The organism is Pseudonocardia humida (genome assembly GCF_023898865.1).
In the GTDB taxonomy this organism is placed as follows: Bacteria; Actinomycetota; Actinomycetes; order Mycobacteriales; family Pseudonocardiaceae; genus Pseudonocardia; species Pseudonocardia humida.
In genome coordinates this window covers 1-112,734 of record NZ_JAGSOV010000053.1, presented here as the reverse complement: position 1 = coordinate 112,734, position 112,734 = coordinate 1, and the positions used below count along the sequence as shown (strand labels likewise).

105 protein-coding genes and 1 pseudogene (1 of these 106 only partly in view) are annotated in these 112,734 nt (G+C 75.4%); 52 read left to right on the top strand and 54 right to left on the bottom strand.

Annotated features, from left to right (window positions below; all coding sequences use genetic code 11):
• On the top strand, positions 1-1,153 hold the 3' end of the coding sequence (locus KDL28_RS25325) for a bifunctional salicylyl-CoA 5-hydroxylase/oxidoreductase (RefSeq protein WP_252442208.1). Its footprint begins 1,229 nt before the window's first position; only the last 1,153 of its 2,382 coding nucleotides appear in the window; its start codon lies beyond the left edge, outside the window; its stop codon occupies positions 1,151-1,153.
• Positions 1,154-1,170: 17 nt separating this feature from the next.
• Here the strand turns inward: KDL28_RS25325 and KDL28_RS25320 are convergent, their stop codons facing one another.
• Positions 1,171-1,368 (bottom strand): helix-turn-helix domain-containing protein, encoded by a 198-nt coding sequence (locus tag KDL28_RS25320; RefSeq protein WP_252442206.1) that lies wholly within the window; start codon positions 1,366-1,368, stop codon positions 1,171-1,173.
• Positions 1,369-1,528: 160 nt separating this feature from the next.
• On the opposite strand from KDL28_RS25320, the gene KDL28_RS25315 reads away from it, so the two are divergent.
• The 6 genes from KDL28_RS25315 to KDL28_RS25290 all read left to right on the top strand — a co-directional run bounded on the left by KDL28_RS25315 (position 1,529) and on the right by KDL28_RS25290 (position 3,817).
• Entirely contained in the window at positions 1,529-1,726 is a 198-nt protein-coding gene (locus KDL28_RS25315) for a hypothetical protein (protein WP_252442204.1), read from the top strand.
• A complete protein-coding gene (locus KDL28_RS25310; RefSeq protein ID WP_252442202.1) occupies positions 1,723-1,860 on the top strand; it encodes a hypothetical protein in 138 nt (45 codons plus the stop codon). The genes KDL28_RS25315 and KDL28_RS25310 overlap by 4 nt, the downstream gene beginning before the upstream one ends.
• Before the next feature lie 24 nt (positions 1,861-1,884).
• A complete protein-coding gene (locus KDL28_RS25305) occupies positions 1,885-2,733 on the top strand; it encodes a DUF72 domain-containing protein (RefSeq protein ID WP_504967685.1) in 849 nt (282 codons plus the stop codon).
• Positions 2,734-2,901: 168 nt separating this feature from the next.
• Positions 2,902-3,231 (top strand): ArsR/SmtB family transcription factor, encoded by a 330-nt coding sequence (locus KDL28_RS25300; protein WP_252442200.1) that lies wholly within the window; start codon positions 2,902-2,904, stop codon positions 3,229-3,231.
• Entirely contained in the window at positions 3,228-3,638 is a 411-nt protein-coding gene (locus tag KDL28_RS25295; RefSeq protein ID WP_252442198.1) for an SRPBCC family protein, read from the top strand. Before KDL28_RS25300 ends, KDL28_RS25295 begins: the two co-directional genes overlap by 4 nt.
• An 11-nt stretch (positions 3,639-3,649) precedes the next feature.
• Positions 3,650-3,817, top strand: a complete 168-nt coding sequence (locus tag KDL28_RS25290) for a hypothetical protein (RefSeq protein WP_252442196.1) — start codon at positions 3,650-3,652, stop codon at positions 3,815-3,817.
• Between the two features lie 557 nt (positions 3,818-4,374).
• Here KDL28_RS25290 and KDL28_RS25285 read toward each other — a convergent pair.
• On the bottom strand, positions 4,375-5,403 hold the full coding sequence (locus KDL28_RS25285) for a Glu/Leu/Phe/Val dehydrogenase dimerization domain-containing protein (RefSeq protein ID WP_252442194.1): 1,029 nt from the start codon (positions 5,401-5,403) through the stop codon (positions 4,375-4,377).
• An 80-nt stretch (positions 5,404-5,483) separates the two neighbouring features.
• On the opposite strand from KDL28_RS25285, the gene KDL28_RS25280 reads away from it, so the two are divergent.
• On the top strand, positions 5,484-5,936 hold the full coding sequence (locus KDL28_RS25280; RefSeq protein ID WP_252442192.1) for an Lrp/AsnC family transcriptional regulator: 453 nt from the start codon (positions 5,484-5,486) through the stop codon (positions 5,934-5,936).
• Here the strand turns inward: KDL28_RS25280 and KDL28_RS25275 are convergent.
• The 3 genes from KDL28_RS25275 to KDL28_RS25265 all read right to left on the bottom strand — a co-directional run bounded on the left by KDL28_RS25275 (position 5,933) and on the right by KDL28_RS25265 (position 10,407).
• On the bottom strand, positions 5,933-8,785 hold the full coding sequence (locus tag KDL28_RS25275; protein ID WP_252442190.1) for a tetratricopeptide repeat protein: 2,853 nt from the start codon (positions 8,783-8,785) through the stop codon (positions 5,933-5,935). The genes KDL28_RS25280 and KDL28_RS25275 overlap by 4 nt on opposite strands.
• 55 nt (positions 8,786-8,840) lie before the next feature.
• A complete protein-coding gene (locus tag KDL28_RS25270) occupies positions 8,841-9,752 on the bottom strand; it encodes a GlxA family transcriptional regulator (RefSeq protein WP_252442188.1) in 912 nt (303 codons plus the stop codon).
• A 70-nt stretch (positions 9,753-9,822) separates the two neighbouring features.
• Entirely contained in the window at positions 9,823-10,407 is a 585-nt protein-coding gene (locus KDL28_RS25265) for a cysteine hydrolase family protein (protein ID WP_252442186.1), read from the bottom strand.
• A 122-nt stretch (positions 10,408-10,529) separates the two neighbouring features.
• Between KDL28_RS25265 and KDL28_RS25260 the strand changes: the two genes are divergently transcribed.
• A complete protein-coding gene (locus tag KDL28_RS25260) occupies positions 10,530-10,895 on the top strand; it encodes a nuclear transport factor 2 family protein (RefSeq protein ID WP_252442184.1) in 366 nt (121 codons plus the stop codon).
• A 5-nt stretch (positions 10,896-10,900) separates the two neighbouring features.
• On the opposite strand, the gene KDL28_RS25255 is transcribed toward KDL28_RS25260, so the two are convergent.
• Positions 10,901-11,482 carry a TetR/AcrR family transcriptional regulator gene (locus KDL28_RS25255; RefSeq protein WP_252442182.1) on the bottom strand — a complete coding sequence of 194 codons (582 nt, stop codon included), beginning with the start codon at positions 11,480-11,482 and terminating at the stop codon, positions 10,901-10,903.
• Positions 11,483-11,541: 59 nt separating this feature from the next.
• Here KDL28_RS25255 and KDL28_RS25250 point away from each other — a divergent pair, with 59 nt between their 5' ends.
• Complete coding sequence (locus tag KDL28_RS25250; protein WP_252442180.1) at positions 11,542-12,381, top strand: SDR family NAD(P)-dependent oxidoreductase; 840 nt, start codon at positions 11,542-11,544, stop codon at positions 12,379-12,381.
• A gap of 93 nt (positions 12,382-12,474) precedes the next feature.
• Here the strand turns inward: KDL28_RS25250 and KDL28_RS25245 are convergent, their stop codons facing one another.
• Positions 12,475-13,116 carry a TetR/AcrR family transcriptional regulator gene (locus tag KDL28_RS25245; protein WP_252442178.1) on the bottom strand — a complete coding sequence of 214 codons (642 nt, stop codon included), beginning with the start codon at positions 13,114-13,116 and terminating at the stop codon, positions 12,475-12,477.
• 73 nt (positions 13,117-13,189) lie between these two features.
• Between KDL28_RS25245 and KDL28_RS25240 the strand changes: the two genes are divergently transcribed.
• Both KDL28_RS25240 and KDL28_RS25235 read left to right on the top strand, forming a co-directional pair.
• Positions 13,190-13,717 carry a PH domain-containing protein gene (locus tag KDL28_RS25240; RefSeq protein WP_252442176.1) on the top strand — a complete coding sequence of 176 codons (528 nt, stop codon included), beginning with the start codon at positions 13,190-13,192 and terminating at the stop codon, positions 13,715-13,717.
• A gap of 86 nt (positions 13,718-13,803) precedes the next feature.
• A complete protein-coding gene (locus tag KDL28_RS25235) occupies positions 13,804-15,264 on the top strand; it encodes a PH domain-containing protein (RefSeq protein ID WP_252442231.1) in 1,461 nt (486 codons plus the stop codon).
• Positions 15,265-15,289: 25 nt separating this feature from the next.
• On the opposite strand, the gene KDL28_RS25230 is transcribed toward KDL28_RS25235, so the two are convergent.
• Entirely contained in the window at positions 15,290-16,198 is a 909-nt protein-coding gene (locus KDL28_RS25230; protein WP_252442174.1) for an aminoglycoside phosphotransferase family protein, read from the bottom strand.
• A 229-nt stretch (positions 16,199-16,427) separates the two neighbouring features.
• On the opposite strand from KDL28_RS25230, the gene KDL28_RS25225 reads away from it, so the two are divergent.
• Positions 16,428-16,640, top strand: coding sequence for a hypothetical protein (locus KDL28_RS25225; protein ID WP_252442172.1), 213 nt, complete (start codon positions 16,428-16,430; stop codon positions 16,638-16,640).
• Between the two features lie 29 nt (positions 16,641-16,669).
• Here the strand turns inward: KDL28_RS25225 and KDL28_RS25220 are convergent, their stop codons facing one another.
• Both KDL28_RS25220 and KDL28_RS25215 read right to left on the bottom strand, forming a co-directional pair.
• Positions 16,670-16,822, bottom strand: a complete 153-nt coding sequence (locus KDL28_RS25220; protein ID WP_252442170.1) for a hypothetical protein — start codon at positions 16,820-16,822, stop codon at positions 16,670-16,672.
• Positions 16,823-17,144: 322 nt separating this feature from the next.
• On the bottom strand, positions 17,145-17,885 hold the full coding sequence (locus KDL28_RS25215; RefSeq protein WP_252442229.1) for an HAD-IIA family hydrolase: 741 nt from the start codon (positions 17,883-17,885) through the stop codon (positions 17,145-17,147).
• Between the two features lie 203 nt (positions 17,886-18,088).
• Here KDL28_RS25215 and KDL28_RS25210 point away from each other — a divergent pair, with 203 nt between their 5' ends.
• Genes KDL28_RS25210 through KDL28_RS25200 form a run of 3 tightly spaced genes read left to right on the top strand, consistent with a single transcriptional unit; the run spans position 18,089 to position 20,444 of the window.
• Positions 18,089-19,288 carry a cytochrome P450 family protein gene (locus KDL28_RS25210; protein WP_252442168.1) on the top strand — a complete coding sequence of 400 codons (1,200 nt, stop codon included), beginning with the start codon at positions 18,089-18,091 and terminating at the stop codon, positions 19,286-19,288.
• A gap of 29 nt (positions 19,289-19,317) precedes the next feature.
• A complete protein-coding gene (locus KDL28_RS25205; RefSeq protein WP_252442166.1) occupies positions 19,318-19,746 on the top strand; it encodes a YybH family protein in 429 nt (142 codons plus the stop codon).
• Positions 19,743-20,444, top strand: coding sequence for an alpha/beta fold hydrolase (locus KDL28_RS25200; protein WP_252442164.1), 702 nt, complete (start codon positions 19,743-19,745; stop codon positions 20,442-20,444). The genes KDL28_RS25205 and KDL28_RS25200 overlap by 4 nt, the downstream gene beginning before the upstream one ends.
• A gap of 2 nt (positions 20,445-20,446) precedes the next feature.
• Here KDL28_RS25200 and KDL28_RS25195 read toward each other — a convergent pair whose 3' ends face one another.
• Both KDL28_RS25195 and KDL28_RS25190 read right to left on the bottom strand, forming a co-directional pair.
• Positions 20,447-21,265 carry an Fpg/Nei family DNA glycosylase gene (locus tag KDL28_RS25195; RefSeq protein ID WP_252442162.1) on the bottom strand — a complete coding sequence of 273 codons (819 nt, stop codon included), beginning with the start codon at positions 21,263-21,265 and terminating at the stop codon, positions 20,447-20,449.
• Positions 21,266-21,382: 117 nt separating this feature from the next.
• Positions 21,383-21,856: a ribose-5-phosphate isomerase gene (locus tag KDL28_RS25190; RefSeq protein ID WP_252442160.1), complete on the bottom strand. Its 474-nt coding sequence runs from the start codon at positions 21,854-21,856 to the stop codon at positions 21,383-21,385.
• A gap of 27 nt (positions 21,857-21,883) precedes the next feature.
• On the opposite strand from KDL28_RS25190, the gene KDL28_RS25185 reads away from it, so the two are divergent.
• Complete coding sequence (locus KDL28_RS25185) at positions 21,884-22,549, top strand: DUF429 domain-containing protein (protein WP_252442158.1); 666 nt, start codon at positions 21,884-21,886, stop codon at positions 22,547-22,549.
• Positions 22,550-22,687: 138 nt separating this feature from the next.
• Here KDL28_RS25185 and KDL28_RS25180 read toward each other — a convergent pair whose 3' ends face one another.
• The 3 genes from KDL28_RS25180 to KDL28_RS25170 all read right to left on the bottom strand — a co-directional run bounded on the left by KDL28_RS25180 (position 22,688) and on the right by KDL28_RS25170 (position 25,123).
• The gene (locus KDL28_RS25180; protein ID WP_252442156.1) at positions 22,688-22,912 is read right to left on the bottom strand and encodes a hypothetical protein; all 225 of its coding nucleotides are present in this window, start codon (positions 22,910-22,912) and stop codon (positions 22,688-22,690) included.
• Positions 22,909-24,297, bottom strand: a complete 1,389-nt coding sequence (locus KDL28_RS25175; protein ID WP_252442154.1) for an AI-2E family transporter — start codon at positions 24,295-24,297, stop codon at positions 22,909-22,911. The genes KDL28_RS25180 and KDL28_RS25175 overlap by 4 nt, the downstream gene beginning before the upstream one ends.
• Before the next feature lie 181 nt (positions 24,298-24,478).
• Positions 24,479-25,123: a M50 family metallopeptidase gene (locus KDL28_RS25170; protein WP_252442152.1), complete on the bottom strand. Its 645-nt coding sequence runs from the start codon at positions 25,121-25,123 to the stop codon at positions 24,479-24,481.
• Between the two features lie 280 nt (positions 25,124-25,403).
• On the opposite strand from KDL28_RS25170, the gene KDL28_RS25165 reads away from it, so the two are divergent.
• Positions 25,404-27,266, top strand: coding sequence for an ABC transporter ATP-binding protein (locus KDL28_RS25165; protein ID WP_252442227.1), 1,863 nt, complete (start codon positions 25,404-25,406; stop codon positions 27,264-27,266).
• Positions 27,267-27,365: 99 nt separating this feature from the next.
• Here KDL28_RS25165 and KDL28_RS25160 read toward each other — a convergent pair whose 3' ends face one another.
• Positions 27,366-27,983: a winged helix-turn-helix domain-containing protein gene (locus KDL28_RS25160; protein ID WP_252442150.1), complete on the bottom strand. Its 618-nt coding sequence runs from the start codon at positions 27,981-27,983 to the stop codon at positions 27,366-27,368.
• 112 nt (positions 27,984-28,095) lie between these two features.
• On the opposite strand from KDL28_RS25160, the gene KDL28_RS25155 reads away from it, so the two are divergent.
• Positions 28,096-29,643, top strand: a complete 1,548-nt coding sequence (locus tag KDL28_RS25155; RefSeq protein ID WP_252442148.1) for an alpha/beta hydrolase — start codon at positions 28,096-28,098, stop codon at positions 29,641-29,643.
• Positions 29,644-29,789: 146 nt separating this feature from the next.
• Here KDL28_RS25155 and KDL28_RS25150 read toward each other — a convergent pair whose 3' ends face one another.
• Positions 29,790-31,397, bottom strand: coding sequence for a phytoene desaturase family protein (locus tag KDL28_RS25150; RefSeq protein WP_252442146.1), 1,608 nt, complete (start codon positions 31,395-31,397; stop codon positions 29,790-29,792).
• A gap of 30 nt (positions 31,398-31,427) precedes the next feature.
• On the opposite strand from KDL28_RS25150, the gene KDL28_RS25145 reads away from it, so the two are divergent.
• From KDL28_RS25145 to KDL28_RS25135, 3 genes are all read left to right on the top strand, one after another.
• Positions 31,428-32,168 carry a 2-phosphosulfolactate phosphatase gene (locus KDL28_RS25145; RefSeq protein WP_252442225.1) on the top strand — a complete coding sequence of 247 codons (741 nt, stop codon included), beginning with the start codon at positions 31,428-31,430 and terminating at the stop codon, positions 32,166-32,168.
• Positions 32,165-32,809, top strand: coding sequence for a TenA family protein (locus KDL28_RS25140; protein WP_252442144.1), 645 nt, complete (start codon positions 32,165-32,167; stop codon positions 32,807-32,809). The genes KDL28_RS25145 and KDL28_RS25140 overlap by 4 nt, the downstream gene beginning before the upstream one ends.
• A gap of 128 nt (positions 32,810-32,937) precedes the next feature.
• Positions 32,938-35,499, top strand: a complete 2,562-nt coding sequence (locus KDL28_RS25135; protein ID WP_252442142.1) for a carboxylate--amine ligase/circularly permuted type 2 ATP-grasp protein — start codon at positions 32,938-32,940, stop codon at positions 35,497-35,499.
• Positions 35,500-35,537: 38 nt separating this feature from the next.
• On the opposite strand, the gene KDL28_RS25130 is transcribed toward KDL28_RS25135, so the two are convergent.
• Positions 35,538-36,332 (bottom strand): LLM class flavin-dependent oxidoreductase, encoded by a 795-nt coding sequence (locus KDL28_RS25130; protein ID WP_252442140.1) that lies wholly within the window; start codon positions 36,330-36,332, stop codon positions 35,538-35,540.
• 120 nt (positions 36,333-36,452) lie between these two features.
• Between KDL28_RS25130 and KDL28_RS25125 the strand changes: the two genes are divergently transcribed.
• Complete coding sequence (locus KDL28_RS25125; RefSeq protein ID WP_252442138.1) at positions 36,453-38,234, top strand: N-acetylglutaminylglutamine amidotransferase; 1,782 nt, start codon at positions 36,453-36,455, stop codon at positions 38,232-38,234.
• Between the two features lie 94 nt (positions 38,235-38,328).
• Positions 38,329-40,092, top strand: coding sequence for a S9 family peptidase (locus KDL28_RS41670; protein WP_252442136.1), 1,764 nt, complete (start codon positions 38,329-38,331; stop codon positions 40,090-40,092).
• Positions 40,093-40,108: 16 nt separating this feature from the next.
• Here KDL28_RS41670 and KDL28_RS25115 read toward each other — a convergent pair whose 3' ends face one another.
• Positions 40,109-41,665 carry a serine/threonine-protein kinase gene (locus tag KDL28_RS25115; RefSeq protein ID WP_252442134.1) on the bottom strand — a complete coding sequence of 519 codons (1,557 nt, stop codon included), beginning with the start codon at positions 41,663-41,665 and terminating at the stop codon, positions 40,109-40,111.
• 157 nt (positions 41,666-41,822) lie between these two features.
• On the bottom strand, positions 41,823-42,449 hold the full coding sequence (locus tag KDL28_RS25110) for a DsbA family protein (protein WP_252442132.1): 627 nt from the start codon (positions 42,447-42,449) through the stop codon (positions 41,823-41,825).
• Positions 42,450-42,613: 164 nt separating this feature from the next.
• Here KDL28_RS25110 and pepN point away from each other — a divergent pair, with 164 nt between their 5' ends.
• Together pepN and KDL28_RS25100 are read left to right on the top strand one after the other, a co-directional pair.
• Positions 42,614-45,181 (top strand): aminopeptidase N, encoded by a 2,568-nt coding sequence (gene pepN, locus KDL28_RS25105; protein WP_252442130.1) that lies wholly within the window; start codon positions 42,614-42,616, stop codon positions 45,179-45,181.
• A gap of 126 nt (positions 45,182-45,307) precedes the next feature.
• Complete coding sequence (locus KDL28_RS25100; RefSeq protein ID WP_252442128.1) at positions 45,308-47,974, top strand: helix-turn-helix transcriptional regulator; 2,667 nt, start codon at positions 45,308-45,310, stop codon at positions 47,972-47,974.
• A gap of 459 nt (positions 47,975-48,433) precedes the next feature.
• On the opposite strand, the gene KDL28_RS25095 is transcribed toward KDL28_RS25100, so the two are convergent.
• From KDL28_RS25095 to KDL28_RS25070, 6 genes are all read right to left on the bottom strand, one after another.
• Positions 48,434-50,329 carry a dynamin family protein gene (locus KDL28_RS25095; RefSeq protein WP_252442126.1) on the bottom strand — a complete coding sequence of 632 codons (1,896 nt, stop codon included), beginning with the start codon at positions 50,327-50,329 and terminating at the stop codon, positions 48,434-48,436.
• A gap of 131 nt (positions 50,330-50,460) precedes the next feature.
• Positions 50,461-51,210 (bottom strand): IniB N-terminal domain-containing protein, encoded by a 750-nt coding sequence (locus KDL28_RS25090; RefSeq protein WP_252442124.1) that lies wholly within the window; start codon positions 51,208-51,210, stop codon positions 50,461-50,463.
• 105 nt (positions 51,211-51,315) lie between these two features.
• Positions 51,316-52,254: a hypothetical protein gene (locus tag KDL28_RS25085; protein ID WP_252442122.1), complete on the bottom strand. Its 939-nt coding sequence runs from the start codon at positions 52,252-52,254 to the stop codon at positions 51,316-51,318.
• Between the two features lie 45 nt (positions 52,255-52,299).
• Positions 52,300-53,232, bottom strand: coding sequence for a hypothetical protein (locus KDL28_RS25080; protein WP_252442235.1), 933 nt, complete (start codon positions 53,230-53,232; stop codon positions 52,300-52,302).
• A 165-nt stretch (positions 53,233-53,397) separates the two neighbouring features.
• Complete coding sequence (locus KDL28_RS25075; RefSeq protein ID WP_252442120.1) at positions 53,398-54,918, bottom strand: dynamin family protein; 1,521 nt, start codon at positions 54,916-54,918, stop codon at positions 53,398-53,400.
• Entirely contained in the window at positions 54,915-55,442 is a 528-nt protein-coding gene (locus tag KDL28_RS25070; protein WP_252442118.1) for a DUF3558 family protein, read from the bottom strand. Before KDL28_RS25070 ends, KDL28_RS25075 begins: the two co-directional genes overlap by 4 nt.
• Before the next feature lie 177 nt (positions 55,443-55,619).
• On the opposite strand from KDL28_RS25070, the gene KDL28_RS25065 reads away from it, so the two are divergent.
• Positions 55,620-57,569 carry an Hsp70 family protein gene (locus tag KDL28_RS25065; protein ID WP_252442116.1) on the top strand — a complete coding sequence of 650 codons (1,950 nt, stop codon included), beginning with the start codon at positions 55,620-55,622 and terminating at the stop codon, positions 57,567-57,569.
• A gap of 18 nt (positions 57,570-57,587) precedes the next feature.
• Complete coding sequence (locus KDL28_RS25060; protein WP_252442114.1) at positions 57,588-58,178, top strand: hypothetical protein; 591 nt, start codon at positions 57,588-57,590, stop codon at positions 58,176-58,178.
• Positions 58,179-58,246: 68 nt separating this feature from the next.
• Here KDL28_RS25060 and KDL28_RS25055 read toward each other — a convergent pair whose 3' ends face one another.
• The 9 genes from KDL28_RS25055 to KDL28_RS25015 form a co-directional block, all read right to left on the bottom strand.
• A complete protein-coding gene (locus KDL28_RS25055) occupies positions 58,247-58,471 on the bottom strand; it encodes a hypothetical protein (protein ID WP_252442112.1) in 225 nt (74 codons plus the stop codon).
• A 246-nt stretch (positions 58,472-58,717) separates the two neighbouring features.
• A complete protein-coding gene (locus tag KDL28_RS25050) occupies positions 58,718-59,011 on the bottom strand; it encodes a hypothetical protein (protein ID WP_252442110.1) in 294 nt (97 codons plus the stop codon).
• Positions 59,005-59,481 (bottom strand): hypothetical protein, encoded by a 477-nt coding sequence (locus KDL28_RS25045; protein ID WP_252442108.1) that lies wholly within the window; start codon positions 59,479-59,481, stop codon positions 59,005-59,007. Before KDL28_RS25045 ends, KDL28_RS25050 begins: the two co-directional genes overlap by 7 nt.
• Entirely contained in the window at positions 59,393-59,722 is a 330-nt protein-coding gene (locus KDL28_RS25040; RefSeq protein ID WP_252442106.1) for a hypothetical protein, read from the bottom strand. Before KDL28_RS25040 ends, KDL28_RS25045 begins: the two co-directional genes overlap by 89 nt.
• A 10-nt stretch (positions 59,723-59,732) precedes the next feature.
• A complete protein-coding gene (locus KDL28_RS25035; protein WP_252442104.1) occupies positions 59,733-60,233 on the bottom strand; it encodes a DUF5130 family protein in 501 nt (166 codons plus the stop codon).
• Positions 60,220-60,453, bottom strand: a complete 234-nt coding sequence (gene ctaJ, locus KDL28_RS25030) for an aa3-type cytochrome oxidase subunit CtaJ (protein WP_252442102.1) — start codon at positions 60,451-60,453, stop codon at positions 60,220-60,222. The genes KDL28_RS25035 and ctaJ overlap by 14 nt, the downstream gene beginning before the upstream one ends.
• A gap of 67 nt (positions 60,454-60,520) precedes the next feature.
• Positions 60,521-61,489 (bottom strand): endonuclease/exonuclease/phosphatase family protein, encoded by a 969-nt coding sequence (locus tag KDL28_RS25025; RefSeq protein WP_252442100.1) that lies wholly within the window; start codon positions 61,487-61,489, stop codon positions 60,521-60,523.
• A 273-nt stretch (positions 61,490-61,762) separates the two neighbouring features.
• Entirely contained in the window at positions 61,763-64,060 is a 2,298-nt protein-coding gene (locus KDL28_RS25020) for a beta-glucosidase family protein (RefSeq protein ID WP_252442098.1), read from the bottom strand.
• Positions 64,057-65,061 carry a LacI family DNA-binding transcriptional regulator gene (locus KDL28_RS25015; protein WP_252442096.1) on the bottom strand — a complete coding sequence of 335 codons (1,005 nt, stop codon included), beginning with the start codon at positions 65,059-65,061 and terminating at the stop codon, positions 64,057-64,059. The genes KDL28_RS25020 and KDL28_RS25015 overlap by 4 nt, the downstream gene beginning before the upstream one ends.
• 131 nt (positions 65,062-65,192) lie before the next feature.
• Between KDL28_RS25015 and KDL28_RS25010 the strand changes: the two genes are divergently transcribed.
• Genes KDL28_RS25010 through KDL28_RS25000 form a run of 3 tightly spaced genes read left to right on the top strand, consistent with a single transcriptional unit; the run spans position 65,193 to position 68,301 of the window.
• Positions 65,193-66,491, top strand: coding sequence for an ABC transporter substrate-binding protein (locus KDL28_RS25010; protein ID WP_252442094.1), 1,299 nt, complete (start codon positions 65,193-65,195; stop codon positions 66,489-66,491).
• Positions 66,492-66,496: 5 nt separating this feature from the next.
• Entirely contained in the window at positions 66,497-67,471 is a 975-nt protein-coding gene (locus KDL28_RS25005; protein WP_252442092.1) for a carbohydrate ABC transporter permease, read from the top strand.
• Positions 67,471-68,301 carry a carbohydrate ABC transporter permease gene (locus tag KDL28_RS25000; RefSeq protein WP_252442090.1) on the top strand — a complete coding sequence of 277 codons (831 nt, stop codon included), beginning with the start codon at positions 67,471-67,473 and terminating at the stop codon, positions 68,299-68,301. The genes KDL28_RS25005 and KDL28_RS25000 overlap by 1 nt, the downstream gene beginning before the upstream one ends.
• A gap of 13 nt (positions 68,302-68,314) precedes the next feature.
• On the opposite strand, the gene KDL28_RS41155 is transcribed toward KDL28_RS25000, so the two are convergent.
• Positions 68,315-69,313 carry a GAF domain-containing protein gene (locus KDL28_RS41155; RefSeq protein ID WP_305882239.1) on the bottom strand — a complete coding sequence of 333 codons (999 nt, stop codon included), beginning with the start codon at positions 69,311-69,313 and terminating at the stop codon, positions 68,315-68,317.
• A 113-nt stretch (positions 69,314-69,426) separates the two neighbouring features.
• Between KDL28_RS41155 and KDL28_RS24990 the strand changes: the two genes are divergently transcribed.
• The gene (locus KDL28_RS24990; RefSeq protein ID WP_252442088.1) at positions 69,427-69,867 is read left to right on the top strand and encodes a RidA family protein; all 441 of its coding nucleotides are present in this window, start codon (positions 69,427-69,429) and stop codon (positions 69,865-69,867) included.
• On the opposite strand, the gene KDL28_RS24985 is transcribed toward KDL28_RS24990, so the two are convergent.
• Positions 69,821-70,063: a hypothetical protein gene (locus tag KDL28_RS24985; RefSeq protein ID WP_252442086.1), complete on the bottom strand. Its 243-nt coding sequence runs from the start codon at positions 70,061-70,063 to the stop codon at positions 69,821-69,823. The two genes, KDL28_RS24990 and KDL28_RS24985, sit on opposite strands and share 47 nt — an antisense overlap.
• 195 nt (positions 70,064-70,258) lie before the next feature.
• Here KDL28_RS24985 and KDL28_RS24980 point away from each other — a divergent pair, with 195 nt between their 5' ends.
• From KDL28_RS24980 to KDL28_RS24965, 4 genes are all read left to right on the top strand, one after another.
• A complete protein-coding gene (locus KDL28_RS24980; RefSeq protein ID WP_252442084.1) occupies positions 70,259-72,421 on the top strand; it encodes a hypothetical protein in 2,163 nt (720 codons plus the stop codon).
• A gap of 117 nt (positions 72,422-72,538) precedes the next feature.
• A complete protein-coding gene (locus KDL28_RS24975; protein ID WP_252442082.1) occupies positions 72,539-73,285 on the top strand; it encodes a DedA family protein in 747 nt (248 codons plus the stop codon).
• On the top strand, positions 73,279-74,478 hold the full coding sequence (locus KDL28_RS24970) for a sensor histidine kinase (protein WP_252442070.1): 1,200 nt from the start codon (positions 73,279-73,281) through the stop codon (positions 74,476-74,478). The genes KDL28_RS24975 and KDL28_RS24970 overlap by 7 nt, the downstream gene beginning before the upstream one ends.
• Complete coding sequence (locus tag KDL28_RS24965; RefSeq protein ID WP_252442059.1) at positions 74,469-75,119, top strand: response regulator; 651 nt, start codon at positions 74,469-74,471, stop codon at positions 75,117-75,119. The genes KDL28_RS24970 and KDL28_RS24965 overlap by 10 nt, the downstream gene beginning before the upstream one ends.
• 4 nt (positions 75,120-75,123) lie before the next feature.
• On the opposite strand, the gene KDL28_RS24960 is transcribed toward KDL28_RS24965, so the two are convergent.
• The 5 genes from KDL28_RS24960 to KDL28_RS24940 form a co-directional block, all read right to left on the bottom strand.
• On the bottom strand, positions 75,124-76,467 hold the full coding sequence (locus KDL28_RS24960) for a UDP-glucose dehydrogenase family protein (RefSeq protein ID WP_252442049.1): 1,344 nt from the start codon (positions 76,465-76,467) through the stop codon (positions 75,124-75,126).
• 304 nt (positions 76,468-76,771) lie between these two features.
• Positions 76,772-77,638 (bottom strand): LLM class F420-dependent oxidoreductase, encoded by an 867-nt coding sequence (locus tag KDL28_RS24955; RefSeq protein WP_252442047.1) that lies wholly within the window; start codon positions 77,636-77,638, stop codon positions 76,772-76,774.
• A complete protein-coding gene (locus tag KDL28_RS24950; protein ID WP_252442045.1) occupies positions 77,635-78,282 on the bottom strand; it encodes a TetR/AcrR family transcriptional regulator in 648 nt (215 codons plus the stop codon). The genes KDL28_RS24955 and KDL28_RS24950 overlap by 4 nt, the downstream gene beginning before the upstream one ends.
• 213 nt (positions 78,283-78,495) lie before the next feature.
• A complete protein-coding gene (locus KDL28_RS24945) occupies positions 78,496-81,633 on the bottom strand; it encodes a hypothetical protein (RefSeq protein ID WP_252442044.1) in 3,138 nt (1,045 codons plus the stop codon).
• A gap of 42 nt (positions 81,634-81,675) precedes the next feature.
• On the bottom strand, positions 81,676-82,641 hold the full coding sequence (locus KDL28_RS24940; RefSeq protein ID WP_252442042.1) for an alpha/beta hydrolase: 966 nt from the start codon (positions 82,639-82,641) through the stop codon (positions 81,676-81,678).
• 90 nt (positions 82,642-82,731) lie between these two features.
• Here KDL28_RS24940 and KDL28_RS24935 point away from each other — a divergent pair, with 90 nt between their 5' ends.
• Positions 82,732-83,640: a helix-turn-helix domain-containing protein gene (locus KDL28_RS24935; protein ID WP_252442040.1), complete on the top strand. Its 909-nt coding sequence runs from the start codon at positions 82,732-82,734 to the stop codon at positions 83,638-83,640.
• 6 nt (positions 83,641-83,646) lie between these two features.
• On the opposite strand, the gene KDL28_RS24930 is transcribed toward KDL28_RS24935, so the two are convergent.
• Positions 83,647-84,048: a hypothetical protein gene (locus KDL28_RS24930; protein WP_252442038.1), complete on the bottom strand. Its 402-nt coding sequence runs from the start codon at positions 84,046-84,048 to the stop codon at positions 83,647-83,649.
• 462 nt (positions 84,049-84,510) lie between these two features.
• Between KDL28_RS24930 and KDL28_RS24925 the strand changes: the two genes are divergently transcribed.
• From KDL28_RS24925 to KDL28_RS24905, 3 genes and pseudogenes are all read left to right on the top strand, one after another.
• Complete coding sequence (locus tag KDL28_RS24925) at positions 84,511-84,669, top strand: hypothetical protein (RefSeq protein WP_252442035.1); 159 nt, start codon at positions 84,511-84,513, stop codon at positions 84,667-84,669.
• Positions 84,670-84,895: 226 nt separating this feature from the next.
• Positions 84,896-87,997, top strand: coding sequence for a tetratricopeptide repeat protein (locus tag KDL28_RS41150; RefSeq protein WP_308216058.1), 3,102 nt, complete (start codon positions 84,896-84,898; stop codon positions 87,995-87,997).
• A gap of 596 nt (positions 87,998-88,593) precedes the next feature.
• A pseudogene (locus KDL28_RS24905) lies at positions 88,594-88,794 on the top strand (DUF559 domain-containing protein); the annotation flags it as partial.
• 34 nt (positions 88,795-88,828) lie between these two features.
• Here KDL28_RS24905 and KDL28_RS24900 read toward each other — a convergent pair.
• Positions 88,829-89,071, bottom strand: a complete 243-nt coding sequence (locus KDL28_RS24900; RefSeq protein WP_252442031.1) for a hypothetical protein — start codon at positions 89,069-89,071, stop codon at positions 88,829-88,831.
• 168 nt (positions 89,072-89,239) lie between these two features.
• On the opposite strand from KDL28_RS24900, the gene KDL28_RS24895 reads away from it, so the two are divergent.
• The 3 genes from KDL28_RS24895 to rox all read left to right on the top strand — a co-directional run bounded on the left by KDL28_RS24895 (position 89,240) and on the right by rox (position 91,883).
• Positions 89,240-90,061, top strand: coding sequence for a helix-turn-helix domain-containing protein (locus KDL28_RS24895; protein WP_252442029.1), 822 nt, complete (start codon positions 89,240-89,242; stop codon positions 90,059-90,061).
• A gap of 14 nt (positions 90,062-90,075) precedes the next feature.
• Positions 90,076-90,279 (top strand): DUF397 domain-containing protein, encoded by a 204-nt coding sequence (locus tag KDL28_RS24890; RefSeq protein ID WP_252442026.1) that lies wholly within the window; start codon positions 90,076-90,078, stop codon positions 90,277-90,279.
• 179 nt (positions 90,280-90,458) lie between these two features.
• Positions 90,459-91,883: a rifampin monooxygenase gene (gene rox / locus KDL28_RS24885; RefSeq protein WP_252442022.1), complete on the top strand. Its 1,425-nt coding sequence runs from the start codon at positions 90,459-90,461 to the stop codon at positions 91,881-91,883.
• A 22-nt stretch (positions 91,884-91,905) separates the two neighbouring features.
• Here the strand turns inward: rox and KDL28_RS24880 are convergent, their stop codons facing one another.
• Complete coding sequence (locus KDL28_RS24880; protein ID WP_252442020.1) at positions 91,906-92,865, bottom strand: helix-turn-helix transcriptional regulator; 960 nt, start codon at positions 92,863-92,865, stop codon at positions 91,906-91,908.
• A gap of 62 nt (positions 92,866-92,927) precedes the next feature.
• Here KDL28_RS24880 and KDL28_RS24875 point away from each other — a divergent pair, with 62 nt between their 5' ends.
• Positions 92,928-93,485, top strand: a complete 558-nt coding sequence (locus tag KDL28_RS24875; RefSeq protein ID WP_252442013.1) for a DinB family protein — start codon at positions 92,928-92,930, stop codon at positions 93,483-93,485.
• Positions 93,486-93,493: 8 nt separating this feature from the next.
• On the opposite strand, the gene KDL28_RS24870 is transcribed toward KDL28_RS24875, so the two are convergent.
• The 3 genes from KDL28_RS24870 to KDL28_RS24860 all read right to left on the bottom strand — a co-directional run bounded on the left by KDL28_RS24870 (position 93,494) and on the right by KDL28_RS24860 (position 95,483).
• Positions 93,494-94,351 (bottom strand): MOSC domain-containing protein, encoded by an 858-nt coding sequence (locus KDL28_RS24870; protein ID WP_252442012.1) that lies wholly within the window; start codon positions 94,349-94,351, stop codon positions 93,494-93,496.
• A 32-nt stretch (positions 94,352-94,383) separates the two neighbouring features.
• Entirely contained in the window at positions 94,384-94,728 is a 345-nt protein-coding gene (locus tag KDL28_RS24865) for a hypothetical protein (protein ID WP_252442011.1), read from the bottom strand.
• Between the two features lie 218 nt (positions 94,729-94,946).
• Positions 94,947-95,483, bottom strand: coding sequence for a hypothetical protein (locus tag KDL28_RS24860; protein ID WP_252442005.1), 537 nt, complete (start codon positions 95,481-95,483; stop codon positions 94,947-94,949).
• Positions 95,484-95,627: 144 nt separating this feature from the next.
• Here KDL28_RS24860 and KDL28_RS24855 point away from each other — a divergent pair, with 144 nt between their 5' ends.
• On the top strand, positions 95,628-95,906 hold the full coding sequence (locus KDL28_RS24855; protein ID WP_252442004.1) for a hypothetical protein: 279 nt from the start codon (positions 95,628-95,630) through the stop codon (positions 95,904-95,906).
• A 97-nt stretch (positions 95,907-96,003) separates the two neighbouring features.
• Positions 96,004-96,504, top strand: a complete 501-nt coding sequence (locus KDL28_RS24850; RefSeq protein ID WP_252442003.1) for a hypothetical protein — start codon at positions 96,004-96,006, stop codon at positions 96,502-96,504.
• Between the two features lie 37 nt (positions 96,505-96,541).
• Here the strand turns inward: KDL28_RS24850 and KDL28_RS24845 are convergent, their stop codons facing one another.
• Entirely contained in the window at positions 96,542-97,225 is a 684-nt protein-coding gene (locus tag KDL28_RS24845; protein ID WP_372497062.1) for an arsenate reductase/protein-tyrosine-phosphatase family protein, read from the bottom strand.
• A 162-nt stretch (positions 97,226-97,387) separates the two neighbouring features.
• Here KDL28_RS24845 and KDL28_RS24840 point away from each other — a divergent pair, with 162 nt between their 5' ends.
• Positions 97,388-98,722, top strand: a complete 1,335-nt coding sequence (locus KDL28_RS24840) for a sugar transferase (RefSeq protein WP_252442002.1) — start codon at positions 97,388-97,390, stop codon at positions 98,720-98,722.
• 111 nt (positions 98,723-98,833) lie between these two features.
• Positions 98,834-99,727: an NADP-dependent oxidoreductase gene (locus tag KDL28_RS24835; RefSeq protein WP_252442001.1), complete on the top strand. Its 894-nt coding sequence runs from the start codon at positions 98,834-98,836 to the stop codon at positions 99,725-99,727.
• A 439-nt stretch (positions 99,728-100,166) separates the two neighbouring features.
• On the opposite strand, the gene KDL28_RS24830 is transcribed toward KDL28_RS24835, so the two are convergent.
• Positions 100,167-100,859, bottom strand: coding sequence for an SAM-dependent methyltransferase (locus KDL28_RS24830; RefSeq protein ID WP_252442000.1), 693 nt, complete (start codon positions 100,857-100,859; stop codon positions 100,167-100,169).
• Between the two features lie 445 nt (positions 100,860-101,304).
• On the opposite strand from KDL28_RS24830, the gene KDL28_RS24825 reads away from it, so the two are divergent.
• On the top strand, positions 101,305-101,796 hold the full coding sequence (locus tag KDL28_RS24825) for a TOP6B-like family protein (RefSeq protein WP_252441999.1): 492 nt from the start codon (positions 101,305-101,307) through the stop codon (positions 101,794-101,796).
• Positions 101,797-101,827: 31 nt separating this feature from the next.
• Here KDL28_RS24825 and KDL28_RS24820 read toward each other — a convergent pair whose 3' ends face one another.
• From KDL28_RS24820 to KDL28_RS24805, 4 genes are all read right to left on the bottom strand, one after another.
• Positions 101,828-102,427, bottom strand: a complete 600-nt coding sequence (locus tag KDL28_RS24820) for an HNH endonuclease (protein ID WP_252441998.1) — start codon at positions 102,425-102,427, stop codon at positions 101,828-101,830.
• A gap of 95 nt (positions 102,428-102,522) precedes the next feature.
• Positions 102,523-105,051: a hypothetical protein gene (locus KDL28_RS24815; RefSeq protein WP_252441997.1), complete on the bottom strand. Its 2,529-nt coding sequence runs from the start codon at positions 105,049-105,051 to the stop codon at positions 102,523-102,525.
• A gap of 95 nt (positions 105,052-105,146) precedes the next feature.
• The gene (locus tag KDL28_RS24810; RefSeq protein WP_252441995.1) at positions 105,147-106,484 is read right to left on the bottom strand and encodes an FAD-dependent oxidoreductase; all 1,338 of its coding nucleotides are present in this window, start codon (positions 106,482-106,484) and stop codon (positions 105,147-105,149) included.
• A 69-nt stretch (positions 106,485-106,553) separates the two neighbouring features.
• Positions 106,554-107,291, bottom strand: a complete 738-nt coding sequence (locus tag KDL28_RS24805; RefSeq protein ID WP_252441993.1) for a glycosyltransferase — start codon at positions 107,289-107,291, stop codon at positions 106,554-106,556.
• 456 nt (positions 107,292-107,747) lie between these two features.
• Here KDL28_RS24805 and KDL28_RS24800 point away from each other — a divergent pair, with 456 nt between their 5' ends.
• The 3 genes from KDL28_RS24800 (at position 107,748) to KDL28_RS24790 (ending at position 112,661) form a co-directional block, all read left to right on the top strand.
• The gene (locus KDL28_RS24800; RefSeq protein WP_252441992.1) at positions 107,748-109,268 is read left to right on the top strand and encodes a sugar transferase; all 1,521 of its coding nucleotides are present in this window, start codon (positions 107,748-107,750) and stop codon (positions 109,266-109,268) included.
• A 645-nt stretch (positions 109,269-109,913) separates the two neighbouring features.
• On the top strand, positions 109,914-111,374 hold the full coding sequence (locus tag KDL28_RS24795; protein WP_252441991.1) for a hypothetical protein: 1,461 nt from the start codon (positions 109,914-109,916) through the stop codon (positions 111,372-111,374).
• A 36-nt stretch (positions 111,375-111,410) separates the two neighbouring features.
• Positions 111,411-112,661, top strand: a complete 1,251-nt coding sequence (locus KDL28_RS24790; RefSeq protein ID WP_252441989.1) for a putative glycoside hydrolase — start codon at positions 111,411-111,413, stop codon at positions 112,659-112,661.
• The last annotated feature ends 73 nt before the right edge of the window (positions 112,662-112,734 follow it).

The following is a 112,734-nucleotide window of genomic DNA, read 5'->3' as shown; positions in this document are numbered from 1 at the left end:
GGTCAACCGGGTCGTCGTCTCGCCGATGGACATGTACGTCGCCACCGACGGGCTGCCCGGCGAGTTCCACCTGGTCCACCTGGGCGGCAAGGCGTTGGGCGGGGCCGGGCTGGTGATGACCGAGATGGTCTGCGTCTCGCCGGAGGGCCGGATCACCCCGGGCTGCACCGGGCTGTGGACCGACGAGCAGGCCGCGAGCTGGGCCCGGGTCTGCGACTTCGTGCACTCCTCGACGTCCGCCCGGATCGGCGCGCAGCTGGGCCACTCCGGCCCGAAGGGCTCGACGCGGCTGATGTGGGAGGGCATGGACCAGCCCCTGCCCGAGGGCAACTGGCCACTGGTGGCCGCGTCCGCCGCGGCCTACCGGGAGGGCGTCAACCAGGTCCCCCGCGAGCTCGACCGCGCCGGGATGGACGGCGTCGTCGCTGACTTCGTCGCCGCCACCGAGCGCGCCGACCGGGCCGGCTTCGACCTCGTCGAGCTGCACTGCGCGCACGGCTACCTGCTGTCGTCGTTCCTGTCGCCGATCACGAACCGGCGCGTCGACGCCTACGGCGGCGACGTCGAGGGCAGGCTGCGGTTCCCGCTGGAGGTCTTCCGGGCGATGCGCGCGGCGCTGGCCCCGCACAAACCGCTGACCGTGCGCATCTCGGCCACCGACTGGGTCGAGGGCGGCACCAGCCCCGAGGACGTCCTCGCCATCGCCCGCGCGTTCGAAGCCGCCGGCGCCGCGGCGATCGACGTCTCCACCGGCCAGGTCACCCCGGACGAGACGCCCGCGTTCGGCCGCTCGTACCAGACCCCGTTCGCCGACGCGATCCGCAACGGCGTCGGCATCCCCACCATCGCTGTCGGCGTGATCTCCTCCGCCGACGACGTCAACACGATCGTGCTCGCCGGGCGCGCCGACCTGTGCGCGCTGGGCCGGGTGCACCTCTACGACCCGAACTGGACCCTGCACGCCGCCGTCGAGCAGGACTACGACGGTCCCGGCGTCGTCTGGCCCGACCCGTGGCGGGCGGGGCGGCGCAAGCCGCAGACCGGGCGCTCCGACGGCCCCGCGCCCCGGTTGGAGCTCATCCGGACCGCCGCGACCAGGTCGGACGGGCACAGCCGCTGGCGTCCCCGACGGCCGGAGCTGAGCCAGAGCTGAGCCGGAGCGCGACGGCGCTACCCGTCGTCGCGCTCCTCGGCTTCCCGCATCTGCTGCTCGACTTCGGACCACCGGAAGCGGTACTGCCCGCCCATCGTCACGATGCTCGGACGAAGCCGGCCATCGCGCACCCAAGCGCTGATGGTCCGCCGGGTCACGCCGAACCGCTCGGCGACCTGCGCGCTCGTCAGCAGCGGCTCGGACTTGTCCTCCACTCGGATGACACTAGGTCTCCCATTACTCCAACAGAGCCCTGATCTCCTTCACTGCCCGTAATGCTCGTTACTCCTTGAACGTACTCAATCTCTCTATACGGACTTATCTCCTCGTTTTCCTGGTTGGGTGAGCGCTCCGCAACCGACGAGGAGCAGCTCCGTGGCCGACGACGACTTACCCCGGCTCCTCCGCGACCTCGGCGCGACGGCCGTCGCCACGCTGCTCGCCCAGCACGTCGACGACGGGCGCGGCTACTGCCGGGCGTGCTCCCTCCCGCAGGCCGGACCGAGCCGCTGGCCCTGCACCTTGCGCGCCGCCGCCCTCGCGGCCCGTGACCTCGCCCGGCGGGCCCGATGAGCACGCTCGACGTGGTCGGACTGGCGCTGATCGGCGTCGGCATCCTCGCGGGTGCCGTCTGCGTCGCCGTGTGGGCAGAGCGGGACGCCCGCCGGTGGGAGCGCGCCCGGCTCGACCGGCACCGCACCCGCTGACCGGGCGGGAAGTAGGTTCCCCGCATGCGGCTGCACGTCGGGTGCGCGATGTGGACCCACAAGGCGTGGCCGGGGCGGTTCCTGCCCCCGGCCCTGCCGCCCGGGGAGCGTCTGCGCGCCTACGCCGCCTGGTGCAACGCGGTCGAGGGCAACACGACCTTCTACGCGACCCCGTCCCCGGACACCGTGGCCGGCTGGGCCGAGCAGACCGAGCCCGACTTCCGGTTCCTGCCCAAGCTGCCCAGGGTCGTCACCCACGATCGCCGGCTGACCGGCGTCGACGCGGAGATGCGCGCCTTCCTGGACGCGATGGAGCCGCTCGGTCCGCGGGCGGCGGCGCTGTGGGTGCAGCTGCCCCCGTCGTTCGGGCCCGCCGACGTCGACGCGCTGGCCCGCTTCCTGCGCAGGCTCCCCGCCCACCGCTGCGCGGTCGAGGTCCGCCATCCCGACTTCTTCCACGACGCCGGTTCGACCGCCCGGCTGGAGCGCGTGCTCGACGACACCGGCGCCGAGTGGGTGCCGTTCGACACCACGGTGTTCTTCGCCGGCCCGCCGACCAGCGCGATGGAGCAGGAGGCCTGGACCAGGAAGCCGCGGCTGCCGCGGCGGACCCGGGCGCTCACCGACCGGCCCGTCGTCCGCTACATCGGCCGCGACTCGGTCGAGGAGACCGTCGGGGGTTGGCGGGAGTGGGCGGAGGTCGCCGCGGGCTGGCTGCGGGAGGGCCGCTCGCCCACGGTGTTCATCCACACCCCGGACAACGCCGACGCGCCCGGGCTCGCCCGCCGCTTCCACGACGACGTCCGCGCGCTGGTCCCCGACCTGACGCCGCTCCCCGAGCCGGCCCCGGTCGAGCCCGCAACCCTGTTCTGACGCCGCCGACCCCGCCCCCCACCCTGTCAGGAAAGCCACCATCAGGACGTCTCGTGTCCTGATGGTGGCTTTCCTGACATGCGGAGAGCGGGCGCGAGCGAGGCGCACCGTCGAGCAATGTGTCGGAAGGAGTTGACATGTCGGAAGTCTCCGACATAAAGTCCTGTGGTGTCCGATGACGCGGTGTTCCTGGCCCTGGCCAACCCGGTCCGCAGGCGACTGCTCGAACTGCTCGCCGACGGCCCCCGCACCGCGGGCGACCTGGCGGCCCAGTTCGAGCTGAGCCGCCCGGCCGTCGCCGAGCACCTGCAGGTGCTGCGGCGCGCCCGGCTCGTGCGCGACGAGCCCGTCGGGCGCCGGCGCAACTACCACCTGGCCACCGAACCGCTCGCCCAGGTCGGCGAGTGGCTGCACCCCTTCGAGCGCTTCTGGCGCGAGCGCCTGCACTCGTTCGCCGACGTCGTCGAAGCCACCCCGGATGAAGAGGACCCGTCATGACCGCCACCCGCACCACGTCCGTCACCGTCGACCAGTTCGTCGCCGCTCCCGCGGAGAAGGTCTGGCGCGTCCTCACCGAGCCCGAACTGCACGCGAGGTGGTGGGCACCCGGGGACATCGCGCCCGTCGTCGGGCACCGGTTCCACCTCGAGATGCCAGGCTTCGGGGCGATCCCGTGCGAGGTCGTGGAGGTCGTGCCGCACGAGAGGTTCGTCTACACCTTCAACGAGAGCTGGACGCTCACCTGGCAGCTGGTCGCCGAGGGCACCGGCACCCGGCTGGTGCTGGAGCACTCCGGCTTCGACCTCGACGACCCCCGCGACCAGCAGGCCTTCGAGCGGATGCCCCGCGGCTGGCGAGAGGTCGTGCTCCCCGCCCTCGCCGACCTCGCCGCCACCCTCGCCTGACCGTTCCGACCGTGATCGTCGTGTGCTCCGCCTCCGCGGGGAGCGGCAGCTCGACGTCCATCGTCGGGGTGACGGGCCGGTGGCCGGTGCTGCTGGTCGAGATGGTGTCGCCCCACGTCGCGGCGCGGCCCGGCGCAGTGGCCGCGATGCCGGGGGCGATCGCCGTGCCGGCGGAGTAGGACCACAGGCCGTTGATCGTCTCGATGTCGGCGAACTCGACGGTCACCGGTGTGGTGCCGTCGGCGTCGCGGTAGACGACCGCCGCCGGGGCGTCCGCCGGCAGCACCGGGCCCGGGGGCAGCTGGGCGAGCTCCGGGGGCGAGCCGGAGGGCGGGGTCGGGGCCGGGAGGAGGGCCGGGACGGCCACCGCGACGACCAGCGCGAGCAGCGGCGCCCCGACGGCCAGCGCCGACGAGCCCTCCGGGAGGTTCCACCGGCGCAGCGGCAGCCACAGCGCGACCGACACGACCGCCGGCAGCAGGACCGCCCACAGCGGCAGCACCAGCGGCTCGGCACCGTCGAAGCCCACGTCGAGGAAGCGCAGCAGGTACGCGACGCCCGCGAGCCCGAACCCGGCACCCGGCAACCGGGTGCCGGGGACGTCCGTCAGCGGTGCTGTCCCGGTGCTCCCGGCCGTCGTGACCTCCCGACCGCCGACGTCCCCCCGTCCCGCGACGGCGCCGGCTGCGCCGCACACACGGCAGCCGCCGCGACCCGGTTCATCCACTCCCGGCAGTTACGCCGTCCGGCGACGGACCAGCTCGGAGACCGCGGCGGACGGAGTGGTGCCGGTGCGGGCGGCGTCGCCGAGGACCTCCCGGACGGTGTCGCCGATCGCCCCGACCCGGGCCATGGCCTCCTCGTGGCCGGCCCCCGCCGTCTCGCGTAGCACGACGTAGATGGCGCCGCCGCCGTTGACCACGACGTCGGGCGCCCAGGTGATCCCGCGCTCGACGAGCAGCTCGCCGACCGAGGGGTCGGCGAGCTGGTTGTTGGCCGGGCCGACGACCGCCCGGCAGCGCAGCCGGGAGACGACGTCGCGGGTGAGCAGATGCCCGAGCGAGGCCGGCACCAGCACGTCGGTGTCGAGGTCGAGCAGCGAGTACGGGTCGGTCGTCGCGACGCCGGGCACGCGTCGGGTCGGGTCGACGTCGGCCCCGGTGACGACCGCCCCGCGCTCCACGAGCCAGCGCGCCACGCGCCCGCCCACCTGGCCGAGCCCGTGCACGGCGAACCGCAGCCCGGCCGGGTCCGCGGTGCCGAACACGACGTCGCAGGTGGCCCCGATCGCCGCGACGACCCCGGCGGCGGTGGGCGCGGCCGGCTCCCCGACGCCGCCGTGCTCCACGGGCAGGCCCATCACCCGCCCGGTCCGCTCGGCCATCGCCAGCAGGTCCGGGCCGGCGGTGCCGACGTCCTCGCCGATGAAGTACCGCCCGTCCAGCTCCTCGACGGCGTCACCGACGTCGAGGAACAGCGCGCGGCGCCGGTCCGGGTCGAGCCGCAGGCCGGGCGGCAGCGGCAGCACCGTCTTGCCGCCCCCGCGCGGCAGGCCCGCGACGGCGCACTTGACGGTCATCGCGGCGGACAGGTCGAGCGCGTCGGCGAGCCCGGCCCGCCAGTCCGGGTAGGTCCACAGCCGGCAGCCGCCGACGGCCGGGCCCGCGGCCGTCGAGTGCACGGCGACGACGATCGGCAGCTCCGACCGCGACCCCCGCCGGATGAGTACCTCATCGTGCTCGAAGCCGTCCGCATGATCGGTCATGCCGGGAAGCCAAGCGCAGATGCTCCGCCGATGGGGCGCGGTCCGAACGCACGCTCGTGATCGGGGCAGGATCGACCACCGTGGACGAACTTGATTCGGCGATCCTGGCCGAACTGCAGTCGGATGCGCGCCAGACCAACCGGGAGCTCGCCCGCCGCCTCGGGGTGGCCGCGTCGACGTGCCTGCAGCGGGTGCGCGCGCTGGTGCACCGCGGGGTGATCCGCGGCTTCCGCGCCGAGGTCGACCTGATCGCGCTCAATCGCGGGGTGCAGGCCCTCGTCACGGTGACCGTGCGCCCGCTGCAGCGGCGGGTCATCGACGATTTCAAGGCGGCCGCGGCGGCGATGCCCGAGGTGCTGTCGGTGTTCGTGCTCGCCGGGAACGACGACTTCCTGGTGCACGTCGCGGTGCCGAGCCTGGACCACCTGCACGGCTTCCTGGTCGATCGGCTCAGCCAGCGCCGGGAGGTGGTCAGCTTCCGGACGTCGGTGGTCTACCAGCAGGTCCACAACCCCGTGCTGGCCCCGCTCTAACGCCGCTCCAGCGCCGCGCCGAGCACCGCGGCGGGACGCCCGACGTCGGCGCCGGTCAGCCGGTGCAGCTCGGTCAGGTTGTCCAACGCGGTGCGCAGGCTCGCCGGTCGAGCCGCGGCGGCGACGGCCGAACGGGCCGCCCGCTCGGCCGCCGCCGCGTCGCCCGCGGCCGCGTGGAACACGCACCGGTTCAGGTCGTGCCAGGCGTCGCGGGGCAGCACGACGGCGTCGGCCTCGGCGTCGAGCGCGCGGCGCAGCCGGTCGTTCACGGCGTCCCGCCCGTGCAGCAGCAGCGCCGCCCGGTAGTGGGCCCAGCCGCTGCCCGCGTCGAGCTCGGCGCAGCGGTCCAGGTCGGTCAGGGCGCCGTCGACGTCGCCGGTGTCGGCCCGGGCGAGCGCGCGTTCCAGCAGCGCGGGGACGTAGTTCGGGGAGAGCCGCAGCGCCCGGTCGGCGTCGACCGCGGCCTCGACTGGCCTGCCCAGGCCGCGGTGCAGCGACGCCCTGATCGCCAGCGCCCACCGGTAGCCGGGGTTGAGCGCGATGGCCCGGTCGAGGTCGGCCAGCGCCGCGTCGCTCGCGCCGAGCCTGCGGTGCACCTCGGCCCGGCCGCCGTGCGCCCAGGCGTAGTCCGGGTTGAGCGCGATGGCGCGGCCGAAGTCGGCGAGGGCCGCGGTGTGCTCCTCCAGGCCGCGGTGGGCCTCGCCGCGGCTGCCGTGGGCCCACCCGTAGTCGGGGTCGAGGGCGATGGCGGCGGTGAGGTCGTCGACGGCGGCCCGCAGCTCGCCGCGCAGCCGCCGGGTCTCGCCCCGCTCCCCGATCACCGGCGCCACCGACGGCGCGACCTCGACGGCCGCGTCGAGGTCGGCGAGCGCGGCGTCGAAGCGGTCGAGCCTGCGCAGCACCAGCGCCCGGCGGACCAGCGCCCAGCTGTAGCCGGCCGAGAGCGCCACCGCGCGGTCGAGGTCGGCGAGCGCGTCGGCGGTGCGGCCCAGCGCCCGGTGCGACTCCCCGCGGCTGGCCAGCACCGACGGGCTGTCCGGGGCCAGCGCCAGCGAGCGGTCGAAGTCGGCGACGGCGGCCTCGTGCCTGCCGCCCTGGCGGTGCAGCTCGCCGCGCCGCCCGAGGACGACGGCGTTGCCCGGGGCGATGGCGACGGCCCGGTCGAGGTCGACGAGCGCCGCTCCGGGCTCCCCGCGCCTGCGCCGGACGTCGCCGCGCTCGGCCAGCGCGAGCGCCCGCGCGTCCGGCCCGAGGGCGGGGCTGTGCGACAGCTCGGTGAGCAGCTCCACGAGGTCGTCCTCGGCGCGGGACGGCGCCAGCGCGACGATCCCGGCGGTCCGCTGGGCCAGTTCGGGGAGGTCGGCGTCGGAGGCCGCGTCGGTGAGCGCCCGCGCCCAGCTGGAGGCCAGCTCGGGACGCGCGGTCACGGCGGCGAGCAGCCCCTCCAGCAGCACCGTCGCCGCCCGTCCCGGTTCGGCGCAGGCCCGGTGGTAGGCCTGCTCGACGGCGGCGAGCTGCCACCGGCGGTCGCGGGGTGCCTCCGCGGCGGGCAGGCCGAGCCCGGCGCAGCGCGCCGCGAAGTGCTCCGCGAGTGCGGCGTGGCGGCGCCGCCACTCGGCGGGCGAGGTCGTGCGGACGTGGCGGAGCATCACCCGTCGGGCCAGCTCGTGGTAGCGCACGCCGTCGCCGCGCGGCTTGACGAACGCCTGCGCCCGCAGCGCGGCGAAGTCCTCGGTGGCGCGCTCGGACTCCCCCGTCGCCACGGCGAACACGTCGGCGTCCAGCGCCCGCGGCAGCGCCGCGTGCAGGGCGGCCGTCCGCCGTCGCGGGTCGGGCTCCCAGCGCAGGAAACGGGCCACCACCTCGTCGGTCGGGTCGCCCAGCTCGTCGACGTCGGTGGGGCCGCCCTGCGCGTACGCGGCCAGCAGCAGCGGCAGCCCCTCCGACCGGTCGACGACGGCCCGCACGACGTCCGCGTCGCGCAGGCCGCGACCGGCCAGCAGCTCGCGGGCCTCGTCCTCGGTGAACCGCGGGACCGCCACCACGGCCCGCCCCGTCAGGTAGTCGCCCCACCGCCCGGCGTCCAGCGGCCGCTGACCGGCGATCACCACGACCGTCGTCGCCGGGACGTCGCCGTAGGCGCCCCCGAGCACGTCGAGCAGCCAGGTCTGCAGGAAGGCGGCGGTGTACTCGAAGGCGTCGAGGAGCACCACGACGGGGGCGCGGTCGGCGGCGTCGCGCAGGTCGGCGAGGAAGGCCCTGGTCAGCGCCCGCTCCGGGGCCCGCATCAGCTCGACCTCGGCCTCGCTGCGCAACTTGCGCCGCAGGTAGGCCTGGAACCGGTCGGCCTCGCGCGCCACGGCGTCGGCGTCCAGGGCGTCGACGGCGACCCCGGCCCCCGGGACCTCCCCGACCAGCTTCAGCCCGATCCCCACGGCCCCGGCCAGCAGGCCCGACGGCCGCGCGGGGGCGTTCGGGTCGGACTCCAGCTCCCGCTGGCGCTGCTGGTAGGACGACAGGGTCCGGCGGAAGGCCCGGCAGCGCACGCCCTGGGAGCGCAGGTCCTCCGCCAGCGCGGTCAGGCAGGAGACGACGTCGGGGGCGGACTCGTCGGCGAGGCAGGTGAGCAGCTCGCGCTCGCGGGCGACGCGGACGAGCTGGGCGAGCAGCGTGGACTTGCCGACGCCCGCGTCGCCGACGACCTCGACGAGGAAGCGGCGGTGGGGGTCGTCGACGCCCAGGTCGAGGTTCTCCCCGAAGGCCGCGAGCAGGTCGCGGCGGCCCACGAAGCCGCCGCGGCTGCGGGCCCGGACCAGGTCCTGCAGGCTGCGCGGCGCGTCGGCGGTCACCCGGGCGAGCGTAGGAGTCGCGGGCGGGCGACCGGACCCTGGCCCCGTCCGCCGTTCACGACCGGTCGGTGCGGGCGCGCAGGCGGCGCAGCATGCGGGCGTCGTCGAAGCCGGCGGCGCGGGCGGCGGCCTCGACCGTGTCGCCGTGCCCGATCAGGTGCTCGGCGCGCTCCAGGCGCAGCAGGTGCTGGTAGCGCAGCGGGGTGAGGCCGATGGCCTCGCCGAACAGCCGGGTGAGCGTGCGGGGGCTCACCCGGCACACCGCGGCCAGCTCGGCGAGCGGCAGCCGGTCGGCGAACCGGGCGTCGATGACGTCCTGGGCCCGGTGCACCACCTCGCTGAGGTGGGCCCGGTGCCGCAGCAGGGCGCTGGCCTGCGGCTCACCGCCGTTGCGCCGGGCGTAGACGACCATCTCCCTGGCCACCCTGGCCGCCGTCGCCGCGCCGTGGCGGGTGGCCACCAGGTGCAGCGCCAGGTCGATGCCGCTGGCGATGCCGGCCGAGGTGACCACCCGCCCGTCGACGACGAACAGCACGTCGTGCTGCACGCGGGCGGCCGGGTAGCGGCGGGCGAGCTCGTCGACCAGGGCGTGGTGGGTGGTGCAGCGGCGACCGGCGAGCAGGCCGGCCTGGCCGAGCGCGTACGCCCCCGCGCACACGCTCGCCACCGTCCCGCCCGCGGCGTGGTGGGCCGCGATCGCCGCCCGCGTCGCCGCGGCGAGGCGGGCGTGCGGGCCGAACCGGCCCCGCCACCCCGGCACCATCAGCAGGTCGTCCGGGTCGAGCGCGGGCCAGTCGGTGCCGGCGCGCAGCGCCACCCCCTGCGCGGTCGGGACGTCCGCCCGCTCGGCCACGTGCACCAGCTCGTAGCCGCAGCCGAAGTCGGCCGCGGTGGAGAACACCTGGGCCGGTCCGGCCAGGTCGAGCAGGTGCAGCTGCGGCACGAGCAGGAAGACGACCCGGCTCATCACACTCCCTCGCTGCGCTCGGTCGGTGCTTCGCACGGGCGCTGTGCTGATGGTTCGCTCGCAAGCTCGCTCACCCCGCGGTCAGCTCCGCGACCGTGCGGATCGTGGCGAACCGGCGGGCGAGCGCGTACTCGGTGCGCGCCAGCACCTCCTCGACGCCCAGCGTGCGCGGGTCGGCGAGCAGGTCGTCGACGCCGCGGTCGGCCGGGGCGTCGCGGTGCGGGATGGGGAACGTGGCCGTGGCGTCGGTGACGAAGTCGACCCGGTAGCCCAGGTCGTTGGCCAGCCGGGCGGTGGTCTCGCAGCACTGCTCGGTCTGGATGCCGGTGACCACCAGGTCGCGCACGCCGCGCTCGGTGAGCAGCTGCTGCAGGTTCGTGGTGGTGAACGCGTTGCGCGAGGTCTTGGTGAGCACCGGCTCCCCCTCCCGCGGCACCAGGCCGTCCATCAACCGGACGTACCCGCGCGCCGGGTCGAACACGGTGCCCGTGCCGGGTTCGGAGTGCAGGATCCAGACGACCAGGTCGCCGCGGCGACGGGCGGCCGCCACGAGCGCGTCGACGTCGTCGACGATATCGGGGTTCGAGACAGCCGCCCAGGTGTCCCGCCTGCGGAACGACTCCTGGACGTCGATGACGAGCAATGCCGTGGTCATGGGACCATCCCAGCCCGTGGCGCCGGCCGCCGACCAGAGCGGATCAGGACGTGCACCGGACCGATCCGGTCAGCCCGGCCGAAGCGGTTGCCACGGCGGCACCGGATTGCCATCGTCGGGACGTGCACACCAGCGGCGCCGACCCGGACCTCGACGACGTCGTCGCGCGCGAACGGCGCCTGCTCGACCCCGTCGTCCGCCGCTGCCGCGACACCGCGGGCCACCTGCTCGACCCCGACTTCCGCGAGTTCGGGGCGTTCGGCCGCGTCTGGGACCGCGACTCCATCCTGGCCGCGATGGCCGCCGAGGACGCCCCACCGCCCGACGTGGACGGCATCGCCGCGACCCGCGTCGGCGCGGACACCGTCCTGGTCACCTACCGCGCCCGCCGCCCGGGCCGCACCACGCTGCGCAGCTCGCTGTGGCGCCGCCGCGACGGCAGCGACTGGCTGCTCTACTTCCACCAGGGCACCGTCCAGCGCTCCTGACGCGCTCAGGCCGGGGGTCCGCCGAGCGCGGCGCGCGCCATCGCCGCGAAGACCTCCTCGACCCGGGCCGGGTCGGCGGCGGCCAGCTCCGGGGTCCGCACCACCGACCGGGTCACCGAGATGCCGAGCAGCAGCGCCCCCAGCATCTCCGCGCGCAGCCGGGCGTCGGGGCCGTCGGCCAGCTCGGCGAAGCCGTCGAGGAAGCCCTCGCACATCTGGCGCTGCAGCTGCAGCCGGGCCTGCTCGTGCCCGGACGAGCGCAGCAGGGCCAGCAGGGGGTGGTCGGCGCCGGAGCGGCCGGCGCCGTCGAGGACGCCGCGCAGCAACTGGAGCGGCAGGTCGGCGGCCGGGACGTCGACCGGGTCGCGCTCGACGGTGGCGGCCTCGGTGAACAGGGCCTGCTTGGAGCCGAAGTAGCGGAAGATCAGCGCGGGGTCGACGCCGGCCTCGGCGGCCACGTCGCGGACGCTGACCCCGTCCATGCCGTGGGCGGCGAACCGGCGCCGGGCCGCGGCCAGCAGGGCGGCGCGGGTGGCCGCGCGGTCGCGCCGGCGCCCCCGGGCAGGCAAGTCACCAGTCGTTGACATCCGGCCGATCCTGACGCTAGCGTGCCAAGTCATCAAATGGTGACTTATCTGGGGGCGGCATGGCGCGCACGATCGTGATCACCGGCGGGACCAGGGGGATCGGCTCGGCACTGGCCCGCGAGCGGCTGCGTCGCGGCGACGCGGTGGTGGCCGTCGCCCGCGACGCCGCGCTCGGCCGCCGGTTCGTCGAGGAGGGCGGCGACCGGGCCGGCTTCATCGCCGCCGACCTCTCCACCGTCGCCGGGACCCGCGAGGTCGCGGCCGAGCTGGCCGACCGCCACCCGGTGATCGACGCGCTGGTCCTGGGCGCGCACAGCATGCGGCCGGGGCGCCACGTCACCGCCGAGGGCCTGGAGGCGACGTTCGCGCTCTACTACCTGAGCCGCCACGTCCTGCTGCACGCCCTGGCCGAGCCGCTCACCAGGGCCGATCGCGCGGTCACGATCAACCTGTCGGGGGCGGGCATGACGGCGGGCCGCATCCACTGGGACGACCTGCAGCTCACCCGCGGCTACTCGGCGACGAAGGCCAACCTGCAGGCCGGCCGGGCCAACGACCTGCTCGGGGTGGCGTTCGCCGAGGAGCACCCCGGGATCAGCACCGTCGCCTACAACCCCGGCTTCGTCGACACCCGCCCCTACACCGGCATGGCCCGGCCCTACCGCGCGCTCGCCGAGCTGGCCGCCGCCGTGGCGGCCGCCGCCCCCGAGCGGGCCGCCACGGCGTTGAGCGCCCTGATCGACGAGCCGCCCCCGGGACCGTTCGCGGCCCGGAAGCGGCGCGGCAGCGGCAACCGCCCGATCGACACCACCGGCCCGACCTACGACCCGGGCACCGCCCGGCGGCTCGACGCCGCCACCCGGGACCTGCTGGCCGGGCTCGACGCCGTCAGCCGGTAGCCCAGGGCGCCGCCCACCCGACGCGGTGGTCGAACACCCCCGAGCGCCCTCGGTGCGCGAGCCCTGGCCACGGTCGGCCTGCCCGACTGATCCTCAGCCCATCGTCACCGGGGCCTCGACAGGCAGGAACAGCCGGTCGAGGTGATACTCGATCGTCGCCACGGCATCCTCCGCCGAGCACTCCCCGAGCAGCAGCGCCGACGACTGGCCGTCCACCATCGACCAGAGCAGCACCACCTCCCGGTAGGGATCGGCACCCTCGGCCAGCTCCCCCGCCGCCTGCGCCCTGAGCAGCTGACCGGCGAAGAAGTCGTAGAGCTTCGGAGCGCCCTCGGTCAGCAGCCCGGCGGTGCGGGGCTCGCGCAGCGCGCGGATGAAGAACGCGATCCCGGCCAGGTAGTCGGCCCGGCTCGGCTCGTCGGTGGGCAGGACCTCCAGCGCGGAGACCCGCACGAGCTCGCGCACGGTCGGGACCGCGCCCCCGGCGGACAGCCGCGCGGTGATCCGGTCCTCGCGGCGGCGGGCCAGGTGCTCGAGGGCGAAGCCGAGCATGTCGTCCTTGGTGCGGAAGTAGTGCTGCACCGCACCCATGGAGATCCCCGCCTCGGCGGCGACCTGGCGCAGGCTCACCGACTCCAGGCCGTCGGCCGCGGCCAGTCGCAGCACCGCCTCGGCGATCTCGCGCCGGCGCGCCTCGTGGTCGACCTTCTTCGGCACCGACTCCCCTTTTGCCATGCGACCGCATTGCAACGATCTCCCACCCCGGGATACGATGCGACCGCATTGTAACCCACGTCGGGGGCGGGACATGACCACGAGCACGACGAACGCGACGGCGCCACCACCGAGCAGCACCCGGCTGCGCCCGCCGCGCAACCCCGTCGACCGCCGCGCCGTCGGCTGGTGGACGACCAACCTCCTGCTGCTCGCCGCGGCGCCGGTCGCGGTGCTGGTCGTGCTCGGCTACCTGATCACGCCGGCCCGGTTCTGGCTGATCGCCCCGGCCGTGCTGATCGCGGCGGTCGGCCTGGTCGCCGCGGCGGCGCTGCCGCGCTGGTGGTTCCGGGTGCACCGGTGGGAGGTCACCGACACCGCCGTCTACACCCGCACGGGCTTCTTCTGGCAGGAGTGGCGGGTGGCGCCGCTGTCGCGGATCCAGACCGTCGACACGCGGCGGGGACCGCTGGAGCAGCGGTTCGGCCTGGCCACGGTGGTCGTGACGACGGCGTCGGCCAAGGGCGCGGTCACGATCCCCGGCCTCGACCACGCCCTGGCCGCGGACATCGCCGAGCAGCTCACCCTGACCACCCAGGCCGTCGAGGGTGATGCCACGTGAGCGAGCAGGCGAACGCCCCGGCCCGGCCCACCGGCGCCGGGTGGAACGAGCTCGACCGGCGGGGCATCCCCGTTGCCGCGATCTTCATGCTCGGGGTCGCGGTGCTGGCCGGCGTCCCGACGGCGATCGGGCTGTCCGCCATCTCCACCACCGTCGCGCTGGCCTGGACACTGCCCGGGGCCGCGTTCGTGGTGATCGCCGGGGTGGTCGCGGAGTGGCTACGGCACCGGACCACCCGCTACCGCGTCGGCCCCGACCGCGTCGAACTGCACAGCGGCGTGCTGATCCGCAGGCGGCGCTCCCTGCAGCGCGACCGCATCCGCACGGTCGACGTCACCGCCGACCCGCTGCTGCGCGTGTTCGGGCTGGTCTCGGTACGGGTCGGCACCGGGGAGCGTGCCGACGACGGCACCGTCCGGCTGAGCCCGGTCACCCGCGACACCGGCGACGAACTGCGCCGCACCCTGCTCGACCGGGTCGGCGACGGGACCGCCGAGGGCACGCTGGCCGTGCTCGACAAGGGCTGGATCCGGTACGCCCCGCTGTCGTTCGTCGCGCCCGCGCTGGGCAGCGCCGCGTTCGGCGGCGTGCTCAACGTGGCCGACTGGTTCGACCTGGCCGGTGGCGTGATCGCGTGGGCGGTCGACCGGCTGGCCGGGTTCGGCCTGCTCGGCGGGATCGCCGTGCTGGTCGCCAGCGGCCTGGCCGTGGGCGTGATCGGCGCGCTGGGGCTGTGGGTCGAGATGTGGTGGAACTACCGGCTCGACCGCGAGCCGGGCGGCACGCTGCGGGTGCGCCGCGGGCTGCTCACCACGCGGTCCATCTCGCTGGAGGAGGAGCGGCTGCGCGGCGTCGACGTCGTCGAGCCGCTGGGGGCGCGGCTGTCCGGGGCGGCCCGGGTGGACGCCGTGGCCACGGGCATGGCCACCGGGACCGAGAACACCAAGACCGACCACAACACCCTGCTGCCGGCCGCGCCCAAGGCCGTGGCCGACCGGGTAGCCGCCGAGGTGCTGCGCGAGCCGGTCTCGCCGACCGAGGCCGTGCGGCTGCGCCCGCACCCGATCGCGGCCCGCGGACGGCGGGTGCGCTGGGCGCTGGCCACCGTCGTGGTGGGCGAGCTGCCCCTGGTCGTGCTGGGCGTGCTGCTGACCGACGTGCTGCTGCACATCGCGTGGATCACCGCGGTGGTCGCCGTGCCGGTGGCCGTCGCGCTCGCCTTCGACGCCTACCGCAGCCTCGGCCACGGCAGCGTCGGCGACTACCTGGTGGCGCGCAGCGGATCCGTCCGCCGCTCGACGGTGGCCCTGCAGTGCCGCGGGATCATCGGCTGGACGGTGCGCCAGTCGGTGTTCCAGCGCCGGGCCGGGCTGTCCACGGTGCTGGCGACGACGGCGGCGGGCGCGGGCGCCTACGCCATCCGCGACGTGGGCACGGGCACCGGCCTGGACGCGGCCGATGCCGCGGTGCCCGGGCTGCTGGCCCCGTTCCTGGAGCGGGCACCGGCCCCTGCCCCGGTCCGCGAACCCGTCCCGGACCTGGCCTGACACCCCCGCACCGCCGACGGACGGCTCAGTCCAGGCGGCGCACGAGCAGCTCGGCCACCCGCAGCGCCCGACCACCGTCGCTCGCACCGCCCTCGGCGTCCCAGACCTCCGACAGCACCGCGGCCACGAAGCCCCAGGCCGAGGCGCGGTCGAGCGCGATCCCGAGTCCGTCGGCGAGCTGCTCGACGCGCGCGGGCACCAGGGCGAGCAGCTCGCCGTCGACGCGGTCGGGATCGGGGTTGTAGAGCGGCGGGCCGACGTCGAAGCCCGGATCGCCCACCGCGCCGTGCGGATCGATGGCCACCCAGCCGTCGCCGTGGCGCAGGACGTTGTCGTGGTGCAGGTCGCCGTGCAGCACGACCCGCCGCTCCGCGCTCGCGCAGAGGTCGCCGAGCAGCTCGGCGGCCCGTTCGACGAGGACCCTCGGGAGCGGGCCACGGCCGTGATCCGCACCGAGGTGGCGGGCGAAGTCCGCGCCCAGCGTGGCCACGTCGGGCAGGCCGTCGACGACGTCCGCGGCGTGCAGGCGGCGCAGGACGTCGACCGTCGCGGCGGTGGCGTCGGCGTCGCGGCGCGGGACGAGCTCGCGGACCATCCGGCCGGGCTCGGCCCGTTCCAGCAGCACGGCGCCCCGACCGGGATCGCGCGCGAGCAGCCGCACGGCGCCGTCGCCGCCGTAGGCACCCAGCGCGAGCGCCTCGCGGCGCAGATCGTCCGATTCGGGCGGGCCCAGCTTGAGCACTGCCGCGGTGCCGTCGTCGCGGCGGACGCGCGCGACCCAGTGGAAGCTCAGCGCGTACGGCTCGCCGAGCTCGAGGCCCCAGCTGCGGCAGACATCGGCCACCGACTCCGGGAGCTCGGCCAGCCAGCGCCGCCCCTGCTCACCCCACGCGGCCACGGCGTTGCGCCGGAGCGCGCCCGGTACCTCGATCACGGCGGAGTCCGGTGCGCGACTGCCGACGGCAGGCCGTGCTCTTGAGCCAGTGGCCGTAGCTCTCCGACCGAACGGCGGAGCATATTCACGGGCCGGTACCCAGCATTCGGCGGACCACCCCTGCTGCTCTCTGCGATCACCCGGTTACACTCGGCGATGCGCAGGAGCGTTGCCGGCCCGCCTCGGGCCGACGTCGGGGGCGACACCGGACCAGGAAGGGAGCGCGATCGTGGCGGAGGACCCGTACACGGCGTGTGCCGAGCAACTCGCCCTCACCCCGGGCCTGGTGCGCCAACTGCTCGTCGACCACGCGCCGACCGAGGACGGGTGGTGCCAGGGCCACCACGGCCACCACGAGCGGCACCCCTGCTCGATCCGGCGGTTGGCCGAGATGGCCAGGGCGCACGCCACCGCGAACGGGCGGCTGCGCACCCCGGCCTGACCGCCGGACGGCCCGGCGGGGGGTGCGGCTCAGGCCGCCGCGTCCCACTGCCACTGCTCGACCATCGCCCCGCCGCAGTCCGGGCAGGGCACCTGGAAGCCGTTCGTCGCACCGACCGAGAGCTCGGCTTCGACCGCGCACTCCGAGCAGCTCCACCAACCTGTCGTCATCGTCGTGTCCATGGGCGCGATGCTAAATCCCACCCCTGTCATTTTCCGGTGGACCGGGACGGCGGGCACCTGCCGTCACCGCGGTGTCACGCTGTGATCAACTGCGCTCCGTGATCGCCGCGCAGCCCGCTGGCCTGCGACGACGGGTTCTGTAACGCCCTCCCAGTTGCCGCCGAGTGGACCTGCGAGGGTAGGCAGAACGGCCGTCGCACCGGTCGGGCGAACCGAGCAGTGTGCGCCACAGCGCCGACCTTCCGACCGGTGGGACGACCCCTCCCCCCACCGGTACCGGGGCCACGCCTGCGTGCCCGCCGGCGTGGCCCCGGCCCGGCGCTCAGACCTCGTCGACGAGATCGGCGATGGAGGTGACCACCCGGCTCGGGCGGTAGGGGAAGCGGTCGATGTCCTCGGCCCGCATGATCCCGGTCAGCACCAGCACCGTGCGCATCCCGGCCTCCAGGCCGGCCACCACATCGGTGTCCATCCGGTCGCCGATCATCACCGTCGACTCCGAGTGGGCCTGCAGCCGGTTGAGCGCGGCCCGCATCATCAGCGGGTTCGGCTTGCCGACGAAGTACGGGTCGACGCCGCTGGCCCGCGTCATCAGGGCCGCGACCGCGCCGGTGGCGGGCAGCACGCCCTCCGCCGACGGCCCGGTGGAGTCGGGGTTGGTGGCCACGAACCGGGCGCCGGCGCGGATCAGCCGGATGGCCGTGGTGACCGCGGTGAAGCTGTAGGTGCGGGTCTCGCCGAGCACCACGTAGTCGGGGGCGTTGTCGGTGAGGACGTAGCCGATGTCGTGCAGCGCGGTGGTCAGCCCGGCCTCGCCGATGACGTAGGCGCTGCCGCCGGGGCGCTGGTCGGCCAGGAAGGCCGCGGTGGCCAGCGCCGAGGTCCAGATCGCCTCCTCCGGCACGTCGATGCCGCTGGAGCGCAGCCGGAACTGCAGGTCGCGCGGGGTGTAGATGGAGTTGTTGGTGAGCACCAGGAACGGCCTGCCCGCCTCGCGGAGGCGGTTCACGAACGCGTCCGCCCCGGGGATCATCCGACCCTCGTGGACCAGCACGCCGTCCATGTCGGTCATCCAGCACTCGACGGGCCGCTGATCGGTCACGGCGCGAGCGTAGGGCGAGCCGGACGCGCCCGCCCGCTCGGCGACCCGATCGATGGACCCGGTATTTCTGCACGTTCCAGCGCGCTCATCCGACACAGGGCCCCCGGCGCGCCGGGACCAGGATGGTGCCGCGCCGTCGGGGCGCGGGAGGAGCGTGAGCCCGCATGACCGCAGTGATCCCGACCGACCCGTTCACCTCGACGGGCGCCACCGACCGCCACGTCATCTACGACGCCCTGGTCGCCGCGGGCCCGGTGCACCGGTTCCCGATGCCCAACGGCGCCGAGGGCTGGCTGGTCACCGGCCACGACGCGGCCCGCGCCGCGCTCGCCGACCCCGCGCTGGTCAAGGGCGGGCCCGGGCACGGCCCGTACGCCGGGCAGCTGCCCGCCGACATCGCCGACGCGATGGACCACCACCTGCTCGTCCTCGACCCGCCCGACCACACCCGCCTGCGCAAGCTGGTCTCGGCGGCGTTCACCCGGCGCCGCTGCGAACTGCTGGCCCCGCGCGTCCAGGAGCTGGCCGACGAGCTGGTCGCCGGGTTCGCCGACCGCGACGAGATCGACCTGGTCAGCGCGTTCGCCCACCCGCTGCCGATCACCGTGATCTGCGAGCTGCTGGGCGTGCCCGATCCCGACCGCGGCGCCTTCCGGGCGTGGACCGGGCCGCTGGTCGCCGGGAGCATGGCGGGGTTCGAGGCCTACTCGACGGCCGCCACCGGCCTGGTCGGCTACCTGCGCGAACTGCTGGCCCGCAAGCGCCGCGAGCCCGCCGACGACCTGCTCTCCGCGCTGGTCGCGGTGCGCGACGGGGGCGACGCGCTCACCGAGGACGAGCTGACCTCGATGGTGTTCCTGCTGCTCGTCGCCGGGCACGAGACCACCGTCAACCTCATCGGCAACGGCGTGCTGGCCCTGCTGACCCACCCCGACCAGCTGGCCGCGCTGCGCACCGCGCCCGACCGGATCGTCGCCGCCGTGGAGGAGCTGCTGCGCTTCGACGGACCGCTGCAGTCGGCCGTCCCGATGGTCAGCGCGGCCGCCACCCGGATCGGCGGCACCGCCGTCCCGGCCGGCGAGCTGGTCGTCGTGTCGCTGCTGGCCGCCAACCGCGACCCGGCCCGGTACCCCGACGCCGCCCGCCTCGACCTCACCCGCGACGCGTCCGGGCACCTGGCCTTCGGCCACGGCGTGCACCACTGCCTGGGTGCCCCGCTCGCCCGGCTGGAGGGCCGCATCGCGCTGGGCGCCCTGCTGGCCCGCTTCCCCGACATGCGGCCGGCCGCGCCGGTCGACGAGCTGTCCCGGGCCCCGGGACTGCTCATGAACGGGCTCAACGAGCTGCCGGTGCGGCTGCGCTGACCGCGCCGGTCCCCGGGGAGGAGGGCGGCATGAACGGATCGACGACGGTGCCGGAGGGCCTGGACACCGCACTGGGGCGCGTGGCGGCCGCGCTGGCCGCGATCGGGTCGGGCGACCCCGCCCCGTACGCCGCGCTCTGGGCCCCCGGCCACGACGTCACGCTCTACGGCGCGTGGGGACCGGTCGAGCGCGGGAACGACGCCGTCACGGGCACGTTCACCTGGGTGGGCAGCCGGTTCTCCGACGGTGCCCTGGTGCCGCGCAACGACCTGGTGCACGCCGACGGCGACCTCGCGGTGACCGTCGGCACCGAGGAGGGCACGGTCCGCGTGGACGGCGGCGAGCCGGCGCTGATGCGGCTGCGCGTCACCCACGTGCTGCGCCGCGTCGAGGGCCGCTGGTACCTCGTGCACCGCCACGCCGACTTCCCGCCCGCCGACCCGCGCCGCCGGTCATGACGACGTTCGTGCTGGTCCACGGCGGGTGGCACGGCGGGTGGTGCTGGCGGCGGGTCGCGCCGCTGCTGCGCGAGCGCGGCCACGAGGTGCACGCGCCCACCCTCACCGGCCTCGGCGACCGCGCGCACCTGGCCCGCCCGCACACCGGGCTGGCCACCCACGTGCGCGACGTGCTGGCCGTGCTCGAGCTCGACGACCTGCGCGACGTCGTGCTCGTCGGGCACAGCTCGTCCGGGGCGGTGATCACCGGGGTGGCGCAGCGGGCCGGCGAGCGCATCCGCGAGCTGGTGCACCTCGACTCGTTCGTACCGGGCCGGGGCGAGTCGGTGTTCGACCTGCTCAGCCCGCAGCGCCGGGAGCACTTCGAGCGGCTGGTCGACGCGGCCGGGCGGATCGTGCTCGACCCGGACGCGGCCATGGACGGCTGGGCGGTGACCGACCCCGACGACCGGGCCTGGCTGGGCCCGCGGCTGCGCCCGCACCCGGTCGGCGGGCTCGCCGACGCGCTGCCCGACATCGCCCCGCCCGACCTGCCCCGCCGCTACGTGCACTGCACCGACAAGCCGGGGCCGGACAGCTTCGCCGGGTTCGCCGACGCCGCGGCCACCGATCCCGCGTGGCGCTTCGACTCGCTGCCCACCGGCCACGACGCCATGGTCACCGCCCCGGCCGAGCTGGCCGACCTGCTCTGCGGCTGAGCTCAGGCCGCGGCCGCCGGCTGGCAGGTGGGGCACCAGAACAGGTTGCGGGCCAGGTGCTCGGAGTGCGCGATCGGCGTGCCGCACACCAGGCAGGGCTGCCCGGTGCGGCGGTAGGCGTAGACCCGCCGCGCGCACACGGCGCCCCGGTCGGGCGGGGCCAGCAGCCGCGGGTCGTGCTCGGGGCGCAACGTCTCGATCTTGCCGCGGCGCACGCCCTCGCGCAGCAGGGCGACCAGGTCGGCCCACAGCGCGTCCCACTGCTCGCGGCGCAGGGCCCGGCCCGGAAGCAGCGGGTCGAGCCCGTGGCGGAACAGCGCCTCCGCCCGGTAGACGTTGCCGACACCGGCGATCACGCTCTGGTCCATCAGCAGCGTGGCCAGCGGCGCCCGCGACCGGGAGATCCGCGCCCACGCCCGCTCCGGGTCGGCGTCGCGGCGCAGCGGGTCGGCGCCCAGGCGGGCGTGGATGGCCGCCGCCTCGACGTCGGAGATCAGCTCGCAGGCCGTCGGGCCGCGCAGGTCGGCGAAGTGGCTGGGACCGACCAGGCGCAGCCGGACCAGCCCGCGCGGCGGCTCGACCGGGCGGGGCACGTCGGAGAAGGTGCCGTACAGCCCGAGGTGCACGTGCAGCACGAGGTCGGGCCCGTAGTGGTGGAACAGGTGCTTGCCGTGCGCCTCGGTGCGCTCCAGCACCCGGCCGTCGAGCACCTCGGCGCTGGTGGCGAAGCGGCCCTGCGGGCTGCTCACGGCGATCGGGTGGCCGCGGTAGCGGCGGCGGTGCAGCCGCGCCAGGCGGTGCAGGGTGTGGCCTTCCGGCATCCTCGACCTCGATCGTGCCGGGACGTGGGGCCGCCGGCGGGGTGGCGGCCCGCGGACGTCGGCGGGTCGGTTCCCCCGGATGCTCGCACAGCCCGCAGGGGGCCGCGCGCGCTCGCGTCAGGCCGGCGGCAGCGCCGGGGGGACCCGGGTGCGCTCGTACTCGTCGAGGAGGGCGATGCGCCGGGCGTGGCGCTCCTCGCCGGAGAAGTCCGTGGCCAGGAAGGCCGCGACGATGTCCTCGGCCTCCTCGGCGGTGTGCATGCGGGCGCCGATCGCCACCACCTGGGCGTCGTTGTGCAGCCGGGCCAGGCGCGCGGTCTCCACGCTCCAGGCCAGCGCCGCGCGGATGCCGACGACCTCGTTGGCGGCGATCTGCTCGCCGTTGCCCGAGCCGCCGATGACGATCCCCCGGCTGCCCGGCTCGGCCAGCACGGCCAGACCGGTGGCGATGCAGAAGGCCGGGTAGTCGTCCTCGGGGTCGTAGGCCGCCGGGCCGACGTCGATCGGCTCGTGGCCCAGACTGGCGACGTGGGTCAGCAGGTGGGACTTGAGCTCGAAACCCGCGTGGTCGGAGCCGAGGTAGACGCGCACGGCGGACGATCCTGCCCTATCGACCCGGTGGCCGGGGTGGACGGGGCCCGCGGCGGCTGGGTGATCGTCGTCGTCCGGCCGGGCGAGGTGCGCTGGCGCACCGCCGACACCGCCGCTGACGTGCTCGCGGCCACCGCGGGGTGTGCCGCCGTCGGCGTCGACATCCCCCTCGGCCTGCCCACCGGCGGCCCCGAGGGCGGGCGCCGCGAGTGCGACGTCCTGGCCGCCCGCGCCCTCGGGCCCGCCCGCTCGTCGGTGTTCCCGGCCCCGCCCCGCCCGGTGCTGGCCGCCCCCACCCACCCCGAGGCCTGCGCCGTCGCCCGCGCCCTCACCGGCCGCGCCGTGAGCCTGCAGACCTTCCACATCGGCCCGAAGATCGCCGAGTGGGACGCCGTCGACCTGCCCGACGGCGTGGTCGAGGCCCACCCCGAGCTGTCGTTCCGGCGGCTGGCCCCCGACGTCGCGTTCACCGGCAAGAGGTCGCCGCGCGGCGCCGGGCAGCGGATCGCCGCGCTGGCCCGCTGGGTCGACCCGGCCCTCGCGCTGGCCGACCTCCCCACCGGCCCCGGGCTCGACGACCTGCTCGACGCGCTCGCGGTGGCGTGGACCGCGCAGCGGTGGGCGACGGGGCGGGCCGAGGTGCTGGGCGGGGAGGTGGACGAGCGGGGCCGGCCGATGCGGGTGGTGGTGTGAGGTCGGGCCCGGTTCACGGCCACCACGCACACCTCGTGGGCACGACGCACATGTCGGGCGGTGTGCGCGGCAACGGCCAGGTGTGCGCGGTTTCGCTGGTCGGCTCACCGCGCCGTTCGCCTCAACCGCTCCGAACGTCTACTTCCGCCCGCTCCCGAGCAGCCCGCCGAGCAGATCCCCGAGCCCACCCGCGCCGGAACCGGATCCGCCCGCCGCTCCACCGGAGAGGACCGAGCCGAGCACCCCGCCCAGCAGGTCGCCGAGGCCGCCGGACGCGCCGCCCGCTTCGGACGCCTTCCCACCGAACTTGCCCGCGAGCCACGACATCACGATCGGGGCCAGGATCTCCTCGACTGCGCTCATCGCTCTCCCTCTCCGCGCGTGGTCTGCTCCCTGCGCCCGTCGTGGTCCGTGCGCACGTGCGGGTCGTCGTCGGGCGAGCGGTGGCCGCCCGCGCCGGGGTCGACCAGGCTCATGTCGGCGTCCGGGTCGCTCGCGTCGGGGGCGTCGGGGTCGGGGTCGTCGGAGGTGGGGTCGCCCGGGCCGGGCCCGGCCGGACCGCGGTCGTTCCCCGGCACGGTGGCCTCGGGCCCCTGCGCGCCCTGCACCGCGGGCATCACTCCCAGGACCTCCAGCGGCGGGCCGACGGCCGGTCCCGGACCGCCGGCCACCCAGGCGTCCGCCCGCTCGCTGAGGTAGCGCAGCACCACCGCGACGGCGGCGGCCACGGGCACCGCCAGGAAGGCACCCGCGATGCCGTAGAGCGTGCTGCCCGCCGTGACCGCGAGCAGCACCACCACGGCGTGCAGCCCGAGGCTGCGCGACTGCAGCATCGGCTGCAGCACGTTGCCCTCCAGCTGCTGCACGGCGATGATGATCGCCAGCACGATCAGCGCGGTGGTGAACCCGTTGCTGACCAGGGCGACCAGCACGCCGAGCACACCGGCGACGATCGCCCCGATGATCGGCACGAAGCCGCCGAGGAACGTGAGCACGGCCAGCGGGATGGCCAGCGGCACCCCGAGGATCAGCAGCCCGGCCCCGATCAGGACCGCGTCGACCAGGCTGACGATGGCCTGGGTGCGGATGAAGTCGCCGAGGGTCTTCCAGACCCGCCTGGTCACCTCGACCAGGTGCCCGCCGGTGCCCTCGCCGACGGTGGCGCGCACCCACGGCAGGAACCGCGGGCCGTCCTTGATCAGGAAGAACGCGATGACCAGCGTGAGCAGGGTGTTGATCACGCCGTTGGCCACCGTGGAGACCCCGGTGAGCACTCCGGAGGAGATCGTCGAGATGCTGGACTGCAGCTGCTGGGTGACCGTGTTCAGCGCGGTGTCGAGCTGGGTCTGCTGGAGGTTGAGCGGCGGTCCGGACAGCCAGTCCTGGATGGCCTGGACGCCGCCGACCGCGCTCTGCGAGATCTGGTCGATGTTGCCGGCCACCGAGACGACGATCAGGGCGACCAGCCCGGCCAGCACGAGCAGCCCGCCCAGCAGCACCGCGGCCGCCGCGGCCGCGGGCGGGAACTTGTGCCGGCGCAGCCACCGCGTCGGCGGCCACAGCACGGTGGCCAGCAGCGTGGCCAGCAGCAGCGGCAGCACGATCGACCACAGGGAGCCGATCACCCAGGTCAGGATCCACAGGCCCAGGCCGACCAGCGCGATCCGCAGGCTCCACCGGGCGAGCCAGGTCACCCCCTCTCCGATGGCGGTGCCGCGCCCGCGCTGGGGGCGTTCGGTGGTCGTCACGGCTGCTCCTCGGCGGTCCGGCGGGTCGGGTGGCGACGGGCGGCGCCCGGGATCACCCGGACGAGCACACCCTGTCAGACCTTCCCGACGGACCACCGTCGGACGCGGCGGTCGGAGCGGAGTTGTCCACAAGCGGACCGCTTGAAACAAGCCGCTCCCCGCACCCGCCCCGGCGCCGCCGTCAGCCGACCAGCAGCCAGCTCGCGCCGAACCAGAGGCAGAGCACACCGATCAGCGCCCAGATGCCGTGCCAGGCGATCCGGGGGACGAGCGTCCAGCGGGACATGTACTCGGCGTCGCTCTTCGCGGCCCGGCTGAGCCGGGTGGTCGAGTCGAGCGCCCCACCGATCAGCATCAGCCAGACCAGGCCGACGGCGATCGCCGCCTTCAGCTCCGGGCTCCCGGTCAGCGCCACCCACCCGACACCGATCGAGGCCAGCAGCGTGACCGCGTTCGCCAGCGCGTTCGCTGCCTGCATGAACGCCCAGACCAGCAGGGCGAGCGCGCTCCACAGCACCGCCCACGCGTTGCCGTCGGCGACCACGGCGGCCCCGCCGAGCCCGAGCAGCGGCGGCAGCGGGTAGCCGGCGAACGCCGCGATCAGCCCGCCGAAGCTCCAGCGCGACCTGGACACGGTCGTGAAGGCGCTGCCGTCGTCGTTGAGCTGGAAGCCCGCGTGGTCGCGCAGGGTCAGCAGTGCGCCGACGATGTGGCCGCTCTCGTGCGCCACGGTCACCAACGAGCCCGCCCACGTACCGGTGAACACCACCAGCAGGAGGACCACGAAGCCGATGCCGAATGCGAGCGGTTGGCCTACTACAGGCACGGCATTCACCACATCGGCGTCACCCATCGGAGTAGTGGAGCAGATCGACTACCGCTGGTCAACGACCATCCACTCGCGGTGATCATCGGGGCCGATGAGTTCCGCCCTCCCCGCCCGTCCTACCCCTCGACACCCGTTCGACGCTGACCTTGACCTCAAGTCAGCTTCACGTCTTAGCGTCGTGGCCGGACGGCACGAACCGGAACTGTCGGTGGTCGGGTCCAGACTCGCCGCACGGAGGGAGCACCCGATGAGCATGGAAATGGTGGCCTGGAGCGAGATGTACCGGGCCTCGCACGACACCGGCGAGAGACGTCCGTTCTCGATGGCCACGATGCGCCGCATCGCGGCGTTCGCCCGCCCGCACCGCACCCAGGTCGTGACGTTCCTCCTGGTCAGTGTGGTCGGCGCGGTGCTGGCAGTGGCCACCCCGGTGCTCGCGGGCCGGGTGGTCGACACGATCGTCGGCGGCGGTCCGGTCTCGGTCGTGGTGGTGCTGGCCGCGCTGATCGCGGGGATCGCGGTAGTCGAGGCCGCGGGCGGCATCCTGCAGCGCTGGCTGTCGGCCTCGCTGGGCGAGGGCCTCATCCTCGACCTGCGCGCCGCGGTGTTCGACCACGTCCAGCGCCAGCCGGTCGCCTTCTTCACCCGCACTCGCACCGGGGCGCTGGTCAGCCGGCTCAACAACGACGTCATCGGGGCCCAGCGGGCGTTCAGCGACACGCTGTCCGGCGTCGTCGGCAACGTCGTCACCCTGGTCCTGACCCTCGCCGTGATGGTCACGCTGTCCTGGCAGGTCACGCTGCTGGCGCTGGTGCTGCTGCCGGTGTTCGTCATCCCGGCCCGGCGGATCGGGCGCACGCTGGCCTCGATCCAGCGCGAGGGCGCCGACCACAACGCCGCCATGGGCGACCAGATGACCGAGCGCTTCTCCGCCCCGGGCGCCACGCTGATCAAGCTGTTCGGCCGGCCCGCGGAGGAGACGCGCGAGTTCGTGGCCCGCGCCGCCCGCGTGCGCGACATCGGCGTGCGCACCGCGATGGTCCAGTGGGTATTCGTCTCCGCGCTGACCCTGGTGTCGGCGCTCGCGCTGGCGCTGGTCTACGGCGTCGGCGGCTACCTGGCGATCACCGGCGGGCTGGCCGCCGGCGACGTCGTGGCGCTGGCCCTGCTGCTGACCCGCCTCTACGCCCCGCTCACCGCGCTGGCCAGCGCCCGCGTCGAGGTGATGAGCGCGCTGGTCAGCTTCGAGCGGGTGTTCGAGGTGCTCGACCTGCAGCCGCTGATCGCCGAGCCGGAGCACCCGGTCGCGCTGCCGGAGGGCCCGCTCGGGCTGGAGTTCGACGGCGTCGACTTCGCCTACCCCTCCGCCGACCGGGTCTCGCTGGCCTCCCTGGAGGACGTCGCCCAGCTCGACACGCGCGGCGGCGAGCAGGTCCTGCACGGGGTGACGTTCCGCGCCGAGCCCGGCCGGATGGTCGCGCTGGTCGGGTCCTCCGGCGCCGGCAAGTCCACGATCGCCCAGCTGCTGCCCCGCCTCTACGACGCCGACGCGGGCACCGTGCGCATCGGCGGGGTCGACGTCCGCGACCTGTCGTTCGACTCGCTGCGCGGCGCGATCGGCATGGTCACCCAGGACGGCCACCTCTTCCACGACACCATCCGGGCCAACCTGCTCCTGGCCCGCCCGGAGGCCACCGAGACCGACCTGTGGGACGCGCTGGAGCGCGCCCGGCTCGCCGAGCTGATCCGCTCCCTGCCCGACGGCCTCGAGACGGTCGTCGGCGAGCGCGGCTACCGGCTCTCCGGCGGCGAGCGCCAGCGGCTGACCATCGCCCGGGTGCTGCTGGCCCGGCCGCGGATCGTCGTGCTCGACGAGGCCACCGCCCACCTCGACTCCACCTCGGAGGCCGCGGTGCAGGAGGCGCTGGCCGAGGCCCTCACCGGGCGCACGGCGGTGGTCATCGCGCACCGGCTGTCCACCATCCGCGCCGCCGACCAGATCCTGGTGCTGGAGCACGGCCGGATCGTCGAGCACGGCACCCACACCCAGCTGGTGCACGGGGCGGGCCGGTACGCGCAGCTGCACGCGGCCCAGTTCGCCCAGCCGTCGACCGACGAGGTCGAGCTGGCGGCCTCCTAGCCGCACCTCGCAGGGCCCGCGTGCCCGGCGCAAGGCCTCCGGGCCCTGCGCCGGGCACCTCGCCTCTGCGACGTGGCCCGGACTCCGGCCCGGTCGGCCTCAGTCGACGTCGGGGAACGCCAGGAAGCGCACCAGGATGCGGCGCGCGTCCTGCGGCGGCGGGTCGACCGCGTGGCCCTCGGCGTCGTCGCCGCGGTAGCGCAGCACCAGGGCCATGTACTCCTCCCAGAACGCGAGCAGCTCGTGCGGCGCCAGCCGCAGCGCGCTGCGGCTGAACAGCAGCGCGTCGCCCCAGGGCCCCATCTCCTCGCGCCGCTGCTGGAACCGGGCCAGCGCCTGGTCGTCCTCGGCCGCGTTGAGCTCGGTGAGCTGGTCGAGGGCCGCCCGGGCGTCCTCGGTCATGGTGCTGCGGGGCAGGAACCGGATGTCCTGCCGGCGCGCCCGCCACCACCGCACCCGGCCGCGGGCCCGCTCCGGGATGTCCTCGACGAACCCGTGCTCGGCGAGCTGGCGCAGGTGGTAGCTGGTGGCGCCGGTGTTCTCGCCGAGCGCCGCGGCCAGCGTCGTCGCCGTGGCCGGGCCGTCGCGGTGCAGGCTCCGCAGGATCTGCTGGCGCAGCGGGTGACCGAGGGCCTTGAGGGCGCCGGGGTCGCTCAGCTCCCGGGCCGGTTCGGGGCCCCCTGACCCGCGATCTCCGGGCTCTCCCTGGGTTGACATCTGCCGGAAGCTAGCACACTCTTCTGTGCAAAGCTTTGTTTGCAGAGCTTCTTCTGTAGAGGGGTGGACCATGGAGACACGACGACGACGGCCCCGCCGGACCGTCGCCCGGATGCTGATCGCGGGCGCGCTCGCCGCCGCGGCGACGGCGTCCCTGACCGGCTCGGCGCTGGGTGGACCGGTACCGGGCGGGGTGGACCCGTCGAGCCGGGCCCCCGCCGAGGCGGGCGACGTCCGCCAGGTCGAGCTGACCGTGCCGACCGCCGACGGCCTCGCGCTCCCGGCCACGCTGCGGATCCCGGCCGATCCCCGGCCGGGCGCCCCGGCCGTGGTCATGGTGCACGGCGCGGGTGCGGGCCCCCGGGACAAGTACCGCGAGGAGGCCGAGGCGTTCGCCGCGGCCGGGGTGGCGACGCTGGCCTACGACAAGCGGTCGGTGGGCTACTCGCTGACCGAGCGCTCCTACTCCCAGCTGGCCGACGACGCCGTCGCGGCCGCCGGGGTGCTGCGCGAGCAGCCCGGCATCGACCCCGGCGCGGTCGGGCTCTGGGGCACGAGCGAGGGCGGGTGGGTGGCTCCGCTGGCCGCCTCCCGCGACGAGCGCACGGCGTTCCTGGTGGTGATCGGCGCGAACGGGCTCGAGCCGCTGCGCCAGCAGACCTGGGCCGAGGCGCTCAAGGTGCACGCCGCCGGGGTGCGGGGCTCGCTGGTCGACGCGGCGTCGTCCGGGGTGTACCGGCTGATCAGCGACATGGGCATGTTCCCCGAGCCCTACTACGACCCCGCTCCCGTGCTGAGCGGGCTGACGCTGCCGGTGCTGGGCGTCTGGGGGGCGCTGGACCGGGCGACACCGCCGGTCGAGAGCGTCGCCGCGTTCCGCACCGCGCTGGAGCGCGCCGGCAACCCGCACTACACGCTGCGGACCATCGACGGTGCCGACCACGGGCTGCACACCACCACCGACGGCTTCTCCGAGGGACCGGTGCTCGCCCCCGGCTACGTCGACCTGGTCGCGTCCTGGACGAGCGCGGCGGCGAGCGGTGCGGCTCCGCGCACCTCGGTCAGCGGGACCGGCGACCAGCCGCTGGCGACCGCGGCCGTGCCGCCGCTGGGGTGGTGGGAGTCCGCTCCCGCGCACGGCGTGGCGCTGGGCTTGATGCTGGGCGGGTTCGGCGGCTTCGCGCTGACCGCGGCCGTGCGCCGGCTGCACCGCGTGCTGCGTCCCGGACCGGCGATGCCGGCCCCGGTGGCGGCCCGGGTGGTCGCCGGTGCGGGGCTGGTCACGGTCGTCGGGACCCTGTACTACCTGGTCGAGCTGACCCTCGTCCGCGGCGGGCGCACGATCGACCCGGGTCCGCTGCTGCTCGAGCGCACGCTCCCGTGGCTGGCGCTGCAGGTGCTGGCGGTCACCACGGTGGTGGCGGCGGTCGTGCTGGTGGTCGGGCTGCTCCGAGGGCGCGGCAGCAGGCCGGCGGCGCTCGACCCGGCCGAGGCACCCGAACCCGTCGGCGCCGGCCGCGGCGGTCGCGGCCCCGGCACCGTCCGCAGGCCGGCGGGGCCCGCCCGGTCCGCCGGCGAGCGCATCCGGATCACCGCACTGCTGGTCGCCGCGGCCGCCTTCGTCCCGTGGGCGCTCTACTGGGGCCTGCTCGTCCCCTGAGCCCGCGCCGCCCCCGCCGCCCCCGCCGGGCGGCGCCGGGCCGGACGTTCAGGAAGGCCACCTTCATGGACCCGGAGGTTCGGGAAGGTGGCCTTCCTGGCCTGTGCGGACCTGAAGGTGGCCTTCCTGAACCCGGGGCCGCCCGATCAGGACAGGGGCGGGGCGGACGGGAGGCGGTCGGGGGTGGTGTCGGCGAGGACGGCCATCGCGGCGTTGCGGCCGTTGACGCCGATCACGCTGCCGCCGGGGTGGGTGGCGGCGCCGGCCAGGTAGAGGCCGGGCACCGCGGTGCGCGGGCCGAACCGGCGGTCCCACATCTGGTCGGGCAGGCAGTCGCCCTGGAAGATGTGGCCGCCGGTCAGGCCGATCCGGGCCTCGACGTCGGGTGGGCCCAGCACCTGCCGGTGCTCGATGCGGTCCACGACGTCGGGGGCGAAGCGGGCGACCTCGGCGAGGGCGGCGTCGGCGATCTCCTCCCGCCGGGTCTCCCAGCTGCCTTCGGCCAGGGCGTAGGGCACGTACTGGGCGAACACGCTCATCACGTGCCTGCCCTCCGGCGCCACGGAGGGGTCGTAGCGCGACGGGAAGTACACCTCCGCCCAGGACGGCGCCGGGTGCCCGGCTACGGCGCGCTCGAAGGCGGCCTGGGTGGCGTCCAGGCCGGAGGTGATCGTGACCATGGCGCGGTGCGGGAGGTCGGGGTCGGGCGCGGCGGGGAACACGGGCAGCCCGCGGAGCGCGCAGTTGATCTTCACGACGGGGCTGGTCGACCTCCAGGCGTCGACCCGGGCGCGCCACGGCCCGGGCGCGGCGTCGCCGCAGAGCGCCGTCGTGCGCTTGGGGTCGGCGCTGGAGACGACGACGTCGGCGGCGATCAGCTCGCCGCCGGCCAGCCGCACCCCCTCCCCCGGTTCGATGGCCGCCACCGGAACCCCAGCGGCCAGCACGGCGCCGTGCGCGACGGCGGCGTCGGCGATCGCGAACGAGACCCGGCCGGTGCCGCCGCGCACGTAGCCCCAGCGGCCGTCGTTCAGCGTGCCCAGCGAGTGCATCGCGTGCACGCCGGCGGTGCCCGGGTCGCGCGGACCGGCCCAGGTGCCGATCACGCCCTGCCCGTGCAGCAGGGCGCGCAGCCGCTCGTCGCGCACGTGCTCGCAGACGACGTCGGCGATCGAGCGGTGCAGCAGCACGTCGAGCGCCTCGGTGTCCGCGCCGAACAGCTCGGCCAGCTCGGCGCGGTCCGGGCTGTCGCCGACCCAGGTGTCGCGCGGGCCGAGCCGCAGGGTGCGCCGGATGCGCTCGAAGAGGGCCTCGTAGGCCAGGTAGCCCTCGACGTCGGACGGGGCCAGCGCGGCGACCTCCTTCGCCGCGGCGTCCGCGTCGGACCAGACCGCCACCGACGTGCCGTCCTCGAAGGGGCACCACAGGCTCGGGTCAACCAGGGTGACCGCGAACCCGCGCTCGGCCAGCCCCAGCTCGGAGACGACCAGCGGGTGCAGCAGCCCCACCACGTACGCGCACGGGCTGATCAGGTAGTCCGGGTCGTCGGCGAAGGGCCGCTCCAGCGTCGCCGCGCCGCCGAGCCGCTCGCGCGCCTCCAGCACCAGCACCGACCTGCCCGCCCTGGCCAGGTAGGCCGCGGCCGTGAGGCCGTTGTGCCCGCCGCCGACGACCACGGCGTCCCACCGGCGCGCGGCGAGCTCGGCGATCGGTGCGGGGAGCCCGACCCTGCCCTCAACCTGCTGAACGGCCACGTCCCCGGACGCTACCGTCGGTCGGTGCCGATGGAGCCCAGGAGCGAGCACCGCCAGCGCGGGTACCGGGTGCGGCTGGAGTGGGGCCCCCACGGCGTCGAGGTGCTCGCCGCCGACTGCGCCGTGCTGGTCGTGGTCGACGTCCTGTCGTTCTGCACGTCGGTCGACATCGCGGTGGGGCGGGGCGCCGCGGTGCTCCCGCAGCGCGACCACGACCCGGCCGCCGCGGAGGCCGAGGCCGAGCGGGCCGGGGCGGTCCCGGCCGGGCGCCGCGACGGCCCGGGACCCTCGCTGCGCCCGTCGTCGCTGCTCGGGCTGGCTGCGGGCACCACGCTGGCGCTGCGCTCACCGAACGGCGCCACCCTGTGCGCCGCCGCCGCGGCCGCGGGCGTCCCGCTACTGGCGGGCTGCCTGCGCAACGCCGGCGCGGTTGCCGCGGCCGCGGATCGGTTCGACGGCCCGGTCGGGCTGGTCGCCGCCGGGGAGCGCTGGCCGGACGGCACGCTGCGGGTGGCCGTCGAGGACGCCGTCGGCGCCGGCGCGATCGCCGCCCGGCTGCGCGACCGCTCCACCGAGGCCGACCTGGCCGCCGCGCAGTTCGCCGCGGCCCGCGCCCGCGGCCTGCTCGACGTGCTCGCCGCCACCTCGTCCGGTCGGGAGCTGCTCGCCGACGGCTACGGCGCCGACGTCGCGCTGGCCGCCGCGCTGGACGCGAGCCGCGCCGTCCCCGCCCTGACGGGCGGCCTGCTCGCCGGTAGCGTTCGCGGGTGACGTTCAGCGACGAGCTGCGGACCGCCGCGGCGAAGGCCTGGGACGCGGCGGCCACCCACCGCTTCGTCGACGAGCTGTGGGCCGGGCGGCTGGAGCCCGGCGTGTTCGGCGCCCACCTCGTGCAGGAGAGCCTCGTCCTGGACCCGTTCGTGGCGCTCATGGGCGCCACCGTCGCCGTCTGCGACCTGCCCGAGTCGCGGTTGGCGCACGCGCGCAGGCTCGGCCTGGTCGCCGGGCCGCCCGCCGCCTACCTGGCCCGCGCCATGGACGTGCTGGACGTGCCGCTCGACGAGCGCACCCACCCCGAGCCGCGCCCGGCCACCGCGCAGCTGCGCGAGCTGCTGGAGACGGTGCGGTCCGCCGTCGACCACCCGTCCTGCCTGACCGTGCTGCTGGTGGGCGAGTGGCTGCGGCTGGACTGCGCCACCCGGTCCGACGCCGACGCCCCGACCGACCCGCTGGCCCGGGAGTGGGTCGAGCTTCGCCGGGGTGCGGCGTTCGAGGGCTGGGTCGCGTTCCTGCGCCTGGAGTTCGACCGGGTCAGCGCGGCGCTGGACGACGACCGCCGCGACGTGCTGCGCGCGCTGTTCGTCCGGACGGCGGAGCTGGAGCTGGCGTTCCTCGACGGTGCGTACGTCTGAGTGGGCCGTCCAGACCCCCGGCGGTGTTCCGAACGGCGGCGGATCGGGAACATCGGTGAAGTGCAGCACTCCTGTCCGTTGCCCGGTGTGACCCGCGCTCGTAACAAACGACACCTAGCGTCGGCGTCATGAGCGACCTCCCCCTGCTCGGCGTGGAGGAGGAGTTCCACGTCGTCGACCTGGAGACCCGCCGCTCCGCGCCCGAGGTGGACGCGCTGCTGTCCCAGCTCGACGGCGACGAGTTCGCCCCCGAGCTGCAGCGCTCCCTCGTCGAGACCAACACGCCGGTCTGCGCCACGCTCGACGAGCTGCGCGAGAACCTGCGCCGCCTGCGCGGCACGCTGGAGGCCACCGCGAGCCCGCTCGGGCTCGGTGTCGTGGCCGCGGGCACGGTCCCGCTGGCCGACATGTCCACCGACGCGATCTCGGCGGGCGCCCGCTACGAGCGGATGCAGCACGAGTACCAGCTGCTGGTCAGCGAGCAGCACATCTGCGGCGCGCAGGTGCACGTCGACGTGCCCGACCGCGACGTCGCCGTGCAGGTCACCCAACGGGTCGCGCCCTACCTGCCGACGCTGCTGGCGATCTCGGCCAGCTCGCCGTACTGGCGCGGGCGCGACTCGGGCTACGCCAGCTTCCGCAGCATGGTCTGGTCGCGCTGGCCGACGGCGGGCCCGCCCGGGCACCTGGAGACCGCGGCCGACTACGACCGCATGGTCGACGAGCTGATCGCGTCCGGCACGATCAGCGACCCCGGGATGGTCTACTTCGACATCCGGCCCAGCGCCCACCTGCCGACCGTCGAGCTGCGGGTGTGCGACGCCTGCCCGCAGGTCGACGACGTGGTGCTGATCGCCGGGCTGTTCCGGGCGCTGGTGGCCAGGGCCCGGGCCGACCTCGACGCCGGGCTCCCGCTGCCCGCGGCCCGCCACGAGCTGCTGCGCGCGGCCAGCTGGCGGGCGGCCCGCTCGGGCCTGGAGGGCGACCTCGTCGACCTGGTCGGCCCCTCGCTGGTCGCCCCCGAGGTGCTGATCGGCGCGCTGGTCGACCACCTGCGCCCGCAGCTGGAGGAGGTCGGCGACTGGGAGCAGGTGCTGGAGCTGTCCCGGGCCGCGCTGGGCCGGGGCAGCGCCGCGGCCGCCCAGCGCCGCGTGTACGGCCGCCGCGGCGAGTACGTCGACGTCGTCGACGCGCTGCTGGCGCACACCCAGGGCAGGCGGCCGAGCCACGAGCCGCCGCAGACGGTGCCCGCCGCCGCCGAGCTGCTCGCCGCCTACCACCCGTCGTCGTTCGACGAGGCGGTCAGCGCGGGCGGCACCGTGCTGCCGCACTACGGCTGGATGTTCCGCTCGCTGGAGCGGATGGGCCCGCGCGGGCTGGCCGCGGCCGAGTCGGCGCTGCGCACCGAGCAGCGCGCCCGCGGGGTCACGTTCCGCGTCGGCGACGGCGAGCCCGACCGGCTGTTCCCGCTCGACCTGGTGCCCCGCATCGTGACCAGCGAGGACTGGAGCGGGCTGACCGCCGGGCTCACCCAGCGGGTGCGCGCGCTGGAGGCGTTCATCCGCGACGTCTACGCCGAGCGGTCGATCGTCGCCGACGGCGTCGTGCCGCCCGCGGTCGTCCAGGACGCGCCCGGGCTGAGCCGGGTGGGCCGGCTGGTCCCGGCGGACGCCGTGCGGATCGCGGTGGCCGGCATCGACCTGGTCCGCGACCGCGCCGACCACTGGCTGGTGCTGGAGGACAACCTGCGGGTGCCGTCGGGGATCGGCTACTCGGTGATGAGCCGGCGGTTGATCCGCAGCGTCATGCCCGACCTGGAGCCGCCGGCCGGGGTGGTCGGCCTGGAGCGGGTGCCGGGGATGCTGCACTCGGCGCTGCTGTCGGCCACCGACGTGGACGACCCCGGCTACGACGAGGTCGCGCTGCTCTCCGCGGGCGAGTCGGACTCGGCGTACTTCGAGCACCGGCTGCTGGCCGCCCGGATGGGCGTGCCGGTGGTGACCCCGCGCCAGCTGCAGGTCAGCGAGGACGGGGTGTACCTGGTCGGCACCGGGGCGCGGCGCAGGCTGTCCGCGCTCTACCGGCGCATCGACGAGAACGTGCTGCTCTCGGCGAAGGGCGCCGACCTGCGCCCCATCGGCCGGGCGCTGGTCAACGCGGTGTCGCGGGGCACGGTGGCGATGCTGAACGCGCTGGGCAACGGGGTCGCCGACGACAAGCTGGTCTACGCCTACGTGCCGCGGATGGTCGAGTACTACCTGGGCGAGAAGGTCCTGCTGGACAACGTCCCCACCTACCCGTGCGTCGACCCCGAGCAGCGCGCCCAGGTGCTCGACCGCCTCGACGAGCTGGTGCTCAAGCCGGTCGACGGCTACGGCGGGCAGGGCATCGTGATCGGCCCGCACGCCGAGCGCGCGGAGCTGGCCGCGGTGGCCGAGCAGATCCGGGCCCACCCGGCCGGCTGGGTGGCCCAGGACCTGGTCGAGCTGTCCACGCACCCGACCTTCGCCGAGGGCAAGCTGGAGCCGCGGGCGGTCGACCTGCGGGCGTTCGTGCTGCAGTCGCGCCTGGGCGGGCAGCCGCACGCCGAGGTGCTGCCGGCCGCGTTGAGCCGGATGGCCCCGGCCGGCAGCATGATCGTCAACTCGTCCCGGGGCGGCGGCGCCAAGGACACCTGGGTCCTGAGATGAGGTCGTGAGTGGAAATCAGGGCCCCAGCCGGTTTCCACTCACGAGCGCATCAGGGCCTCGATGAGGGGGCGGGGGTCGGGGGCGACGCCGGGGGGCTGGAAGACCACCGACGTTGCGCCCACCCCGCCCAGCTCCGCCGCCCGGCGGGCCATCTGGGCGGACAGGTCGGTCGCGGTCGGGTCGGCCTCGACGTAGACGACCGCCCGGAACGGCCCGTCGGCGCGCCCGGCGGCCTCCCGGCCCTGCTGGACCGACGCCAGCTGGCGGCGCACGCCCTCGGGGGTCTGGTCGACGTCGAGGATGACCCCGTCGGCCAGCTCCCCGGCCAGCCGCAGCGTCTTCGGCCCGCGCCCGCCGACCAGCAGCGGCGGGGGCTGGGGCGGCGGCCAGTCCAGCGCGACGGCGTCGAGCTGGACGTGCTTCCCGGACGTCGTGACGGTCTCGCCGCCCAGCAGCGCGCGGATCGCGGTCGTCTGCTCGCGCAGCAGCGTCATCGGCGACGCGGCCCTGGCCCCGACCTGCGCCATCCAGTCCAGCACGCCGTGCCCGAGACCGGGCAGGAACCGGCCGGGGAACATCCTGGCCACAGTGGCGAGCTCCATCGCGGTCAGTGCCGCGTTGCGCAACGGCACCGGGACCAGCCCGATGCCGACGGCCAGCCGATCGCTCCAGGCCAGCGCCGCCGCCGCGGCGCTCATGCTGCCCTCGAAGAAGCAGTCCTCCCACAGCCACAGCTCGGCCACCCCGGCGTCCTCGGCCGCGCGCACCGCATCGCGCAGCTGCTCGGGAGGGCACTGGGGGCGGAACACCACGCCGGTCGTCGGTGAGCTCACCGGTGGAGTCCACCACAGGAGAGGCGCGGGACACGAGGTGGAAACACGGTGCCGCTTGCGCGGACGGGGGTCGGCATCGTCCACTCGTCCGAACCAGACCGCGACGAGAGGACAGAGCGCATGTGCGGCATCGCCGGGGAGATCCGGTTCGACGGCGGCGAGCCCGACGTGGCGGCCGTCGCGCGGATCACCGCCGCGATGCACCGGCGGGGCCCGGACGGCTCCGGGGTGCACGCCGTCGGCCCGGTCGCGCTCGGCCACCGCCGGCTCAAGATCCTCGACCTGTCCGAGCGCGGCGCCCAGCCGATGGTCGACTCCGAGCTGGGGCTGAGCGCGGTCTTCAACGGCCTGGTCTACAACTTCCGCGAGCTGCGCCAGGAGCTGGAGGCCGCGGGCTACCGGTTCTTCTCCCACACCGACACCGAGGTGCTGATCAAGGCGTTCCACCGCTGGGGCCCGGCCTGCGTGGAGCGCTTCCTCGGGATGTTCGCGTTCGCGATCGTCGACCGCGAGTCGGGGGTGCTGACCCTGGGCCGCGACCGGCTGGGCATCAAGCCGCTGTACTACAGCGAGGGGCCGCGGAGCCTGCGGTTCGCCTCGTCGCTGCCGGCGCTGCTGGAGGGCGGTGGGGTGGACACCGGCATCGACCCGGTCGCCCTGCACCACTACATGACGTTCCACTCGGTGGTGCCCGCGCCGCGCACGATCCTGGCCGGCGTCCGCAAGCTGCCCCCGGCCACCGTGCGCACGATCCAGCCCGACGGCGCCAGCAGCGACCACGAGTACTGGCGGCCCGAGCACGTCCGCGACCCGCGGCGGGCCGGCATGAGCGCGGGCGACTGGCGCGACGCGGTGCTGGAGGCGCTGCGGCTGGCGGTGCGCCGCCGGATGGTCGCCGACGTGCCGGTCGGCGTGCTGCTCTCCGGGGGGCTCGACTCGTCGCTGGTGGTGGCGCTGCTGGCGCAGGAGGGCCAGGTCGGGCTGAAGACGTTCAGCGTCGGCTTCCACGCCACCGCGGGCGAGGCCGGCGACGAGTTCGAGTACTCCGACCTGGTCGCGCAGACCTTCGGCACCGACCACCAGCAGATCCTGGTCGACCCGTCGCGGATGCTGCCCGCCGTCGACGGGGCGATCACGGCCATGGCCGAGCCGATGGTCAGCCACGACTGCGTCGCGTTCTACCTGCTGGCCGAGGAGGTCAAGAAGTCGGTCACGGTCGTGCAGTCCGGGCAGGGCGCCGACGAGGTGTTCGCCGGTTACGACTGGTACCCGCCGCTGGCCCGCACGCCGCGCGAGCGTGCGGTCGAGGAGTACGCGAAGGTCTTCACCGACCGCCCGCACGCCGACCTGGCGAACATCCTGGAGCCGGAGTGGCTGCTCGACCACGACCCGAGCCGGGCGTTCATCGCCGAGCGGTTCGGAATGCCCGGCGCGCAGGACACGTTGGACGCGGCGTTGCGCATGGACTCGACGATCATGCTGGTCGACGACCCGGTCAAGCGCGTGGACAACATGACGATGGCGTGGGGCCTGGAGGCGCGGGTCCCGTTCCTGGACCATGAGCTGGTGGAACTCGCCGCCGCCTGCCCGCCCGAGCTGAAGCTCGCGCACGGGGGCAAGGGCGTGCTCAAGGAGGCTGCCCGCGGCGTCGTGCCGGATGCCATCATCGACCGGCCGAAGGGCTACTTCCCGGTGCCGGCGATCCGGCACCTGGAGGGCCCGTTCCTCGACCGGGTGCGCGACGCCGTCACCGACCCGGTGGCCAAGGCGCGGGGGCTGGTCCGCCGCGACTGGCTGGACGCGATGCTGGCCGACCCCAACACCCAGCGCACCAACCTGGGGTCGAACGCGTTGTGGCAGGTGGCTCTGCTGGAGATGTGGTTGCAGGAGAGGGGGCTCTAGCTTGGTGTCCATCCATTCGCAGGCTGAGCTGGCCGAGCGACGTCTCGCCCGCAGCGGGCGATCCGACTCCCCCATCCCCCACTACTGCGAACCGGTGCCGTCCCCGGACGGCACCCGCATCGCCTGGATCTCCGACCGCGACGGGCGCCCGCACGCCTGGGTGGCCGTGCTGCCCGCCGACGGCGGCCCGGTCGTCGAGCCGGACTTCCCGCTGGTGACCGGCGACGACGTGCAGGCGCTGAGCTGGTCGCCCGACGGCGCCTGGATCGCCTGCCAGCTCGCCCACTGCGGTGGCGAGCGCACGCGGGTGCGGCTGCACAGCCCCGACTCCGGGGAGGTCCAGGAGATCGCCCCCGGCGCCGCGGCGGTCACCCTCGGGTCCTGGTCGCCCAGCGGCAACCAGCTCGGCGTCACCGTGTTCCCCGAGGGCGCCGGCGACGGCCAGGCCTGCCTCTACGACCTGCGCGACGGCACGTCGACGGTGGTCGCGGCCGGGCCGGCCGCGCGGGTCTGCGCGGTCAGCGGCGACGGCCGCCGCGCCGTCGTGCGGCTGGGCAGGCGCGGGCAGCGCGGCCTGGAGCTGGTCGACCTGTGGTCGGGGCGGCGCACCGAGCTGATCCCCGGCGGGGAGGCCAACGTGGCCGACGCCCGGTTCGGCATCACCGGGCGCCAGCTCTACGTGCACACCGACGCCGGCCGGGAGCGGCCCGCGCTGCTCGCGGTCACCCTGCGCGGCGACGCGGTGTCCACCGTGTTCGTGGTGGCCGAGCGCGAGGACGCCGACCTCGACATCGTCGCGCTCGACCCGGCGGGCGTGCGCGCCGCGCTGGTCTGGAACGTGGCCGGGGTGAGCGAGAACGAGCTGCTCGACCTGCGCTCCGGCCTCGCCGAGCCGCTCGGCCCCGTCCCCGGCGACGTGGTCACCGGCCTCGCCTTCACCCGCGACGGCGACGCGCTGCTGGTCGCGGCCGAGGGCCCGACGGTCACCCCGCGGGTGAGCCGGGTCGCGCTGGACACCGGCGAGCTGGGCCCGCTGCTGCCCGCCGAGCCCGACGACGGCGGCGCCTTCGTCGCGCCCACGCTGCACGAGTTCCGCGCCGAGGACGGGCTGGTGCTGTCGGGGTGGCTGTTCCGCCCGCGCGGCGCGCTGGGCCCGCTGCCGACGCTGCTGTGGCTGCACGGCGGCCCGGAGGCCCAGGAGCGGCCGGTGCACCAGCCGCTGTTCCAGGCCATGGTGGCGGCCGGGGTGGCGGTGTTCGCGCCGAACGTGCGGGGCTCGATCGGCTACGGGCGCTCCTTCGCCGCGGCCGACGACCTCGACCGCCGCTTCGTGGCGATCACCGACGTGCGCGCGGCCGTCGACTTCCTGGTCTCGGCCGAGCTGGCCGACCCGGCGAGGGTCGGGGTCTCCGGCCGGTCCTACGGCGGCTACCTGACGCTGGTCGCGCTGGCCTGGTTCCCGGAGCTGTTCGCGGTGGGCGTGGACGTGTGCGGGATCTCCGACTTCGCCACGTTCTACGACCAGACCGAGCCGTGGATCGCGGCCGCCGCGGTCACCAAGTACGGCGACCCGCGGGTCGACGCGGAGCTGCTGCGCGAGCTCTCCCCGATCCACCACGTCGACCGGATCGTGGCGCCGCTGCTGGTGGTGCACGGGGCGCACGACACCAACGTGCCGCTCGTGGAGGCCGAGCAGGTGGTGGCGGCGCTGCGCGAGCGGGCGGCCTCGCCGGGGTTCCTGCTGTTCGACGACGAGGGCCACGAGGTGCACGGCACGGCCAACCGGGCGGTGTTCGTCCGCGAGGTGGTGGGGTGGGTCACCGCGCACCTGCTGGAACCGGTGGAGCAGACGGCCTGACCGACCGGCCGGGCGGTCAGCTGGAGAAGCTCTCCATGATCGTCCGGCCGTCGTCGATCGCGATGTCCCAGGAGTACGGTACGTCGGTCTCCGTGGGGCTGCCGTCGTTGTAGGTGAAGGTCACCAGGCCCGTGACGGTGCCGGTCGTCGGGTCCGGGCGCTGCACGTTCCGGACGATCACCCGGTCGACCCGGCTCCAGAAGTTCCGGTACCCGGACTCGCCGCCGGACTGCGCGACCGCGCGCGGGCTCAGCCGCGACAGCGCCGCGTCGATGTTGCCGGGCAGCTGCGAGTAGTAGTCCAGGACGAACTGCACCGCGTCGTTCGGCGCCGTGGCGGGCGTGCTCGTCGGCTCCGCCGTCGTCGTGGGCGCGGGCTCGGTGGTGGGCGCAGGCGTGGGCGAGGGCGGATCCTCGCCGCCCTCGGTGGTCGACGGCGCGCCGGCGGGCGGCGCGGCGACCTCACCGGTGGTCGTCGGCGCGGCCGACGGGTCGGCGCCGCCCCCGCCACCGGCCAGGTTGTTCAGCAGGACCGCGGCGATCGCGCCACCGACGACGAGCGCGGCGACCAGCGCGATCAGCCAGACCGGCGGGCGGCGGCGGTCGCGCGGCTCGGCGGGCGGGCGGGTCGGGCGGGCGGGCGCCGCGGCCGGGACGGGGCGCGGCGAGGGCCGGCGGGGGGCGGCCCGCCCCGCCGGGGGCGGCAGCACGGCGGTGGCCGTGCCCGGCGGCGCGGCCGCACCGGAGGCCACCTTGGCCAGCAGGTCGCGGGCCTGGGCGGCGGTCGGCCGCTCCTCGGGCTCCTTGGCCAGCAGCCGCATCATCACGTCGTGCAGCTCGCCGGCCTGCTTCGGCGGCTCGACCTCACCGGTGGCCACCTTGTGCAGCAGGGCGTAGGCGTTGTCGTCCAGTCCGAAAGGTGGGCCACCCTCGACCGCGGCGTACAGCGTGGCGCCGAGCGCGAAGACGTCCGAGGCCGAGGTGGGGTCCTGGCCGCGGGCCACCTCGGGGGCCAGGAACGCCGGTGTGCCGGCGATCAGGCCGGTGCGGGTGAGCTGGACGTCGTCCACGGCGCGCGAGACGCCGAAGTCGGTGAGCTTGACCCGGCCGTCGTCGCCGAGCAGCACGTTGCCCGGCTTGATGTCGCGGTGCACCACGCCCGCCTTGTGCGCGGCGGCCAGCCCGTCGGCGACCTGGCTGCCGATGTCGGCCGCCTCGCGCGGGGCCATCGGCCCGTCCTGGGCGAGCCGCTGGGCCAGCGACACCGACGGCAGGTACTCCATGACCAGCCAGGGGCTGTCCTCGTGCACGACGACGTCGAACATGCTGATGACGTGCGGGTGCTGCAGCCGGGCCCCGATGCGGCCCTCGCGCAGGATGCGTTGGCGGGACTCCTCCAGCGCGCCGCCCCTGGCCGGGACCGCGGCCGCGAGCAGCTCCTTGACCGCGACGGTGCGGTTCAACAACTCATCGGTAGCCCGCCAGACGGCGCCCATGGCGCCGGCGCCGATCCGCTCTTCCAACCGGTAGCGGTCGCCGATGCGGCTCGGGGTGTCATCGGACGGGGTACTCATCGTGGCCTAGGGTAGCGACCCCTGCTCCGGCCCGGACCAGTGCGGTCGTGCTCGTCACCGCCCGGTCCTCGGCGGCCGCGCGCCCTGACTCGATCTTGGCCGGACGGCCGTCCCGCGGTGCCGCGGGCGGACCCCGGCGGGCCCGCCCGCGCGGGTCTCAGTCGAACGCGGGGTCCTCGCTGCGGGTGCGCTTCAGCTCGAAGAAGTGCGGGTAGGACGCCAGCAGCCGGCTGCCGTCGAACACCCGGCCGGCGTCCTCGCCGCGCGGGATGCGCGAGAGCACCGGGCCGAAGAACGCCACGCCGTCGATGTGGATGGTGGGCGTGCCCACGTCCAGCCCGACCGGCTCCATGCCCCGGGCGTGGCTCTCGCGCAGCTCGGCGTCGTGCTCGGTGCTCGTCGCCGCGGCGGCCAGGGACGCCGGCAGCTCCAGCTCGGCCAGCGCCTCCTTGATCACCACGTCGAAGTCCTTGTTGCCCCGGTCGTGGATGCGCGTGCCCATCGCCGTGTAGAGCGGCTCGAGGATCTCCGGGCCGCGCTCCTTCGCCGCGGCGATCGCCACGCGCACCGGGCCCCAGCCGCGGTCCATCATCGCCCGGTAGTCCTCCGACAGGTCGCGGCCCTCGTTGAGCACAGACAGGCTCATCACGTGCCAGTCGATCCGCACGTCGCGGACCTCGCGCACCTCCAGCATCCACCGCGAGGTGATCCACGCCCACGGGCAGAGCGGGTCGAACCAGAAGTCGACCCTCGCCGTTGCGGTGGTGGCGTCCGTGCTGGTCACAGCTTCTCCGTTCGACGGTGGGCTCACTCGTCAACGCCAACCCGTGACCGCCCGTCGGGATTCCCGCCCGCCCGGTCGCGGCCGGGACCGATCTCACCGGCATCCGCCGCCGGCACGTGGTTGGATCGCGGACACCGACGACCCCGAAGGAGCCCGCAGAGCGCATGGCCCCGCCCAACCTGACCCGCACGGACGCCGAGCGGCGGGCCGCACTCCTGTCGGTCGACGACTACGTGATCGAGCTCGACCTGACCGACGGCGGCGGCAAGCCCGGCGACGCGACGTTCGCCACGACCACCACGGTCCGCTTCACCTGCCGCGAGCCGGGCGCCGACAGCTGGATCGACCTCGTCGCGGCCGACGTCGCCGCCGCCACGCTCAACGGCGAGCCGCTCGACGTCTCGGGCTACCGCGAGGAGGACGGCATCGCGCTGCCCTCGCTGGCCGCCGCGAACGAGCTGCGCGTCGAGGCGACCGGCCGGTACATGAACACCGGCGAGGGCCTGCACCGCTTCGTCGACCCCCTCGACGGCGGCGTCTACCTCTACTCCCAGTTCGAGACGGCCGACGCCAAGCGCATGTTCGCCTGCTTCGACCAGCCCGACCTCAAGGCCCGCTACACGGTCACGGTCGCCGCCCCGGCCGACTGGCAGGTCGTCTCCAACGCCGCCCCCGCCTCGACCGACGACGGCGAGGGCGGCGCGGTCGTGCACCGCTTCGCGACCAGCGAGATCATGTCGACGTACCTGGTGGCGCTCATCGCCGGCCCGTACGCGGCCTGGCACGACGAGTACCGCGACGAGCACGGAACCATCCCGCTGGGCATCTACTGCCGCTCCTCCCTCGGCCAGTTCATGGACGCCGAGCGGCTGTTCACCGAGACCAAGCAGGGCTTCGACTTCTACCACCGCAACTTCGGGGTGCGGTACCCCTTCGGCAAGTACGACCAGCTGTTCGTGCCGGAGTTCAACGCCGGGGCGATGGAGAACGCCGGCGCGGTCACCTTCCTGGAGGACTACGTCTTCCGGTCCCGGGTCACGCGGTCGGTCTACGAGCGCCGCGCCGAGACCGTGCTGCACGAGATGGCCCACATGTGGTTCGGCGACCTCGTGACCATGCGCTGGTGGGACGACCTGTGGCTGAACGAGTCGTTCGCGACCTTCGCCAGCGTGCTCTGCCAGGCCGCCGCCACCGAGTACAAGGAGGCCTGGACGACGTTCGCGAACGTCGAGAAGTCCTGGGCCTACCGCCAGGACCAGCTGCCCTCCACGCACCCCATCGCCGCCGACATCCCCGACCTGCAGGCCGTCGAGGTCAACTTCGACGGCATCACCTACGCCAAGGGCGCCTCGGTGCTCAAGCAGCTGGTGGCCTACGTCGGGCTGGAGCCGTTCCTGGCCGGGCTGCGCGCCTACTTCACCGCGCACGCCTGGGGCAACGCCACCTTCGACGACCTGCTGGGCGCGCTGGAGGACGCCTCAGGGCGCGACCTGTCCGGCTGGGGCGCGCAGTGGCTGCGCACCACCGGGCTCAACCTGCTGCGCCCCTCGTTCGACGTCGACCGCCGCGGCGCGTTCAGCCGCTTCGAGGTCGTGCAGGGCGGGGCCCGGCCGGGCGCGGGCGAGCTGCGCACGCACCGGCTCGCCGTCGGCGTCTACGACGACGACGGCAGCGGCAAGCTGGTGCGCACGCACCGGGTCGAGGTCGACGTCAGCGGCGAGCGCACCGCCGTCCCGGAGCTGCTGGGCGTCCCCCGCGGCCGGCTGGTGCTGGTCAACGACGACGACCTCACCTACTGCGCCCTGCGGCTCGACCCCGACTCGCTGACCACCCTGATCGACCGGATCGGCGACATCGCCGATCCGCTGCCGCGCACGCTGTGCTGGTCGGCGGCCTGGGAGATGACCCGCGAGGCCGAGCTCAAGGCGCGCGACTTCGCCACCCTGGTGGCCGGCGGCTTCGCCGCGGAGACCGAGGTCGGCGTGCTGCAGCGGCTGCTCCTGCAGGCCCAGACGGCGACCGCGTCCTACGCCGACGAGCAGTGGGCCTTCGAGAGCGGCTGGCCGATGATCGTCGACGCGCTGCTGCGCCGGCTGGCCAGCGCGGAGGCCGGCTCGGACACCCAGCTGGCCACGGTCAACGCGCTGGCCTCGTGCGTGCTCTACTCCAGCGTGCTCGACGGGTTCCGGCTCTGGCTGGACGGCCTGGACGTGCCCGACGGGCTCACCATCGACACCGACCTGCGCTGGCGGCTGCTGCACGCGCTGGTCGCGCACGGCCACGCCAGCGAGGCCGACATCGACGCCGAGCAGGAGCGCGACCCCACCTCCACCGGGCAGCGGCAGGCCGAGCGGGCCCGCGCGCTGGTCCCGTCGGCGGCGGCCAAGGAGCGCGCCTGGGAGCGCGCCGTGCACGACGACGACATCCCGAACGCGGTCCAGGAGGCGATCATCTCCGGGTTCGCCCACCCGACCCAGCGGGGGCTGCTGGGCGGCTACGTGGAGCGGTACTTCTCCCAGGTCTCCGAGGTCTGGTCGCGCCGGACCAGCGAGCGGGCGCAGTCGGTGGTCGTGGGGCTGTTCCCGTCGTGGGCCGTGGACAAGTCCACGGTCGAGGCGGCCGACGCCTGGCTGGCCGACGAGTCGCACCCGCCCGCCCTGCGCCGGCTGGTGTCCGAGGGCCGCGCCGGGATCGTCCGGGCCCTGGGCGCCCGCGAGTTCGACCGCAGCTGACCGGTCGGGCTCACGTGCTGTGATCGCGCACCGTCGGGTGTCACTCGATGCGGTTGTCCGGCGACAGCGCGTTAACGACCACCCCCGAGCCGGACGACACTGCCCGGTGACGGCCGAGCGGCCGGGATGGGGGCAACGGACGTGTCGCGGTGGCCGGGTTCGACGGACGGGGCGACCGCGCTCGCGCAGCGGCCCTACGGCGGGCCGCCCGGCGGCGAGGCGCTGACCGCCCGGGTCGTCGAGGACCCGGTGGCCCCGCTGGCCGCCGCGATCGTCGGCCCCGGCGGCACCGGCAAGTCGATGCTGCTCGACGAGCTGGCCGCCGCCTACGCGCGGGCAGGCGTGGAAGTCGTCCGGTACCCGGGGCCGTGGTCGGACCCGCGGGACGCCGCCGTCCTGGTCGACGACGCGCACCGGCTCACCGACGCCGATCTCGACCGGCTCTGCCGCCTCGCCGCCGACCCGGCCGCCCGGCTGGTGCTGGCCCACCGGCCCTGGCCGCGCCCGCGCGCGCTCGCCGCGCTGACCGCCACCCTCGGCCCCCGCCGGATCGTGGCCATGGTCGGCCACCTCGACCGGGCCGCGGTGGCCGACCGGATCGCCGAGCGGCTCGACTGCGCGCCCCCCGAGCCGATGGTCGCGCTGGTCCACGAGCAGTCCGGCGGCCTGCCCGGCCTGGTCGACCTGGTCGCCCACGTGCTGCGCGAGTCGGGCCGCTTCGACCCGCGCGAGCCGGAGCGGTTCGACCGGCCCGACCGGATCACGGTCTCCGCGGCGTTCGCCGAGCGGCTGCGCCACCGGGTGGACGCGCTGGAACCCGACGTGCACGCCGTGCTGGAGGCGATGGCGCTGGGCGCCGCGCTGGACAGCGACGTGCTGGGCACCCTGTTCGACGGCCTGCCCGGCGGCGGCCAGGTGGGGATGGACGCCGGGATCGGGGCGGCCGTCGAGGCCGCCATGGCCACCGGCCTGCTGCGCGACACCGGGGAGCTGATCCCGATCATCCAGGCGCTGTTCCTGCGCCTGACGCCGGTGCTGCGCCGCCGCGAGCTGCAGTGCCGGCTGGCCACCATCGAGCTCGACCGCGGCGGCTCCGTGCTCGTCGCGGGGCGCAGGCTGCTGGGCACCGGCGCGAGCGGGACCCGGGTCGCCGCGGTGCTGGAGGCCGCCGCCGACGAGGCGATCGCCGACTCCCCGGCGCTGGCCGCCGAGCTGCTGGCGGGCGCGGTCGCGGCCGGGCGCCCGGCCCGCGCGCTGGCCGCCCGCCGGGCCCGGGCGACCGCGCTGGCCGGCGACCTGGACGCCGCCCTGCGCCACGCCGACCCGGTGCTCGCCGCCGCGTCGCACACCGACGCGACCCTCACCGACGCGGCGGCCGCCGACCGCGCCCAGGCCGTGCACACGACCGCGGCCGTGCTCGCCCACCGCGGCATGCTGTCGGGCAGCGCCGAGCTCTACCGCAGCCTCTCCCCCGCCGACGCCCTGCTGGGCGTGCCCGCGCTGGTCGCGACGGGCGCGCTGGCCGAGGCCGAGCGGGCGGTCGCCGCCGCGGCCGCGGCCCCCGGCCCGTCGACGCTGCTCGGCGGGGCCGCCGCGCTGATGGCCGATGGCATGATCGCCACGGTCACCGGCTCGGCCCCGGCCGCGGTGTCGCGGCTGTCCCGGGCCGCCGCCCTGCTCGAGCCGATCGCGGCCACCGCGCTGCTGCCCGACACCCCCGCCGCCCTGACCGCCGTCGTCGCGCTGCAGTGCGGCGAGCTGTCGGTCGCCGCCGACGTCCTGCGCCGGGCCGTGCAGGGCCGCCACGGCGGGCGCCCCGCCGCCCTGCGCCACCGGCTGCTGCACGCCCGGCTGCTGCTGGCCGGCGGCCACCCCGGCGCCGTCCGCAGGCTGCTCGACCGCCTCTCCCGCCCCGACGTGCGCCTGGAGCCCCGCGACGAGGTCGTCGCCGCCGCGCTGGACGTCGCCGTCGCCCGCCGCGCGGAGAGCCCCGGCGCGCTGGCCACGGCCTGGGCCCGCGCCCGCGACGCGCTGGTCCGCTACCCGGTCGACCTGTTCACCCTGCGCCAGCTGGGCGAGCTGGCCGTCGCCGCCGCCGCGCTCGACGAGTCCGACCGCCTCGCCGCCCACCTCGACGAGGCCGAGCAGCTGCTCGACCGCCTCGGCCGTCCGGCGCTGTGGACGGCCCCGCTGCACTGGTCGCGGCTGCAGGCCGCGGTCGTCACCGACGCCGCCGAGGAGGTCGACCGCCAGGTCGAGGCCCTGGCCGCGATGGCCGACACCGGCCCGTACCCGGCGGTGCTGCACGCCGCCGGGACCGCCTGGGCGGACGTGCTCACCGGGCGCACCGACCCGGACGCCCTGGTCGCACTGGGCCGCCGCATGCAGGCCGTCGGGCTGGGCTGGGAGGCCGCCCGGCTGCTCGGCCGGGCCGCCCCGCTCGTGCCCGAGCGCCGGGCCGCCGCCGCGCTGCACGCGTTCGCCCGCACCGTGGCCCCGGGGGCGACCCCGGACACCGCCGCACCGGACACCACCGAACCCAGCACCCCCGAGCTCGACACGGCCACCCCGGCGACCCCCGCGGACGACAACCCCTTCACCGAGCGCGAGCTGGAGATCGGGCGGCTGATCCTGGCCGGGTTGACCTACAAGCAGATCGGGTCGCGGCTCTACATCTCGGCGAAGACGGTGGAGCACTACGTGGCGCGGATGCGGCAGCGGCTCGGGGTGGGGTCGCGGGGGGAGCTGTTCGACCGGTTGCGGGCTGCGGTCGCGGCTGTCGGGGACGGTTGAGCGCCTGCCTGGGTGACCCCTGGCTCGCTTCGGGTGGGCTCGTCGGGGGCCTCCGGCGGCGCCTTCGCGACGGGCGACCTCGGATCGAGCAGGGGGCTTGGGGGAGGACCCGTTGGTGTCCGATTCGCCCGATCAGTGGCGCGGATGTCGATCACCGCCGGAGCGCTGCGAGCACCCGATCCAGCCCGCCCCGCGCACCTCACAGCACAGGAAGTGGTCCTCACCGCCCGCCGGCGCGCTGTGAGGACCACCCTGGCGCTGTGAGGACCGGATTCCCTCCACGGCGGTCACCCACGAAGCCCGGCACCGAGACCGATCGGAAGCCCGGCGTCCCCCCAGAAGCCCCTGCCGTCACGTCGGCGCGCGCAGCGCAGGCGCCGCCGGAGGCCCCGAAGCACCCCACCGGACCGAGCCGCCCCCGGACACGGCCCTGCCGAAGGCGCAGTACCCCGAGCCGAGCTACCCCTTGGACGCCACCAGGCGGTGCCTGGCCGACGGCTCGGCCTGCTCCGCCGTCCCGGCCGGCTTGGGCAGCAGCGTCTTCACCCGCTCCTGCAGCTTCTCCAGCTTCGCCAGCTCGGCGGGGATCTCGCTCAGCCTGCGGTCGCGGTCGACGTGCGAGGCCTTGACCGAGCGCTCGGCGGTCGACAGCGACTCCTTCAGCGAGCGGTTCAGCTGCTCGGCCAGCTCGGTGAAGTGGTCGCGCAGGTCCCGCTGGACGCCGCGGAGCATGTCCCGGGAGTCCTTCCCGACCTGGAACGTGACGTCGTCGACGTAGCGGCGCACGCTGACCTTGGCCTCGCCCTGGCGGCGGGTGATGATGCGGCGGCGTTCGTCGCTGATGGTCTTGCCGCCCAGCAGCAGGCCCGCGCCGATCGAGAACGGGTTGACCAGCGACAGCCCGACCATGGTTCCGATGAGGCCGAACATCAGCACGCCCATGTAGCTGCCGCGCAGGCCGGTGAGGGCCTTCTGGGCGAGCTTCCAGGGTTCGGTCTCGCGCATGCGCAGCTCGCGGACGGAGCCGAGGGCGTCGGAGGCCTCGGTGCGCAGGGTCGGCAGGAGGGCTTCGCGCTCCTCGGCGAAGTGGGTGGCGACCTGCTGGGCGAGCCAGCGGGCGCGTTCGGTGGCCCAGACGAAGTTCGTCGACGCCGCGGAGGCGACCTGCTGCTGCACCCAGCTGGACAGCTGCTCCCAGGTCTTGGTGGGGTCGCCGCCCTCGTCGATCTCCTCCTCGGCGAGCCGGGTGATCTCGCGCATGCGGTCGCGCAGGTCGTGGTCGATGTCGGCGTTGAGGTCGGCGACGCCGTCGTTGAGGGTGTGCTGCCAGCGCGCCGAGCGCTCCTTGAGCGCGGCGGCCTGCTGCTGGGCCGTGGTCAGCTCGGCGATCAGCTCCTGGACCTGCTCGGGGTTGCGCTGGGCCGCCTCCTCGGAGCGCAGCCCGTCGATGAGCTGGCCGGTGACGGCGAGGATGTCGTGCACGGTGGAGCGGCGGGCCAGCAGGTCGGCCTGGCCGAGGACGCGGTGGGCGAGGAAGGCCTCCAGCTCGGGGAAGCCGGACTCGGTGTTGAGCGCGTCGTCGCCGGTGAGCACGGCCTGCCAGCGGATCGTGGACGACACCCCGAACAGCTCGGCCTCGATGCCCGCGGAGCGCAGGTGCCCGCGGTCGAGCTCGGCGATGCGCCGCCACTCCGGGTAGAGGTCGGTCTTGGTGAGTACGCAGGCCACGTTCGGGCACAGCCGCACGGCCTGGCGCAGGAACTCCAGCTCCGGGGCGGTGTACTCCTGGGAGGCGTCCGAGACCAGCAGCACGGCGTCGGCGGTGGGCAGCGCGGACATGGTGGCCGCGCCGTGCACGGAGTTCAGGCCGCCGACGCCGGGCGTGTCGACGACCTCCAGCCCGGCCTGCAGGATGTGGCGCGGGATGCCGACCTCGACGTGGCTGATGCCCTGGCGGTTCTCCGGGTTCTGCTGCTCGGTGACGTGGCGGGCCACCGCGTCGGACAGCTCGTGCAGCGGTACCGCGGGCTGCGGGTGGCGCTGCTCGACCGGCGGCCCGTCGCCGCCGCTGTCGGCCAGCCGCACGAGGGTCAGCGACGGCTCCTGCGCGTAGCGCACCACGGTCGACACGGCGGTCGCGACGTCGTCGTACACCGGGCAGACCGGGGCGCTGACCAGCGAGTTCACCAGCAGGCTCTTGCCCTGCTTGAACTCCCCGACGACCAGCACCCGCACCTTGTCGTCGAGCAGCCGGGCCCGGGCCTGGCGCAGCCGGGCCTCCAGGTCGGGGCGCTGGTAGGGGGCGATCGTGGCCAGCGTCAGGTCGATGGCCTTGGCCGAGCGGGGCAGCTCCACGGGCTTCCTCCTGGGTACAGCTCCGCCCTCTCCGACCCGGGGAGGCGGAGAGGGCGGAGCCGAGGCCGGCGCGGGCGGGGGCGGAGCCCGCGTCCGGCGTCCGGGGTGGGTTCAGGTCCGGTGGGACCCGATCAGGCGTTGACCAGGTTCACGTCGGCGCCGTCGTTGTCCACGTCGCCGACGGTCGTCGAGCTGTCGTCGTTGTAGGAACCGTTGACGTCGACCTCCGTGCTGCTGCTGGAGTCGTTGCCCGAGTCGGTGACGGTCGTGGAGTTGTCGCTGGAGTCGTTGCCCGAGTCGATGACGACGTCGGTCTCGCTGTTGTCCTCGTTCAGCGAGTCCGTGACGGTGGTCGTCTCCTCGGAGTTGCCCACGTCGTCCTGGTCACCGTTGGCGACGTTGCTGTCGTTGATCACGCCGCCCTTGTTGTCGACGCCGTCGTTGTCCTCGTTGAACGAGTCCTGGATGACGGTGTCGGCGGTGATGCTGTTGTCGGTGTAGCTGAAGTGGTTGTTGTACTCGTTGTAGGTGTTGTACTCGGGCGCCGCGTGCTTGACGATCACCTGCTTGTCCACCTCGTGGGTCTTGACCACGTGGTGGATCTCGCGGACCGGGTCGTCATCGTCGTCGTGGCGCGGCCGGTGGGGCGCGTCGTGGTGGCGCGACCCGTCGTGGTGGCGCGACCCGTCGTGGTGCTGCTGCGACCGCACGCCGGGGTGGTCGGCGATGATCGGCTGGGCGTCGCAGACGTCCTGCGCGGAGACGCCCTCCAGGCCCGCCCGGGCCAGCATGCCCTGCGGGTCCCGGGCGAACTCGGCCTGGGCCTGTTCGTCGCGCAGCAGGTCCAGCAGGAACTCGATCAGAGCGTTGACGGTGTCCATCGTGGTTCACCTCCAGGGTTCGGGGCCCGTCGGGGCGGGCGAGATCGGGGGTGGAGCGGACCGGGCTCCGGCCCCGCCGGGGAGCGGGGCCGGAGCCCGGGTGGATCAGATGTCGATCTCGAGCAGGTCGGCCTCGACGTCGTTGAGGATGTCGCTGACGTCCACGTCGATGCCGTCGTTGTCGATGTCGCCGACGTCGACCGAGTTGTCGGTGTTGCCGACGTTCTCCAGGTCCAGGTCGAAGTCGGTGGAGAAGTCGTTGCCCGAGTTCGTGACCGTGGTCGAGTTGTCGGAGTAGTCGTTGCCGACGTTGTCCAGCACGGTCAGGCGGCTGGCGTCGGTGTTGAACGAGCCGTCGATCGTGGTGATCTCGACGGAGTTGCCGACGCCGGTCTGGTCGCCGTTGGCCACGTTCGACCCGTTGATCAGGCCGCCGGCGTTGTCGACGCCGTCGTTGTCCTGGTTGAACGAGCCCTCGACGTCGGCGTCCTTGAGGTCGAAGCCGTCGTCGTCGGTGAACGAGTCGGTGAAGTCCAGGTCGGCGGTGGTGTTCACGAACTGGTCGGCGGAGTTGGTGCCACCGTCGCCACCCGCGCCACCCGCGCCGCCCGCGCCCGAGGTCGCGCTGCTGGCCACGCCGGCCGTGGCGCCCGACCCGCCGGAGCCGGCCAGCGCGATGCCGCCGTCGGCACCGGTCGCGTCGCCGCCCACGCCGGAGCCGGCGCCGAAGCCGCCGGTCCCGGTGCCGGCGCCACCGGCGCCGCCGAACAGGTCGAACAGCCCGCCGTCGCCGTCGCCGCCGACCCCGAGGCCGTTGCCGCCGGCGCCCGTCCCGGCGCCGGAGCCGGCGTCGTTGGTGCCGCCGTTGGCCTGGGCCACGCCGCCTGCCCCGCCGCCGCCGCTGGCGATGACCACCGGGTTGCTGACGGCCGCACCGGTGGAGCCGCCGGCGCCGCCCGCACCGCCCGCCGCGTTCTGCTGGTTGTCGCTGATGACGTCCGGGTCCTGGACGAAGGTGAAGCTGGGCCCGTAGTTGTTGGTCATGTCTTCGGTGTCCTGTTCTCGCGAGGAGGAGTGGCGGAGGGCGGGTCAGAGGGGGAGGTTCAGGTCCAGGTCACCGTCGAGGTCGAGGTCGTTGAGCACGTCCTCGACGTCCACGTCGATCAGGTCGTTGTCGATGTCGCCGACGTCGACCGAGTTGTCGGTGTTGCCCACGTCGTCCAGGTCGATGTCGAAGTCCTGGGACAGGTCGTTGAACGAGCCGGAGATCGTCTCGGAGTTGTCCGAGTAGTCGTTGCCGACGTTCTGCAGGACCTGGGTGACGCTCTCGTCGGTGTTGAACGAGTCGGTGATGGTCGTCGTCTCGAACGAGTTGCCGACGTTGGACTGGGCGCCGTCGGCGACGTTGGAGTTGTTGATGATGCCGCCGGCGTTGTCGACGCCGTCGTTGTCCTGGTTGAACGCGTCCTCGACGTCGGCACCCTTGAGGTCGAAGCCGTCGTCGTCGGTGAACGAGTCGGTGAAGTCCAGGTCGGCGGTGGTGTTCACGACCTGGTCGGCCGAGTTGCTGCCGCCGGCCCCGCCCGCGCCACCGGCGCCGCCGGCGCCCGAGGCCGCGCTGCTGGCCACGGTGGCCGACGCGCCGTCGCCGCCGGAGCCGGCGACAGCGGTTCCGGCGTTGGCGCCCTCCGCGTCGCCGCCCACCCCCGAGCCGGCGCCGAAGCCGCCGGTCCCGGTGCCGGCGCCACCGGCGCCGCCGAACAGGTCGAGCAGGCCGCCGTCGCCGTCGCCCCCGATGCCGAACCCGTTGCCCCCGGCGCCCTGGCCCAGGCCGCTGCCGGCGTCGTTGGTGCCGCCGTTGGCCTGCGCCCCGCCGCCGCTGCCGCCGGCGCCGTTGGCCAGCACCTCCGGGTTGCTCATCGCCGCACCGGTGGACCCGCCGGCGCCACCGGCGCCACCGGCCGCGCTCTGCTGGTTGTTGCTGATCACGTCGGGGTTCTGGACGAAGTTGAAGCTGGGCATCGGGTGCTCCTGGTGCTCTGCGTCTCGGGGGACTCGCCGTGCCGGCTGTCGTTCACCGGCCTGACGCAAAGTTAGAAGTCGTGACCCCCCGTGGTCATCGGGGCGCGGGCCGAACGCCGCGGGGGTGGGGATGGGGGTGATCCCGCACCTGGCCGGCGCCCGGCCCTAAATCCGCTGCTCAGCGCCCACCAGCAACCCCTCGCAGGTGCGGATCAGCACCCGGCAGGCGTCGGCGGCGGCGCGGGCGGTCATGGGGTTCTCGGCCAGGTCCTGCCAGCGCGAGAGCGCGTCCAGCGCCGCCGCCCGCACGTGCTCGGGGCCGGCGTCGGCGGGCAGCCCCAGCCGGGTGGTGGCCGCCGCGCCGGACTCGCCGAGCAGCCGCTCGGCCTCCGGGACGACCCCGGCGGGCAGCGCCACGACCCGCGAGCGCAGCGCGGACAGCAGCCGCAGCTCGGTGAACTCGTGGGCGCCCGCGAAGATCCGCTCGACCTCACCGACGAGCCCGGCCGCACCCGGGCGCGGGTCGCCGCGCAGCAGCCGCTCCAGGGCCAGCAGCGCGGAGCGGGCCTTGAGCAGGTCGCGGCGCTCGGCGAACTGGCTGTGCAGCACGTGCTGCAGGTCCTCCAGCCCGGAGCGGCGCACCAGCTCGGTGGCCAGCGCGGCCGGGCTGTCCAGGCCCTGGCGGATCAGCAGCGTCGACAGCCGCAGCCCGAACAGGCCGAACCGGCGCAGCAGCTCCCGGCGCCGGGCGGCCTCCAGGCCCGGGGCCGCTCGGGTGATCGGCCCGGAGTCGGCGGTGAACCGGTCGGCGGTCAGCAGCGCCGCGTCGAGCTCCTCGCGGGGGCCGGCGACCAGCTCGCGCAGCGCGGCGAACTCGGCCTGGTGCAACGTGCGCCCGGTCTGGGCGACCAGCCCGGCCACCGCGACGACGTTCTGGCACAGCCCGCGCAGCGCGGGCTCGGTGCGGTAGCGGCTCGCCACCGCCCGCGCCGAGATCATCGCCTCGGGCCGCCCGCCGCCGATCTCGTCGGCCCGCGAGATCACCGCCACGGTGTTGACCGAGGCCGCCCTGGCCACGCCCTGGTCGCGGAACGCCTCGAGGAACTCCGCGTCCGAGGCGTGCAGCTGGCGCATCAGGTAGATGACGGCGTCGGCCTCGGTGGGGGTGTCGTCGTCGGGGTGCAGGAAGCGCACGGTGCGCCGCGACGTGCCGGTGGACAGCGACGCCGTGCCCGGGGTGTCGATCAATGTGGCGGAGCGCAGGTTCTGCGACGGCCAGTCGACGACCATCCGGTCCAGATCGTCGGCCGAGCGGCCCTGCAGGTCGATGACCAGGGCGCCGTCGCGGCGGTCGACGGGCAGCGCCACCGGCGCCCCCGAGCGGGGGAACGCCACGATCCGCGGCGCGCGCCCGTCGCGGTACCAGGTGACGATCTGCGTGCACTCGCCGGCGTCGGTGGGCGCGACCTGCTCCCCGACGAGCGCGTTGAGCAGCGTCGACTTGCCCGCCTTCACCTTGCCCGCGACGGCGATCCGCAGCGGCTCGTCCAGCCGGGCGAGGTGGGCGCTGAGCCACGCGGACGTGCGCGGGTCGTCCTGGTAGTGGGGCACGGTCTTGTGCAGCACGGCGCGCACGGCCGCGGTCAGCGCGCCGCCGGTCGCCGACGGCCCCACCGGCGCGTTCACCGGTCCGGCCCCGGCTCGCCGGGGGCCGGGAGGTTGTCCAGCACGCCGGGCAGCAGGCGCTGCAGCACCTCGCAGGAGTCGGGGTCCGGCGCCTCCAGGGCCGCCATCACCACCTGGCTCGCCGAGACCCCGACGTCGTACTGGCAGAACTCGCCCCGCCCGGTGAACGTCTCCAGGGCCGGGTAGCCGTCCAGCCGGACGCGGGTGGTCGTCGGCTCGCTGTTCGCCGCGATCGTGGCCAGGCCCTCGCCGTCGGTGTAGAGGGTGAGGTCCAGGCTGCCCGCGCCGCTGCGCCAGCGACAGCGCGGACCCTCGTCGGCGGGTACGGCCGTGCCCGCCCCGCCCAGGCCGGCGCCCGCCAGCTGCTCCGGGGTCACCAGCGCGCAGGGATCGGCCCCGGCCGCGTCCCGCACGTCCGTGATGGTTGGTACGGGTGGCACTACCGGACTTGAGCCACCGCACCCACTGACTACCGCCAATAGCAGCAGTGTCAGGACGGCCGTTCGTCGCGCCTGCTTCGTCATCCCCTTGCTCCCCCTCGCCCGCACACCGGGCACCGTATGCAACCTACCGTTCGCCGTCCGTCACCTCTTCTCTCCGTGCTCGTTCGTTAACACGGCGTTGCCCAGGTCCGAAGAGGATGCGAGGTCACTCACGTCCTCGCCGCCGCGAATTCGCACCTTCAGCGTGGAGTAGCCCTGATGACGCACATGGCCTACCAGGTTGGTATCGACCTGGGCACGACGTACTCGGCCGCCGCGGTCTGCCGCGAGGGCGACCCGCGACCCGAGATCGTGCCGCTCGGCGGGGCGACGCCGTCGGTGGCGTCGATGGTCTTCCTGGCCCCGGACGGGTCGATGGTGTGCGGCGAACCGGCGCAGCGCCGGGCCGTCACCGACCCCCGCCGGGTGGTCCGCGAGTTCAAGCGGCGCATCGGCGACGGCACCCCGCTCGTGGTCGGCGGGCACCCGGTGGCGGCCGAGACCGTGGCCGCCCGGTTCGTGGCCTGGATGCTGGCCACGGTCAGCGACCGGGAGGGCGGACCGCCCGACCGGGTGGCCCTGACCCACCCGGCCGAGTGGGGCACGCACAAGCGCGAGGCCGTGGCCGCCGCGCTCGCCGCGCACGGCGTGAGCGACGTGCTGTTCCTGACCGAGCCGGAGGCCGCCGCCATCGGCTACGCCAGCACCGCGCGCGTCGACGTCGGCGGCACGGTCGCCGTCTACGACCTCGGCGGGGGCACCTTCGACGCCGCGGTCGTGCGCAAGCTGGCCGACGGGCGCTGGGAGGCGGTCGGCAGGCCGATGGGCATCGAGCACCTCGGTGGCGTCGACTTCGACCAGGCGGTGTTCGACCACGTCCGGGAGGCCGTCGGGGAGGCGTGGGACCGGCTCGACCCGGCGGACCCGGCCGTGCAGAGCGCGGTCGCCGGGCTGCGCCGGGAGTGCACGGCGGCCAAGGAGGCGCTCTCCGCGGACACCGAGGTGATGGTCCCGGTGATGCTGCCGGGCACGCACCTGCAGGTGCGGATCGGTCGCACGGAGTTCGAGGAGGCGATCCGTCCCGCCGTCGTGGAGACGGTGGAGGCGCTGCGCCGCGCCCTCGACTCCGCCGGGATCCCCCAGCCCGACGCGGTGCTGCTGGTCGGCGGATCCTCGCGGATCCCGCTGGTCTCCCAGCTGGTCTCGGCCGAGCTCGGGCGGGCGGTCGCGATCGACGCCGACCCCAAGGCCGTGATCGCCACCGGCGCGGCGCTGGCCGCCCGCGGGCCGATCGCGGCCGCCGACCCGGACGCCACCGCGATCACCGCCCTGCCCCACGGGGCGCCGCCGCCCCCGCCACTGGGCGCCGAGCCGCCGCCGAGCGAGCAGACCCCCGAGGACGGGCGGCGGTGGCCGCGCCGGGGCCCGATCCTGGCGGTCGCCGCGGCCGCGGTCGTGGCGGCGGCGTTCGCGGTGGGGGCGGTGACGCTGGCGGCCGGTGAGGAACCGCTGGCCGCGTCGAGCACGCCCGCCCCGGCCGCCGCCGACCCGACCACCGGGCAGGTACTGGCCGAGGGCGGCCAGGTGGACCCGTGGACGGGCGAGGTCGCCACCAAGACCTCCGCGCCCGGTCCGCGGCGACCGCGCGCGGTCGCCGCGGCCGCGAAGCCGGGCAGCCGGATCATCGGGACGGGCGCGGCGGGGGCGTCGGCGGCCGGTGGGGCAAGCCGGACGGTGGACGTGGTGCCGCCGCCCGGCGTCCCGGCTCCGAACCCGCCGGTCGGCCCGCCGTCGCAGCCCGCGGGCCCACTGGCACCGCCGGTCGACCCGCCTTCCCAGCCCGCGGACCCGCCTTCCCGGCCCGCGGATCCGCCGTCGCAGCCCGCAGATCCGCCGTCACAGCCCGCGGACCCGCCGTCACAGCCCGCAGATCCGCCGTCACAGCCCGCGGACCCGCCGTCACAGCCCGCGGACCCGCCGTCACAGCCCGCAGATCCGCCGTCACAGCCCGCGGACCCGCCGTCACAGCCCGCGGACCCGCCCTCACAGCCCGCCGACCCGCCTGCCGATCCGCCTGCCGATCCGCCTGCCAACGACGGCACCACCTCGGCAGCCCCCGAGACCTCCGCGCCCGCACCCGACAGCGGAGCCGCGCCGAGCACCACCTGACGAAGGAGCGATCACCACATGAGCACCGGGCCCGGGGACCCGATGACGGAGGCCCCCACCACCAGCCTCGACGCGATCGGCCGCCCGCCGGAGCGGCCGCCGCAGCCCCCGTCGCGACCGCGGTTCGAGTTCCGGCCGCCGCCGTCGGCGGAGCGCACGCCCCGACCGTCGGTGCTGACCGCGTCCAGCCTGCTGTGGCTGGTCGCGGCCGGTGCGCTGCTGCTGGCCGTCGTGCTGCCGCTGGTCGGCGTGGGCGACCTGTGGGCCGACGTCACGGCGACCGTGGCGCGGGACTTCCCGAACGAGTCGCCGACCACCCGCGATCGCGCGGTCGCCGCGCTCACCGCGGGCCTGGTCGGCAGCGGGGTGCTGCTCGCGCTGCTGGAGGGCGGGGCGGCGGCGGCCCTGCGCTCCGGGCGCTCCGGGGCGCGGATCCTGCTGGCGCTGCTGCTCGCGCTGACCGCGGTGCACGGGCTGGTCATGATCGGCTTCGCCACGCCGCTGAGCTCGGCGATGCTCGGTGCCGGCGTCGCGTTGGGCCTGGTGGCCGCCGTGCTGATGTTCCTGCCCGGGACGACGGCCTGGTTGGCCCAGCCGCGCCGGCACTGACCGGCCCGCTCGACGGAACGGCCCCCGCGGCGCGTGGCGCTGCGGGGGCCGTCCGGCGTGTCAGGGGCTCAGCCGACGAGTCCCCAGCGGCGCAGGCCGCGCCGGACCGGTCCGCCGAGCTTGCGGTACTCGTCGCAGAGCTCGGCTCCGCAGGCTCCGCAGTCCGAGCCGGGGCGGTAGTGCTCGTGGGCGTCCTTGCCGTGGCCGCAGGCGCACGGGGCGACGACGGTCTGCGGGGTGGGCGGTGTCGGCGGTGCCTCCGGGCGCCACTGCGGGACCCGGATCTCGGGCATCGACGGCACCCCGGTCGGTGGAGTGAGAACCGACGAGCCCGGAGAGCGCGGACGCCCGCGGCGACCGGGTCGCTGCTCGGATGTCGAGTCCCCCATCGTGGGTGCCCTGCCCTTCTTCGGTCGGGGTCCCGGTGGGGACCCGCTCGCAGTACCAGTATGCGGTGCCGGGTGCGTGATAGCCGCCCGGATCGGCGGGCAAACATCGTTGGACGCCTTGCTGCCCCTGAGGTTGTCCCGCGCCGCCGATCATACGACAGACGGTCGCTCTTCAGCGACGACCGGTCGGCGATCGGTGGTGGGTGTCGCGGCCGGCAGTCGCAGGGTCGCGACGCAGCCGCTCGGCCCGACCGCGTTCGCGACCGTCAGGCTCCGCCCGGCCTCGCGGGCCAGCCGGGCGCAGTTGGCCAGCAGGTCGGTCAGCACCCGGGCGAGCAGCGCGGGCGAGCCCGCGGCGCGCACCCCGGCCGATACCCGCAGCTCCAGCGGGCCCACCCCGGGCGCTGCCGCCGACTCGCGCAGCGCGGCCCGGTCCATCAGCACCTGGGCACCGTGTAGCCCGACCCGGCGGACGACGCTTCGTCGAGCACGACGCCCGGCACCTCCACCCCGCCCGCGTCAACCAGCGCCGGCAGCCGCTCCAGCTCGGCCAGCACGGCGTGGCGCAGCGACTCGTGCTCCCCGGCAGAGGGGCCGCTGAGCAGGTGGGCGATGCCGGTCAGGCCGGCCAGGCCGTTGCGCAGCTCGTGGTCGCGGTCGGCGGCGATCTCCTGGGCCCGCTCCAGGTGCAGCACCGCGGTGGAGATCTCCTCCTGCCACTCCCAGTTGCGCACCTGCAACCGCCCCAGGCCCTCGCGCACCAGCTGCGCCAACCCGATCATGACCACGACCAGCCCGAGCAGGCGCAGCCCGTCGAAGGCGAGGTCACCCGCGCCGGAGGCCGGGTCGGCGGACACCCGGTAGAGCCGGGCCACGGCCTGCCCGCGGTGCCCGCCGGCCAGCAGGGCCGGCACCTCGCGCTCGCGGGGTGAGCCTGCCGAGCTTGACCGCCGGCTCCTCGCGCTCGGCGCGGCGCCGCCGGAAGACCGCGACGTACTGGTCGCGCCGCGCGGGCGGCATGGCGTCGCGACCGGCCAGCGCGGCGCGCACGGCCCGCAGCAGCACCGCGATGGGCGCCATCTCGGGCACCCACGCCAGCGCGCCGGCGTCGAGTGCGGCACCGATGCGGGTGTTGCTCGCGGTGCCGGACAGCATCAGGCCGGGCTCAGTGCGTGCGGCGGCGTCCGCCCGCCTGGTCGGCCAGCATCCGCAGCCCGCTCAGCAGCCCGCCGAGCAGGTCGCCCTCCCGGAACGAGGCCACCATGCTCATCACCGCGAGCTTGGCGCCCCGGTCGAGCAGCCGCACCCGCGCCTCCGGCCCGGTGATCACCTCGACCACCCGCTGCTCGGGGCTGACCGCGACCAGCACGGCCTCCGCGGAGCCCTCCAGCTCGGAGTGCAGCCCCGCCGCCCGCTCGCTCGGCGAATCGCCGAGGTCGCCCAGGTAGACGCTGAAGCGCAGGCCGGTCTCCCGGCTGGCCAGCGTGAGCGCCTCGTCGAGGCGGGTCAGCTGGACCGGGGTGAACGGGTGGTCGGCGCGGGACTCGTCGCGGAACTCCACCGCCGACGACACGCGTCCGGACGCGGTGCGGACCGTGCCCTCCGGCAGGTTCCCGTCGTCGTCGACGACGTCGACTACTCCGTGGCCGTGCTCACCAGCTGCCACGGGCACCTCCAAGGTCACCGGCCACGGGGTGGCCGTCGGCGGCGGGCAGCTGCGCGCCCTCCGGGTTCGCCGTCCACCACAGCGGCTCGTAGGGCCACGGCTGGCCGGATCGGTAGCGGGGTCGGTCGGCGCGCCGCGGCACGACGACCAGGGCGACGATGAGCAGGTAGAGGCCCACCGTCGGCACCACGAAGACGAGGATCGTCTGCAGGACGCTCACGACGCAGAATCTAGTTCACCGGCGCCCGGTGCGGGCACCCCGGGCCGGACCCGGGCGCGGCGTCCGCTCAGCCCGCGCGACCCAGCGTGACCTCGGCCAACACGGCCCGGTGGTCGGTCCCCGCGAGATCGACGACCTCCAGCCGCCGGGTGACGGTCCCCGCGGGCACCAGGACGTGGTCGATGTGGATGCCGAACCAGCGCGGGAACCTGGCCGGGTAGGTGCCGACCAGGCCCTTCCCGGTGCCCGCCGCGGCGCTGCGGGTGCCGCCGAGGGCGGCCCGGAAGGCCGAGTGGTCGTGGGTGGCGTTGAAGTCGCCGGCCACGACGGGCGCCGGCGTGCTCCGGCACCACCGCCCGAGGACCTCCATGTCGTCGCGCCACCGCGGGATCAGCCTGCGCTGCAGCGGCGCGGTGGCGTGGATGCCCCGGAACACGCGCCCGCCCAGCCGCCCCCCGGTGACCTCCACGTGCGCCAGCCGCATCTCCCGCACCGCCCGCAGCCGCACGTCGCCCAGCGCGTCGGAGACGAGGACGGTGACCGAGTGCACGTCGCGGGCGCCCGGCGGCGTCGACACGCACGCCCGGTAGCCCAGCCCCTCGACGAGCGGCATCAGCTTGTCGCGGTAGTCGTGCCCGGCCTCGGGGAGCACGACGACGTCGGGGTGCTCGCGCTCGATGAGCGTGGCCAGCTCCCCGGTGTCGGCCCGCCCCTTGAGCACGTTGGCGGTGAGGACGGTGAGGTCGGTGCCGTCAGCGGGGACGGGCCCGACCGGCCTGCGGACACCCCGCCCGGCCACCGCGGCCAGCCCCACCAGCCCCACGGCTCCCATCCCGACCGCGAGCGGCCGGGTGGCCCGCGCCGGGGCCAGCGCCGCCGCCACCGCCAACGCCCCCGCCACGGCCTGCGGCCGCAGGGACACCGAGTCGACGAACGGGAACCGGGAGTCCACCCGGAGCCGGTCGGGCAGCACCGCCACCGCGGTCACCACCCCCGCGGCCAGGGTGCGGAACGGGATCGGACGTCGCCAGGCCATGGTCGTTGATCCTCCCGGAAGGGGTGCGGGTCCCGCGGCCCGGCACACCACCGCGACGCATTCCCGCCCAACGCCGTACCCGATCGGTGAGTTCCGCCCGCTCGGCCGGGGGCGGTGGGCTCCGGCGCCTCCGCGCCGCCCGCGCGGCGGGCGACGCGGCCGTCCTCGCCGAGGCGCTGTGCTCCTCGCAGGCGCCACAGCACCTGCGAGGAGCACGCAGACCTGCGACGTGACCGGGGACGCGGCGCGAGGACGCCGGAGCCGCCAGAAGCCTCAGCCGACCGAGACCTCGGCCTCCAGCACCCGCTCCACCCCCACGACCCGCCGGGGACCCACCAGCTCGACCTCGATCACCGTCCGCGCATCCGCGGCCGACGCCCCCACCAGCACCTGCGCACCCCCCGGGGTGACGACCCGCTGCCCGTCCCGCCCCGTGTACGACGTCAGGTCGGCCGCGAGCGTGAACCGCACCGCGCGCCGCTCCCCCGCCGCCAGGTCGACCCGGGCGTAGGCGACGAGCCGCTGGACGGGCTGGACCACCTCGGCGACCGTCCGCCGCAGGTACACCTGCACCACGTCGGACGTCGCCCGGTCGTGGGGGTTGGTGAGGGCGACGGTGAGGTCGAGCGCGCCGTCGGTGGCCCACTCCGCGCTGCTCGCCTCGGCGTCCGACCAGCTCGCCGGGGCGTAGGAGAGGCCGTACCCGAACGGGAACAGCGGGGTGGGGTCGACGGAGGTGACCTCGGACGGTCCGGCGAGGGGGGCGCCGGGGCCGCCGGGCTGGACGGTGCCGGCGCCGGGGAAGGCCACCGGGAGCCGGCCGGCGGGGTCGAGGCGGCCGGTGAGCACGCCGGCCAGGGCGGTGGCGCCCTCCTCGCCCGGGTAGAAGCCGCAGACGATGGCGGCGAGGCGGTCGGCCTGGCGGGACAGGTCGTAGGGGCGTCCGCTGAGCAGCACCAGCACCACGGGGGTGCCGGTGGCCAGCACGGCCTCCAGCAGCTCCTCCTGGCGGCCGGGCAGGCGCAGGTCGGCGACGTCGCAGCCCTCGCCGGAGGTGCCGCGGCCGAACAGGCCGGCCCGGTCGCCGAGCGCCAGGACGCAGACGTCGGTGTCGCGGGTCACCGCGACGGCCTCGGCGATGCCGGCGTCGTCGCCGCCGAGCACCGGGCAGCCCTCGGCGTGGGCGACGTCGACGGGCAGGGCGGCGCGCAGCGCGTCGAGCAGGGTGGGGACCTCGATCCCGACGGGCACCCCGGGGTGCTGCGCCCCGACGTGCACGGGGAACGAGTAGCAGCCCATGACGGCGGTCGGGTCGGCGGCGCGGGGCCCGACCAGACCGACCCGGGCGTCGGGGCGCAGCGGCAGGGTGCCGTCGTTGGCCAGCAGCGTGATCGCGCGTTCGGCGAGCAGCCGGGCGATCTCGCGGGACTCCGGCGGGTCGAGGTCGAACGGGCCGGGGGCCTCGGGCTCCCAGTCGGGGTCGAGCAGCCCCAGCTCGATCTTCTGGCGCAGCACGCGCAGCAGGGCGCGGTCGATGTCGGCCTCGTCGACCGCGCCGCTCTCGACGGCGGCGAGCAGGGGCGGGCCGTAGCAGTCGACGGTGGGCAGTTCGACGTCGACGCCTGCGCGCAGCGCCAGCGCGGCGGCGGCGGCCCGGTCGCCGGTGACGGCGTGCAGCTTGTGCAGGAAGGCCACCGCGAAGTAGTCCGACACGGTCGTGCCGGTGAAGCCGAGCCGTTCCCGCAGCAGGCCGGTGAGCAGCACGGGGTCGCCGGTGGCCGGCACGCCGTCGAGGTCGTTGTAGGCGGGCATCACCGAGCGCGCCCCAGCCCGCAGGGCCATCTCGAACGGGGGAAGCAGCACGTCGGCGAGCTCGCGCGGGCCGATCGCGACCGGCGCCATGTTGCGCCCGCCGCGCCCGGCCGAGTAACCGACGAAGTGCTTGAGCGTGGCGACGACGCCGGCGGACTGGACGCCGCGCACGTACGCGGCGCCGAGCGTGCCGACCAGCAGCGGCTCCTCGCCGATGGTCTCCTCGACCCGGCCCCAGCGCAGGTCGCGGGCCACGTCGACGACCGGGGCCAGGCCCTGGTGCACGCCCAGCGCGCGCATGGTCGCGCCGATGCGCTCGCCCATGCGCCGCACCAGGGCGGGGTCGAAGCTCGCGCCCCAGCACAGCGGGGCCGGGTAGACGGTGGCCCGCCACGCCGCCAGGCCGGTGAGGACCTCCTCGTGCACGACGGCCGGGATGGCGAACCGGTTGGCCGCGGTGATCGCGCGCTGGGTGGCCGCGACTGAGGCCGCCCCGGCCCGCGGGTCGACGGGGGCGGTGCCGAACGGCCGGGTCAGCTGGCCGATGCCCAGCGGCAGCAGGGCCTCCAGGTCGACCGGGTCGGCGGTCTCGTCGTGCTGGTGGGGGGCCACGCCGCCGGCCTCGGCCGCGCCCACCCAGATGCCGGAGAGCTGGGCGAGCTTCTCGGCGGGGGTCATCTCGGCGATGAGCGCGGCGGCCCGCTCGCCCGGGTCGCGGCCGGGCTCGCGCCAGGTGGCGGTGCGCGATCCGGCGGTCATCGCGGACCCGCCGTGGTGTCGCGCAGGACCAGCCGCGTGGGCAGCCTGACCTGGCGCGGGTCGGGGTGTTCGCCGCGGAGGATGGCCACGACCATCTCGATGGCCCGCTGGCCCATCAGCTGGATGGGTTGCTCCACGGTGGTCAGCATGGGGCGGGTCAAGGTGCTCTCCGGGATGTTGTCGAAGCCGATGACCGACAGGTCGTCCGGTACCTGCATGCCGAGCGTGAGCGCCATGTCCATGGTGGCGATGGCGGAGATGTCGTTCGCGGCGAAGATCGCCGTCGGGGGGTCGGGCAGCCGCAGCAGCGCGTGCGCGGCGTTCGCCGAGAGCGCCTCGGCGTAGTCGCCGGCCACCACCAGCGCGGGGTCGACGGGCACGCCGGCGGCGGCCATCGCGGCGCGGAACCCGGTCTCGCGCAGCCGGGCGGACTCCAGGTCGGAGCGGCCGGCGATGAACGCGATCCGCCGGTGGCCGAGCTCGAGCAGGTGCTCGGTGGCCGTTTCGGCGCCGCGGCGGTTGTCCGAGTCGATGGTGGGCACGTCCTCGCCGCCGGTGTGCGGGTCGACCGCGACGACCGGCGCGCCGTAGGACGGCGCGAGCACCGTCGGCGTGACGATCACGGCGCCGTCGATGAGGGTGCCCGACAGCCGGGACAGGTAGCGGTTCTCCCAGCCCACGGCGTGCGCGGCCTCCCCGCCCGCCGAGTAGACGACCAGTTCGTACCCGGTGCCGCGGATGGCCTTGGCCGCGCCCTTGAGCAGCTCGGCGCTGAACGGCTCGATGTCGGTGACCAGCACGCCGATCACGTTGGTCCGCTGGTTGCGCAGGCTGCGTGCCACGAGGCTGGACTCGTAGCCGAGCTGCTCGATCGCGGCCCGCACCCGCTCGATGGTGCTCGCCGACACGCCGTAGCGGTCGTTGATCACCTTCGAGACCGTGGCGACCGAGACGCCGGCCTGCGCGGCCACGTCGCGGATGGTGGCCCGACTGGTAGTCACGGGCGGGGACGCTAGCAGCACGAAAACGTTATCGACAACGATTGACACGCGGGCGTGTGCGGCAGCACCATTCCCCCTCACCGAAGCCGCCAGAGGCCTGCCTGCGACGCCAGACCCCGAGAGGACCCCTCATGCTTCGATCCACGCGCGCGGCGGCGCTGATTGCCGCCGCGCTGCTCACCGCCACCACCGCCGCGTGCGCCGGTGGCGGTGGTGGCCCCGCCCCGGCCACCACGCCGGACGGCAAGCAGGTGATCACGTGGTGGCACAACGCCACCCAGGACACCCTGAAGAACTACTTCCAGGACGCGGCCGACCGCTACACCGCCGCCCACCCGGAGGTCACCTTCCAGATCGAGCCCGTGCAGAACGAGACGATCCAGACCAAGATCCGGGTCGGCCTGCAGAGCAACGACCCGCCGGACCTGTTCCAGCAGTGGGGCGGCGGCGACCTGGCCACCCAGGTCGAGTCGGGCAAGATCGCCGACATCACCGACGCCACCAAGGACGTCGTCGAGTCGATGGGCCCGATCGCCGACCCGTGGTCGGTGGACGGCAAGCAGTACGGGCTGCCCTACAGCGTCGGCGTGACCGGGCTCTGGTACCGCACCGACCTGTTCGCCCAGGCCGGGATCACCACGCCGCCGAAGACGATCGACGAGTTCTACACCGTGGTCGACCAGCTCAAGGCGGCCGGGATCGTCCCCGTCGCGCTCGGCGGCAAGGACAAGTGGCCCGACGCGTTCTGGTGGGCCAACTTCGCCACCCGCGAGTGCCCCCAGGCCGCGCTGGAGGCGGTGACCACCGACCTGGCCATGACCGACCCGTGCTTCGTCAAGGCGGGCCAGGACGTCGAACGGCTCATCGCCGCGCAGCCCTTCCAGGAGGGCTTCCTCGCCACCCCTGCGCAGGAGGGCGCGGCCAGCTCGGCGGGCATGCTGGCCAACGGCCAGGCCGCGATGGAGCTCATGGGCCACTGGAACGAGGGCCAGACCACCGGTCTGACCCCGGACAAGCAGCCGCTGGGCGACAAGCTCGGCTGGTTCCCGTTCCCGACCGTGCCCGGTGGGCAGGGGACGCCCGGGGCCACCGTGGGCGGCGGTGACGGCTTCTCCTGCTCCGCCTCGGCCCCTCCGGCCTGCGTCGACTTCCTGAAGTTCCTGACCTCCGACGAGGAGCAGACCACCTTCGGGGCCACCAACACCGGCCTGCCGGCCGCCAAGGCCGCGGAGTCCTCGGTCACCGGCACCTCCATCAAGGCCGTGCTGGAGGCCCGGGCCGCCACCCCGTACAACCAGCTCTACTTCGACAAGGCCCTGCCGACCGACGTCGGCCAGGCGCTCAACGACGAGATCGCCGGGCTGTTCGCCGGCACCTCCGACCCGCAGCGCATCGTCGACGTGGGGGCCGTGGCCCCCGCACGCAGTTAGGGGTGGTGCCGACCACCCCCCCCCGGGGGGGGGCCGCCCCCCCGGGGGGGCCCCGCCCCCCCCCCCGCCCCCCGACGGGGCGGTCGCGGGCCCGGCGCTGGGGCGAGATCGCCCTGTTCCTCGGGCCCGCGCTGCTGCTCTACGCCGCCTTCGTCATCGTGCCGATGGTGCTGGCCGGCTACTACAGCTTGTTCAACTGGAACGGCCTGGGCCCGCTCGACCAGTTCATCGGCTTCGACAACTACACCCGGGCGGCGGGCGACCCCGTCTTCCGGGCCGCGGTCGGGCACAACGCGCTGATCGTGGTGCTGTCGATCGTGGTGCAACTGCCGCTCGCGCTGGGCCTGGCGCTGCTGCTCAACCGGCGGCTGCGCGGGCGGGCGATCCTGCGGATGGTGCTGTTCGCGCCGTACGTGCTCTCCGAGGTCGTCACCGCGGTGGCGTGGCAGCTGATCCTGCAGCCGTCGGGCCCGGTCAACAGCCTGCTGGAGAGCGTCGGCCTCGACGGCTGGGCGCAGCTCTGGCTGGCCGACCGCGACCTGGTCATCTACTCGCTGTTCATCGTGATCACCTGGAAGTACCTCGGGTTCGGGATCGTGCTGTTCCTGGCCGGGCTGCAGGGCGTGCCCCATGAGCTGCTGGAGGCGGCCACGGTGGACGGCGCGTCGGCGTGGCAGCGCACCCGGCACGTGGTGCTGCCGCTGCTCGGCCCGACCATCCGGATCTGGGTCTTCCTGTCGGTGATCGGCGCGCTGCAGCTGTTCGACCTCGTCTGGATCATGACGAAGGGCGGGCCGTCGAACGCGTCGGTGACGATGGCGACCTTCCTGATCGACCGCGGCTTCGAGCGCTCGCAGATCGGCTACGGCAGCGCCGCGGCCGTGCTGCTGTTCGTCATCTCGTTCGCGTTCGCCCTGCTCTACCAGCGGTTCGTGCTGCGCCGCGACACCGAGGGCGCGCTGACCAGGAGTGTGCGGTGATGATCTCTGCGAACCGGGCCGGGTGGACCTCACCGCTGGTGTACGTTCTCGCGCTGGCCGTCGCCGGCATCACGATCGCGCCGATCGTCTACGTGATCATCGGCGGGTTCCGCACCACCGGGCAGATCGCCAACGACCCGATCGGCCTGCCCGACCCGTGGGTGCCCGCCAACTACGCCGACGCCGCCGCGACCGGCACGTTCTGGGGCCAGGCCGCCAACAGCCTGATCATCGCCACGATCACCACGCTGCTGGCCGTCGGCCTCGGGGCGATGGCGGCGTTCGCGCTGGCCCGCATGCGGTTCCGCGGGCGCGACGCGCTGTACTCCTTCTTCGTGCTCGGCCTGCTGTTCCCGGTCGCGGTGGCGGTGCTGCCGCTCTACCTGCTGCTGCGCAACCTCGACCTGAGCGGGCTGCTGGCCGTCGCGGTGCCGCAGGCGGCGTTCGCGATGCCGGTGACGATCGTGATCCTGCGACCGTTCATGCGCAACGTGCCCGGCGAACTGGAGGACGCCGCCACCATCGACGGCTGCGGTCGGCTGCGGTTCTTCTGGCGGATCCTGCTGCCGCTCTCGCGCCCGGCGCTGGTCACCGTGTCCGTGCTGGCCGTGGTGAACAGCTGGAACGCCTACCTGCTGCCGCTGCTGGTGCTCGGCGACGCCGCCGAGTACACGCTGCCGCTGGGCACCGCGGCGTTCAGCTCGCAGTACGGCTCGGACACCGCCCGCATCCTGGCCTTCACCGCGCTGTCGATGCTGCCCGCGCTGCTGTTCTTCCTGGTCGCCGAGCGCAAGATGGTCGGCGGCCTGGCGGGCTCGGTGAAGGGCTAGCGACAACCCCTGGTCACGGCTCGCGGCGGCGACGACCCCGCCGCGGGTCCGGCGTGCCGTCCGCCGCGCCGCGTCCGGAGCCGCTAGCGGGGGCTCCGGCTCCGGACGCGACCGGGGACGGCTCGGCCTCGGCGTCGTCGTCGACCGGCTGGTCGGCGGCGGCGCCGAAGGTCAGCGCGCCCGGCTCGTGGTAGCGCGGGACCGGCACGCGGATCTCCTCCGGCCCGGGCGGGCGCGGAGTGGGCGCGACGCCCTCCGGGTGGCGCGGGGCGGGCGGCATCCCGGCCGCCGGACGCGGGGCCGGGGGTGCGTCCGCGTGGGCCTGCCGGTCGTGCACGGCGGCCGGCAGGACCGAGGTCGCCTCGGCCTGGCCGACCGCGGCCGCCAGGTGCCCCAGCTCGGGGAAGCGGTCGGTCACCGGGTCGTGGTCGGGCACGTCGGCCCGCCCGTCCTGCTCCCGGGTGATCGGGATGACCGCCGTGGCCTCCGTGTCGACCGGCTCGTCCGCGGGCTCCGCCCGCCGGCGCCGCAGCTGCTCGACGTCGACCAGCCGGGCGGCCAGCACGTCCAGCACGACGCCCAGCGGCTCGGCGTGGCCCGGGCCCGCCGGGTGGGCCGGATCGCCCAGCAGCTGCAGGGCCCCGACCGACCGGCCGTCCGCGACCAGCGGCACGGTCATCGCCTCGGTGATCCCGGTCTCGGCGGCCGCCGCGGCCAGCTCCGGCGGCCCGACGCGCAGCAGGTCGCCGGTGAGCAGCGGGCGCCCGGACCGGCTGACCGCGGCGAGCGGGCCGCTGCGCGCGTCGCGCTGCACCCGGCCGAGCCGGGCCGCCGCGTCGTCGGAGCCCGCCACCGGGCCGAGCGCGGGGTCGGCCGGGCACCCGACCGCGACGACGACACCGCGGACCCCGAGGGCGGGGTGCAGGGTGCGGCAGACGTCGGCCAGCACGGCCGGTACGTCCAGCGTGGCGGCGGTCGCCCGGCCGAGGCGCACCAGGAGGGCGTCGAACATGGTCTACTCCCCGGCCCGGTGGGATGGGGAGCGCACCGGGCCGCACTGTGCGTCGTCATCGATCAGCGCAGCGTTACCCCGCGGCCCGGCCACCGCTCTGGCAGGCTCGAGACGTGATCACCAGGATCGATCCGGAGGACTCGCACCCCACGTCCGGGTACGCGCACGTCACCCTGGTGGAGAGCGGCCGGCTGGCCTTCTTCGCCGGGCAGATGCCGATGGACGACTCCGGCGAGCGGGTGGTCGGCGTGGGCGACCTGGACGCCCAGGTCGACCGGACGGTCGTCAACGCGGCCAGGGCGCTGGCCGCGGTGGGCGCCCGCCCCGAGGACGTCGTGCGCACGACGGTCTACGTCGTGGCGTCCGCGGCGGCGGAGGCGGGCCGGGCCTGGCACCGGTTCGCCGGGTCCGAGATCGGTGCGGCGTTCACCTCGGCCAGCACGCTGCTCGGGGTGGCCGTGCTCGGCTTCCCCGACCAGCTCGTCGAACTGGAGATGACCGCGGCGCTCAGCGCACCCGGACCAGCCGCGCCGTCCGCCGGGACGCCACGATGACGGCGAGCAGCAGCACGACCAGGTCGCCCAGGTGGATGCCGTGCGTGCCGTAGAGCGTGGCCACGACGGGCCCGACGAACGTCACCGAGGCGAAGAGCAGCACGCCGACCGCGGCGATGGCCCACACGGCCACGATCCGGCCGACGCGACGGCGGTCGAGCCCGGCCGGTCCGGACGAGCGCACGTGCGTCGACATGCCGTCGACGGTACGCGGAGCCGGCCGACGCCCGGACCGATCGACCCCGCCCGGCCCCGCGCCACCCGGACGGCGGCTGCACCGCGGGATGAACCGCGCCCGCGGTCGTGCCCGGCACCGGATGGACGATTGCCCTGCGCCGCACCGGCCACTGATCATGCAGGAATGCTCCCTGCCCGTGCGCGGTCACGCGCAGTGGCCGCCCTGCTCGGCGTGCTCGCGTTCGGGGTGCTGCTGAGCGGGTGCTCGGCCGCGACCCCGCTGTGCGACCAGGCCGCCACCCTGCTGGCCCAGGGCCGACCGCTCGACGCGATGGCCCTCTACGCCCGGGCCGACGCCCAGGACGAGGGCAACTGCGCGGGCAACGGGATCAGCGCGGCGGGCGAGCGGATCGGGCAGGCCGCGGCCGAGGAGGCCAGGGGCGCGGCGGCCGAGCAGGTCGGCGACACCGCCGCGGCGGCCGCCGCCTACCAGGCCGCGCTCGACCTCAACGCGGGCGACGCCCGGGCCGCCGCCGGCCTGGTCCGGCTCGGCCAGCCGGCGGGCACCCCGCCGCCCGCCCAGATCCCGCCGCTGCCCCAGCCGGTGGAGCCGACCGGCTGGTGGCGCGCCGAGTGGCCGCTGCTGGTGGGGGCCGGGCTGCTGGCGCTCGCGCTGCTCGCCGCCGGCTACGCCCTGGTCTCCGGGTTCGCCGTGCGCCGCAAGGTGGCCGCCGTCCCGGCCGCCGCGCCCGCCCCGGTCGCCGAGACCGCCGCCGACCGCTCCGAGATCGAGGCCCTGCGCCGGCGCGCCGACGGCGCCGCCGACGTGCTGGCCGAGCGCTGCACGGCCCTGGAGGGCGGCGTCGCCCGGCTGGAGGCGACCATCGCCCGCCGCGACCGGCTGCTGGAGGTGCTGGCCGGGCAGCTGTCCGGGCCCCCGGCCGTCGGGGTGCAGCGCGAGCAGCTGTTCGTCGCCCCCCAGCGGCCCGAGGGCGCGCCCGGCGAGGGCTCCGGGGTGGTCGACGTCCAGCTGGTCGCCGTGTCCACCGCCGACGGCACCCGCCGCACGATCGCCCACCGCGTGCGCTGGACCCCGCCCGACGACCGCACCGCCGCCGCGCTCGTCGCCCGCCTCGGCACCGACCCCATCGCCCTGGTCGACGTGCTGGCCACCGGCACCGTCACCCCGGCGTGGGCCCGCAGCACCGAGCTGTGGCTGCTCCCGCCGGCCTCGCGGCTGGCCGCCGACCTCGGCCTGGACACCGGCACCGCGGCCGAGCCCGGCCCCGGCTCGCTGGAGGCGCTGGTCAGCGGGGGCGCCATCCGGACGGGGCAGCTCACCCGCCTCACCGCCGAGACGGCCCCGCCGTTCGCCCCCGACGCCTCCGTCGCGTTCCTGGCCCGCCTGGTCACCGTGTTCGTCGGCGGGTCCTGGACGAACGCCTCGCTGACCTCCGAGGCGCACGAGGCCGCCTCGGAGATCGCCGCGGCCGCGCTGGAGGCCGCCACCGGCCTGGCCGACCCGGTCTCGACCGGCAGCACCGGGCGCACCCCGAGCCCACCCGCCGAGCTCGACCGGATCCTCGGCCGCCCGACCGGGCCCGTCCCCGGGCCCCGCCCGCCCGCCCCGGTCACCGTCCGGGTCGTGGCGGCGCCGCCCCGCGCCGACGACCGCCGCCCCGACGGCCCCGTCGCCGAGGGCGGCGTCCTGCGGCTGCGCACCACCTACCGCATCGACCGGGTCGAGGTCGACGCCGTCGGCGTGCTGCGCGCGCTCGGCCGTCCCGCCTCCGACGCCGCCCGCACCCTGGTCGCGAACCCGGCCGACGACGACGCCGTCGAGGCGTTCCGCGCCGCCGTGCGCCCCACCGGCGACCGCGCGGGAGGCCCGGCGCTGGGCTGCGACGTGCTGGCCGTCGGCGACGACGAGATCGGCTTCACCTACCGCGTCGGCACCGCCCGCCTCGACGTGGCCGCCCTGCTGGCCGGCTCCGCCGAGCTGACCAGGGCGTTCGCCGAGCAGGTCGGCTCGGTGCGCAGCGGCGGCGACCGCCGACCCTTCGACGCCGCCCTGCGCGAGACCGTCCGCCCCGAGCACCTGGGCGCGATCGCCGCCGGCCTGCCCGGCCGCTCCCCCGTCCTCGTCATGGAGGCGGGCAGGCGCGACGCGGTGGACACCCGCTACGCGCCGGCCGGCGAGGCGCCTGCCCCCGCCGCCGGGTCCGACGCGCACAACGGCGCCGACATGTACCAGGCGCTCGCGGTGAACCGGGCGCAGCCCGCCGAGCCGGACAGCCGCCCCGCGGCCCGGCGCCGGCGCACGGCGGGCCCGGCGCCGCGCCGGGAGCCCAACGGTTCGGGCGGCCCGGGCCGGTGACCGTCGCGGCGGGCCCCACCGGGGGAGCTCCCGCCCACCGCCGGTGAGGACATCCCCACCCCGGCGCCCCCGCTCGCCCCAGTCCGCCGGGCCCGCCGCGTTCCTAGCGTCGGTGCCATGGTCACTACGGATGGGGTCGTCGGGTGGGTCGTCGACCTGATGGACGCGCTCGGCGCGCCCGCGGTCGGGCTCGCCATCGCGCTGGAGAACGTGTTCCCGCCGCTGCCCAGCGAGCTGTTCCTGCCGCTGGCCGGGTTCGCGGCGGCGCGGGGTGAGATGAGCCTGCCCGCGGCCATCGCCTGGACGACACTGGGATCGCTGGTGGGCGCGCTGGTGCTGTACGGCGTCGGGGCCGCGCTGGGGCAGCGGCGGATGTACGCGCTGGCCGACCGGATGCCGCTGGTCGACCTGCGCGACGTGCGCAAGGCCGAGGCGTGGTTCGCCCGCCACGGCGCGAAGGCGGTGTTCCTCGGGCGGATGGTGCCGCTGGTGCGCAGCCTGATCTCGGTGCCGGCCGGGGTGGAGCGGATGCGGCTGCCGCTGTTCGCCGCGCTGACCGCGGCCGGCAGCCTGATCTGGAACACCGCGTTCGTCATGGCCGGCTACCTGCTCGGGGCGAACTGGGGTGTCGTCGAGCAGTACGCGGGCGTGCTGTCCAAGGCGGTGCTCGGGCTGCTGGTGCTCGCCGTCGGGGTGTTCGTGGTGCGCCGGGTCGCCGCCCGCCGCCGGGGTCGCGCGGCCGGGCCGGAGCGGCGCGGCCCGATAGGGTCGGCGGGCGTGAGGTCCGAGCACCCCGATCCCGACGCCACCGTCCGCCTCGGCCACGTCCTGCCGGGCGGCCCGGACCAGGCCCGGCGGTGGTGACGACCGAGGCCGCGCCGCCCCGACCGGCCGCGGTCGCCGCACCGGCGCGGTGGCGGCCGCGGATCGTGGCGAGCCTGCGCACCGGGCTCGGCCTCGCGCTCGGCGCCGCGACGGCGACGGCGCACCTGCTGCTGCTCGTCCTCGCCCTGCTCGCGCTGTGCGTCCCCGCCGGGCGCCGCGCGCTGCCGGGCGCGGCCCGGGCGCTGGCCCGCCCCGAGCTGGCCCGGGTCGGTCGACTGCTCGGCGGACCGGCCGTCGACGGCGACCGCGAGGTCGACGGGCGGCGCGCCGCGCGCTACCTGGTGGCCCGGCTGCCCGCCGGGATCCTCGGCGGCACCGTCCTGGTCCTGCTGGTGACCGGGGCGGTCTTCGCCGTGCTGGTGCTGTGGTCCTGGCTGAGCGCGACCCCGCTGCTGGTCGAGGAACCCCCGTACGTGGTCACCGCGCTGGAGGTGGCGTACTACACGCCGTCCGGGGCCGTGCTGCTCTACCTGGCGCTGGCCGGGCTGGCCGGGGTGGCGCGCTGGGAGCGCACGGCGGCGCGGCACGCGCTGGCCCCGACCCGCGAGGAGCAGCTGGCCCGCCGGGTGACCGCGCTGGCCGAGTCCCGCGACGCCGTCGTGGCCGCGGTGGACGACGAGCGCCGCCGCATCGAGCGCGACCTGCACGACGGCGTCCAGCAGCGGCTGGTCGCGCTGGGCATGCTGCTGGGCCGCGCGCGCCGCCACCCCGAGCAGCTCGACCTGGTCGTGCAGGCCCACGAGCAGGCGCAGCGCGCGCTCGTCGAGCTGCGGGAGGTGTCGTGGCGGGTCTACCCCGCGGCCCTGGACACCGGCGGGCTGGCCGCGGCGCTGGAGTCGGTGGCCGAGCGGGCCCCGCTGCCCGTGCGGATCGACTGCGCCTTGGACGCCGAGCCGCCGCCGGCCGTGCGGGCCGTCGCCTGGTTCGTGGTGTGCGAGGCGGTGACGAACGCGGCCAAGCACTCGGGCGCGCGGGAGGTGCTGGTGGACGTCCGCGCGTCGGCCACCGCGCTCTGCGCCGTGGTCAGCGACGACGGCCGCGGCGGCGCCGACCCGACGGGCGGCGGGCTGGCCGGGCTGGCCCGCCGGGTGGCCGCGGCCGACGGGGTGCTGAGCGTGGTCAGCCCGCCGGGCGGCCCGACGACGGTGCGGGCGGAGCTGCCGTGCGGGTGACGATCGCCGAGGACTCGGCGCTGCTGCGCGAGGGCCTGGTCCGGCTGCTGGTCGCCGAGGGCCACGAGGTGGTGGCCGCGGTCGGCGACGGCCGCGCGCTGGTCGGGGCCATCGAGCGGGAGCGGCCCGACGTCGTCGTCGCCGACGTGCGGATGCCGCCCACCCACACCGACGAGGGCGTGGTCGCGGCGCTGGAGATCCGGCGCCGCTGGCCGGAGGTCGGCGTGCTGGTGCTGTCGCAGTACGTCGAGCGCCGCCACGCCGCCAGGCTGCTCGCCGACGACGGCGGGCGGGTCGGCTACCTGCTCAAGGACCGGGTGGCGCAGGTCGGGGAGTTCCTCGACGCGCTGGAGCGGGTCGGGCGGGGCGGCTCGGCGTTCGACCCGGAGGTGGTGCGCCGGCTGCTGGCCACCGGCCGCGACGCCGACCCGCTGTCGCGGCTCACCCCGCGCGAGCGCGACGTGCTCGACGCCGTGGCCGAGGGCCTGACCAACGCCTCGGCGGCCGGGCGGCTGCGGATGTCGGTGAGCGCCGTCGAGAAGCACGTCGCCTCGATCCTGGGCAAGCTCGGCGTCGCCGAGGACCCCGGCTACAACCGCCGCATCCTGGCCGTCCTGCGCTACCTCGGCGGCCGCCCCTGACCCGTCAGGAGGCGGGGGTGCGGGCGCTGCGGCCGACGCCTGCCCAGGTCAGGCCGGCCCGGTCGAGCACGTCGGGGTCGAGCAGGTTGCGGGTGTCGACGACGCACGCCCCGGCCGACAGCCCGGCCAGGCGCCGCCAGTCGAGCTGGCGGAACTCGGGCCACTCGGTGAGGATCACGATCGCCGCGACGTCCTTGGCCGCCAGGTACGGGTCGTCGACCACGGTGACCAGGTTCGCGTCGATGCTCGCGCCGCTCCCCACGACGCCGGGGTCGTAGCCCACGAGCTCGGCGCCGGCCTGCTTGAGCAGCGCGGCCACGCCCAGGGCGGGCGAGTCGCGCAGGTCGTCGGTGCCGGCCTTGAAGGTCAGCCCGAACAGGGCCAGCTTCCGCCTGCTCAGCGAGCCGCCGCGCTTGCCGGTGACCATGGTGCGGATCTTGTCGACCATCCGCTGCCGCTGGCGGTCGTTGGTGTCGATGGTGGCCCGCAGCAGCCGGAACTCGAAGTCGGCCGCGTCGGCCACCTGCAGCAGGGCGTGGGTGTCCTTGGGCAGGCACGACCCGCCCCAGCCGGGGCCGGGGGCCAGGAACGCCTGGCCGATGCGCCGGTCGTAGCCGATGCCCTCGGTGACGTCGGCGATGTCGGCGTCGAGGCGCTCGCACAGCTCGGCGATGGCGTTGACGTAGGACAGCTTCATCGCCAGGAAGCAGTTGGCCGAGTACTTGATCATCTCGGCGCTGGTCGCGTCGGTCAGCACGGTCGGCGCGCCCAGGCGGGAGTACAGGGCGGCGACGCGCTCGGCGGCGTCCTGCTGGCTCGACCCGACGACGACCCGGTCGGGGTTGAGGAAGTCGTGCACCGCGGTGCCCTCGCGCAGGAACTCCGGGTTGCTGACGATGCCGACGTCGTCGCGGCCGAGCAGCTCGGCGGTGCGCTCTGCGGTACCGACGGGCACGGTCGACTTGGTGACGACCACGGCCCCGCGCGGGAGCGCGGCGCGGGTCTCCTCCAGCACGGCCTCCACGGCGCCGAGGTCGGCGACGCCGCCGACGCCCATCGGGGTCGGCACGCACAGGAACACCACCTCGACCGGGTCGCCTTCGCGGGCCAGCTCCTCCAGCGCGGCCGAGGCCCCGACGACGAACGACAGCCGCCCGGCCGCCATCCCCTCGACGACGAGGTCGGCCAGGCCGTCCTCGCGGATGCCGATCTCCCCGTCGCGCAGCCTGTCGATCTTGGCCGGGTCGACGTCGGCGCACACCACCCGGTGCCCGAGCGAGGCGAGGCAGGCGCCTGTCGTGAGACCGACGTAACCGGTCCCGACCACGGCGATTCGACGTACGAACATCGAGGACGACCCTCCGCTGCTCCGAGGTTCTCGACCGATCGGCCGTGCGCTGGGAGCTTCCCGAGGCTGCGCCGCGAGGACGTGGGTGAACGGATGAACGCCCGCTTACGATCAGCGGGCGGGTTGGGGTTCGGCTTCCGGTTCGCCCGGTTCGGGCGCGAGATGTAGGTGATGGGGCTCGGGAGCGTGGAAGAGCCCCATGAGGTTCATGTCGCGGGTGTCGATCGGTGCAACGACGGAAGCAGGTGCTCCTGCCCTTCCGGTCACCGCGGGTCCACCGGAGACGGCCACCCCCATCGAGCCCCTACAACTCCGCCGCGGCCGGGATGACCTCCCGCGCGAACACCGCGATCCGCGCGGGGTCCCACACGTCCGGCACCTTGCCCTGCACCGCCTGGATCCCCAGCCCGGCCAGCCGGCGCAGCTCCGCCAGGAACTCGTCGACCTTCTCGCCCTTCTCCCCCACGTCGAGCACCATCTGCGCGGTCTTCTCGATCTCGTCGTAGTCGCGGCCCTCGGTCTCGCAGTGCGCGCGCAGCACGTCGAGCTTGCGGGCGACGTCGTCGCGGGCGAAGACGTTGCACGCGTCGGCGTAGCGGGCGACCAGGCGCAGGGTCTTCTGCTCGCCGCCGCCGCCGATGAGGATCGGCGGGCGGCGCAGCGGCTGGGGGGCGTTGAGCGTGCGCTCCAGCGAGTAGTGGGTGCCGCGGTAGGGCTCCTCGGAGCCGCTCCACATCAGCCGGCAGATCTGCAGGGTCTCCTCCAGGCGCTCGAAGCGCTCGGCCAGCGGTGGGAACGGCAGGCCGAGGCCGGCGGACTCCTCGGCGTTCCAGCCGGCGCCGATACCGAGCCAGGCCCGGCCGCCGGAGAGCACGTCGAGGGTGCTGACCAGCTTGGCCAGCAGCCCGGGGACGCGGTAGGTGGTCGCGGTGACCCAGGCGACGAGGTCGACGCGGCTGGTGCGGGCGGCCAGGAAGCCCAGCGTCGTGTAGGCCTCCAGCATGTCGTGCTCGGGCGGGCCGTGGTTGGCGATCTGCCAGACGTGGTCCATCACGCTGATCCGGGCGAACCCGGCGTCCTCGGCCGCGGCGGCGATCCGGGTGAGGTCGTCGGCCAGGCCGGCCGGTCCGCTCGGGTAGGTGAGGTCCGCCAGGTGCAGGCCGATCTTCACGGGCTCCTCCTTGGTCGCCCCGGTGGCGGGACGGGGGTGCCGCCGATGCCGGAGAAGATGAACGAGGTGAGGGTGTCGACGGCCTCGTCGTCGTCGATCTCGCGCCCGGCCCAGCCCTGGACCAGCCAGAACTGGGCGAAGCCGGACATCAGCGCGGTCATCGCGGTGGTCACCACCAGCGGGTCGCCGGGCAGCGCGGCGCCGTTGGCGCGGGCCTGCTCCAGGTGCTCGGCGAGGTGGTGCAGGTCGGGTTCGAGCATGTCGCGCATGCGCCGGGCGAACCGCTCGTCGACGGTCGCGGCCTGCTGCAGCGCGACCATCGCCGGGCGGTTGCGGCGGAAGAAGGCCCAGTAGCCGGCGACGTGGTAGCGCACCGCCTCGCGGTCGGTGAAGTCGCCGCTGTGCGCCGGGTCGGCGGCGGGCTCGTCGCTGCCGGCCAGCACGTCGGTCAGCAGGGCTTCGAGCAGCGCCTCCTTGTTCGGGAAGTGGGAGTAGAAGGAGCCGGCCGCGCGGCCGGCCTCCGCGGTGATGTCGGTGATCTTGGCGTTGAGGTAGCCGACCCGGTCGAACACCCGCACGGCGGCCCGCTTGAGCGCCGCCCCGGTCTCCTCCCGCTGCGCCCGGCGCACCCCGGCCGTGGCCATCCGCCCTCCCGCCGTCGCTGTTGACCGGACGCTAGCAGGGCCTTGCAGCGAAAGACGATTCAGTGAACAAGCATTCATTGAACGCGGAGCCACCATGACGGACATGCTGATCGTCGGAGCCGGCGCCACGTTCCGGAACCCACAGGGCGGCATCGTGGCTTTCCTGAACCCGGGCGGGCGCCGTCGCGGCGAGGAGCGCTGGTGCCGTCGCGGTCAGGAGGGGCAGGTGAGCCCGTCCAGGAGCCCGCGGAGGCGGTCGATCTCGGCGGCGTTCGTCCCGGTCGTCAGCTGCGCGCGCATGTCCCGCACCGTCGACGGCGAGAGCGCCCAGCCCAGCGGCGCCTCGGCGCCGGGCTGCACCGACGGGGCGATCCGCACGTAGGACGGGCCGGATCCGCCCGGCACCGGCTCGCCGCCCGCGGTGCGGACCTCGGCGAACGCGGTGCGGGCCTCCTCGCGCTCCATCTCCTCGCGCCCGCCGATCTGGCCGAACAGCGCCGACAGCGGCGCGGTGAGCTCCACCGGCGGTCGGGTGCCGGCGTCGTCGGGTTCGACGTCGGGGGTGTTGTCGATCTGCACGAAGATCGGCACGACGCAGCCGGCGCCCTCGTCCTCGGCGACGACGGGCTGCAGGGCCCGCCACAGCTGCACGGCGGTGGCCGCGCCGGAGTTGTCGGCCAGCCCGCCGTCGGTGAGGAAGGTGGTCGAGCCGGCGGGCAGCAGGCCGGCGCGGTCGGCGCAGTCGCCCGCGGCGATCCGGGCGCTCGGGGAGACGTACGGGAACCGCGACGACAGGTGCGCGGCCGCCGACATCGGCACGTCCTCGTCGGCGCACAGGTAGTCGACCAGCTCGGTGGTGCGGGGCAGCGCGTCGACGGCGCCTGCGGAGGCGGCGCCGCAGCGGACGTCGTCGGGGGCGTCGGTGGTGGCGCCGGTCGGGCCGGGCAGCCACAGGTCGACGGGGCCGGCCACGAACCGGCAGCCGTCCTCGACCTGGGTGCCGGTGAACGCGAGCACGGGCATCTCCCAGCGCCCCGCGGAGTTGGCCAGCTCCCACGACTCCCGCAGCCCGCGGTTGAGCCCGCTGTCGTCCGGCTCGTCCCAGGCCAGCTCCCAGCTGCGTTCGAGCATCTCGGCGCGGTCGGGCAGGTCGTGGGCGAGCAGCTGGTAGAGGGCGTCGCCGCTGAGCAGGCGGGCCAGGTCGGGGGCGAGGTGGTCGGCGGGCAGCACGCGGTCGATGGGCGGGGCGGGTGCGGACTCGGCCAGGTCGAGGCGGCGGGCGCTCCATGCGGCCAGCCCGACGCTGCCGCCGGAGGCGCCGCTGGCGATGAGCACGGGCAGCCGCCGGCCGGGGCCGCCGGGGCAGCCGGGCTCGACCTCGGTCGGCCCGAACAGGCACTCCATGACCAGCGCAGTCCAGGTCGCGGCCCGGATGCCGCCGCCCTGGGCGGCCACGACGACGAGCGGGCGGGCGCCGCCGCCGGTGCCGGTGCCGGAGCCGCGCCAGTCGGTGTAGGCGTCGAGCAGGTTGGGCGCGGCGCGGGTCTCGCCGCGGTCGCGGCGCACGTCGTGGAAGCCGCCGCCGTCGAGCTGGGCGACCACCAGCCCCCACACCAGCAGCAGCGCGATCACCGGGAACCGGCGCAACCCGACCAGCCGGAACAGCGGGACCAGCGCGTAGCGGTCGACCCCGCTGCGGCGCACCAGCATGACCAGCAGCGCCAGGATCGCGCAGGCCGCGGCGACGCCGACCATCACGACGCCGAGGCTGCCGATCCAGGTGGGCAGCGCGACGGCGGTCGCGTCCCGGCCGATCATGGTGGTCCAGAGGACGCCGAACGCGAGCACGCCCGGCACGACCCACAGCGGCCGCGGCCAGCGCACCCGCCGCGACCCGACGGCGAGCACCAGCCCGGTCAGCGCGGCCGCGGTGGCCGCCGGGGCCAGCACCCACAGCGAGCCCGACGGGCCCGGCCGCACCAGCACGTCGTAGGTGGAGGCGCGGGCCACCGTCCAGGCGGTGACCAGGCAGACCCCGGCCCCGAGCAGGTGGGCGAGCCGGCGCCCGTGCCCGGCGACGCGCTGGGCCTCCCGGTCGTCGTCCGCGTCGGGTTCGTGGTGGTGCGCCCGGGCGCCGGGCGCGTTCGCGCCGTCGGCGGCGGGGCGGTCGACCACGGCGCCGAGCACGAACACGCCCAGCGCCGTCCCGGCCGGCACCAGCAGCCCCCACGCCCCGGTGACCAGCCACACCACCGTCCCGACGGCGGCCAGCCCGACCCCGACCAGCAGCAGCAGGGGCTGCGGGTCGCGGCCCTCGTAGGGGCGCAGGCACTCCGGGGTGTCGCTGGTCAGCTCGCGCACCGCGCCGACGACGACCAGCGCCGCGGCCACCGTGGCCAGCACCGCGACCAGCGCCTGCTGCCCGCCCCAGGCCCGCACGACGTCGTCGATCTGGGCGGCGCCCATCGGCAGCAGCACCAGCAGCACGACCAGCAGCCCGACCACGACGACCACGCCGCGCGCCCCGGCCAGCGCCCCGCGCAGGGGCCGCGACACCCGCAGCGCCGACGCCGCGGCCACCGCCGCCGGCCCGACCACGACGGCGAACGCCAGCGTCTTCACCCAGGTCACCCCGGAGAGCACCGGGTCGAACCGGGTGTCGTCGGCGTCCATCACGACGTAGCGGAGGTGCAGCAGCACGTGCTCGGCGAGGTCGACGACGGCCAGCACCGCCAGCGCGCAGACCGCCCACCGCAGCATCCGCACCCGGGCCGCGTCGAACCGCCGCCGGTCGATCGGCCGGTGCGGGTCGGGGTCGGCGGCGGGGTCGGCGGGGTCGCCGTCGGCGGGGCCGCGGCCGGTCACCAGCCGCCACAACCGGCGCGCCTCGTCGGCGGCGTCCTCGCGCAGGGCCGCGAGGAACGGCCGCGCCGCCACGGCGTCGGGAACCGGCTCCAGCGGCTGCTCGAACCGCGCGTCGGCCCAGCGCAGCAGCAGCCCGAGCGCCATCGCCAGCAGCGGCACGTAGGTCGCGACGAAGGCCAGGTCGAGCCCGACCATCCGGCCGTGCAGCACGTCGACGTCCGCCACCACCCCGGTGCCGGGCATCGCCCGCCCCTCGTAGGCGTCCCACGCCCGCGCGTAGCGGGCGATGGTGTCCGGCGCCCACGGGAAGGCCAGCGCGTCGGCGCGGACACCGTCGCCGATGGCGCTCATCCGCCCCAGCACGGCGTCGATCTGGCGGAGCATCAACAGCAGCCCGCCGGCCAGCAGCGCCAGCACGTACCCGAGTGCGGCGCGGTGGGGGCGCCCGGCCAGCCACCCGGCCGCGCGGACGAGAGCCTCCTGCACCCGGCGACGCTACCGAGGGTGAGGTCGCGTGCGGTGGAGGGGTCACTTCCCCAGGTGGGTGAGGAACCACTCCCGCTGGGCGGGCGCCGAGACCCGGAACGCCTCCCCGACGTAGGCCTGGAAGTGCCCGACGGGCAGCACCAGCAGCCGCTTGGGCTCGTGCGCCCGCCCGTAGGCGGCCAGGCTCAGGTCGGAGACGGTCAGGTGGTCCTGCGCGGCGACCACCATCATCAACGGCGTCGGGGTGATGCGCGGCAGGTAGTCGCCGGGCTCGTACTCGGTGAACATCTCCACCGAGCGCAGCGTCACCTCGTTGCGCCAGGTGGTGGCCTTCTCCTGGATGGGGCCGAGGAAGAAGTCGCGGGTGTCCTGGGTGGGCAGCGCGCACGGCTCGGACGGGTCGTCGACCCAGCAGACCTGGATCATCCCCGGCGCCTCGCCGCGGTAGCGGGCGGCGCGGTCGGCGTCGAACGCCTCGCGCAGCCCGGCCAGGTGGTCGGCCCGCACCAGCCGCCGCGCGTTGTCGTACCCGCTGATCAGCGGCACCTGGGAGACCACGCACCGCACCCGCCGGTCCTGCGCGGCCACGACCAGCACGTGCCCGCCGCTGTAGCTCGACCCCCAGATCCCGACCCGCGCCGCGTCGACGTCGGGCCGCGCGGACACCCAGGTGATCGCGTCGCGGTAGTCGCGGACCTGGCGCCACGGGTCGATCTCGCCGCGCGGCTCGCCGTCGCTGGCGCCGAGGTTGCGGTTGTCGTAGACGAGCACGGCGAACCCGCCCGCGGCGAAGTACTCGGCGAAGTCGTCGAGGTGCATCTCCTTCGTCGCGGAGAACCCGTGCGCCATGACGATCACCGGGAACGGCCCGCCGCCCTCGTCGGGCCGGTACAGCCAGCCCCGCAGGGTGACCCCGTCCTCGGTGGCGAACTCGACGTCCTCGCGCATGCCGACCTCCTCGTGGTGTGCGCCCACGCTGCCCCGCCGGGAGAGCGCCGTCTTGACCATCCGTGCACCCGCCCGGGCCGTCCGTGCACGTCGTGGACAAGGTCGGGGCGGCGCCCGATACTGCGACGGTCCCGACGTGGGGAGCACGACGTGGCCGACACCTGGACGCTGGCGCAGTGGCCGGCGGCCGAACGCGTGGACGCCCTGCGGCACGCCATCGACCGCACCCACCTGCCGTGGGACCTCGACGTCGACCGCGACGCCGATCCGCGCGCCGCCGCGACGGTCACCGAGCGCACCCTCGACGGGTTGCGCCTGGTCGACTGCACCACCACCGCCTGCTCCGGGCGCCGCGGCCGGGCCGAGATCGGCCGCACCCCCGAGGAGCACCTCGGGGTGCTGATGGTGCTCGACGGCCACGAGCACGTCGAGCAGGACGGCCGCCGCGTCGTGCTGCGCGCCGGCCGGTCGCTGCTGTGGAGCAGCACCCGGCCGATCCGGTTCGCGGTGCCCGGCGCGCTGCGCAAGCGGACCCTGCTGGTCCCCCGCTCCCGGTTGGCCACCCGGGCGGGGGAGCACCTCACCGTGCTGGACGGCCCGGCCAACCGGCTGCTCGTCGAGCACCTCGGCGCGGTGGCCGGGCTCGGCGACCTGACCGGACCGACCGCCGCCGCGGCCGCCACCGCCGCCCTGGAACTGCTGTCCGCGGCCCTGCCCGACGACGCCCCGGACGGCGCCGAGCGGCTGCGCTGGGAACGGGTCCGCGACCACATCGAGGAGCACCTGACCGACCCCGACCTGCGCCCGCAGGCGGTCGCGGCCGCGCACGCCGTCTCGCTGCGAGCCCTCTACCAGCTGTTCGAGCGCCGCGGCGAGACGGTCAGCGGCTACATCCGGCGCCGCAGGCTGGCCAGGGCCCGCGCCGAGCTCGGCCGCAGCGGGCCGGGGACGACGATCGCCGAGATCGCCCACCGCTGGGGCTTCGCCGACCAGGCCGCGTTCGGGCGGGCCTTCCGCCGCCAGTACGGCTGCCCGCCCAGTGCCGTCCGGGGGTCGTGAGCGCTCCTACCTGGGGCGCTCGTCGGTGGAGCCGACCCTGGTCGCCGTCAGCATCTCGTGGCCCAGCGACAGCGGCCGGGGCCCGGCGTGCTCGCCTCCGTCGAGCAGGACGGGCTCGTGGGCCAGCAGGCCGCCGGTGCGCTGGTCGAAGACCAGTTCGTGCTCGACGACCCCGGCCCTGCCCTGCACGGGGTCGCCGCGGAACTCCCCCGTCTCCGTCACCGTGACCGCCGGTCCCGGCCGGCCGAGGCGGTCAGTCGTCGGGCCGACCACGCGCACCTCCGGCTTCGAGTCCAGCAGCCGCAGCCGGGCCGCCCGGACCGACGGCTCGACCGCCTGACCGGACCAGAGGCCCTCCATCCCGTCGTACAGGCTGGGCGTTCGCAGGGGGTTCCTGCCGCTGGACACCAGGACGTCCTCCAGCGCGGCGGGGTCGGTGGGCAGCGCGAGCCGCCCGGGACCGCCAGGTCGCCGAAGTCGGTCTCCGAGCCCTCGTCCGGGTCGCTGTACACGGTGCGCTCGACGCGGTCGTCGTTCGACCACTTCTCCCCGGCACTGGGTCATCCGGCACTGAACCCCCTCGGGTCTCGTCCTGCCTGCCCGAGAAAATGACCGGCGGGACCCGATCCTTACGGCCGTTCGTCGATCGCGCGGGTCGCGTCCAGCACCATGTGTGGTGGTCCAGCGACCTGGGGGGACCGGCCGCCCGTGCGCCGGAGCGGGCCGGGTCCGCACGGTCCGGACCCTTCCCGCACGGTAAGGGATCACAGCGTCCCCCGCGGGCGTCGACTGCCCCCGTCGGTGATGGTCCACGACCCCCGCCGCGACGGATGCTCCTCTCGTCGCCGCACTTCAGGAGGGGATCCACGCATGGGACCCGAGGACCGACCACCCCGCGCCGCGGTGGTGCTGGCCGTGGCCGCCGCCCTGCTCGTCGTACTCGCCACCGCGCTCTTCCTCGTGCGGACCCAGAAGCCGCCGCTCAGCGGAACCCTTCCGGCCGGTGTCGTCGCCGAGCTGCGGCTCTGACCGGACCACCTGCACCGACGGACCCCGGTGCGCCCGCGCGCGCCGGGGTCCGGTGCCGTCCGCCGCGCCCGGAGCCCGGCCACCGACTGTGCGGCACCCTCCGGCGCTCGGGTCCGCACAGCACGGCGCGCCTCTGCGACCATCGTGACCTCGTCGTACGGCACTGGTTGATCACCTCGGGGGCGCGCGCCCCCGGTCGCGGGTGAGCTGTCCTGGGGGTTTGCGCGTGGGTGGCCATATCGTCGTCAGCTTCTCGCGGGCCGACGCCGGGGTGCTCGTCGACGAGCTGGCCCGGCACCTGCGCGCGGGCCTGCCGTCGTACTCGCTGGTCCGCGGCGGTCGCCCCGCCGACGCCGAGCCCGGGCCCGGCCCCGACATCGACGACGCCATCCGCACCTGCCGGGCGTTCCTGCTCGTCGTCACCCCCGGTGTGCGCACCGGCTCGCCGAGCGTGCAGGAGCTGGGGCTGGCCACCATGTTCGGCCGGCCGGTGATCGCGCTCCTGGTCGACCGGTCGGCCCGGGTGCCCGCCGGCATCCCGTCCCGCCAGGTCGTCGACATCTCCGCCGACCCCTCCGGCAACGCCGAGGCGGCGGTGCGCGAGATCGCCGACCGGCTCGCCGTGCTCGACCACCCGCGCCTGCTCGCCGTCGGCGCCGCCCCGATGACCCCGCCCGACGCGCTGCGCGGCCGCGACGCCGAGCTGGCCGAGCTGGTCGGGCACGTGCGCTCCACCGACGTGCGCCTGGTGACGGTCATCGGGCCGAGCGGGATCGGGAAGACGGCGCTGGCCTGCCACCTGCTGCGGGGCTGGCCGGGCCCGGAGCGGCTCGGCGTGGTGCACCTCGGCCCGCCCAGCGAGCTCCCGCTGGGCTACCCGCGGCTGTTCCGGGGGCTGTGCCGGCTGCTGCCCGACGACGCCGCGGCCCGGCTGGCCGGGCGGCACCGCAACCCGCAGGAGACGCCGACCGCGATGATCCGCGCGGTCCTGGAGGCACTCCCGCCCGAGCCGGTCGTCGTCCTGATCGACGGCGCCGAGCGCCTGCTGGGCGAGGCGGGCGGCACCCTGGACGCCGCGCTGGCCGAGGCGCTGCGCGCGCTGGTGTCCGCGCCCGCGCACCGGGTCACGATCGTGGCCACCTCCCGGGTGCCCCCCGGCGGGCTGCTGGGACGTGACCCCGGCGCCCAGCGCCGCATCGACCTGGCCGAGCTGTCGGTCCCCGACGCGATCGCCGTGCTGCGCGACCACGACCCGCACGGCGAGCTGGGCCTGCGCGACGCGGCCCCGGGCGAGCTGGCCCGCGCCGGGGGCAACCCGCGGGCGCTGGAGCTGCTGGCCGCGGTCCTCGCCGACGGCAAGGACTCCCTGCCCGACCTGCTCGACCAGGCGCACCGCGGGGCCGTGGCCCAGCACGCGGAGGGCGCGTTCGACCGGATCGGCGTGCCCGAGCCGCTCGACGAGCGCGGCGACGCCGTCGACGTGCTGTCCGACCTGGCCTTCGCGCACCTCGTCCTGCTCGACCGGCACGTCGTCGCGGCGCTGGCGGCGTTCCCGGTGCCGGTCCCGGCCGCGGCCGTCGACCACGTCCTGCGCCACTACCACGACTACCCCGACAGCGAGCCGGTCCTGGCCCGGCTGCACGAGCGCGGGCTGCTGCTGCGCGTCGACGGGCGGTACGCGCTGCGCCCCGCCGACCGCGAGCGCGCCCTCGACGGCGTCCCCGTCGGCTACCCCAGCGACGTCGACGCCGACCCGCTGCCGGTCAGCCGCAACGCGATGTGGCAGCTCGCCGCCGACCTGCTGGCCGCGGTCTCGACGCCGTACGAGCAGTGGTCGTCGATCGACGACCTGGCCCCGCAGCTGGCCGAGTTCGAGCTGCACTGGGCCAACGGCGCCGTCGACGAGGCCGCGCTGCTGCTGATGCGGGGCGCGGTGGCCGAACTGCGCTCCTGGGGCCACCACCGGCTCACCGCCAGCCTGCTCGACCGGCTGCGCGAGCGGATCGGCGAGCAGTGGATCAACGCGTGGTGCGTGTCCGCGCTCGGGTCGGCCTTCGCCGGGCTCGGCCAGCCCAACCGCGCCGCCGAGCTGCACGAGCGCGCCGCGGTGATCTACAGCCGGATGTCGGACACCGCGGGCGAGGCCGAGGAGCTGAGCCACCTCGGCCACTGCCACGCCGACCTGGGCGACCTCCCCCGCGCCCTGCGGCTGCACGAGCGCGCGCTGACCCTGCACTCCGAGACGGGCAACCGCCTCGCCGCGGCCGCCGCCCGCGTCGACCTGGCCTGGTGCCACACCGAGCTGGGCCGCCCCGACGAGGCCACCCGGCTCCTGCACCAGGCCCTGGACGTGCAGGACGCGCTGGGCGACACCTGGTCGCAGATCGACACCCTGGCCACCCTGGGCCGCACGCTGGCCACCGCGGGCGACCACGCCGACGCCGTCGGGCTGCTCGAACGCGGGCTGGAGCTCTCCCGCGAGGCGGGCGACCAGTGGGCCGAGGCCCGGCACTCGCGGCTGCTGGGGGCGTGCCGGCTCGACACCGGCCGCATCGACGACGCCGTCGCCCTGCACCAGCGCGCCCTCGACATCAGCCGCGCCGTCGGCGACCGCGAGGACGAGGCCGTCGCCCTGGGCGACCTGGCCGTCGGCAGGCTCCTGCTCGACGACCCCGCCGACGCCCTCGACCTGGCCGAGCGCGCGTTCGCCATCGCCGCCGAGATCGGCGACCTGCGCCTGCGCGCCGCCTGCCTCGACCTCCTCGGCGACTGCCACCTCGCCCTCGGCCGCACCGCCGAAGCCGCCGACGACCACCAGCAGGCCATCGAGGTCGCCGACGCCGCGGGCTTCGGCCAGGTGCAGACCCAGGCCCGCATCCACCTGGCCCGCCTGCACCTCGCCGCGGGCGAGGTGCTGGCCGCCGCGAAGGTCGGCGCAGGCGCCGCCCGCCACCCCTACCCGCCCGCCCAGCCCGAGGTCTCGCTGCTGACCGGCGCCGTGCAGATGCACCTCGGCCAGACCGACGCCGCCCGCCAGTACTTCCGCGCCGCGATCAGCCTCGCCGACGACCGGCTGCGCCGCAGCCCCGACGCTCCCGAGTTCGGCGTCCTCGACGTCCGCGCGCTGGCCCACGCCGCCCTCGCCGCCCTCGGCGACCCCGGCCACACCGCCGAAGCCGCCACCGACTTCCGCGCCGCCCGAGCCCTCACCTCCGCCGGTGGCGCGGTGGCGGCGGTCCTGCGCTGGCTCGACGCCCTCGCCCCCCACGGCGGCCTCGACCACCTGCGCGGCGCGGCGTCGGGCCGGGAGCACTCCCAGGTGTCCTGACCGCCACCAGTTGGGGGACGTGAGCCGCGCTGACGCGGCTCGTGTCCCCAGATCCGCGGATCGGGCCCGTGGCGGGGGTCGGCGGGAGCATGCTCCCGGGCGTGCGGCCGGAGCGGATCCTGGAGCGGCAGGCCGGGTGGTCACCCTGGCCCAGGCCGTCGCGTGCGGCCTGTCGGCCGACGTGGTGCAGCGCCGGGCCGCGACGGGCGCTGGACCCGGCTGCACCCGGCCGTCCACCTGGTCGGCGGAAACCGGCTCACCGACGCTGCACGGGTGTGGGCGGCATGGCTGTCGACCGGAGGGTGCGCCGCCGTGTCGGGGCGGTCGGCGTTCTGCCACGGCGTGCTGCCCCGGCTCGCGATCCCGGTCGAGGTGACCGTCCCGCACCGGCACAAGCCGCGACCGCGCCCCCGGGGTGCGGATCCGACGTCGCGACCTGCCCGCCGACGACGTCGTGCGCGTCCGCGGCCTGCCCGTCACCGGGGTGGCGCTGACCGCGCTGGAGACCACGATCCTGCTGCCCGAGGGCTGGACGCTCGGCTTCCCCTGCGGGCCGTGGCGCATCGACCTCGCCCTTCCCGGCGGCCCGCGTCGCCGTCGATGTGGACGGCTGGGCGTGGCACCAGGACGTCGAGCACTTCCGCGCCGACCGCCGCAAGCAGAACGCCCTGGGGCGGGAGGGCTGGCTACCGCTGCGGTTCACCTGGCACGACCTCACTCAGCATCCCACCGAGGTGGTCGCCGAGATCCGCGCCGCCCTGACCCGCGCCCTGGCCCACACCGATCGGGGGACGTGAGCCGCGCAGGGGCGGCGGATGTACCCAGAGCCCTTCACCCCTCCACCACCGCCCTGCGCCGCGACCGGGCGGCCAGGATCCGCCCGTCGCACGACGCGTCGTCGACGAACCAGTTGATCGTCGAGCGCGTCCCCAGCTCCCCCACCGTGAACCGGGTGACCGCCGTCCCCCGCACCCCGATGTCGGTGCTGCGCGCGCCCGCGTACTTCTCGGCCCGCGCCTGGTCCGGGAACACCGCCTCGGCGAACGTCGCCCCGGCGTCCTTCAGCACATGCACCGCCCACACCTGCTCCATGGACACCGACGCTGCACGCGCCATCCGGCGCCTTGCTCTCCCAGGTCGGCATCCCGGATCTGCAAATCCCAGATCGTCCGACCCGCGTGCCACGATGAGTGACTGGCCCGACGCGGAGAGCAGGTAGTGGAACCGAGGAACGGATCGGTCGTGCGGCGGCGCCAGCTCGCCCGCCAGCTCCGCGTGCTGCGCGAGCGGGCGGGGCTGACGCTGGAGGCCGCGGCGCCGAAGCTGGACTGGTCGGCGAGCAAGCTGAGCCGCATCGAGAACGCGCAGCAGCAGGTCGACGTGCACGGCGTGCGGTCGATGCTCGACCTCTACCGGGTGGTCGGGGACGACTGGGAGGAGATCCTCGACCTGTGCCGGGAGTCGCGGCAGAAGGGGTGGTGGCGGGCCTACGGGCTGGGCGACGACAGCTACGTCGGGTTCGAGAACGAGGCCACGGCCGTCCTCGACTACACCCTCGCCTACGTGCCCGGCCTCCTGCAGACGGCCGAGTACGCCCGCGCGGTGATCCGGACCGCCGAGGGCCGCATGAGCCGCGAACGACTCAGCAACTACGTGGCCGTGCGGTTGATCCGCCAGCAGCGCTTGACCTCCAGCGAACACCCGCTCCAGCTCACGACCGTCATCGACGAAGCCGCGCTGCACCGGGTGGTCGGGAATCCCCGGATCCACGCTGCTCAGCTGCAGCACCTGATCCGCGCGGCCGCGTTCGACGCCGTCTCACTCCAGGTGCTCCCGGCGTCGGTCGGTGCCCACGCCGCGATGGTCTCCCCGTTCACCATCCTGCGGTTCACTGACCTGGGCGAACCCGACATCGCCTACGTGGAGCACACCCTCGGCGCGTTGCTCATGGAGAAGAAGGCCGATGTGCACCGCGCTAGACTCCTGTTCGACAAGCTGAGGTCGGACGCTCTGAGTCCCGCCGACTCGGTCGATCTGATCAGGCAGCTCGCCGAGCAGAGCTGAACAGGAGGCGCGGCATGGACGCGTCCACCCCCCACTGGTTCACGAGCAGCTTCAGCCCGGGCAACGGCAACGGCTGCATCGAGGTCGCCTTCCTCCCCGACGACACCGTCGGCGTCCGCGACACCAAGGACCGCACCCGCCCCGCCCTCGTCGTCTCCCCGGCCGCCTGGGCCGCGTTCCTCACCGCCACCAGCACCGACCGGTTCGGCGCTCGGTAGGAGCGCTGCTCGCGGGCGCCAGAAAGCGAACCCCGCTCTCCCCCCACTTCAACGTATAGCGCACCGGGGGTCTTGCGGCAAGACCCCTGTCGTGCCGCAGAATCTGCGGCCATGGCCGGGACCTGGGCGAATACCGATCCGCCGCCGGCCGGAATTCGACTTCGGCGAATGGGCGGTTCATGTTCGACGTGATGATCGCCGGTGGCGGGCCGACCGGCCTGATGCTGGCCGCTGAGCTGCGACTGCACGACGTGGACGTGCTCGTGCTGGAGAAGGAGGCGGAGGCTGCGCCCTACGTCCGCTCGCTCGGGCTGCACGTGCGCAGCATCGAGGTGATGGACCAGCGCGGTTTGCTGGAGCGCTTCCTCGCGCTCGGCACGAAGCATCCGATCAGTGGTTTCTTCGCCGGGATCACCAGACCCGCACCCGAGCTGGACAGCGCGCACGCCTACGTCCTGGGCATCCCGCAGACCGAGACCGACCGCCTGCTGGCCGAGCACGCCACCGAGCTCGGCGCCGAGGTGCGGCGCGGCTGCGAGCTGGTCGGGCTGAGCCAGGACGACGACGGGGTGAGCGCCGAGCTGGCCGACGGCACGCGGCTGCGCTCGCGCTACCTGGTCGGCTGCGACGGCGGCCGCAGCACGGTGCGCAAGCTGCTCGGGGTCGGCTTCCCCGGCGAGCCGGCCAGGGCCGAGACGCTGCTGGGCGAGATGGGCGCGACCCTCCCGTTGGAGGAGGTGGTCGCGGTGGTGGCCCGGGTCCGCGAGACCGAGAAGCGGTTCGGCCTCGGCCCCCTGGGCGACGGGGTGTACCGCGTCGTCGTGCCCGCCGACGGGGTGTCCGAGGGCCGCGCGGCCCCGCCGACCCTCGACGAGTTCAAGCGGCAGCTGCACGCGTATGCCGGTACCGACTTCGGCGTGCACTCGCCGCGCTGGCTGTCGCGCTTCGGCGATGCCACCCGGCAGGCCGAGCGCTACCGGGTCGGGCGGGTGCTGCTGGCCGGCGACGCGGCGCACATCCACCCGCCGATGGGCGGGCAGGGCCTCAACCTGGGCATCCAGGACGCGTTCAACCTGGGCTGGAAGCTGGCCGCCGAGATCGGCGGCTGGGCCCCGGAGGGGCTGCTGGACAGCTACGAGTCCGAGCGGCACCCGGTGGCCGCGGCCGTGCTGGACAACACCCGCGCCCAGGCGGAGCTGATGTCCACCGAGCCCGGCGCGCAGGCGGTGCGCGGGCTGCTGACCGAGCTGATGGACTTCGACCAGGTCAACCGGTACCTGGTCGAGAAGCTCGTGGCGATCGGCATCCGCTACGACGTCGGCGGGGGCCACGAGCTGCTGGGCCGCCGGATGCGCGACGTGGGTCTGAAGGGCGGGCGCCTCTACGCGCTCACCCGCGCCGGGCGCGGCCTGCTGCTCGACCAGACCGGGCGGCTGTCGGTGGCCGGGTGGGCCGACCGGGTCGACCACGTCGTCGACGTCAGCGAGGAGCTGGACGTGCCCGCCGTGCTGCTCCGCCCGGACGGCCACGTGGCGTGGGTCGGCGACGACCAGCGCGACCTGCTCGAGCACCTGCCCCGGTGGTTCGGCGCCGCCGCCGGGTGAGCCCGGGTCGGGTGCGCGGGGCTCAGCCGGTCCCGGCCATCGCCGCGAGGCGACGGGCGAGCACGGCGGACGCCTCGCGCAGCTCGGCCGGCTCCAGCACCTCGGCCTCGAAGCCCATCCGGGCCACGTGCAGGGCGATCAGGTCCAGGCTGTCCGCGCCGAGGACGAGCACGCACCACCCGTCGCCGTCGTCCTCGACGCGTCCCACCTGGGGCGGCACCATCCGCCGCACCCGCTCGGGCGGGGCGTGCAGCCGTACCCGGGCGAGGTGCTCGTAGGGCGCCGCGGTCACCGACTCCTGCACGTAGGCGACGGGGTCGGGGTGCTCGCGCGGCCGGAAGCGCCAGGTCGACGCCACGGCGTCGCGCATCCGGTCGAGCCGGAAGGTGCGCCAGCCGTCGCGGTCGACGTCCCAGGCCATCAGGTACCAGCGCCGCCCCGTGGTGACCATCCGCACGGGCTCGACCGTGCGCTCGCGCTGCCCGCCGTCGCGGCCGGCGTAGCCGAACCGCACCCGCACGGCGTCGCGACAGGCCCGCGCCAGCGTCACCAGCAGCTCCGCGTCGATCTCGACGCCCGGCCCGACGAGGGTGGCCGTGGCCCCGCGCACCGCCGCCACCTCGGCCCGCAGCCGCGGCGGCATCACCTGGTCGAGCTTCGTGAGCGCCCGCAGCGCCGCCTCCCCCGCCCCGGCGACGGTGCCGCCCGCGGCCAGCCGCAGGGAGACCGCCGTCGCGATCGCCTCCTCGTCGTCGAGGAGCAGCGGCGGCAGCCGGGTGCCCGCACCGAGCTGGTAGCCGCCGCCGACGCCCGCCGTGGCGTGCACGGGGTAGCCGAGCGCGCGCAACCGCTCCACGTCGCGGCGGACCGACCGGTCGGTGACGTCCAGTTCGACGGCGAGCTCGGCGGCCGTCCAGGTCGGGCGACGCTGCAGCAGCCCCAGCAACCGCAGCACCCGCCCGGTCGTCGTCTCCACCGTCACCGGCCCATCGTGGCACCCAGCGCGGAACGACCCTGTCCGCGATGTGCGGGAAGGTGGGCGCCATGCCCGACCCGACCTGGAACCCCCTGCTCCGCGAGCAGCTCACCTGGCACTGGACCCACCAGCTCCGCGACCGCCTGCACGGCCTCACCGACGCCGAGTACTTCTGGGAGCCGGTGCCCGGCTGCTGGAACCTCCGCCCGCGCGGCAGCGGCGGGGTCCACATCGGTTCCGGCGCCATGAGCATCGACTACGCGTTCCCCGAGCCCGACCCGCCGCCGTTCACCACGATCGCCTGGCGGCTCGGGCACGTCGTCGTCGGCGTGCTGGCGATGCGCAACGCCGCCCACTTCGGCCGCGAACCCACCGACTACCACTCGTTCGCCTACGCCGAGACCGCCGGCGACGCCCTCGCCCAGCTCGACGCCGAGTACGCCGCGTGGGTGGCCGGGGTCGAGTCCCTCGGCGACGTCGGCCTGGCCCGCCCGTGCGGGGAGGCGGAGGGCCCGTTCGCCGAGTACCCGATGGCCGCGCTGGTGCTCCACATCAACCGCGAGCTGATCCACCACCTGTCCGAGGTCTGCCTCCTGCGCGACCTCCACCGGCACACCCCGGGGTGAGAGCGGCCCTACGGAGCCGGGCGGGCGCCCTCGTGGTGCGGGCCCGCGGTCGCGGTGGGCGCGACCGCGAGGATCTCGTCGCCGACGGCCACCGCGCCGGGGCGCAGCACAGCGAACTTCGCCCCGAAGACCACCCCTCCCCCGTCGTCGCGGCGGTACCGGGCCAGGGTGCGCAGCGGCTCCGGGCCTGCCTTGCGGCCGGTCTCCTGGTCGACCAGGACCGTCGCGCAGCGCACGGCGAGCTTGGCGAAGCCCAGCCGGACGCCCCCGAGCGAGAGTTCGGGGGCGTCGTCCTCCCGGTGCGGCTCGTCCCACCCGTCGACGACGATGTTGGGCCGGAACCGGCTCATCGGCACCGGGGCGCCGCCTGCCGCGGCGATGCGGTCGTCGAGCTCGCGCAGCGACGCGGTCGACACGACGTGCACGGAGCCGCTGTCGGCGTAGCCCGCCGTGCCCGGGATCAGCCCGTCGGTGACGCGGTGGTGCTCGGGCGGGACGCGGACCAGCCGGCACGGCGCCCCCACCACCTCGCTGATCCACCCGGCGACCTCGGGCCCCTGGTCGATGCCGGTGTAGGCGGCCCCGAACAGGTCGACCGGCCGCCGCGGGCCGTCCCGGTCCACCGGCACCCGGAGGTCGCCGGCCCCGGGCGCGCGCAGGTCGAGGTGCGCGCCGTCGTCGCTGACGAGCGGGTGGATCGTGGCCAGCCGGGGGTCGCCGCGCTGCGTCCGGAACCTCCCGTCGGCGTCGACGACCATGAACGAGCGGTCCTCGGGCAGGCCCGCCGGCCCGAGTGTCCCCCCGCGCAGCGCGACCCCCGCGCAGCTCTTGATCGGGTACGTCCAGATCTGCAGCACCTCGGGCACGTCACTCCTCGCGGGTCGTCCTGCGGACCAGCCTAGGAGCGATCGCCGTCCGGGGTCGGCCCGCGCGGGTCGATCGCGTCCTGCGGCGGAGGGGGTGGGCCCAGCAGCCGCCACGTGCCTTCGGCGATCGCCGTGAAAGCCCCGACCAGTAGCAGACTGACCAGGGCGAACGTCCAGAAGCCCGCGATGTGCAGGGTGACGACCATGTAGCTGCTCCTCCAGGACACCGCCCACAGCCGCAGTCCGGCCACGACCAGCCGGAAGAGCAGGTTGCGCCGTGTGGTCCGGAAGTCGGTGCTGCACAAGACGGTCTGCACGGCCAGCACGACCAGCGCGACCGCCGCCGGGTACGGGCCGGGGACGGGCGCGAGCCACACGCCCGGCAGGAGGCGCCCCCGCCCAGACCGCGAACGTCCAGGCCACCACCTTGTACGCCCACCGCCCGGCCCCGCGCACCAGCGGCCGCGAGCGGGACCCGGCTGCAACGGGTCGTGCTCACATGGTGGTGATGTCGGGACTCGCAGTCACCCCCAGAACGGTCGTCAGCCCTGTACCGGCGGACGATCCACCGAACGGCCGCGCGACGCTGGGCAGCTCAGAGCGCGACGAGCGCGATGGCGCGGCCGGAGAAGACCAGGAAGGCGAGGCCCGCGCCCAGCCCGGTTGCCGCGCTGGGGGCGATCCGGGTCCGCCGGTGCACGAGCACGCTCAGCCCGGCCGCGAGCACGACGAGGACCGCCAGGGCGATCATCCACGGGTCGCCGAAGATGAAGGCGAGCGGAACGAAGTGTGCGCCGACGACGAACGCGATCCAGCTCGCGATCCACTTCGGGCGCTTGGTGAGGCCGAGAACCGCCGCGCCGAGGGCGGCGGCCCCGAACTCGACCCCGCACACGATGCCGAACGCCAGCCGCGCCTGCGGGTCGGCCAGTGCCATGCCCGAACCCCAGTTCTGCCAGGCCAGCAGGCCGCCGACGGCGCCGAGCAGGAGACCGAGCGCGGATCCCAGGCCCAGCGGCAGCCGCCAGCGCGCGGGCGGGGCCTCCTGCGCCCAGCCGAACCAGACGAACGCGGCGACCCCGAAGATCGCCGCGGTGACGGCCATGTCCTGGTCGAACGGGGTGGTGTCCACCCGTCCAACCTCGTCCGGGTGCCGGTGCGGCGGTAGTGACGTCGGTCAGGACTTCGCCGTGGGATCAGCACGAGCGCTGTGGCGGGGGACGGGCTCGCGGGTAGTTTCCCGGTGTGGGTCTCCTCAGGCGGGTCAGGGGACCAGATGGCGGGCCAGGAGCAGCCCCTCGGGTGGCAGCTCCTGATCGGCCTGCTGCTGATCACCGTCGCCGCCGGCGGCGGAGCCGGGTACGCCCTGCTGAGGGGCAACCCGTGGTACGAGGGCGCCCTGATACCCGGCGGTTCCGTCACCGTCGTGCTCCTGCTGAGCGTGATCCCCCGGATAGTGGGGCTGCTGCGGGAGCGCAAGCGCTCCCGCGACCGGGTGGTCGCCCCGGCGGACCCGCCGAGCCGCGCGGGCGGTGAGGGGGCCGAAGACGCTTGACCTTCCCGCACCGTCGGGCGTTCCACTGGCGCCATGCTGCAGATCGGTGAGCTGGCCCGGCTGGCCGGCGTCTCCTCCCGCACCATCCGGCACCGACATGCACGAGGCGCTCCGCGCCCTCGACGCCGACCTGGCCGCGCAGCAGGCGGAGATCGCCCGGCGCCGGGACGTCATCGCCCGCCTCCTCGACCACGGCGACGACCCGACGCTCTCCCCCGACCTGGCCGCCACCGTCCGCGACCTCGACCTGCCGCCGCAGGACGTCGACGCCCTGCGGGCCGCCGAGTCCGCCCTGCCGGAGGTCGTCGAGTCCTACCGCGAGCGGATGAACCGCGACCCGGCCCTACGGACCCTCACCGCGCTGTTCGCGGAGCTCGCCGACTCCGACGCCGACGATCCGCGCGTCGAGGAGGTCGCCCGCCGGATGCACCCGATCCTGTCCGGCGTCGCCGCCGCGAACGAGCCCCCCGACGGACCGCCCTCGCCCGGATTGGCGCGGTTCGGCGGGATGATGATCGCCGACCTCAGCCCCGGGCAGCGCCGGGCGTTGGACCTGGTCACGGAGTACGAGCAGGCCGACGATCGCGGCCGTTCGTAGCTGATCGCTGAGAGGTCCCAGCCGGTGTGCCCGCGGTCTACCGCACCGGCACCCGGCGCGGGGCGATGACGTCGACGAGGGTGGCGACGGCCTCGTGGATCAGCACGGCCGCCCGGTGGTGCGCCTCCTGCGGGCCGCCCATCGGGTCGGGGACGCGGTCGGCGTCGGGAGCCGGCGGCGGGACCAGCCCGCGGCGGGTACGGACCGCCTCGACCAGCGCGTGCGCCCGGTCGACCGGAGCCTCGGGCAGCACGGCGAGCTCGACACCCGCGGCCAGCCGGGCGAACTCGCGCAGGCTGAAGCAGCTGGCCAGGGCGGCGGGCTCGCGGTCGATCACCGCCGAGCGGTGCCGCACGTTCACCCCGAAGACGACGTCGACCTCGCGGATCAGTTCCGAGCGCAGCTGGCGGGCCCGGAACGCCTCCGAGCCCGACCCGTCCAGCGCCCACGGCGCCAGCTCGGCGCGCGAGCGCTCGTGCATCGGGGCCCCGACGACGGCCTGCACGCCCGCGCTGGACAGCTCGAACGCCGCCGCCTCCCGGCCGCCCAGGCGCCCGACCAGCAGGTGGCGGGTGAGGATCTCGGCGAACGGGGAGCGGCAGATGTTGCCGGTGCAGACGAACAGCGCGCTGAACCGGCTCTCCCGCTTCGCGTGCCGTCCCACGGCCACCATCGTCCCTGTCGGGGCGCCGGGCTGGTCGCGCGGCTCATCGACGTCCACGGGACGTCAACGTATGCGGGTTCCCGCTGGTACGCGCGGCCCAGTCCACGATGCGGTCATCAGTCCTGAGATGCACCACCGGAAGGGTTAACGGCTTGTGCTCGACCGACGACAGTCCGTGCGTAAGCGCTCGCGAACCGCACCCGGGAGAACCCCACCGCAATGCCTGCCACCCCCGCCCGCCGGCGGCTGCGCCACGCGCTGGCCGCAGCGTCCACCGACACCACCGCCGTCTGCGCGGCGGTCCTCTCGTACGCCCTGCTCGGCGGCGCGCCGCACGGGCGGGTGCTCGGCGTCGGGGTGGTCGTCGTGCTGCTCACCGCGGCGTGCCTGGCCCTGTCGCGGGCCTGGGACGTCGACGCCGCGGGCGCCGGGTCCGGCGGGTTCGCCCGCCTGCTGCGCGGGTTCCTCACCGCCGCCGCGACGATCGCGATGGTCGTCCTGGCCGCCGGGCTCGACGGCGCCCGGCCGTGGGTCTTCGCGGTGCTGCCCACCGCCGCCGGGCTGGCCGTGCTCGGACGGCTGTGGTTGCGCAGCGAGCTGCACCGGCGTCGGCGCACGGGCCGGGCGATGGCCCGGGTGCTCGCCGTCGGCGACGTCGAGGGCGTCGCCGGGCTGGTCCGGCGCACCCGGCGCGCGCCCGAGCACGGGTGGGCCGTGCACGGGGTGTGCACGCCGGCCGGGATGGGCCCGAGGTGCACGTCCTTCGTCGAAGAAGTGCGCGTCGTCGGCGACCTCGACTCCGTGCCCGCGCTGGCGCGCAGCGGGCAGTTCGACGTCGTGTGGATCGGGCGGGCGCCCGGCTGGACCACGACCCGGCTGCGCGGCATGGCCCGGGAGCTGGAGGGCACCGGCGTCGAGCTGGCCGTCGACCCCGAGCTGGTGGAGGTGATCGGGCCGCGGCTGCACGTGGCCCGCGTCGACGGACCGCCGCTGCTGCGGCTGAGCCACCCGGCATCCGACGGGCCCGCGCGGCTGCTCAAGGGCGGCCTCGACCGGGTCGGGGCGCTCGTCGCGCTGGCCCTGCTCTCGCCGGTACTGCTGGTGATCGCGGTCCTGGTGAAGCTGGACGGCGGGCCGGTGTTCGTCCGCCAGCGCCGGGTCGGGGTGGGCGGGCGCGGCTTCCGGATGGTCCGGTTCCGGTCGACGGCCGTCGACGCCGGGGCGCGCGTGACGCGGGTGGGCGCGGTCCTGCGCCGCTGCTCCCTCGACGAGCTCCCCCAGCTGTTCAACGTGCTCGCCGGGACGATGTCGCTGGTCGGGCCGCGGCCCCCGCTCCCGCGCGAGGTCGCGGGATACGCCGACGACGCGCGGCGCAGGCTGCTGGTCAAGCCGGGGATGACCGGGCTGTGGCAGGTCAGCGGGCGCAGCGACCTGTCGTGGGAGGAGTCCGTGCGGCTCGACCTGCGCTACGTCGAGAACTGGACGATGGCGCTGGACGCACGGATCCTCGCCCGCACGGTGCACGCGATGGTGCGCGGCGGCGGGGCCGACTGAGCCCACTGACCACGTACTGGTCAACCCAGGGCGTGGTGCCCCAGTCCCTCGCCTCCCTCGCCGGCCGGCGGTGAGCCGGAACACCGCGCGGCCCGAGGCCGTTGGCCGCTCATGAAGGCAGTCCAGCTCGCCGAGCACGGCGGTCCCGAAGTGTTGCGCGTCGTCGAGGTCGAGGAGCCGCACGCCGGCCCCGGCGAGATCCGGATCGCGGTGCGGGCGGCGGGGGTCAACGCGCTCGACTGGAAGCTGCGCCAGGGCTTCATGCCCGGCGGCGACCTGCCCGCCGGCACCGGCTTCGACGCGGCGGGCGTCGTCGACGAGGTCGGCGAGGGCGTCACCGGGGTCGCGGTCGGCGACGCCGTCTTCGGGGCCGGACGCGCCACCTACGCCGAGCACGCCGTGCTCACCGCGTGGGCGCCCAAGCCCGACGCGCTGTCCTTCGAGGAGGCCGCGGGCTACCCCACCCCCGTGGAGACCGGACGGCGCATCCTCAACGAGGTCGGCGTCCAGCCCGGCCAGACGCTGCTGGTCAGCGGGGCCGCGGGCGGCGTCGGTACGGCGGTCGTGCAGCTGGCGAAGGCGCGCGGCATCACCGTCATCGGCACGGCGGGCGAGGGCAACCAGGAGCACGTCCGCTCCCTCGGCGCCACCCCCACCACCTACGGCGACGGCTTCACCGACCGCGTGCGCGAGCTCGCCCCCGGCGGCGTCGACGCCGCCCTCGACATCGCCGGGTCCGGAGTGGTCCCCCAGCTCATCGAGCTGACCGGCGACCCGGCGAAGGTGCTCTCCATCGCCGACTTCACCGCCCCGCAGCACGGCGCCAAGGTCTCCTCCACCTCCGTCGACCGCCCCGCCGCGCTGGCCGAGGCGGCGGAGCTGGTCGAGAAGGGCAGCCTGCGCATCCCCGTGGCCCGCGCGTTCCCGCTGGCCGAGGCGGGCGAGGCGCAGGCGGCGAGCCAGCGGGGCCACGTCACCGGCCGGTTCGTCGTCACCGTCCCCTGACGCCCCGAGCGAGCCCGGGCGGAGTCCGCCGTCCTCGCAGAGCCCGCATGGTCCTCGCAGGGGCTAACGCACCTGCGAAGACCACACAGACCCTGCGAGGTCGCCCGCCGCGAAGGCGCCGCCGGAGGCGCCCGACCAGCCCACCCGAAGCGAAGCCAGGTCGTCCGCCGAGCGGCCCTACCGGAGGCGCCCCTCACCCCGAAGCACCGAGCCCGATCCACCGCGCGGCCCCGCCGAAAAGGATCAGTAGCACTACGGATGGAGCCCTCCCGACCCCCGGGATAGCGTTTCACCAGCTCGAACGACGAAAGCTCCGGGGGGATCGAGCACCGGGGACGGCACGGGGGGCACGTCGGCGCTGGGGGGCGTCGACGTGGTGCCGAGAAGGGGAGGGTCCTGCTGCAGGGGGTTGCGGCGGGGCCCTTCCCGCGTTCGGCGGCTACTGCACGACGACGGTGAACCGGCCGGCGCGGTGGGTCAGGTTCTCCGGCATGACCACGGCGTCGAGGCCGTTGTTCGCGGCGAGGGCCACGATCTCGTCGGGGAGCCAGCGGGTCAGGCAGGTCTCGCCGCGCTGGCGGCTGTAGCGGTGGGCGTCGGTGACGCCGTCGCGCACCGCGCGGGCCAGGAAGCGGTGCTGCGCGGCGAACCGCAGCAGCCCGAACACCTCACCCACCGTGGACGCGTCGGGCGGGGGGATGTCGGAGAGCACGATCCGCCCGGCGGGGGCGAGCAGGGTGCGCCAGCGCGACATCCAGCGGCGCAGCTCGTCGCGGCCCATGTACTGCACGACGCCGTTGACCAGGATCAGGTCGAACCGGCCGAACGCGCCGAGCGGGCTCGGGCGGGCCAGGTCGACCGGGAAGGCCGTGGGGAACCGGGCCACCCGGTAGGAGGTCGCCCGGAGCATGTCGGCGGCGGCGTCCCAGTAGCCGATCCCGGCCACCGCGGGGGCCAGCAGCTCGACCGCGTGCCCGCAGCCGCAGCCGAAGTCGAGGACGCGGTCGACCGGGCGCAGGGGCAGCGCGGCGCGCAGCCGGGCGACGTAGTCGCGCGCCTCGACCGTCACCCGCTGGCGGTGGGCGGGCTCCTCCCAGTACGCCGACCAGCTCGGCGCCGGCTCGGTCGTCACCGAGATCCCGTCGGGCAGGCGGGGGCGACGCGACCGGGACCGCACCGGGAAGGCTCGCCGGGACGCAGGTCGCAGTGGGCCACGATCGTGAACCTCCCGATGAGCACGCTGTCACCGACGGACGGTCCCGTCCGAGCGGGACCGCGATCAGGCTACCGGAACCACCCGACCGTCCGGCGAAGGCAACGCCCGGTGGCCGTTCCGTGTCGTCGATCGGCGCAACCTACCCGCGGTCTCGCGCGTCAAACCCGGATCGCGTCCTGCTCGGTGAACCACCGGTAGGTCTGTTCGAGCCATTCGCCGAGCCCGATCCGGGCCCGCAGGCCCCCTCGAGCGCACCCGCGATCCGGCCGCCGCCGCGCACGGACGGGGTCGGGCGGCACCGGCTCGGCGCAGGGATCCGGCACAGTGGAGTGAGCACAGGGATCCGGCACAGGGGGACGACGTGACCGCACCACCGCTCGGACGGGCGTCCGGCCGTCGTGCCGGGCTGCTGGCCGTCTGGGTGCTGGCCACGATGGGCGGCCTGCTGGTCGCGTCCACCACGAAGATCGGCCCCGTGGTGCTGTCGATCACCCGCAACCACGGCGTGCACCAGGGCGATCTCGTGGGCTTCGGCGTCTGCTACGGCGCGGCGCTGCTCGCCACCCTGGCCTTCCGGCCCCGCCGCGCGGCCGCCCCGTACCCGACGAGCGCGTCCCCTCGGCGTCGGGAGCCGCCGCCCACGGCCCTGGGGCCGGCGCACGGCACCTGGGCGCACGGCGGCGCTCCGCGCCCCGCCTGGGCGCACGGCGGCGGGTTCGGCGGCGCCGAGGCGCCCACCGAGCGGCTGCACCCGGCGGTCGGGGGCCGCCAGTGGTACGACGCGCCGACCCGGCCGATCCGGCCGGGCGGGACGCCTCACCCGGACGACCGGTACGGCCGGCGCGCCGGCTGACCCGCCGCCGCGGCGACCGCGGCGGCGGGTGTCAGGCGGCCGTGCCCGTGCCCAGCCAGGGCTCCCAGGCCGGCAGCGGTTCGATCGCCAGCACCAGGACGCCGCCTGCCGCGCGAGCGGGCGGGCGCGGCGCGAACTCCAGCGTCCAGCCGATCTCCTCGACGAGGTGGTCGGCCTTGCGGGAGTTGCAGGACCGGCAGGCGGCCACGCAGTTGTCCCAGGAGTGGGCGCCGCCCCGGCTGCGCGGGACGACGTGGTCGATCGTGTCGGCGCGCTTGCCGCAGTAGGCGCAGCGCCGGCCGTCGCGGCGGAGCACGCCCGCCCTGGTCATCGGCACGGCCTTGCGGTAGGGCACGCGGACGTAGCGCGAGAGGCGCATCACCGAGGGAGCGGGGACGGTGAGGCTCTCGGAGTGGAATGCGGCGTCGAGCGCGGCTTCGACGCACTCGGCCTTGCCGGTGAGCATGAGCACCACCGCCCGCTTGGCGGTGACGACCGCCAGCGGCTCGAACGTGGCGTTCAGGAGCAGGACCCGGGACCCGGAGGTAGCCGCACCCGGGCGCAGTGCGGCTCCTGGTGCCCCCTCCGGTTGTTCGGGGTCACCGTCGGGGCTGGGTTGTCGATGCTTCACGCGACCACCTCCGTGCGCGAATAAGACCATAGCGAGCCCGGATTACGCACGTGTGATATTGGATCGAACGCGCGGTGCTCCGCCAGGCCCGTGCGTCAGCCGGTCTGCACGACCACCCCGGACAGCCCGGCTCGGCCCGACCGGAGCGAGGCCCCGACGGCGGCCACGTCCGCGGGTCGGTCGACCCCGCTGCGCGCGACCAGCACGACGAGGTCGGCGGCGCGCAGCGCGATCGGCAGGTCGGCGTCGCCGCCCGCGGTGCCGGCGTCCAGCACCACCATCGACGCCCGCCGGGCCTGCGCCGCGATCAGCCCGTCGAGGCCGCCGGGCACGTCGTCGGTGTCCGCGTCGAGGACGGTGAGGCCGTCGACGAGGGGACGGCCGCGGCCGTCGGGGTCCATCGGCAGCACCCGCTCCAGCGGGTCGCGCCCGCGGTGCCGCGCGCCCAGCCGGACCAGCGCCGTGGCGGCCCGCTCGGCCGCGGCCACCGCCAGCAGGGTGGCCACCGCGTCGGCCCGCGACCCGGCCGAGCCGCCCAGTACGACGATCACCCGACCGGCCGGCTCGCGCTCGCCCAGCAGCTGGGCCAGCAGCAGCCGGGCGGTGCGCCGCTCGGGGCTCCCCGGCCCGCCGGTGAGCCGTTCGGGCCAGCGCGCCGCCAGCCGCACCGGCGGCAGCAGCACCGTCCCGACGTGCCCCTCCAGCGCGCCGGGCGCCAGCAGCGACCGGGTGCGCAGGCGGCGCAGCGCGAGCAGGACGAGCGCCAGCACGGCCCCGGCCAGCGCCCCGAGCGCGGCCCAGAGCTGCCACCGCGGCCAGCTCGCGGCCAGCGGGGCGGGCGGCTCCAGGACGGCGACCGACGGCCCGACGGCCCCGGCCCGCACGGCGACGTCGGCGCGGAGGTCGCGCAGCCGGTCGATCCGCGCCGGCAGCGCGGCGTCGCCGGGCGCCGGCTGGCCCAGCGCGGCGATGACGCCGTCGATGCCGGCCAGCGCGGCGTCCAGCGCGGTGCGGTTCTCGGCGTCGCGCCGCTCGGTGTAGACCTGCACGGCCGCCGTGGTGGCGGCCAGGGCCGACGTGGCGTCGCGGGCGGTGCCGGTGATGCGCAGCAGCGGGGTGCCGGGCTCGCGGGCGACGTCGATGCCGGGCGCGCCGCCGCGCCCGAGGCGCTCGGCGACGGCGGCGGCGAAGGCGCCGTCGGAGAGCCGGACGGTCTCCCCGGCCAGGAACGCGGTCAGCGCGGCCGGACCGGTCTGCTCGACGGCGGCCGACCCGTCCGCGGTGTCGACGACCACCGGCGGCACCGGCCGCACCAGCGACGACGCGGACGCCTGGGTGCCCAGCAGGTAGCCGGCCGCGCCGCCGGCCGGCCCCCCGAGCAGCAGCCCGAGCACCACCGCGAGGACCACCCCGCCGGTGCCACGGCCGCGGGCGGTGGCCAGCCCGACCCGGTCGTCGCGGACGCGGTCGGGGTCGGTGACGGGGTCGCGCCGCGGCGGGCCCGGGCGGTTCGGCGGGCGGCCGGACAGCCCGACGGGCGTGTGCGGCGGGGTGTGCGGCCCGCCGACGGGCCGGCCGGGGCCGGTGCGCGGGCCGGCGGGCTGGGCCGGGAACGGCCCCGACGGCGGCGTCGACGCCGGGCCGCCGCCGACGTGCGCCGGGCGGGTCGCCCGGCCGGGGATCGGCACCGACGACACCGGCTCGGTCGAGATACCCCGCCCGGTGGGCGTGCGCGGCGGCCGCGCGACCGGCACCGTGATCTCGGCGGTGGGCGGCGCGGTCGCGGCCGGGGAGAGTGGGTCAGGCCTCGTCGAGACCGGCTTCGTGGTGGACACGTCCAGCGAGGCCGGGAGGACCGGCAGCGGGAGCCGCTCGGTGAGGCTGAGCGCGGTCAGGCTCTGCTCGGTGGGCTCGGTGGGCTCGGTGGGCTCGGTGTCCTCGACCCGCTCCGGCGGCACGAGGGCGGCGGGGTCGAGGTCGGTGGTGCGGGCGGCCCGGTCGACCGGCGGGTGCCCCGCGGCGGGCACGGCCTCGGTCGCCGGTGTCGGGTCCGCGGGCGGCATCGCCTCGGTCGCCGGCGTCGGATCGGCGGACGACACAGCCTCGGTCGCCGGCGTCGGGTCGACAGCGGGATCGGCGGACGTCGGATCGGCGGGCCCGGCCTCCGTGGGGGGTGCCGGGTCCGCCTGGGCGAGCGGCACGCCGTCGGTCGCCGGGGGCGGGGCGGGCATCGCCGCGGCGGGCGGCGGGGCGGTGGTGTCCGGATCGGCGGCGCCCTGCTCGGGCGGCACCTCCTCGGTGGGCCCGGGCGGCTCGACGTCCACCGCCGCGACCTCCTCGTGCACCGGCTCGCCCCGCCCTGGTTCGTCCTGCTCCGGCCCGTCCGGCTCCGGATGGGCCGGTACCGACTCGGCCGCGGAAGCCGGGGTGTCCTGCCCGGATGACTCGGCGGGCGGGCTCTCGTCAGGTTCCGGCGCGGGCGAGGACGCCTTCCGCGGCACCGGCGACGGGCGCCGCACCGCGGGACCGCCGCCGTTGGACTCCACCGGCGGGACGTCCCCGACCGCGTCGGACGCGGTCGGCAGCTCCCCGGTCGAGGGTGGGCGCGGCGGCGTGCCGCTCATCGCGCGGCCGCCGTGGCCGTCGAGCGCGTGACAGTCATCGCGGAACTCCTCTCGAAGCGCCGGAACCACCGCGGCCCACCCCGCCGGTCAGCTTCTCAGGCGGAGAGCTCCTCCGTACGCGCCTTCTCCGGCCGGTTCCCGCCCGCCGTGCGGTCGCGGTCGCGGGCGAGCAGCCGGTCGACCACCCGTCCGGCCACTCCGGTGCTGGAGTTCCAGCTGGTCACCTCGGGGTAGACCTGGGTGGTGGTGGCCAGCAGCAGCCGGGTGCCGGTGATCTCGTCGGCCGGTTGGACCGCCGAGTAGCCCAGCGGGTAGATCGGCTCCACGAACGGGGCCCGGAACACGCGCACCTCGGCGACGTCGTCCGCGGTGATCCGGTCGGGGTAGGTGGCCAGCAGCTGCTCGGTCCACCGCTGCGCGATCGCCTCGTCGGTGTCCTGGAACAGCTCGCTCTCGCGGTTGCAGTAGTGCATCACGTACACCAGGTGCAGCCCGTCGTGCTGGCCCGACAGCTCCGACATCTCGATCACGCCGTCGAACTCGGTGCCCGAGTCGATCACCGGGGCCCAGTAGTGCCCGTCGAGCCGCTTGCGCAGGAAGAACAGCACGTTGACCACGCCCTGGTACTCCAGGGACACCGTGGGCAGCTTCGGCGCCAGCGTGTCGTCGGCCACATCGCGCAGCGTCGGCAGCGGCAGCGTCGAGACGGCCCAGTCGGCGGTGATCTCCTCGCCGGAGGCGAGCGTCACACGCACACCGGCGCCGTCGGCCGAGAGCGCGGAGACCTTCGCCTCCGTGCGCACGTCGGCGCCGGTGGCCTCGATCGAGGCCCGCAGCCCGTCGATGATCGACTCGTAGCCGCCGGCCGGGTAGCCGCGGGTGGCCACGTTCTTCTCCCGACCCAGCCGCTGCCACACGTACAGCGCCGGCACGTCGCCGAACCGGGCCCCGAACTTCGAGCCCAGCATCGGGATGAGCATCCGCTTCCAGATGACGTCGCCGTAGAGGCCGCGCAACCAGTCGCCGATGCGGATGTTGTCCAGGTCCTTGCCGCGCCCGAGGCGGCGCAGCAGCAGGGACATGACGCCGAACCGGATCCGCCGCAGGAACGACAGCGGCGTGAACCTGATCAGGTCGATCGCGGTGTTGAACGGGTACCGCTTGCCCTCGACCACCATGCCCATCGTCGTGGGCTTCCACATGATGGACTCGCGCAGCCCCAGCTCCTCCAGCAGCGGCAGGAGGTGCTCGTCGGTCGGCATCACGCAGTGGTAGAAGCGCTCCACCGACCGACCCTCGCGGGCGAAGAACGTGCCGAGGCCGCCGAGCTGCGGGGACGCTTCGAGAAGCGTCACCCGCACCCCGGCGCGGCCAAGGCGGTGCGCGGCGGCGAGACCGGAGATCCCGCCGCCGAGGACGATCGCAGTGGTCATCGAAGTGCCTCGGTCATGGAACTACTATCTCGCAGTCGTCGCTGGTGAGAGCGTGGTCACTGGCTCGGGTCACAGCGCCTTGAACGGCGCGGGCGCGAGCCGGTCGCGCGCCAGCAGCTTCATGTACTGGCCGATCGTGCGGCGCAGCTTGAGCTTGCTGGCGCTCTGCTTGCGGTCGTACTGCAGCACCAGCGGGACCTCGTCGATGACGGGGTTGCAGTGCCGCAGCTTGAGCAGCAGCTCGACCATGCAGGCGAAGCCGCGCTCCTCCACGAGCCGCTCCCCCCAGTGCTTGGCCGCGCGCGCCAGCAGGCTGACCCGGTAGGCCCGGAAGCCGCTGGTGAAGTCGTGCACGCCGTCGAGCCCGAGCATGCGCTCGAACGTGACCGCGGCACCGCGCGAGAGCAGCCGCCGGAACGGCGGTGCGGTGCTGTCGTCGCCGCCCGCCACGAACCGCGAGCAGATGACGACGTCGGCGCCCTGGTCGATGCGCTCGTGCATCTTGCGGATCATCGCCGGGTCGTGCGTGTCGTCGGCGTCCATGACGACCACGAAGTCGTCCGGGTCGGCGGCGTCGAGCACGGACCGGATCCCGGTCTGCACGGCCTGGCCGAGGCCCATGTTCTGCGGGTGGCGCACCAGCCGGACGTCCAGACCGGGCGCGCCGGCCTCGGCGACGTCGGCCGTGCCGTCGGCCGAGCCGTCGTCGACGACCCAGACCACGATCCGCTCGGTGGCCGCCGCGGCGGCGAGCCGACGCAAAAGCGACGGCAGTGAAGCCTGCTCGTTGTACGCAGGCAGGACCACGTGGGCCACCGCACCCACGAGGCTCCCGGTCTCGTTCCCCCCGGTCGGCAGTCCACGCTCACCGTGATCGGCCTGAGCAGGCACGACGGTCACCCGTCCGTGCTCATGGCCGTCCCCCGGCGTGGTCGCCGCTACCTCCTGTGACATGTGTGTCTCGTCGATGGGGAGCACGCTACCGTTACCGTGTAGAGCGGTTGTGCGGTAGGTGTCACCCGATGGCGTAGTTGCACAACCTGGCAGGATCCGATTGGGCCGGGGGCACGAGTAGTACATTCGGACACGCGTCACAGAACGCTAACGGACACACACGATCGAGCGAAAGACCGTTGTGGGACATCGGAGCCGGGGGGCTCAACGACCACCACCCGACCCAGCGGCGATCGCACGGCCGCTGGTCACCGACTGTCGTCGGTGCAGGGCGGCGTCCGCGAGGCAGGGAAGTTCACTGATATGACGATGACCAGCCCGTCGTCCACCAGTCCGTCCGGGATCCCGGCCGTCGACCAGGGGACCGAGACCGAGGAGCGCCGGCCGGCCGCGACCAGGCCGGCCACGCGGTCCGACGTCGAAGCGGTGCTCGGCGCCCTGCCCCTGCAGCGGCTCGGGCACCGCCCCGACGCCCAGCGCGCCGCGGCCAAGCGCCCCCTGCTGGAGCGCTTCAGCGGCGTCACCGTGCTGCTGATCGTCGTCGACCTGGTGGCCGCCACGGCCGCCGCCCTCATCGGCGGCCCCACCTGGAAGTGGGGCCTGGCCATCGGCGTGGCGATGCTGGGCGCCCGCGCCACGGCCCAGCTCTACCGCCGCCGGCTGTGGCTGAGCTACTACCACGACCTGCCCCGCGAGCTGGCCAGCACGGCGGGGGCCTTCGGCCTGCTGGCCGTGCTCGCCCTGCTGCGCACCGCCGACCACGAGATGAACACCGCGATCTCCTGGACGGTCGTGCTGTTCCTGCTGATCAGCGCCCCGCTGCGGATGGCGGTGTTCCAGGTCGGGCGGTGGGCGCGGCGGCGCTTCGGCCGCTGCGAGCGCACGATCGTGCTGGGCAGCGGCCCCCTCGGGATCGACCTCGTCCACTCGATGAACGACCACCCCGAGTTCGGTCTGCTCCCCGTCGGCTTCCTCGACAAGGCCCCGCCGATGCCGGGCACCACCCTCCCGCTGCCGGTGCTGCGTGGCGACCTGCAGGACGCGATCGTCCAGCAGCGCGCCAGCGCGGTCGTCATCGCCTTCAGCCACGCCACCGACGCCCAGGTCATCGACGCCGCGATCACCGCGCACAGCCAGGGCGCGACGATCCTGCTGGTGCCCCGGATGTGGGAGCTCTACCACGACGCCCCGCACATCGAGCGCCTGCGCGGCTACCCGCTCGTCCGCGTGACCAGCGCGCCGACCGCCCGGTTCAGCTGGTGGGTCAAGCGCGGCCTGGACTGCGTGCTCTCCGGCCTGGCCCTGCTGCTGCTGGCCCCGGTCCTGGGCATCGCCGCGCTCGCCGTGCTCATCGAGAGCGGTCGCCCGGTGCTGTTCCGCCAGGAGCGCGTCGGCCTGGACAGCCGCATCTTCACGCTGCTCAAGTTCCGCAGCATGCGCCCGGCCACCGAGGCCGAGGCGCAGACCACCTGGAACATCGCGGGCGACCCGCGCATCGGCCCCGTCGGCCGCTTCCTGCGGCGCAGCTCCATCGACGAGCTCCCGCAGCTGTGGAACGTCCTGCGCGGCGACATGAGCCTGGTCGGCCCGAGACCGGAGCGCCCCGGCTTCGTCCGCCAGTTCTCCGAGGTCCACGACCGCTACTGGGCCCGCCACCGGGTGCCCGCGGGCCTCACCGGCCTGGCGCAGGTCAACGGCCTGCGCGGCGACACGTCGATCGCCGACCGCAGCCGCTACGACAACTACTACATCGCCAACTGGTCGCTCTGGCTCGACCTGAAGATCATCCTGCTCACGTTCCGGGAGATCTTCCGGAGCGGGCAGCACTGACGGGGCTCGCTCCGGGCGGCTTCTCCGGGCTCGGTGCGGTCGGGGTGAAGGGCGCCTCCGGCAGGGCCTGCGCGGCGGGCGACCTCTGATCCGAGCAGGGGGCTCGAGGGGAGGACCCGGGGTGGAGGTCCGGTGGGGTGCTCGGGTCGACTCCCGACCGTGTTGATCTCCCGCCGCGGGGTCCTCGGCCACGTCGCAGGGTCTGTGGGGTCTTCGCAGGTGCCGTGACCCCCGCGAGGACCACGCCGCCTCTGTGAAGGCGAGCCCCGCCCCGGTGAGGGCGCGGCGGCCCCCGGAGCCCTGCTCGACCTGAGGGCGCCCGCGGCGCGGACATGCCTGGCGAACGCACAGTAACCGCCGGCGGCCCCACCGGACCCGAGCCGAAGGCTCCGCCGGAGGCGGCCCTCACCCCATCCGAATTCGTTTACCCACCCTGCAGCGTCATACACACAGAGTCCACTCGGTCAACCACCTTCTGTAGTAATCCGCATACCTCCAGTTGTCGGATGATCACAGATAGTTCTCCTGATCGGTGACATTCCGGGCTTCCGTGTCGATTCCTCCCACGTGGGTGCAGTCGGGGAATTCGCTCGGGGTTCGGTCAGGGTCCGCACGATCGCCGCGGGGCGGGCGCGTCCTGAACAGGTGGCGTGGGCCGTCGCGGTGGCGTTCCTCACCGTGTACGCCTACGGCCTGATCTGGCTCCCCTACTACGGCGACCACGCCCTGTGGGCGGTGGTCGGCCGGGAGCTGATGGAGGGGCGGGCGCTCTACAGCGAGGTCTGGGACATCAAGCAGCCCGGGGTCTACCTCCTCTACGGGCCCGTGCAGGCCCTGTTCGGCTACGCGCCCGTCGTCACCCGCACCCTCGACGTGCTGATCGCGGTGCTCACGGCGGTGCTGGTCGCCGTGCTCGTGCGCGACCGGGTCGGCCCGGTCATCGCGCGCTGGACGGGGGTGGCGGCCACCGCGGCCATGCTGCTCCCGGCGCGGGCGTTCGACCTGGGGCAGATCGAGCAGCTGGTGTGCCTGCCGATGATCGCGGCGCTCGTCCTGATCACCCGGCGGCCGAGCACCGCGCGGCTGCTGCTGGCCGGGCTGTGCATCGGCGTGGTCGGCGTGCTGAAGCTGTGGACGGCGGCGGTGCCGGTGGCGGCGGTGCTGGCGTGGCTGCTGGTCGAGGCGGTCGCGGCGGGGCGCCGCGGCGAGCCGGTGCGGTCGGTGCTGCTCACCCGGGTCGGGCTGGTGGCCGCGGGGGCGTTGGCGCCGGTCGTGGCCGTGCTCGTGTGGCTGGCGGCCGCCGGGTCGCTGGGGGCCGCGCTGGAGACGTGGCTGGTGTTCCCCGGGCAGATGCTCGGGCTGCCCGGCGCCCGCTCGCTCGACCGCCTCGTCGAGGGCTCGACGCGCTACGTCGGCCTGCTCGCCCCGGCGCTGCTGCTGGCCGCGGCGGCGCTGCCGGGCGTCCTGCGCAGGCGCGACCCGCTCGGCATGGCCCTGCTGGCCTGGCTGGTGGTCGGGCTGGTGGGCATCCTGATCCAGCTGTGGTGGCCGTACCACTGGACCCAGCTGACGCCCGCCCTGGTCGGGCTGGCCGCCCTGGGCCTGCGGCAGCTGCGGGATGCGGGGTGGCTCGGCCGCCCCCTGGTGGTGGCCGTGCTCGCCCTCAGCACCGCGCCGCTGCTCTACTTCGGCGTCCTCGGTGCCGAGCGCCCGACGATGCTGGGCAACGGGTTCACCGCCGACAGCCGGGCGCGGCTGGCCGAGCTGGGGACGCTGCCCACCGCCCAGCGGGAGCTGGCGGCGATCGGCTACCGGCCCGGCGAGTCCCTGATGGTGTTCGGCGACCCGACGTTCCAGCTGGCGGCGGGGGCGCGGATGCCGGTGCGGATCAACGGCTGGTCGCCCGAGCTCTACACGACGGCGCAGTTCGCCGAGATGGCCGACACGCTGGCCGTGGCACGGCCCGACGTGGTGCTGGTCACGGCGCTCAACGTCGCGGTGGTCCCGGAGCGCGGCCCCGCCGTGGCCCGGTTGATCGCGAACGAGTACGAGCAGGTGCGCTCCACACCCGTCGGGGATTGGTACCGGCTGCGCACGGATCGTTGACCGGTGCTTCACCCCACGGGGTGAACAATGATCGTCATGCGGCGCTCGGCCTTCGCTCTCGCCCTCGTGCTGCTCGTGGTGGCCGGGTGCACCACCGGCGAACAGGGGGGCGGGCACGGCGGCGGCGGCAACATCGCCCTCGACGGCCCGGGTGAGCCGGGCACGGCGTCGACCGCCGGGCACTGCGGCGGCCTCTGGTACGCCATCGGCGACCGCCCCACCGAGCGCGAGCTCGAGGCAGCGGCCGGCCGCTACGGCGTGGTCGTGCTCAACGCGTGGGAGGTCGACGCGCTGCGGCGGCTCAAGGAGCTCGACCCGGACATCACGGTGCTGGTCTACAAGGACTTCTCCTCCACCCGCGACTACGCGGGCGCCGTGCAGGACGACGGCAGCGACGCCGAGCACCAGCCCACCGGCATCGGGTTCGCCGCCGCGGAGAGCGACAACCCGGAGTGGTTCGCCACCGACACCGACGGCAACCGCATCGAGTGGGACGGCTACCCCCAGCACTGGCAGATGACCGTGTGGGAGCCCTCCTACCAGCAGGCGTGGGCCGACGCCGTCACCGACGAGGTCGTCGAGAACGGCTGGGACGGCGTGTTCGCCGACAACGACTTCGCCACCCTGCGCTTCTACTCCGACGCCGTACTCGAGGGCACCGACAGCGCCGCCGAGACCGACCAGCTCATCCGCGACGGCCTCGACGAGATGATCACGGTCGTCGGGGAGCGGCTGGCCGGCGAGGGCAAGAAGCTGGTCCCGAACGTGTCCGAGGCCCGGCTCTACCCGGGCCGCTGGCTCGAGCACTCCCGCTTCGGCGGCGCGATGGAGGAGAACTTCGCCCAGCGCGCCGACGACCGCCTGCTCACCTGGGAGGGCAGCGGTTGGACCGAGCTGCTGGAGACGGCGGCCGACCCCGACCGGCTCACCCTGCTGGTCACCGCGGGCGACGACCGCGCCGCCGAGACCGGCGCCGCCGGGGCCGCCCTGCTGGCCGGGCCCGGGGTCTGCTGGAGCGCCGCGCACGAGGTGGGCTACAAGGAGCCGGAGTGGACCGTCGCCCAGGCCGCCGACCTGGGCGCGCCGCGCGGCGACGCGGAGGCCACCGACGAGGGCGCCTGGATGCGCGAGTTCGAACGCGGCTACGCGGTGGTCAACCCGACCTCCGAGGACCTCGACGTGCCGCTGCCCAACGGCCTCACCGACCTCAACGGCGCCCCCGTCGGCACCACCCTGACGGTGCCGGCCGCCGACGGCCTGGTGCTCGTCGAAGGGTCCGGGGAGTGATCGCCGGGCGTGGGGGTGGTGAGACGGGCGGGGCCGGGGGGCGGACCACCACCCCCCCAACCGCGGGGGGTGG

What these genes read in the sequence shown, in the direction of transcription:
- KDL28_RS25310 (WP_252442202.1), top strand. Translation starts at nt 1,723, where the DNA reads ATGAGCACGCTCGACGTGGTCGGACTGGCGCTGATCGGCGTCGGCATC.
- KDL28_RS25305 (WP_504967685.1), top strand. Translation starts at nt 1,885, where the DNA reads ATGCGGCTGCACGTCGGGTGCGCGATGTGGACCCACAAGGCGTGGCCG.
- KDL28_RS25295 (WP_252442198.1), top strand. Translation starts at nt 3,228, where the DNA reads ATGACCGCCACCCGCACCACGTCCGTCACCGTCGACCAGTTCGTCGCC.
- KDL28_RS25285 (WP_252442194.1), bottom strand. Translation starts at nt 5,403, where the DNA reads ATGACCGATCATGCGGACGGCTTCGAGCACGATGAGGTACTCATCCGG.
- KDL28_RS25270 (WP_252442188.1), bottom strand. Translation starts at nt 9,752, where the DNA reads ATGAGCCGGGTCGTCTTCCTGCTCGTGCCGCAGCTGCACCTGCTCGAC.
- KDL28_RS25265 (WP_252442186.1), bottom strand. Translation starts at nt 10,407, where the DNA reads ATGACCACGGCATTGCTCGTCATCGACGTCCAGGAGTCGTTCCGCAGG.
- KDL28_RS25255 (WP_252442182.1), bottom strand. Translation starts at nt 11,482, where the DNA reads ATGTCAACGACTGGTGACTTGCCTGCCCGGGGGCGCCGGCGCGACCGC.
- KDL28_RS25250 (WP_252442180.1), top strand. Translation starts at nt 11,542, where the DNA reads ATGGCGCGCACGATCGTGATCACCGGCGGGACCAGGGGGATCGGCTCG.
- KDL28_RS25245 (WP_252442178.1), bottom strand. Translation starts at nt 13,116, where the DNA reads ATGGCAAAAGGGGAGTCGGTGCCGAAGAAGGTCGACCACGAGGCGCGC.
- KDL28_RS25240 (WP_252442176.1), top strand. Translation starts at nt 13,190, where the DNA reads ATGACCACGAGCACGACGAACGCGACGGCGCCACCACCGAGCAGCACC.
- KDL28_RS25235 (WP_252442231.1), top strand. Translation starts at nt 13,804, where the DNA reads ATGCTCGGGGTCGCGGTGCTGGCCGGCGTCCCGACGGCGATCGGGCTG.
- KDL28_RS25220 (WP_252442170.1), bottom strand. Translation starts at nt 16,822, where the DNA reads ATGGACACGACGATGACGACAGGTTGGTGGAGCTGCTCGGAGTGCGCG.
- KDL28_RS25215 (WP_252442229.1), bottom strand. Translation starts at nt 17,885, where the DNA reads ATGGACGGCGTGCTGGTCCACGAGGGTCGGATGATCCCCGGGGCGGAC.
- KDL28_RS25210 (WP_252442168.1), top strand. Translation starts at nt 18,089, where the DNA reads ATGACCGCAGTGATCCCGACCGACCCGTTCACCTCGACGGGCGCCACC.
- KDL28_RS25205 (WP_252442166.1), top strand. Translation starts at nt 19,318, where the DNA reads ATGAACGGATCGACGACGGTGCCGGAGGGCCTGGACACCGCACTGGGG.
- KDL28_RS25200 (WP_252442164.1), top strand. Translation starts at nt 19,743, where the DNA reads ATGACGACGTTCGTGCTGGTCCACGGCGGGTGGCACGGCGGGTGGTGC.
- KDL28_RS25195 (WP_252442162.1), bottom strand. Translation starts at nt 21,265, where the DNA reads ATGCCGGAAGGCCACACCCTGCACCGCCTGGCGCGGCTGCACCGCCGC.
- KDL28_RS25180 (WP_252442156.1), bottom strand. Translation starts at nt 22,912, where the DNA reads ATGAGCGCAGTCGAGGAGATCCTGGCCCCGATCGTGATGTCGTGGCTC.
- KDL28_RS25165 (WP_252442227.1), top strand. Translation starts at nt 25,404, where the DNA reads ATGTACCGGGCCTCGCACGACACCGGCGAGAGACGTCCGTTCTCGATG.
- KDL28_RS25160 (WP_252442150.1), bottom strand. Translation starts at nt 27,983, where the DNA reads ATGTCAACCCAGGGAGAGCCCGGAGATCGCGGGTCAGGGGGCCCCGAA.
- KDL28_RS25155 (WP_252442148.1), top strand. Translation starts at nt 28,096, where the DNA reads ATGCTGATCGCGGGCGCGCTCGCCGCCGCGGCGACGGCGTCCCTGACC.
- KDL28_RS25145 (WP_252442225.1), top strand. Translation starts at nt 31,428, where the DNA reads ATGGAGCCCAGGAGCGAGCACCGCCAGCGCGGGTACCGGGTGCGGCTG.
- KDL28_RS25135 (WP_252442142.1), top strand. Translation starts at nt 32,938, where the DNA reads ATGAGCGACCTCCCCCTGCTCGGCGTGGAGGAGGAGTTCCACGTCGTC.
- KDL28_RS25125 (WP_252442138.1), top strand. Translation starts at nt 36,453, where the DNA reads ATGTGCGGCATCGCCGGGGAGATCCGGTTCGACGGCGGCGAGCCCGAC.
- KDL28_RS25115 (WP_252442134.1), bottom strand. Translation starts at nt 41,665, where the DNA reads ATGAGTACCCCGTCCGATGACACCCCGAGCCGCATCGGCGACCGCTAC.
- pepN (WP_252442130.1), top strand. Translation starts at nt 42,614, where the DNA reads ATGGCCCCGCCCAACCTGACCCGCACGGACGCCGAGCGGCGGGCCGCA.
- KDL28_RS25100 (WP_252442128.1), top strand. Translation starts at nt 45,308, where the DNA reads ATGGGGGCAACGGACGTGTCGCGGTGGCCGGGTTCGACGGACGGGGCG.
- KDL28_RS25090 (WP_252442124.1), bottom strand. Translation starts at nt 51,210, where the DNA reads ATGGACACCGTCAACGCTCTGATCGAGTTCCTGCTGGACCTGCTGCGC.
- KDL28_RS25085 (WP_252442122.1), bottom strand. Translation starts at nt 52,254, where the DNA reads ATGACCAACAACTACGGGCCCAGCTTCACCTTCGTCCAGGACCCGGAC.
- KDL28_RS25080 (WP_252442235.1), bottom strand. Translation starts at nt 53,232, where the DNA reads ATGCCCAGCTTCAACTTCGTCCAGAACCCCGACGTGATCAGCAACAAC.
- KDL28_RS25070 (WP_252442118.1), bottom strand. Translation starts at nt 55,442, where the DNA reads ATGACGAAGCAGGCGCGACGAACGGCCGTCCTGACACTGCTGCTATTG.
- KDL28_RS25065 (WP_252442116.1), top strand. Translation starts at nt 55,620, where the DNA reads ATGACGCACATGGCCTACCAGGTTGGTATCGACCTGGGCACGACGTAC.
- KDL28_RS25060 (WP_252442114.1), top strand. Translation starts at nt 57,588, where the DNA reads ATGAGCACCGGGCCCGGGGACCCGATGACGGAGGCCCCCACCACCAGC.
- KDL28_RS25055 (WP_252442112.1), bottom strand. Translation starts at nt 58,471, where the DNA reads ATGCCCGAGATCCGGGTCCCGCAGTGGCGCCCGGAGGCACCGCCGACA.
- KDL28_RS25040 (WP_252442106.1), bottom strand. Translation starts at nt 59,722, where the DNA reads ATGCTGTCCGGCACCGCGAGCAACACCCGCATCGGTGCCGCACTCGAC.
- KDL28_RS25025 (WP_252442100.1), bottom strand. Translation starts at nt 61,489, where the DNA reads ATGGCCTGGCGACGTCCGATCCCGTTCCGCACCCTGGCCGCGGGGGTG.
- KDL28_RS25020 (WP_252442098.1), bottom strand. Translation starts at nt 64,060, where the DNA reads ATGACCGCCGGATCGCGCACCGCCACCTGGCGCGAGCCCGGCCGCGAC.
- KDL28_RS25010 (WP_252442094.1), top strand. Translation starts at nt 65,193, where the DNA reads ATGCTTCGATCCACGCGCGCGGCGGCGCTGATTGCCGCCGCGCTGCTC.
- KDL28_RS25000 (WP_252442090.1), top strand. Translation starts at nt 67,471, where the DNA reads ATGATCTCTGCGAACCGGGCCGGGTGGACCTCACCGCTGGTGTACGTT.
- KDL28_RS41155 (WP_305882239.1), bottom strand. Translation starts at nt 69,313, where the DNA reads ATGTTCGACGCCCTCCTGGTGCGCCTCGGCCGGGCGACCGCCGCCACG.
- KDL28_RS24985 (WP_252442086.1), bottom strand. Translation starts at nt 70,063, where the DNA reads ATGTCGACGCACGTGCGCTCGTCCGGACCGGCCGGGCTCGACCGCCGT.
- KDL28_RS24975 (WP_252442082.1), top strand. Translation starts at nt 72,539, where the DNA reads ATGGTCACTACGGATGGGGTCGTCGGGTGGGTCGTCGACCTGATGGAC.
- KDL28_RS24960 (WP_252442049.1), bottom strand. Translation starts at nt 76,467, where the DNA reads ATGTTCGTACGTCGAATCGCCGTGGTCGGGACCGGTTACGTCGGTCTC.
- KDL28_RS24950 (WP_252442045.1), bottom strand. Translation starts at nt 78,282, where the DNA reads ATGGCCACGGCCGGGGTGCGCCGGGCGCAGCGGGAGGAGACCGGGGCG.
- KDL28_RS24940 (WP_252442042.1), bottom strand. Translation starts at nt 82,641, where the DNA reads ATGGTCAAGACGGCGCTCTCCCGGCGGGGCAGCGTGGGCGCACACCAC.
- KDL28_RS24925 (WP_252442035.1), top strand. Translation starts at nt 84,511, where the DNA reads ATGGGACCCGAGGACCGACCACCCCGCGCCGCGGTGGTGCTGGCCGTG.
- KDL28_RS24890 (WP_252442026.1), top strand. Translation starts at nt 90,076, where the DNA reads ATGGACGCGTCCACCCCCCACTGGTTCACGAGCAGCTTCAGCCCGGGC.
- rox (WP_252442022.1), top strand. Translation starts at nt 90,459, where the DNA reads ATGTTCGACGTGATGATCGCCGGTGGCGGGCCGACCGGCCTGATGCTG.
- KDL28_RS24875 (WP_252442013.1), top strand. Translation starts at nt 92,928, where the DNA reads ATGCCCGACCCGACCTGGAACCCCCTGCTCCGCGAGCAGCTCACCTGG.
- KDL28_RS24855 (WP_252442004.1), top strand. Translation starts at nt 95,628, where the DNA reads ATGGCGGGCCAGGAGCAGCCCCTCGGGTGGCAGCTCCTGATCGGCCTG.
- KDL28_RS24850 (WP_252442003.1), top strand. Translation starts at nt 96,004, where the DNA reads ATGCACGAGGCGCTCCGCGCCCTCGACGCCGACCTGGCCGCGCAGCAG.
- KDL28_RS24840 (WP_252442002.1), top strand. Translation starts at nt 97,388, where the DNA reads ATGCCTGCCACCCCCGCCCGCCGGCGGCTGCGCCACGCGCTGGCCGCA.
- KDL28_RS24835 (WP_252442001.1), top strand. Translation starts at nt 98,834, where the DNA reads ATGAAGGCAGTCCAGCTCGCCGAGCACGGCGGTCCCGAAGTGTTGCGC.
- KDL28_RS24815 (WP_252441997.1), bottom strand. Translation starts at nt 105,051, where the DNA reads ATGAGCGGCACGCCGCCGCGCCCACCCTCGACCGGGGAGCTGCCGACC.
- KDL28_RS24810 (WP_252441995.1), bottom strand. Translation starts at nt 106,484, where the DNA reads ATGACCACTGCGATCGTCCTCGGCGGCGGGATCTCCGGTCTCGCCGCC.
- KDL28_RS24800 (WP_252441992.1), top strand. Translation starts at nt 107,748, where the DNA reads ATGACCAGCCCGTCGTCCACCAGTCCGTCCGGGATCCCGGCCGTCGAC.
- KDL28_RS24790 (WP_252441989.1), top strand. Translation starts at nt 111,411, where the DNA reads ATGCGGCGCTCGGCCTTCGCTCTCGCCCTCGTGCTGCTCGTGGTGGCC.